The sequence below is a fragment of the Pseudodesulfovibrio karagichevae genome (genome assembly GCF_041414475.1).
GTDB lineage: Bacteria > Desulfobacterota > Desulfovibrionia > Desulfovibrionales > Desulfovibrionaceae > Pseudodesulfovibrio > Pseudodesulfovibrio karagichevae.
The window spans coordinates 1-115,343 of record NZ_JBGLYH010000001.1; the positions used below are offsets into that span (position 1 = coordinate 1).

The 115,343-nt window shown below is 64.2% G+C and carries 95 protein-coding genes and 1 riboswitch (1 of these 96 running past the window's edge); of the genes, 54 read left to right on the top strand and 41 right to left on the bottom strand.

The features are described 5' to 3' along the window. Window positions 1-75 precede the first annotated feature (75 nt). The 3 genes from AB6M95_RS00005 to AB6M95_RS00015 all read right to left on the bottom strand — a co-directional run bounded on the left by AB6M95_RS00005 (window position 76) and on the right by AB6M95_RS00015 (window position 2,038). Window positions 76-411: a tRNA-binding protein gene (locus AB6M95_RS00005; protein WP_371384670.1), complete on the bottom strand. Its 336-nt coding sequence runs from the start codon at window positions 409-411 to the stop codon at window positions 76-78. A 108-nt stretch (window positions 412-519) separates the two neighbouring features. Continuing rightward, window positions 520-981: a 4Fe-4S ferredoxin gene (locus AB6M95_RS00010; RefSeq protein WP_371384671.1), complete on the bottom strand. Its 462-nt coding sequence runs from the start codon at window positions 979-981 to the stop codon at window positions 520-522. Continuing rightward, window positions 971-2,038 (bottom strand): 4Fe-4S dicluster domain-containing protein, encoded by a 1,068-nt coding sequence (locus tag AB6M95_RS00015; RefSeq protein ID WP_371384672.1) that lies wholly within the window; start codon window positions 2,036-2,038, stop codon window positions 971-973. The genes AB6M95_RS00010 and AB6M95_RS00015 overlap by 11 nt, the downstream gene beginning before the upstream one ends. A 385-nt stretch (window positions 2,039-2,423) precedes the next feature. Between AB6M95_RS00015 and AB6M95_RS00020 the strand changes: the two genes are divergently transcribed. The 5 genes from AB6M95_RS00020 to AB6M95_RS00040 all read left to right on the top strand — a co-directional run bounded on the left by AB6M95_RS00020 (window position 2,424) and on the right by AB6M95_RS00040 (window position 7,980). Continuing rightward, window positions 2,424-3,752: a citrate synthase gene (locus tag AB6M95_RS00020; RefSeq protein WP_371384673.1), complete on the top strand. Its 1,329-nt coding sequence runs from the start codon at window positions 2,424-2,426 to the stop codon at window positions 3,750-3,752. 84 nt (window positions 3,753-3,836) lie between these two features. Next, a complete protein-coding gene (locus tag AB6M95_RS00025; RefSeq protein WP_371384674.1) occupies window positions 3,837-4,235 on the top strand; it encodes a VOC family protein in 399 nt (132 codons plus the stop codon). A gap of 37 nt (window positions 4,236-4,272) precedes the next feature. Further along, on the top strand, window positions 4,273-5,052 hold the full coding sequence (locus tag AB6M95_RS00030; RefSeq protein WP_371384675.1) for an NAD kinase: 780 nt from the start codon (window positions 4,273-4,275) through the stop codon (window positions 5,050-5,052). A gap of 138 nt (window positions 5,053-5,190) precedes the next feature. Further along, complete coding sequence (locus tag AB6M95_RS00035) at window positions 5,191-7,188, top strand: DEAD/DEAH box helicase (RefSeq protein WP_371384676.1); 1,998 nt, start codon at window positions 5,191-5,193, stop codon at window positions 7,186-7,188. A gap of 3 nt (window positions 7,189-7,191) precedes the next feature. Continuing rightward, window positions 7,192-7,980, top strand: a complete 789-nt coding sequence (locus tag AB6M95_RS00040) for a hypothetical protein (protein ID WP_371384677.1) — start codon at window positions 7,192-7,194, stop codon at window positions 7,978-7,980. Window positions 7,981-8,010: 30 nt separating this feature from the next. Here the strand turns inward: AB6M95_RS00040 and AB6M95_RS00045 are convergent, their stop codons facing one another. Beyond that, on the bottom strand, window positions 8,011-9,036 hold the full coding sequence (locus tag AB6M95_RS00045; protein ID WP_371384678.1) for an HD-GYP domain-containing protein: 1,026 nt from the start codon (window positions 9,034-9,036) through the stop codon (window positions 8,011-8,013). Window positions 9,037-9,290: 254 nt separating this feature from the next. Between AB6M95_RS00045 and AB6M95_RS00050 the strand changes: the two genes are divergently transcribed. After that, window positions 9,291-12,632, top strand: a complete 3,342-nt coding sequence (locus tag AB6M95_RS00050; protein WP_371384679.1) for a hybrid sensor histidine kinase/response regulator — start codon at window positions 9,291-9,293, stop codon at window positions 12,630-12,632. Between the two features lie 7 nt (window positions 12,633-12,639). On the opposite strand, the gene AB6M95_RS00055 is transcribed toward AB6M95_RS00050, so the two are convergent. From AB6M95_RS00055 to AB6M95_RS00100, 10 genes are all read right to left on the bottom strand, one after another. Further along, on the bottom strand, window positions 12,640-13,533 hold the full coding sequence (locus AB6M95_RS00055) for an Lcl C-terminal domain-containing protein (protein ID WP_371384680.1): 894 nt from the start codon (window positions 13,531-13,533) through the stop codon (window positions 12,640-12,642). Beyond that, window positions 13,530-14,888, bottom strand: coding sequence for a dihydrolipoyl dehydrogenase family protein (locus AB6M95_RS00060; protein WP_371384681.1), 1,359 nt, complete (start codon window positions 14,886-14,888; stop codon window positions 13,530-13,532). Before AB6M95_RS00060 ends, AB6M95_RS00055 begins: the two co-directional genes overlap by 4 nt. Window positions 14,889-15,038: 150 nt before the next feature. Beyond that, window positions 15,039-15,641 carry an SET domain-containing protein gene (locus AB6M95_RS00065; protein ID WP_371384682.1) on the bottom strand — a complete coding sequence of 201 codons (603 nt, stop codon included), beginning with the start codon at window positions 15,639-15,641 and terminating at the stop codon, window positions 15,039-15,041. Window positions 15,642-15,653: 12 nt separating this feature from the next. Next, a complete protein-coding gene (locus tag AB6M95_RS00070; RefSeq protein ID WP_371384683.1) occupies window positions 15,654-17,660 on the bottom strand; it encodes a GNAT family N-acetyltransferase in 2,007 nt (668 codons plus the stop codon). Between the two features lie 127 nt (window positions 17,661-17,787). After that, entirely contained in the window at window positions 17,788-18,609 is an 822-nt protein-coding gene (locus tag AB6M95_RS00075; RefSeq protein ID WP_371384684.1) for an energy-coupling factor ABC transporter ATP-binding protein, read from the bottom strand. Further along, the gene (locus tag AB6M95_RS00080) at window positions 18,609-19,472 is read right to left on the bottom strand and encodes an energy-coupling factor ABC transporter ATP-binding protein (protein ID WP_371384685.1); all 864 of its coding nucleotides are present in this window, start codon (window positions 19,470-19,472) and stop codon (window positions 18,609-18,611) included. Before AB6M95_RS00080 ends, AB6M95_RS00075 begins: the two co-directional genes overlap by 1 nt. 3 nt (window positions 19,473-19,475) lie before the next feature. After that, complete coding sequence (locus tag AB6M95_RS00085; RefSeq protein ID WP_371384686.1) at window positions 19,476-20,300, bottom strand: alpha/beta fold hydrolase; 825 nt, start codon at window positions 20,298-20,300, stop codon at window positions 19,476-19,478. Window positions 20,301-20,367: 67 nt separating this feature from the next. Further along, window positions 20,368-21,186 (bottom strand): energy-coupling factor transporter transmembrane component T family protein, encoded by an 819-nt coding sequence (locus AB6M95_RS00090; protein ID WP_371384687.1) that lies wholly within the window; start codon window positions 21,184-21,186, stop codon window positions 20,368-20,370. A gap of 16 nt (window positions 21,187-21,202) precedes the next feature. Continuing rightward, on the bottom strand, window positions 21,203-21,796 hold the full coding sequence (locus tag AB6M95_RS00095; protein ID WP_371384688.1) for an ECF transporter S component: 594 nt from the start codon (window positions 21,794-21,796) through the stop codon (window positions 21,203-21,205). Window positions 21,797-21,800: 4 nt separating this feature from the next. After that, a complete protein-coding gene (locus tag AB6M95_RS00100; RefSeq protein WP_503366743.1) occupies window positions 21,801-22,232 on the bottom strand; it encodes a PPC domain-containing DNA-binding protein in 432 nt (143 codons plus the stop codon). Between the two features lie 579 nt (window positions 22,233-22,811). On the opposite strand from AB6M95_RS00100, the gene AB6M95_RS00105 reads away from it, so the two are divergent. Then, the gene (locus AB6M95_RS00105; protein ID WP_371384690.1) at window positions 22,812-27,110 is read left to right on the top strand and encodes a cadherin-like domain-containing protein; all 4,299 of its coding nucleotides are present in this window, start codon (window positions 22,812-22,814) and stop codon (window positions 27,108-27,110) included. A gap of 141 nt (window positions 27,111-27,251) precedes the next feature. Here AB6M95_RS00105 and AB6M95_RS00110 read toward each other — a convergent pair whose 3' ends face one another. The 5 genes from AB6M95_RS00110 to AB6M95_RS00130 all read right to left on the bottom strand — a co-directional run bounded on the left by AB6M95_RS00110 (window position 27,252) and on the right by AB6M95_RS00130 (window position 32,967). Beyond that, the gene (locus AB6M95_RS00110) at window positions 27,252-28,865 is read right to left on the bottom strand and encodes an aldehyde dehydrogenase family protein (protein WP_371384691.1); all 1,614 of its coding nucleotides are present in this window, start codon (window positions 28,863-28,865) and stop codon (window positions 27,252-27,254) included. Window positions 28,866-28,979: 114 nt separating this feature from the next. Beyond that, a complete protein-coding gene (gene ybaK, locus AB6M95_RS00115) occupies window positions 28,980-29,444 on the bottom strand; it encodes a Cys-tRNA(Pro) deacylase (RefSeq protein WP_371384692.1) in 465 nt (154 codons plus the stop codon). Between the two features lie 60 nt (window positions 29,445-29,504). After that, window positions 29,505-31,079, bottom strand: a complete 1,575-nt coding sequence (locus tag AB6M95_RS00120) for a DHA2 family efflux MFS transporter permease subunit (protein WP_371384693.1) — start codon at window positions 31,077-31,079, stop codon at window positions 29,505-29,507. A gap of 2 nt (window positions 31,080-31,081) precedes the next feature. Beyond that, window positions 31,082-32,320 (bottom strand): HlyD family secretion protein, encoded by a 1,239-nt coding sequence (locus AB6M95_RS00125; RefSeq protein ID WP_371384694.1) that lies wholly within the window; start codon window positions 32,318-32,320, stop codon window positions 31,082-31,084. Window positions 32,321-32,397: 77 nt separating this feature from the next. Beyond that, window positions 32,398-32,967 carry a TetR/AcrR family transcriptional regulator gene (locus AB6M95_RS00130; protein WP_371384695.1) on the bottom strand — a complete coding sequence of 190 codons (570 nt, stop codon included), beginning with the start codon at window positions 32,965-32,967 and terminating at the stop codon, window positions 32,398-32,400. Window positions 32,968-33,223: 256 nt separating this feature from the next. Between AB6M95_RS00130 and AB6M95_RS00135 the strand changes: the two genes are divergently transcribed. From AB6M95_RS00135 to AB6M95_RS00145, 3 genes are all read left to right on the top strand, one after another. Next, window positions 33,224-33,925 carry a hypothetical protein gene (locus AB6M95_RS00135; protein ID WP_371384696.1) on the top strand — a complete coding sequence of 234 codons (702 nt, stop codon included), beginning with the start codon at window positions 33,224-33,226 and terminating at the stop codon, window positions 33,923-33,925. A gap of 125 nt (window positions 33,926-34,050) precedes the next feature. Continuing rightward, entirely contained in the window at window positions 34,051-35,463 is a 1,413-nt protein-coding gene (locus AB6M95_RS00140) for a sensor histidine kinase (protein WP_371384697.1), read from the top strand. Beyond that, the gene (locus AB6M95_RS00145) at window positions 35,460-36,791 is read left to right on the top strand and encodes a sigma-54-dependent transcriptional regulator (protein ID WP_371384698.1); all 1,332 of its coding nucleotides are present in this window, start codon (window positions 35,460-35,462) and stop codon (window positions 36,789-36,791) included. The genes AB6M95_RS00140 and AB6M95_RS00145 overlap by 4 nt, the downstream gene beginning before the upstream one ends. Window positions 36,792-36,795: 4 nt before the next feature. Here AB6M95_RS00145 and AB6M95_RS00150 read toward each other — a convergent pair whose 3' ends face one another. Next, window positions 36,796-38,865: a S16 family serine protease gene (locus AB6M95_RS00150; protein WP_371384699.1), complete on the bottom strand. Its 2,070-nt coding sequence runs from the start codon at window positions 38,863-38,865 to the stop codon at window positions 36,796-36,798. Window positions 38,866-39,569: 704 nt separating this feature from the next. Here AB6M95_RS00150 and AB6M95_RS00155 point away from each other — a divergent pair. The 3 genes from AB6M95_RS00155 (at window position 39,570) to nhaB (ending at window position 43,683) form a co-directional block, all read left to right on the top strand. Beyond that, complete coding sequence (locus tag AB6M95_RS00155; RefSeq protein ID WP_371384700.1) at window positions 39,570-40,037, top strand: putative universal stress family protein; 468 nt, start codon at window positions 39,570-39,572, stop codon at window positions 40,035-40,037. 44 nt (window positions 40,038-40,081) lie between these two features. Further along, on the top strand, window positions 40,082-41,881 hold the full coding sequence (locus AB6M95_RS00160) for an SLC13 family permease (RefSeq protein ID WP_371384701.1): 1,800 nt from the start codon (window positions 40,082-40,084) through the stop codon (window positions 41,879-41,881). A gap of 179 nt (window positions 41,882-42,060) precedes the next feature. Beyond that, entirely contained in the window at window positions 42,061-43,683 is a 1,623-nt protein-coding gene (nhaB, locus tag AB6M95_RS00165) for a sodium/proton antiporter NhaB (RefSeq protein ID WP_371384702.1), read from the top strand. Between the two features lie 104 nt (window positions 43,684-43,787). On the opposite strand, the gene AB6M95_RS00170 is transcribed toward nhaB, so the two are convergent. Continuing rightward, a complete protein-coding gene (locus tag AB6M95_RS00170; protein WP_371384703.1) occupies window positions 43,788-44,252 on the bottom strand; it encodes a methylglyoxal synthase in 465 nt (154 codons plus the stop codon). A 265-nt stretch (window positions 44,253-44,517) separates the two neighbouring features. Here AB6M95_RS00170 and AB6M95_RS00175 point away from each other — a divergent pair, with 265 nt between their 5' ends. Next, on the top strand, window positions 44,518-45,060 hold the full coding sequence (locus AB6M95_RS00175) for a ferritin-like domain-containing protein (RefSeq protein WP_371384704.1): 543 nt from the start codon (window positions 44,518-44,520) through the stop codon (window positions 45,058-45,060). 85 nt (window positions 45,061-45,145) lie between these two features. On the opposite strand, the gene AB6M95_RS00180 is transcribed toward AB6M95_RS00175, so the two are convergent. Next, window positions 45,146-46,510 carry an NAD-dependent succinate-semialdehyde dehydrogenase gene (locus tag AB6M95_RS00180; protein WP_371384705.1) on the bottom strand — a complete coding sequence of 455 codons (1,365 nt, stop codon included), beginning with the start codon at window positions 46,508-46,510 and terminating at the stop codon, window positions 45,146-45,148. A 302-nt stretch (window positions 46,511-46,812) separates the two neighbouring features. Between AB6M95_RS00180 and galE the strand changes: the two genes are divergently transcribed. Beyond that, window positions 46,813-47,844, top strand: a complete 1,032-nt coding sequence (gene galE, locus AB6M95_RS00185) for a UDP-glucose 4-epimerase GalE (RefSeq protein ID WP_371384706.1) — start codon at window positions 46,813-46,815, stop codon at window positions 47,842-47,844. Between the two features lie 370 nt (window positions 47,845-48,214). Here the strand turns inward: galE and AB6M95_RS00190 are convergent, their stop codons facing one another. From AB6M95_RS00190 to AB6M95_RS00205, 4 genes are all read right to left on the bottom strand, one after another. Continuing rightward, complete coding sequence (locus AB6M95_RS00190) at window positions 48,215-48,727, bottom strand: PilZ domain-containing protein (RefSeq protein WP_371384707.1); 513 nt, start codon at window positions 48,725-48,727, stop codon at window positions 48,215-48,217. A 501-nt stretch (window positions 48,728-49,228) separates the two neighbouring features. Then, the gene (locus tag AB6M95_RS00195; protein ID WP_371384708.1) at window positions 49,229-49,480 is read right to left on the bottom strand and encodes a hypothetical protein; all 252 of its coding nucleotides are present in this window, start codon (window positions 49,478-49,480) and stop codon (window positions 49,229-49,231) included. A 278-nt stretch (window positions 49,481-49,758) separates the two neighbouring features. Next, window positions 49,759-51,183, bottom strand: coding sequence for a sigma-54-dependent transcriptional regulator (locus AB6M95_RS00200; RefSeq protein ID WP_371384709.1), 1,425 nt, complete (start codon window positions 51,181-51,183; stop codon window positions 49,759-49,761). A 345-nt stretch (window positions 51,184-51,528) separates the two neighbouring features. Continuing rightward, the gene (locus tag AB6M95_RS00205; protein WP_371384710.1) at window positions 51,529-52,308 is read right to left on the bottom strand and encodes a PEP-CTERM sorting domain-containing protein; all 780 of its coding nucleotides are present in this window, start codon (window positions 52,306-52,308) and stop codon (window positions 51,529-51,531) included. Between the two features lie 367 nt (window positions 52,309-52,675). On the opposite strand from AB6M95_RS00205, the gene tpx reads away from it, so the two are divergent. The 9 genes from tpx to AB6M95_RS00250 all read left to right on the top strand — a co-directional run bounded on the left by tpx (window position 52,676) and on the right by AB6M95_RS00250 (window position 62,392). Continuing rightward, on the top strand, window positions 52,676-53,194 hold the full coding sequence (gene tpx / locus AB6M95_RS00210; protein ID WP_371384711.1) for a thiol peroxidase: 519 nt from the start codon (window positions 52,676-52,678) through the stop codon (window positions 53,192-53,194). Window positions 53,195-53,449: 255 nt separating this feature from the next. After that, window positions 53,450-54,325 (top strand): methylenetetrahydrofolate reductase, encoded by an 876-nt coding sequence (locus tag AB6M95_RS00215; RefSeq protein WP_371384712.1) that lies wholly within the window; start codon window positions 53,450-53,452, stop codon window positions 54,323-54,325. Window positions 54,326-54,389: 64 nt separating this feature from the next. Further along, window positions 54,390-54,565: riboswitch (cobalamin riboswitch) on the top strand. Window positions 54,566-54,734: 169 nt separating this feature from the next. Beyond that, the gene (locus AB6M95_RS00220) at window positions 54,735-56,825 is read left to right on the top strand and encodes a ribonucleoside triphosphate reductase (protein ID WP_371384713.1); all 2,091 of its coding nucleotides are present in this window, start codon (window positions 54,735-54,737) and stop codon (window positions 56,823-56,825) included. Between the two features lie 15 nt (window positions 56,826-56,840). Then, entirely contained in the window at window positions 56,841-57,065 is a 225-nt protein-coding gene (locus AB6M95_RS00225) for a hypothetical protein (RefSeq protein ID WP_371384714.1), read from the top strand. 233 nt (window positions 57,066-57,298) lie between these two features. After that, window positions 57,299-58,900 carry an ABC transporter substrate-binding protein gene (locus AB6M95_RS00230; RefSeq protein ID WP_371384715.1) on the top strand — a complete coding sequence of 534 codons (1,602 nt, stop codon included), beginning with the start codon at window positions 57,299-57,301 and terminating at the stop codon, window positions 58,898-58,900. A 55-nt stretch (window positions 58,901-58,955) separates the two neighbouring features. Further along, window positions 58,956-59,951 carry an ABC transporter permease gene (locus tag AB6M95_RS00235; protein WP_371384716.1) on the top strand — a complete coding sequence of 332 codons (996 nt, stop codon included), beginning with the start codon at window positions 58,956-58,958 and terminating at the stop codon, window positions 59,949-59,951. Then, window positions 59,948-60,832, top strand: a complete 885-nt coding sequence (locus AB6M95_RS00240; protein ID WP_371384717.1) for an ABC transporter permease — start codon at window positions 59,948-59,950, stop codon at window positions 60,830-60,832. The genes AB6M95_RS00235 and AB6M95_RS00240 overlap by 4 nt, the downstream gene beginning before the upstream one ends. Before the next feature lie 2 nt (window positions 60,833-60,834). Then, window positions 60,835-61,758 (top strand): ABC transporter ATP-binding protein, encoded by a 924-nt coding sequence (locus AB6M95_RS00245; protein WP_371384718.1) that lies wholly within the window; start codon window positions 60,835-60,837, stop codon window positions 61,756-61,758. Beyond that, complete coding sequence (locus AB6M95_RS00250; RefSeq protein WP_371384719.1) at window positions 61,751-62,392, top strand: ABC transporter ATP-binding protein; 642 nt, start codon at window positions 61,751-61,753, stop codon at window positions 62,390-62,392. The genes AB6M95_RS00245 and AB6M95_RS00250 overlap by 8 nt, the downstream gene beginning before the upstream one ends. A 133-nt stretch (window positions 62,393-62,525) precedes the next feature. On the opposite strand, the gene AB6M95_RS00255 is transcribed toward AB6M95_RS00250, so the two are convergent. The 3 genes from AB6M95_RS00255 to AB6M95_RS00265 form a co-directional block, all read right to left on the bottom strand. Further along, window positions 62,526-62,936, bottom strand: coding sequence for a GFA family protein (locus tag AB6M95_RS00255; RefSeq protein ID WP_371384720.1), 411 nt, complete (start codon window positions 62,934-62,936; stop codon window positions 62,526-62,528). 168 nt (window positions 62,937-63,104) lie between these two features. Then, window positions 63,105-64,250, bottom strand: coding sequence for an aldo/keto reductase (locus AB6M95_RS00260; RefSeq protein WP_371384721.1), 1,146 nt, complete (start codon window positions 64,248-64,250; stop codon window positions 63,105-63,107). Between the two features lie 95 nt (window positions 64,251-64,345). Further along, complete coding sequence (locus tag AB6M95_RS00265) at window positions 64,346-64,759, bottom strand: cupin domain-containing protein (protein ID WP_371384722.1); 414 nt, start codon at window positions 64,757-64,759, stop codon at window positions 64,346-64,348. Window positions 64,760-65,246: 487 nt separating this feature from the next. Between AB6M95_RS00265 and AB6M95_RS00270 the strand changes: the two genes are divergently transcribed. Beyond that, a complete protein-coding gene (locus AB6M95_RS00270) occupies window positions 65,247-66,185 on the top strand; it encodes an AraC family transcriptional regulator (RefSeq protein WP_371384723.1) in 939 nt (312 codons plus the stop codon). Window positions 66,186-66,227: 42 nt separating this feature from the next. Here the strand turns inward: AB6M95_RS00270 and AB6M95_RS00275 are convergent, their stop codons facing one another. Further along, the gene (locus tag AB6M95_RS00275) at window positions 66,228-67,364 is read right to left on the bottom strand and encodes a glycosyltransferase (protein ID WP_371384724.1); all 1,137 of its coding nucleotides are present in this window, start codon (window positions 67,362-67,364) and stop codon (window positions 66,228-66,230) included. A 449-nt stretch (window positions 67,365-67,813) separates the two neighbouring features. Here AB6M95_RS00275 and AB6M95_RS00280 point away from each other — a divergent pair, with 449 nt between their 5' ends. The 10 genes from AB6M95_RS00280 to AB6M95_RS00325 all read left to right on the top strand — a co-directional run bounded on the left by AB6M95_RS00280 (window position 67,814) and on the right by AB6M95_RS00325 (window position 78,434). Further along, window positions 67,814-68,839 (top strand): autotransporter outer membrane beta-barrel domain-containing protein, encoded by a 1,026-nt coding sequence (locus tag AB6M95_RS00280; protein WP_371384725.1) that lies wholly within the window; start codon window positions 67,814-67,816, stop codon window positions 68,837-68,839. A gap of 91 nt (window positions 68,840-68,930) precedes the next feature. After that, window positions 68,931-69,656 carry a glycosyltransferase family 2 protein gene (locus tag AB6M95_RS00285; protein WP_371384726.1) on the top strand — a complete coding sequence of 242 codons (726 nt, stop codon included), beginning with the start codon at window positions 68,931-68,933 and terminating at the stop codon, window positions 69,654-69,656. Further along, the gene (locus AB6M95_RS00290; protein WP_371384727.1) at window positions 69,643-70,014 is read left to right on the top strand and encodes a DUF2304 domain-containing protein; all 372 of its coding nucleotides are present in this window, start codon (window positions 69,643-69,645) and stop codon (window positions 70,012-70,014) included. Before AB6M95_RS00285 ends, AB6M95_RS00290 begins: the two co-directional genes overlap by 14 nt. 50 nt (window positions 70,015-70,064) lie before the next feature. Next, a complete protein-coding gene (locus AB6M95_RS00295; protein WP_371384728.1) occupies window positions 70,065-70,973 on the top strand; it encodes an alpha/beta hydrolase in 909 nt (302 codons plus the stop codon). 1 nt (window position 70,974) lies between these two features. After that, complete coding sequence (locus AB6M95_RS00300) at window positions 70,975-72,945, top strand: hypothetical protein (protein WP_371384729.1); 1,971 nt, start codon at window positions 70,975-70,977, stop codon at window positions 72,943-72,945. 146 nt (window positions 72,946-73,091) lie between these two features. Further along, a complete protein-coding gene (locus AB6M95_RS00305) occupies window positions 73,092-74,717 on the top strand; it encodes an ATP-binding protein (RefSeq protein ID WP_371384730.1) in 1,626 nt (541 codons plus the stop codon). Then, the gene (locus AB6M95_RS00310) at window positions 74,714-75,415 is read left to right on the top strand and encodes a response regulator (protein WP_371384731.1); all 702 of its coding nucleotides are present in this window, start codon (window positions 74,714-74,716) and stop codon (window positions 75,413-75,415) included. The genes AB6M95_RS00305 and AB6M95_RS00310 overlap by 4 nt, the downstream gene beginning before the upstream one ends. A gap of 216 nt (window positions 75,416-75,631) precedes the next feature. Continuing rightward, window positions 75,632-76,609 carry a TRAP transporter substrate-binding protein gene (locus tag AB6M95_RS00315; protein WP_371384732.1) on the top strand — a complete coding sequence of 326 codons (978 nt, stop codon included), beginning with the start codon at window positions 75,632-75,634 and terminating at the stop codon, window positions 76,607-76,609. Between the two features lie 58 nt (window positions 76,610-76,667). Then, complete coding sequence (locus AB6M95_RS00320) at window positions 76,668-77,150, top strand: TRAP transporter small permease (protein WP_371384733.1); 483 nt, start codon at window positions 76,668-76,670, stop codon at window positions 77,148-77,150. A gap of 9 nt (window positions 77,151-77,159) precedes the next feature. After that, window positions 77,160-78,434, top strand: coding sequence for a TRAP transporter large permease (locus tag AB6M95_RS00325; RefSeq protein ID WP_371384734.1), 1,275 nt, complete (start codon window positions 77,160-77,162; stop codon window positions 78,432-78,434). Between the two features lie 236 nt (window positions 78,435-78,670). On the opposite strand, the gene AB6M95_RS00330 is transcribed toward AB6M95_RS00325, so the two are convergent. The 6 genes from AB6M95_RS00330 to AB6M95_RS00355 form a co-directional block, all read right to left on the bottom strand. After that, entirely contained in the window at window positions 78,671-78,907 is a 237-nt protein-coding gene (locus AB6M95_RS00330) for a hypothetical protein (protein ID WP_371384735.1), read from the bottom strand. 382 nt (window positions 78,908-79,289) lie between these two features. Further along, the gene (locus AB6M95_RS00335) at window positions 79,290-80,510 is read right to left on the bottom strand and encodes an L-serine ammonia-lyase, iron-sulfur-dependent, subunit alpha (protein WP_371384736.1); all 1,221 of its coding nucleotides are present in this window, start codon (window positions 80,508-80,510) and stop codon (window positions 79,290-79,292) included. A gap of 109 nt (window positions 80,511-80,619) precedes the next feature. Beyond that, window positions 80,620-81,774, bottom strand: coding sequence for an amidohydrolase (locus AB6M95_RS00340; RefSeq protein WP_371384737.1), 1,155 nt, complete (start codon window positions 81,772-81,774; stop codon window positions 80,620-80,622). Then, a complete protein-coding gene (locus AB6M95_RS00345) occupies window positions 81,774-82,220 on the bottom strand; it encodes a hypothetical protein (protein WP_371384738.1) in 447 nt (148 codons plus the stop codon). Before AB6M95_RS00345 ends, AB6M95_RS00340 begins: the two co-directional genes overlap by 1 nt. Before the next feature lie 2 nt (window positions 82,221-82,222). Further along, window positions 82,223-83,020, bottom strand: a complete 798-nt coding sequence (locus tag AB6M95_RS00350) for a DUF3100 domain-containing protein (protein ID WP_371384739.1) — start codon at window positions 83,018-83,020, stop codon at window positions 82,223-82,225. 234 nt (window positions 83,021-83,254) lie between these two features. Beyond that, window positions 83,255-84,544, bottom strand: coding sequence for a hypothetical protein (locus AB6M95_RS00355; protein WP_371384740.1), 1,290 nt, complete (start codon window positions 84,542-84,544; stop codon window positions 83,255-83,257). Between the two features lie 515 nt (window positions 84,545-85,059). Between AB6M95_RS00355 and AB6M95_RS00360 the strand changes: the two genes are divergently transcribed. Next, entirely contained in the window at window positions 85,060-85,554 is a 495-nt protein-coding gene (locus AB6M95_RS00360; RefSeq protein ID WP_371384741.1) for a hypothetical protein, read from the top strand. Between the two features lie 192 nt (window positions 85,555-85,746). Here the strand turns inward: AB6M95_RS00360 and AB6M95_RS00365 are convergent, their stop codons facing one another. The 4 genes from AB6M95_RS00365 to AB6M95_RS00380 form a co-directional block, all read right to left on the bottom strand. Beyond that, window positions 85,747-87,405, bottom strand: coding sequence for an FmdE family protein (locus AB6M95_RS00365; protein ID WP_371384742.1), 1,659 nt, complete (start codon window positions 87,403-87,405; stop codon window positions 85,747-85,749). Window positions 87,406-87,414: 9 nt separating this feature from the next. Further along, complete coding sequence (locus AB6M95_RS00370) at window positions 87,415-88,602, bottom strand: MFS transporter (RefSeq protein ID WP_371384743.1); 1,188 nt, start codon at window positions 88,600-88,602, stop codon at window positions 87,415-87,417. A 147-nt stretch (window positions 88,603-88,749) separates the two neighbouring features. Next, a complete protein-coding gene (locus AB6M95_RS00375; protein ID WP_371384744.1) occupies window positions 88,750-89,613 on the bottom strand; it encodes a 4Fe-4S dicluster domain-containing protein in 864 nt (287 codons plus the stop codon). Between the two features lies 1 nt (window position 89,614). Beyond that, window positions 89,615-92,602, bottom strand: coding sequence for a molybdopterin-dependent oxidoreductase (locus AB6M95_RS00380; protein ID WP_371384745.1), 2,988 nt, complete (start codon window positions 92,600-92,602; stop codon window positions 89,615-89,617). 193 nt (window positions 92,603-92,795) lie between these two features. On the opposite strand from AB6M95_RS00380, the gene AB6M95_RS00385 reads away from it, so the two are divergent. Then, window positions 92,796-93,575 carry an IclR family transcriptional regulator gene (locus AB6M95_RS00385; protein ID WP_371384746.1) on the top strand — a complete coding sequence of 260 codons (780 nt, stop codon included), beginning with the start codon at window positions 92,796-92,798 and terminating at the stop codon, window positions 93,573-93,575. Between the two features lie 300 nt (window positions 93,576-93,875). Here AB6M95_RS00385 and AB6M95_RS00390 read toward each other — a convergent pair whose 3' ends face one another. Beyond that, entirely contained in the window at window positions 93,876-95,336 is a 1,461-nt protein-coding gene (locus AB6M95_RS00390) for a sodium:solute symporter family protein (RefSeq protein WP_371384747.1), read from the bottom strand. A gap of 233 nt (window positions 95,337-95,569) precedes the next feature. Between AB6M95_RS00390 and AB6M95_RS00395 the strand changes: the two genes are divergently transcribed. The 17 genes from AB6M95_RS00395 to pepT all read left to right on the top strand — a co-directional run. Beyond that, entirely contained in the window at window positions 95,570-97,129 is a 1,560-nt protein-coding gene (locus tag AB6M95_RS00395; protein WP_371384748.1) for a sigma-54 interaction domain-containing protein, read from the top strand. A gap of 650 nt (window positions 97,130-97,779) precedes the next feature. Next, a complete protein-coding gene (locus AB6M95_RS00400; RefSeq protein ID WP_371384749.1) occupies window positions 97,780-100,083 on the top strand; it encodes a methyl-accepting chemotaxis protein in 2,304 nt (767 codons plus the stop codon). Window positions 100,084-100,257: 174 nt separating this feature from the next. Beyond that, complete coding sequence (locus tag AB6M95_RS00405) at window positions 100,258-101,535, top strand: diguanylate cyclase (protein WP_371384750.1); 1,278 nt, start codon at window positions 100,258-100,260, stop codon at window positions 101,533-101,535. A 284-nt stretch (window positions 101,536-101,819) separates the two neighbouring features. Further along, complete coding sequence (locus AB6M95_RS00410) at window positions 101,820-102,500, top strand: FadR/GntR family transcriptional regulator (RefSeq protein WP_371384751.1); 681 nt, start codon at window positions 101,820-101,822, stop codon at window positions 102,498-102,500. Window positions 102,501-102,536: 36 nt separating this feature from the next. Continuing rightward, on the top strand, window positions 102,537-102,755 hold the full coding sequence (locus tag AB6M95_RS00415; RefSeq protein WP_371384752.1) for a hypothetical protein: 219 nt from the start codon (window positions 102,537-102,539) through the stop codon (window positions 102,753-102,755). Window positions 102,756-102,819: 64 nt separating this feature from the next. Next, window positions 102,820-104,223 (top strand): hypothetical protein, encoded by a 1,404-nt coding sequence (locus AB6M95_RS00420; protein WP_371384753.1) that lies wholly within the window; start codon window positions 102,820-102,822, stop codon window positions 104,221-104,223. Between the two features lie 21 nt (window positions 104,224-104,244). Beyond that, window positions 104,245-105,414 carry an MBL fold metallo-hydrolase gene (locus tag AB6M95_RS00425; protein ID WP_371384754.1) on the top strand — a complete coding sequence of 390 codons (1,170 nt, stop codon included), beginning with the start codon at window positions 104,245-104,247 and terminating at the stop codon, window positions 105,412-105,414. 79 nt (window positions 105,415-105,493) lie between these two features. Next, window positions 105,494-107,320 (top strand): CobW family GTP-binding protein, encoded by a 1,827-nt coding sequence (locus AB6M95_RS00430; RefSeq protein WP_371384755.1) that lies wholly within the window; start codon window positions 105,494-105,496, stop codon window positions 107,318-107,320. Beyond that, on the top strand, window positions 107,317-107,907 hold the full coding sequence (locus AB6M95_RS00435) for a MotA/TolQ/ExbB proton channel family protein (protein WP_371384756.1): 591 nt from the start codon (window positions 107,317-107,319) through the stop codon (window positions 107,905-107,907). Before AB6M95_RS00430 ends, AB6M95_RS00435 begins: the two co-directional genes overlap by 4 nt. Further along, the gene (locus AB6M95_RS00440; RefSeq protein WP_371384757.1) at window positions 107,904-108,338 is read left to right on the top strand and encodes an ExbD/TolR family protein; all 435 of its coding nucleotides are present in this window, start codon (window positions 107,904-107,906) and stop codon (window positions 108,336-108,338) included. The genes AB6M95_RS00435 and AB6M95_RS00440 overlap by 4 nt, the downstream gene beginning before the upstream one ends. Continuing rightward, window positions 108,335-108,862, top strand: a complete 528-nt coding sequence (locus AB6M95_RS00445) for a TonB family protein (protein WP_371384758.1) — start codon at window positions 108,335-108,337, stop codon at window positions 108,860-108,862. Before AB6M95_RS00440 ends, AB6M95_RS00445 begins: the two co-directional genes overlap by 4 nt. Before the next feature lie 771 nt (window positions 108,863-109,633). Beyond that, on the top strand, window positions 109,634-111,178 hold the full coding sequence (locus AB6M95_RS00450) for an ABC transporter substrate-binding protein (RefSeq protein ID WP_371384759.1): 1,545 nt from the start codon (window positions 109,634-109,636) through the stop codon (window positions 111,176-111,178). A gap of 191 nt (window positions 111,179-111,369) precedes the next feature. Next, complete coding sequence (gene nikB / locus AB6M95_RS00455) at window positions 111,370-112,299, top strand: nickel ABC transporter permease (RefSeq protein ID WP_371384760.1); 930 nt, start codon at window positions 111,370-111,372, stop codon at window positions 112,297-112,299. 12 nt (window positions 112,300-112,311) lie between these two features. After that, window positions 112,312-113,166 (top strand): ABC transporter permease, encoded by an 855-nt coding sequence (locus tag AB6M95_RS00460; RefSeq protein WP_371384761.1) that lies wholly within the window; start codon window positions 112,312-112,314, stop codon window positions 113,164-113,166. 33 nt (window positions 113,167-113,199) lie between these two features. Continuing rightward, window positions 113,200-114,174, top strand: coding sequence for an ABC transporter ATP-binding protein (locus tag AB6M95_RS00465; RefSeq protein ID WP_371384762.1), 975 nt, complete (start codon window positions 113,200-113,202; stop codon window positions 114,172-114,174). Then, window positions 114,171-115,142, top strand: a complete 972-nt coding sequence (locus tag AB6M95_RS00470; protein ID WP_371384763.1) for an ABC transporter ATP-binding protein — start codon at window positions 114,171-114,173, stop codon at window positions 115,140-115,142. Before AB6M95_RS00465 ends, AB6M95_RS00470 begins: the two co-directional genes overlap by 4 nt. A gap of 39 nt (window positions 115,143-115,181) precedes the next feature. Continuing rightward, window positions 115,182-115,343, top strand: partial view of a peptidase T gene (gene pepT, locus AB6M95_RS00475; protein WP_371384764.1) — the 5' end (the start) only. It continues 1,095 nt past the right edge of the window; 162 of the gene's 1,257 nt are visible here — the first part of the coding sequence; its start codon is at window positions 115,182-115,184; its stop codon lies off the right edge, out of view.

A 115,343-nucleotide genomic window follows, 5' to 3' on the forward strand; every position in this document is an offset into this window, starting at 1 on the left:
GGTCCGGGGGAAGGGGAGGAAAGAACCCTTTTCAAAGGGGTTTTCCTCCCCTTCCCCCGGCCGCCGGAGGCATTCTTATCCCAGCTTGAGGCCGTTGGGGCAGGGTTTGTCGGGGGTGGCGAGGACGACGCCGTCGGTTCGGTAGAAGCCGGTGACCAGGCATTCGGAGCGCATGGGGCCGATCTGTTTGGGCGGGAAGTTGACCACGCCGACGATCTGTTTGCCGACGAGTTCCTCGGGCGTGTAGAGGTCGGTGATCTGGGCGCTGGACTTGCGGGTGCCGATGTCCTCGCCGAAATCGACCACGAGTTTGTAGGCCGGGACGCGGGCCTCGGGAAAGGGCTCGACCTTGACGATGGTGCCCACGCGCAATTCCACTTTTTCGAAATCGTTCCAGGATATGGTTTCCATGGGGCTCTCCGTTTGGTTGTGTTCGGGTGCAGGTACCACGTTTGCAGGACGCGAGAAAGGGGACCCGAGGGCCCCCTTTCCGGCTATGGGAATGGAGTGTGACGGAAACTATCTGCGCACGGCGTAGGCCGAGGATTTGCGGACAAGCGCGACGAGGGCGAGCACGCCCAGAACCATGACCAGGATGAGGTGCGTCCACTCGATGGCCAGTATCCAGGCCGGGTCCAGGGTCACGCCGGGCAGGTTGCGGTAGACGCGCAGCAGACCGGACGCGAGCAGCCCGCCCACGACCACGGCGCGGGCCAGACCCAGGCCGGTCAGGGTGAGTCGGCCCCGCCAGGCCTTGAGCCAATTGGCCGCGACCAGGGCGACCAGGAAGAGGAGACCGGCGCCCAGGACGTAATGGATCTTGTGGACCAGGAAGAAGTCGCCGGTCCAGGCCATGCCCGGCAGGGTGGTCAGGGCGTAGCGCTTGGCCAGGGGCATCTGCATGAACCCGGTGAAGGTCAGGGCGGCCACCAGCAGGATGAACAGCCGGGAAATCCAGGCGGGATAGGGTCTAGTCCTCATGATCGCCCTCCCCCTTGTTCAGCAGCTTGGAGCCCAGGCCGAGCACGCCCGCGGCGATGCCCGCCACCGGGGCGATGAACGCGGCCGCGGCCAAGTTGGTCTCGTCGGCCATGACGTCCTTGACCGGGCCCATGTGCGGCTTGCCGGGGCCGAGCGGACCGCGCTTCTGCTTGCCCGGTCCGGCAGTCTTGTTCGCGCCGGGCCCGGAGTCCCTGTCGATGGCCCGGTTGATGAGCTCGAACGGGACCGGGGAGACGTACAGGGTGTTGGTCCCGCCGTTCTCCTCCAGGCCATAGATGAACCCGGCCATCTCCTTGGCCAGTTCCTGGGCGCGGGCCACGATCTCATGGCGCGGGCCGATGGTCTGGACGTTCTCCGGGCAGACCGCGATGCACGCGGGCAGCTCGCCCTTGTCCAGGAGCTGGTAACAGCGGTCGCACTTGTACATGACCCCGTTGCCCGCCAGGCGCGGCATGAGGTGGCGGTACAGCCCCACGCCGGACTGGCGCTGGGGGATGTGCCACGGACAGACGGCCCGGCACTTGGCCCCGCCCATGCACAGGTTCGGGCTGATGCGGGTCAGGCCGTTGACCTGCTTGTTGGCCGCGCCGAAGGGACACATGTTGGCGCAGGGCGGGTTCTGGCAGTGCATGCACCGCCGGGGGATGTTGATATCAAAGGATTCGCCCCGGTACTCGACCTCGGCGTTCTGCAGGAAGAGCCAGTTGTAGGGCGTCAGCCGGTCGTCCACGTCGCGCAGGTCCGACCAGTCCTCGGGCTTGGCCCGACGGGACGGGAGCATGGCCGGGAACGGCTTGACCGGCTCCGGGAACTTGGCGGCGTTGGATTCGCGGCAGGCCTCCACGCAGGCGCCGCAGCCGATGCATTTGGACAGGTCGAGCAGGGTGGCCAGCTCGCCGTCCGACGGAGCGGGCACCCTTTCCTGCGCGGCCAGCGCGGGAGCGGCCGGAATCAGCGCCCCGGCAGAGCCCACGCCGAGGGTCTTGAGGAACCCGCGTCGGCTGATGGTCCCCGTCCGATGTTTCTTCTCTGCCATGTCGGTTTGCAACCTCGTCTTGGTAATGTTTGCGGACCGGACATCCTTCCGGCGTTCGACACATACCCTATAGGGGTATAATTCGGAAAGTCAACCCCGAGGTGCGCCTTGGGCGGCAATCCCGAAGAACGGGCCTGAGCCGGGACGGGAAACTGCCCTATTTTCGAACACCAACCCATTGTTATAATTAGACTTACGCCCACACCTCCCAACACGGCGTTTGACACGACAACCATTTCATTATAAGTATTCGATTCGGATTGTTAGTCCGCTCTTGATCGGAAGCTTCCATCGCATGGTACGGCCTGACCCCCAAGGCCGACCGGAACCAGGCCAGACGACCGAATTTCCTTCGAAGCCCGACAACGGTTGGGAGGCTTGACGTATGATTTCCAGAGGTAACGAGATGCTCAAAGACGACAAATACGCCGGCGGCAAGACCGCCAAACTCATCATCGACGATAAGACCTTCGAGCTGCCCGTGATCATCGGCACCGAAAACGAACACGCCATCGACATCACCTGTCTGCGAAGCGAGTCCGGGTACATCACCTACGACCCCGGCTACGCGAACACCGGCTCCTGCAAGAGCGACGTGACCTTTGTGGACGGCGAAAACGGCATCCTGCGCTATCGCGGCTATCCCATCGAGCAGCTGGCCGAACACGGCACGTTCATCGAGACCGCCTACCTGCTCATTTTCGGCGACCTGCCCACGCGCAGCCAGCGCCAGAAATTCCGCGACCTGCTCAGCGAGCAGGAGCTGTTGCACGAAGGCCTCCGCCACCATTTCGAAGGGTTCCCGTCCACCGGGCACCCCATGGCCATCCTGTCCGCCGTGATCAACGCGCTGGGCTGTTACCACCCGGACCTCCTGGAGATCGACTCCAAGGAGGACTTCCTGCGGGCCGCGGCCAAGATCATCTCCAAGGTGCGCACCATCGCGGCCTGGTCCTACCGCAAGGCCCAGGGGCTGCCCTTCATGTACCCGGACCCGAAACTCTCCTACTGCCGGAACTTCCTGCATATGATGCACTCCATCCCGCACCGCAACTATGAGCCCACGGACGCCCAGGTTCGCGCCCTGACCCTGTTCTTCCTGCTCCACGCCGACCACGAGCAGAACTGCTCCTGCTCCACCGTGCGCATGGTCCAATCCACCGAGGCCAACCTGTTCGCCTCGGTCTCGGCAGGCATCTGCGCCCTGTGGGGCCGCCTCCACGGCGGGGCCAACGCGGGCGTCATCGAGATGCTCGAACAGATCCACGAGGGCGGCACGTCCATCCCCGAGTACCTCGAGAAGGTCAAGCGCAAGGAATGCAAGCTCATGGGCTTCGGCCACCGCATCTACAAGTCCTTCGACCCGAGGGCCAGGATACTGCGCAAGGCCGCCCACGACATGCTCGAATCCACGGGCAACGACGATCCGCTGCTGGACATCGCCCTGGAGATGGCCGACGCGGCCATGAGCGACGACTACTTCATCGAGCGCAAGCTCTACCCCAACGTGGACTTCTACTCCGGCATCATCCTGCGCGCCCTGAACATCCCGGTAAACATGTTCACGGTGATGTTCGCCATCGGCCGCATGCCCGGCTGGATCGCCCACTGGTACGAGGCCTACGCCGACGGCACCACCAAGATCCACCGGCCGCGCCAGATATACACCGGGCGCGAACCCAGGGAGTACGTCCCCCTGGATTCCAGGCTCTAACGACGACAGACGTTTCGGACGGCCCCGGCTTCCCGGCCGGGGCCGTCGCTTCGCCCCGCCAAACCCCGTCCCGAAGGCCCTCCCATGCAGCCACGCGAAACCCACGGCGCATTCAGCTGGAACGAACTGATCACCACCGACCTCGAGTCCGCCAGGGCTTTCTATGGCAGGCTGTTCGGCTGGACGTTCGTGGAGTCCGAAACCATCTACGGAAACACCTACCTGGTAGCCTTCAAGGGCCAGGACATGGTCGGCGGCATGATGCTCAAGGACGGCAACGTCGCCGAGAACGTCGCGCCGTGCTGGGACCCGTACGTCACGGTGGACGACGTGGACGCCTCAGCGAAGGAGGCCGTCGCCCTCGGCGGCGAACTCCTGGTCCCGCCCACCGACATCCCGAACGTGGGCCGGTTCTGCGCCATCCGCGATCCGCAGGGGATAGCCCTGAATCTCGTCACATACGCCCGGAGCGCCGGTGAATAGGCGAAACGGATACGGGCTGAAGCCGGACGGGCCGGGTATGGAAATCCATCCGGCGATCCGGAAAATCGCCTGCGTGGCCTCGGATTCGCCCAAGGCGCGCGACGGTCTCAAACAGCTGGCCGACCGCTACGACCTGGTCCCGGCCAAGGAGGCCGACGTCCTGGTGGCTCTGGGCGGCGACGGGTTCATGCTCCAGACCGTGCACGACTACCTGGACACGGGCATCCCCATCTACGGCATGAACCGGGGGACCATCGGCTTCCTGCTCAACCGCTTCAAGCCCGACGGGCTCATGGAGCGGCTCAACCGGGCCCACCGCGTGCTCCTCAACCCCCTGGTCATGACCGCCGAGACCATCGGCGGGCGGACCAGTTCGGCCCTGGCCTTCAACGAGGTGGCCCTGCACCGCTACTCCCAGCAGTCGGCCAATATCCGGGTGAGCATCAACGGGCGCGAACGGCTGGACCGGCTCGTCTGCGACGGCGTCATGGTGGCCACCCCGGCCGGGAGCACGGCCTACAACCTGTCCGCCCACGGCCCGATCATTCCCATCGGGTCCAACGTCCTGGCCCTGACGCCGGTCAGCCCGTTCCGGCCCCGGCGCTGGAACGGCGCGCTTTTGCCCCACTCCGCCGAGGTGGAGTTCGAAATTCTCGACCCGGAACACCGTCCCGTGGGCGCGGCCGCCGACTCCTTCGAGGTCCGGGGCGTGGTCAAGGTGCGCGTGGTCGAGGACCATTCCCGGCCCGCCCTGGTCCTGTTCGACCCCGACCACTCCCTGGAGGAGCGCATCTTCAACGAACAGTTCGTGCACTGATCCCGGACCCCTCCATGGGGCGTATTGTACAACCGGGCAAATACGGTATAGTGTTGCCCGCAACGAACGAATTTCCCATTCCGGCCCACTTATACATCGTAATCAATGGCCGGAATCCACATCACACAGTAGGTAGAAATGGAAAACGACACAATGCATCCCGACAACGGGACCGAAACAACGGCAACCGGCCCCGCGCCGATCACCTTCGACACCCTGCCCGAGGCGCTGCGGCAAGCCTGCGAACGCGCCGGCTGGGACAAGCTCATGCCTGTCCAGGAACGGGCCATCCCCTTCCTCCTCGAAAACCAGGACGTCATGGTCCAGGCCCGCACGGGGTCCGGCAAGACCGGCGCCTTCGTGCTGCCGCTGGTGCACAAGCTCGACCGCACCCGGCACACCTGCCAGGCCCTGGTCATGGTGCCCACCCGCGAGCTGGCCAAACAGGTCGCCCAGGACGCGCGCATGCTGGCCGGTGACGACTTCAAGGTCGTGGCCGTGTACGGCGGCGTGGGCTACAAGGAGCAGCTCGACGCCTTCCGCGAGGGCGCGAACCTGGTGGTCGGCACACCCGGCCGCATCCTGGACCACCTCATGCGCCGCAACCTGACCTTGGACGACCTCAAGGTCGTCATCTTCGACGAGGCGGACCGCATGCTTTCCGTGGGCTTTTACCCGGACATGGTTGAGGTCAAGCGATACCTGCCGCGCAACATCGACGGCGCCTTCATGTTCTCGGCCACCTTCCCGCCCAGCGTGCTGCGCTTGGCCGAGGAGTTCATGGTCACGCCGCAGTTCCTGAGCCTCTCCTCGGACGAGGAGAACGTCTCGGCCATCGCCCACCAGTTCGTGGAGGTCCCGGCCATGGGCAAGGAGCGCAAGCTCATCAAGCTCATCGAGCTGGAGAACCCCTCCTCGGCGATCATCTTCTCCAACACCAAACGGAACGTGGAATTCACCGCCGCCCTGCTCTCCCAGTTCGGGTTCGACGCCGAGGGACTGACCTCGGACCTGACCCAGAACAAGCGCGAACAGCTCATGACCCGCATCAAGGCGGGCCAGCTGCGCTTCCTGGTGGCCACGGACGTGGCCGCGCGCGGCATCGACATCCCGGAACTGTCCCACGTGTTCATGATGGAGCCGCCCGAGGACCCGGAGTCCTATGTGCACCGCGCGGGCCGCACCGGCCGGGCCGGGGCCTCGGGAACGGCCATCACCATGGTGGACGTCATCCAGAAGATGGAGCTCGAGCGCATCGCCGCCCGGTTCAAGATCCACTTCGAGGAGATCAAGGACCCCACCGATGACGATGTGACCGCCATCATCGGGGAGCGGCTGACCGCCATGCTGGAAAAGAACTACCGCAAGCTGACCAACCTGCAGCGCGAGCGGGTCTCCCGCTTCCTGCCCCTGGCCAAGAAGTACGCCGAGGACGAGGAGTCCCTGGCCCTGCTGGCCATGCTCCTGGACGAGCTGTACCAGCCCACCCTGCACGGCAAACCCGCCGAGCCCGACACCACCGACGAACCCCGGCGCGAACGGCCCGCGCCCCGCGAACGCGGCGGCAGAAACCGCCGGTCCGCCGAGTCCCCCAGGGAACGGCGCTCCGACCGGCCCGCCCGGCCCGAGAAGCCGGTCCGCTCCGAACGCCCGGCCCGGGATGACGAGCCCAGCGAACCCCGCGAGCCCCGAGAACCTCGGGAGCCTCGCGAATCCCAAGAGCCGCGCGAGCCGCGTGCGCCCAGGGAACCGCGCGAACAGCGCGAGCCCCGGGAATCCCGGGAGCAACGTGAGCCCCGCGAACAGCGTGAGCCCAAAGGACAGCGTGAGCCCAAAGAACCCCGCGAACCGCGTGAGCCCAAGGAGCCGCGTGAGCCCAAGGAGCCGCGTGAACCCCAGGAGCCCCGCGAGCAGCGCGAACCCCGTGAACCCCAGGCGGCCAAGGAACAGTCCCGCCCGCCCAGGTCCAGGGGACGCCGGACGGCCAAGCCACAGGACGACCGGCCCGCGCCGGAACTCCGCGACATTTTCGATGAACCGCACGACGGCGGCTCCACCGGAAGCGAGGACGCGGAAGCCAGGCCCACCGTCAAGCGCCGCAGGCGCAGAAGGCGGCGCAAGCCCTCCGGCAACTAGGCCGTGGGCCGCGGGAACCTGATTCTCGGCCTGGCCGCAGGCTATCACTATGGCGACGTTCGCCCGTTTCTCGCCTCCCTGGACAGGGCGGCGTATGCGGGCGATCTCGTTTTCTTCGTCTCGGAAACCACCCGCGACCTCGACCGCATGCGCGCCCACGGGGCCGAGCTCCTGCCCATGGACCGGGCCCCGGGCCTCGAGGACGTGCCCTGCAACGGGCTGCGCTATTTCCTGTATCTGAAATATCTGCGGACCAGCGGCAAAACCTACGAGCGCATTCTGATCAGCGACGTGCGCGACGTGGTCTTCCAGCGCGATCCCTTCGCCTTCCCCTGGCCGGAGGGCGTCTGCTGCGCCCTGGAGGACCCCTCGGCCTCCGTGGGGTCCTGCCCGTTCAACGCCCGCTGGGTGCGCGAACACCTGGGCGAGGCCGCCCTGGCCGCCATCGCGGACCGGCCCGTGTCCTGTTCCGGGACCACCGTGGCCGACCACGCCTCCATGCTCGCCTATCTCGAACGGATGACCGGGCTGCTCCTGCCCCCGTCCACCGGCGAATGCATGGCCGGATACGACCAGGGCGTGCACAACCACCTCGTGCACACGGGCGGGCTCGCCGGCCTGACCCTGTTCGACAACGCGGGGCCGATCCTGACCCTGGCCCAGACCAGGGGCGAACCGGCGCTCGACGTGCGCGGCGAGGTCCTGAACCGGGCCGGGCGCGTCGCCCACCTGGTCCATCAATACGACCGCAAGCCGTCGCTCTTCAAAATGATCCGGGAGCGGTTCGCCTGATCCGGCGGCCGCCTGCCAAGGGCATCCGCCCTATTCGCCCACGCTGGCCCTGATCTCGCGCAGGGTCTCCAGGTTGTCCAGGAAGAGGTCCGTGAGCTCGGGGTCGAAATGGCGCCCCCGCTGCTCGCGGATGTGCGCGCACGCCTTATCCTCGGGCCAGGCCTCCTTGTAGGGCCGCCTGAAGGTCAGGGCATCGAACACGTCGGCCAGGGCCACGAGACGCCCCTCAAGCGGGATGTCCTCCCCGGCCAACCCCTCGGGATAGCCCGTGCCGTCCCACCGCTCGTGGTGGGTCAGGGCGATGCGCCGGGCCATGAACATGAGCCGGTTGTCGTGTTCGCCGATAATCTTCGCGCCGATGGTCGTGTGGGTCTTCATGATCTCCCACTCGTCCGGGTCGAGCCTGGCGGGCTTGGTCAGGATGTGGTCCGGGATGCCGATCTTGCCCACGTCGTGCATGGGGGCCGCGCTGTGGATGAGGTCGGCGGCCTCCTCGTCCAGACCGGCGGCCAGGGCCAGTGCGCGGCAATAGCCGCTCATGCGGACGATGTGCAGGCCGGTCTCGTTGTCCTTGTATTCGGCGGCCACGCTGAGCCTGCGGATGATCTGCAGACGGGTCTCGTAGAGGTCGCGGGAGCGCTCGGCCACCTTGCGCTCCAGGGCCAGGTTCTGGTTGTGCAGGGCCAGATGGGTGCGCACCCTGGCCAGGACAACGGCCGGGCTGACCGGCTTGGTGATGTAGTCCACGCCACCGACCTCGAACCCCCTGGTCTGGTCCTCCTCCTGATCTCGGGCCGTGACGAAGATGACCGGGATATTCCGGGAGCGCAGGTCGGCCTTGATCCGCTCGCAGACGGTGTACCCGTCCATGTAGGGCATCATGACGTCCAGGAGGACGATGTCCGGCGGCGTGCTAGAATGGACGATGTCCAGGGCCTCCTGGCCGCTGAGCGCCGCCAGGACTCGGTATTCGTCCTTCAACGTCTCCACCAGCAGGTCGAGATTCGTGGGGATGTCGTCCACCACCAGCACGGTCTGCTTTTCCCTGTCCGCCATGCAACCTCCGATATTTGCCCGACATACGCCTGTGTAAAATCATCCTCACCGGACAGTGCGCGGGCAATTATAATTGGAGTTTTTCCTTCGCGGGCCTTGCCATCCGCCGCAAATAGGCGGATAAATATCAGTTAGATAGCCAGATTGCGGCACAATAGGAAAAATTACCCGATTATAATACTTCGCGTGTTTGTTTTGCTGGTATCCTTTGTCCAAATCGATGCAACCCGACGGCACCGCACATTGAGAACGCCATGTTGAAGCACTACTCCGATATTTCCCTGGCTCTACGCAGTTTCCTTGGAACCGTCATCTTCCTGACCGCCCTCGCCGCCCTGGGCATCTACTTCCTGTACGCCCAGGCGGCGGATTCCATCGAGAAATCCCTTGAGTTGAACGAGTCCATCCACAACAGGATGGTGACCCAGAGCATCGACCTGGATCTCCAGGCCCTGTTCATGGACCTCTACCTGGTGGCCAACCATGTGGAGACCCGGCACTTTCTCCAGGGCCCGACCAAACGCAACCGCAGCGACCTCGACCGCGAACTCCTGGCCCTGAGCACCATCAGCGGAGCCTATGACCAGATTCGCATCCTGGGCAACGACGGCATGGAGCTGCTCCGGATCAACTACAACGACGGCCACCCCGCGCCGGTCCCCGTCGACAAGCTCCAGAACAAGGCCGACCGCTACTATTTCCTGGATTCCCTGTCCCTGATGAACGGCGAGATATATATCTCCCCCTTCGACCTGAACGTCGAGCACAAGCAGATCGAGATGCCCCTGAAGCCCATGATCCGGGTGTCCACCCCGGTCTACGACGACTCCGGGCGACGCATCGGCTTCGCCATCCTCAACTACTTCGGCAAGCGAATCATCGACCGCCTCGACGACGGCGGGCACCCGAATGGCGGTCCGATCATGCTCCTCAACGAGAACGGATATTGGCTCGCCTCCCCCTACCCGGAAAAGAACTGGGCCTTCATGTACCCCGGCCGTGAAAAGCTGCGCTTCAGCGTGGAATATCCCGAAGCGTGGGCACGGATTAAAGACCTGGAAGAGGGCCAGTTCTCCACCCGGAACGGCCTCTACACGGTCGGCACCATCCACGTCACGCCCGTGAAGACCGACCACGTCAAGGTGGCCCAATCCCACGAGTGGAAGGTGGTCTGCTTCACATCAAGGGAGGCTCTCCAGAGCAACATCATCGCAGTGCGCGCCCGCTACCTGGCCATCTTCGGGAGTATCTTCCTGCTGTCGGTCCTGATCGGCCTGACCAGGGCTCGGTTCGCCGCCGCCCGGGAGCGCAGCGCCCGGGAACTCGACGCCGTCCGCCGGGCCGCCGAGGAGGCCAACCGGGCCAAAAGCGACTTCCTGGCGCGCATGAGCCATGAAATCCGCACCCCCATGAACGCCATTATCGGCCTGACCCATCTGGCCCTCAAGACCGAACTGACGGCCAAGCAGTCGGACTACCTGTCCAAGGTCTCCCTGTCGGCCAAATCCCTGCTCGGGATCATCAACGACATCCTCGACTTCTCCAAGATCGAGGCGGGCAGGCTGACCATGGACGAGGCGGACTTCCTCCTGGACGACGTGTTCAACAACATCATCAACATGCTCGGCCTGACCGCGGAGCAGAAGGGCATCGAATTCCTGCTCATGGTCCGCAGCACTGTGCCCAACCAGCTCCGGGGCGATGCGCTCAGGCTGGGCCAGGTGCTGCTCAACCTGACCAACAACGCCGTCAAGTTCACGGAGAAAGGCGTGGTCGTCCTCCAGGCCCACCTCCTCGAGCAGGACAGGGTCAGGGCCGTCATCCGGTTCAGCGTCCGGGACACGGGCATCGGCATCAGCCGGGAGCACATGGACAGGCTGTTCCAGCCCTTCAGCCAGGCCGACGGCTCCATCACCCGCCAGTTCGGCGGTACCGGCCTGGGGCTGTCCATCTCGAAAAGACTGGTGGAGATTATGGGCGGCGAAATGACCGTGACCAGCGAGCCGGGCAAGGGCAGCGAGTTCTCCTTCACCATCCCCCTGAAGCTCCAGCCCAACCACGCGGACGACTCCTTTGAATATCCGATCGAGATCAAGGGGCTGCACGTCCTGGTGGTCGACGACAGCCGGATGTCGCGCATGGTCCTGTGCAAGGTTCTCGAGTCCTTCACCTTCAGGGTGGAGGAGGCGGAATGCGCCGTGGACGCCCTGGCCCTGCTCGAGGAACGGGACGAGACCGACCCGTTCCGGCTGGTCATCACGGACTGGAACATGCCGGACACCGACGGCATCCAGCTGGCCCTGCGCATCCGCAAGGACACGGACATAAGGCACGACCCCAAGATCATCATGCTCACGGCCTACGGCCAGGAGTCCATCCGCCTCCGGGCGCAGGAAGTCGGCATTGACGGGTACATGCTCAAGCCCTTCAACCGCTCCATCCTGTTCGACACCATCATGGACACCCTGACCGGCAACACCGACCGACGGCCCAGGCTGTCCGCCCGCGCGGAACAGGCCGGGGTGCCGCCCAACCTGCCCGGCGCGCACATCCTCCTGGCCGAGGACAACGAAATCAATCAGCAGGTGGCCCGGGAGATCCTCGAGGGCGCGGACATCCGCGTGACCATCGCCGACAACGGACGGGAGGCCTTGGATATGGCCATGGCCGAAGATTTCGACGCCGTGCTCATGGACATCCAGATGCCGATCATGGACGGGATCAAGGCGGCCAAGGCCATTCGCAAGGGGGGCAAGAACTCCCTGCCGATCATCGCCATGACCGCGCACGCCCTGGTGGGCGACCGGGAAAAGAGTCTCGAGGCGGGCATGAACGACCACGTGACCAAGCCCATCGACCCCGAGGATTTGATGCGGACCCTGTCCCGCTGGCTGCCGGATCGCGAAGGACAGGTCCCGCCCTGGTCGGTGAAGCCCGCCGAGAATCCGGACCGCATGCCCGACCTGCCCGGCGTGGACACGGCCCAGGGGCTGGCCAGGCTGCGCGGCAACGAGAAGCTCTACCGGAAGCTGCTCAACGATTTCGCCCAGGACAGCGACAGGCTCCTGGAAAAGCTCATGACCGACGCCTCGGCGGAGCGGTTTGAGGCGTGCCAGGGCGTGGTCCACAACCTCAAGGGCGTGGCGGGCAACATCGGGGCCGACCGGTTGCGCGAGACCCTCGCCCTGCTCGAGCAGGCCCTCCTGGGTGGCCAGGGAGACCTGCGCACCCGCCTGGACGAGGCTGTCCGCGAGGCCCGCCGGGTGACTTCGGGCATCCGCGAGGCGTACCCGCCCGAGGACGAGCCCGAGATTCCGGCCGCCGACCGCGGCCGGATCGAGGACCAGGGCGTCCGGGCCATGCTGCCAGAGCTCGAAACGCTTCTCGTCCTGCTCGAGCACCACGACATCGACGCGCAGAAAAGTTTCCTCTCCATCCGGAAGGAGCTGGAGGAAAGCGCCCCGTCCCATGTCAGGGAGCTGGCCCAACTCATCGGGCAGTTCGACTTCACCTCGGCAGCCGACACTCTCCGCCAACTCATGGAACAGTGCCGGGAGGACCACTGCCCGGACGAGGACCCCGGACTCGGGGGCTGATCCCGGCTCAGGCCGATCGCACGGCCCAGACGTGGAACTCGGCGCTTGCCTTGAAGCCCACGCCCACCGCGCCCTTGTGCAGGTAGTAGCAGAACGACCAGGTCGGGTCGTAGCCGCTGTCCGTGGCCGACCAGTAGGCCTCGCGCACGTCCGTGAAGGGATGGCCCGAAGGCAGGGCCGGGTCGGCCCGCGAACAGTCGGTCAGGGATTCCAGCTCCATGATGGCGGGCAGCCGCCAGGCCAGCCCGGTCTCGCGGGCCAGGGCCTCCACGGCCCGCCCCGCCGTTTCCCGGTCGACCATGCCCCCGGCCAGGTCGGTCCCGCACCGCCAGATCAGGCCGGTCATGCGGTCCTCGACCTCGCCGCCGCTTGCGCGAAACCTCGGTTCAGGCCAGGGGCGGCCCAGGCGCAGCGCCCCGTCCTGGCCGGTCCCGGCGCAGTCCACGGAAGCGCCGTCCGCGCCGAAACAGCCGGTCTGCCCGGTGGCCCACAGGACCCCGGACTCCCCGCGCACGGGCCAGACCACCGCGTCGTCCACCTTGCGGCCGAAGAACATCCGCCCGCCGCTGAACTGCACCCACCAGGCGTAGGCGTGGTCGCGGGCCGAGGTGGTGGCGGTCCAGCACTTGCCCGCCCATACGCGCTCGAAGGGATGGCCGGACGACAGGGCCGGTTCGCGCTCCCGGTGATCGACCAGGGAATAGAGCTCCCGCCGGTTGGGCAGCCGCCAGTCCGAAAAGCCAAAGCGGTTGTCGCGGTTCATGGCCTCGATGGCCTCGAACGCCTCGGGCCAGGACAGGCCGGTCTCGAAGGGCTGGGCCAGCCGGGGCCAGGCCAGCCCGGTCAGGCCGTCCTCGACGATATCTCCCCTGACCGTGAAGCGGGGCGTGCCGTCCGTCATCCCAGCATGTACCTCACGGTGTACCCGAAGGACGGATAGGCCCACGGTTGGGCCAGGAGGTCCTCGCGGGTCAGGGAGTGGCGGATGGCCATGCCGAAGATGTTGGCCACCTCCTCGGCGTGGGCGCCCAGGTAGTGCGCCCCGAGAATGCGGCCCGTGCTCCGCTCCACCAGGATGCGGTAGCCCGCGTGGGCCATGCCGAGCCGGTTGTGCTCGGACCACCTGGCCGCGTCGCCCTCATAGACCTTGAAATCGTAGCCCTGCTCGCTGGCCTGCTCCTCCAGGAGCCCGGCGCAGGCCAGGGTCGGGTGGGTGAAGACCGCCCCGGCCGTGCCCGAGAGGTCGGACCGGGCCGAGCCCTCTTCGAGGATGTTGCGGACCACGGTATCGGCCTGCAGGACGGCCACCGGGGTCAGGGGATGGCCCGGCTCCACGCAGTCGCCCGCGCCGAAAACCACGGGATTGGACACGCTGCGCATGTACTCGTCCACCTTGATGCCGCGACCGCTTTGTTCCACGCCCGCCTTGTCCAGGTCCAGGCCGTCCAGGTCGGGCACGCGGCCCGCGCCGCTCACCGCGGCGGCGGCCACGAACTCCATCTCCACGTCGTCGGGCCCGTTCACGAGCACGCGCACGCCGTCCTCGAACGGCTCCACCGCCTTGACCGGATGGTCGGTATGCACGGCGACGCCCTGGTCCTGCATGGCCTGGACCAGCTTGCGGCCCAGGACCTCGTCGAACCCCTTGAGCACGCGTCGGCTGCGGTGCAGGATGGTCGCCCTGGCCCCGGCCGCGGCCGCGATGCAGGCGAACTCGAAGGAGACGAACCCGCCGCCGATGAAGAGGATGGACTCGGGCAGGGTCTCCAGGTCGAGGAACCGGTCGCTGTTCAGGAGCAGCCCTTCGCCAGGGATGTCGAGCTTGCGCGGCACGGCCCCGGAGGCCACGACGATGTGCCGGGCCGTGAGCGGCCCGAGCTCCTCCACCTCCACGGTATCCGGTCCGGTGAACCTTGCCTCGCCCTGGATGGTGGTGATGCCCCGGCCGTGGAAGGAGTCGAAGACCCTGCCTGAGATGGGGTCGATGACCGAATGCTTGAAGCGCATGAGCGCGGCCCAGTCCACGCGCGCGTTGCCCGCCACGCCGTGGGTCGCCATGTCGCGCACCCGGAGGATCTCGTGGGTCATGTCGGCCAGGGTCTTCTTGGGCTCGCACCCGCGCAGCGGGCACACCCCGCCCCAGCCGTCCTTCTCCACCACGGCCACGTCCAATCCGGCCTCGCCGAGCCTGCGGGCGACGATGCCCCCCGCCGGGCCGGAACCGATCACGATCACGTCATATGTCTGTCGGGTCACTGGTCTGCTCCAGGTATGGTTCCAGGTTTGCGGCCCGCCCGAGGCGGACCCGTTCCGTCCATCCTCGCACATTCACGCGGAAAGTAAAGGGCGGGACGCTCCGACAAGGAAGCGTCCCGCCCCGGCGGGAAAAATCCGGCCCGGCCGAAGCTATCCGCAGACCGGTTCGGCCAGCCACTTGAGATTGCGCACCGACGAATAGCCCGCCCTGCCCGCCAGGAAATCCTCCAGCCGGGCGCGCTGCTCCACGGCCAGCAGGGGCAGCAGGGGCTGCTTCACGCGCGGGATGCGCTCCAGGCTCTCGCGGATGCGCGCGTCCCATTCGTCGCCGAACACGTCGATGTCGTCCAGCCGCAGGTGCTCGCGGCAGTCCACGCAGCCGCAGCAGATGGCGTAGGGCTCCTGGATGTTGAGCAGCCCGTACTCGGTGGTCAGCTCCTCCCCGGCCGCGATGTCGCGCACCGCGATCTCCAGGTTGTAGTCCGTCATCATGGTGGTCGGGTGGCAGTTGTGGTTCATGTACCGGGCGTGGTCCCAGCTCAGGACCAGGTTGCCGCACTTGTCGTGGTACATGTACGTTTCCATGGCCGCGCGCTGGGCCTCGGGCAAGGCCCAAAACGCCTCGCGGCTCAGACTCACGTCGAACCGGTCGCGGACCACCACGACGGTCCCCCTGGGGATGGGGGCGGTGGCGAACACGCCGACGCCGATGGACGGGTCCCCGGACAGGACCCTGGTATGGGGATGGATCATCTGCGGCCTCGTCTAATAGATGTAGCGCACCTGGTGCCGCTCGGCCTCGATGCGGTTGTAGATGGAGCGCATGATGCGCTCGTAGAGCTCGTCGCCCAGAACCAGGTCCTCGATGCCCGCGTCCACGTTGGGGTTGTCGTTGACCTCGATGACGTAGGCCTTGCCGCCCATGTCCTTGAGGTCCACCCCGTAGAAGCCGTTGCCGATGAGGGACGAGGCCTGGACCGCCGCCTTGAGGATGTGGGGCGGAACCTTGTCCACGGGCATGGTCTCGGACCGCCCGCTGAAGTCGTTGCCGTCCTGGTCCTCGCTCTCCTGCCAGTTGTAGATCTGCCAGTGGTTGTTGGCCATGTAGTACTTGCAGGCGAACAGCGGCTTGTTGTCGAGCAGCCCCACCCGCCAGTCAAAGGCCGAGACCAGGAACTCCTGGGCGATGACCAGGTCCGTGTGCTTGAACATGTCGACCAGCTTGTCGCCCAACTCCTCCACCGAGGACACCCGGAACACGCCTAGGGAAAAAGAGCTCTCGGGCAGCTTCAGGACCAGGGGCAGGGGCAGGGTGCTCAGGAACTTGGGCGTGCACTCCTTGCGCGTCAGGTGCCAGCCGCGCGGCTGGTTGACCCCGGCATGGGCCAGCCGCTCCTGGAGGTAGACCTTGTTGGAGCAGAGCATGATGGACCACGGGTCGTCCACGACCACCAGCCCCTCGGTGTAGGCGTGCCGGGACATGGCGTAGGTGTGGTTGTCCATGGCCGTGGTCTCGCGGATGAACAGGGCATCGAACTCGCAGATGCGCCGGTGGTCCGCCTTGGTGATGAACTCCACGAAAAAGCCCACCTTCTCGGCGGCCTTGCGAAATTTCTCCAAGGCCATGGGGCTGGACGGCGGCGTGGGCTCGGACGCGTCGGCCAGGATGGCCAGGTCGTACTGGTAGCTCTTGAGCCTGGGCCGGTTGTAGCGCTTCTTCAGGCAGAAGGCCTCCAGGGCCGTGCGCAGCAGCTCGGGCCACTCCCTGGCCACCTGCCGGAGGTGCAGAAGCTTGACCTTGCGGAACTTCCAGCCGTCCTCCTGGCGCTCCATGGTGATGGTGAAAAACGGGATGGCGAACAGGGAAAAGAGCTTGCGGGCCAGCTCCGCCCGGCACGGGTCCGGGGTGCGCCCGAGGATGATGGTCAGCTCCAGAAGCGCGCCCTTGTCGGGCAGCGACGACCTCGGGTGGAGGGTGTCCTTGAGCTCGTCGAGCAGGCTCTGCGCCACCAGCGGGGTGGTCACGTCCTTCACGGTCATGACCGAAGGGGTCACGCGGTGGTTGCGGGCCGTGGCCAGCAGGGAGACGTAGTAGCCCATGGAGTGGGTCTTGTACGAGGTGCACAGGTTCAGGACGTGGAACCGGTTGGACCCGGCGTAGTTGGTGTCCGCCAGGTAGTCCGTGGCCGAGCAGAACTGCACGCCGGGGCAGCAGTCCCGGACCCGGCCCGGCTCGTCGACCACGATGACCACGCTCTCGGGCGACCCATCGCGGTTCAGCGGCGACAGGACCATGCGCACGGCGGGCTCGCCCGGGCCGTAGTAGTCGGCCAGAGAGCGCACCGGCTCGAAGCCGAACTTGCGGTACCAGTTGACCAGCTTGGGATTGTTCATGTCCGCTTCCAGGGTGACGCGCTCGTACCCGTGGCTGGCCGCGAACTCCACGATGTGCCGGACCAGGGCCTCGCCCAGGCCGAGCATGCGGTGCTCCTTGAGAATGGCCAGGGAGTAGACGCGCAGGGAGCGCTTGTACTGGAAGACCACGGCGCACCCGGCCGGGACCGGTTTTTTGCGCTTGGCCCTGCCTTCGATGACCAGGGCCAGCTGGGACGGGCTGGTGATGCTGTGCCTCAGGCTGGCCTTTGAGGATCGTCGGTTTTCGCTGAAGCCGGTCCGCTCGCAGGCCTCGAATAGAGGCAGGTCGTCCAGGGTCGCCGGACGAACGGAAGAGGATGGAAAGGAGACGGCTGGCGTCTCGCACGCAAGGCTCATGAAGCCTCCCGAAGTTGCAGACTGCCCGGGCCGCAATCACGCGCCCGAGAATGGCACTCCCATATACCCGGTTTTCAGGGAGGTAAACAGAAATCGCGAGGGTGCGGCGCACCTTTTTCGCATCCGTTTATTCCCGACCGGACGCCGTTTCTCCCGGACGCAGGCAGCCCAGGAACGCCTCAGGCGTGAAACGGGCGGGACGGACCGCTAACCGGGCGCAGAGCCGGGCCACCTGGCACGGCAGCAGGCCGCAGGATTCAAGCAGCTCCTCGCGGGTGAACAGCTCGGCCACGGGGCCGTCGAAACGCAGCCGCCTGGACTCCAGGCAGACCGCCCGATCGCAGTTCTCGGCCACGAAATCCATGTCGTGGCTGATGAGCACCACCGCCCTGCCCTGTTCGCCGAGCCGGTCCAGGGCCGAGGCCAGCAGCCCGGCCTCGAAGGCGTCCAGCCCGGCCGTGGGTTCGTCCAGGACCAGCAGGGGCGTGTCCATGGCCACCACCGAGGCGAGCGCCAGCCGCTTGCGCTCGGACCATCCCAGGTCGTAGGGATTGGCCGCATCAAGCCCGTCCAGGCCGAACAGGGTCATGGCTTCGGCCGCGAGCTCGGCCGTGCGTTCGGGCGAAAAGCCGAGGTTGCGCGGGCCGAAGGCGACCTCGTCGGCCACCCGCCCCTTGCAGATCTGGTCGTCCGGGTTCTGGAAAAGCAGAGCCGCCCTGCCGGCCAGCACGGCCACGGGCACGTCCGCCGTGGGCTTGCCGTCCAACCATACCTCGCCCGAGGACGGGCGCAGCAGCCCGTTCAGGTGCCGGGCCAGGGTCGACTTGCCCGAGCCGTTGCGGCCCACCAGAGCGATGCGCTCCCCGGCCCCGATGGACAGGGAAACGTCGCGCAGGGCCTCGGTCCCGTCGGGATAGGCGAAGGTCACGCCGCGCAGTTCGGCCAGCATCAGCGGCCCCTCCTTCGTCCGGCTTCGAGCCCGGCCACGGCGCTTTCCAGGGTGGCCGCCAGGGGCCGGTCCGCGTCCCACATCCCCCGCTCCCGGGCCAGCCGGGCCACCTCGGTGTAGCGGTTGCCGGACAGACCGATGCGGGCCAGTTCGGGCGCAGCCAGGACCTCGGCGGGCGGGCCGTCCAGGACGATGCGCCCGCCATCCAGAACCAGGACCCGGTCCGCGAACCGGGCGATCCACTCCAGGCGGTGCTCGGCCAGGATCACGGTGCGCCCCTCGCGGCACAGGCCGTCCAGGGTCTCGAAGACCCGGACCGCGCCGCTCGGGTCGAGAAAGGTGGTCGGCTCGTCCAGGACCAGGACATCGGGGTCGCCGACCAGGACCGAGGCCAGGGCGACCTTCTGCTGCTGGCCGCCGGACAGCTGCGCGGGCGAACGGCGGGCCAGATCCGCTATCCCGGCCAGACGCAGAGCCCGCTCCACGCGCTCGGCCATGAGGTCGCGCGGAACGCCCCGGTTCTCCAGGCCGAAGGCGACCTCCTCGAACACGGTGAAGCGCGCGCCGGAGAACTGGCTGGCCGGGTTCTGCATGACCAGCCCCACGCGCAGGGCCAGGTCGGCCACGTCGGATTCCCGCGTGTCCAGGCCGTCCACCAGGACCCGCCCGGCCATGTCCCCGCCGTAGAGGTGCGGAATGACCCCGGCCAGGGCGTAGCACAGGGAGGTCTTGCCCGCGTTGTTGCGCCCGACGAGCGCCGTGAACGAGCCCTCCTCGATGTCGAAGGTGATGCCGTCCAGTGCGGGCCGATCGGCCGCCGGATAGGTGTAGGCGAGGTTGTCGAGGGAGATGTTCAACACCATGGCTCAGCTCAGGAAAAAGGTCTTGATCTCGCGCACCAGCGCGTCCGGCTGCTCCTCGATGACCAGGTGCCCGGTTCCGGGCAGCTCCACCAGGGTCGAGCCGGGGATCATCCGGTTGAGCAGGCGGCCCTGCTCGGGCGGTATCCAGGCGTCCTTCCCGCCCCACAGGATGAGCACGGGCCGCTCAATGGACGAATACAGGTCCTGGACCTCGTCGGTGTAGCGGCTGTCGGCCTGGGCCATCTGCCGGTAGAAGGCGGCCCTGCCTTCCTCCCCGGTCCAGGGGGCGACGATCCCGGCCAGGGTGTCTTCGGGGATGGGGGAAACGGCGGCGGACCCGACGTAGGCCCTGACCACCGCCTCGTGGATATATTCGGGCAGCCCGGCAAAGGCGGCCTCGTGCTCGCGGACATGGCGGAAGAACGGCGAGCCCCACGGCGAAACGGCCACCGGGTCGATGAGCGCGATCTTCCGAAAGTCGGCCTTGTCCAGCAGGTGGGCGCGCAGGACGGTCGCGCCGCCGAAATCGTGGCCGACCACGAACGGACGCTCAAGCCCCCAGAACCCGATCAGGGCGTCCAGGAGCCGGTTCTGCACCCCGAGGGAGACGTCGTTGTCCGATTTGTCCGACTGGCCATAGCCGAGGAGGTCGAACAGGTGGACCCGGAACGAATCGGCCAGCCCCCGGGCCAGATGGCGCAGGTTGAACGAGGACCAGGGCGTGCCGTGGACCAGGACCAGGGGCTCCCCCTGCCCCATCACGTCGCAGGCCACATCCCGCCCCTGAAAGGTGAATGTCTGTCGCAGATTCCAATCCGTATCGGCCATGGGGCTCCTTTTTGTCCTCTGCCGGACGCGTCCGAATCCGGCACCGCGCAAGGCGGTTCCGGGCAGCCTATGCGGCGAGACCCATTTTTACAACAATCCAGTACGCGGCGATGCCCAGACAGGCGGCCAGCATGGCCCACCGGGACCGCCGCTGGGCCGGTGAATCGGGCACCTCCCGCCAGGCGGTCCGGGCCGAGCGCGAGTTGAAGCCGCGCACCTCAAGGGCCACGGCGCGCTGCTCGATGTCCATGATCGCGCCGAGCAGGAACGGCTTGACCAGGGGGAAGAGTCCCTTGGCGCGCTTGAACAAGCCGCCCTCGGAGTCCAGGCCGCGCGCCCGCTGGGCCGCCTGGACCGTGGCCGCGCGCGCCCGCATGGCCGGGAGCATGAGCAGCGGGCTGCCCACCAGGAAGGCCAGCTTGGGCGACCATCCGGCCTGGGTCACGGCCGTGACCATGTCCGCCGGATGGGTGCACAGGACGAAGAGCAGGGAGGCGGACAGGAGCACTGCCACCTGGAGCAGGATGGTCCCGGCAAAGACGAGCCCCTCGCGGTACACGGCGATCCCGTGCCAGACCGCGATCGCGGTGCGGTTGCCGGGGTACAGCAGCCCGTGGATGGGGATCATGAAGAGCATGAGCGGGAGCATGATCCGCCAGAGCAGCCCCCACGCCCTGGTCGCGGCCCCGGCCGTAAGCAGCAGGCAGCCGTTCAGGGCCAGGAGCGCGGCGCAGACGAGCCACTGCCCGGCGAGGGTGAGCGACGGCGCGCCGTAGGCCAGGGCCCCGGCAAGCAGGACCCAGGCCAGCTTGGTCAGCGGGTTGAGCGCATGGACGAAGGAGCGGCCCTCGACGAAGAGGGTCGTGCCCGTGGGGGAACCCTTCATGGACGATGCGGCACGGCTAGGAAACCGACTGCACGCCGGGGAAGCGGGCCGTGGTCCGTGCGGGCATGGCCTTGACCACGCCCCAGGCGATCAGGGCCGTGACCACCTTGTCCAGCAGGTTCGAGGTGAAGACCATGACCACCACCGAGCCGAACAGGTCGTTGCCCAGGGCGAGCATGTAGGCGGTGAAGAAGTCCCCGCCGGAGCCGGTGATGCCGCCGAACATGTACAGCCGGATGGGCACGGCCACGATGGAGTTGAACACGGTGATGATCACGCCGCTGACGATGGCCAGCCACCAGGTGCGGAACAATCCCCAGCGGGCGCACAGCCCGGCCACGATGCCGATGACCATGGCCACGGGCGCGAACGCGGCGGCCACGGGCGAGGAGATCACGCCCCAGATGAGGTTGGTCAGCAGGCCGGTCAGGCCGCCCGCCCAGGGCCCGGCCAGCACGCCGACCAGGACCGTGCCGATGGAATCGAGAAAGACCGGCAGCTTGAGCAGCGAGACGAGCTGCCCCACCACGATGTTCAGGACGATGGCCACGGCGATCAGCACAAAGGTGAACGTGCTGAATTCCTTCTTTAATTGCTCGGAAATACGCATACCCCTACTCCTCTTCCGGTTTCATGGTTTCCACCGCCAGCTCCGGGTACCCGGTCCGCGGGTCGAACGGCCTCGTGAAGCGCACGCCGGGCAGCAGGCCGACCACGATCTCCGCCGTGGTGTAGACCCGGCAGCCCAGCATCAGGTGCCCCCCGATGGTCCCGCCCTCGCCGTCGGAAACGGCGATGTGGCAGTGCGCCCCGTCCGGCGACAGCACGCCGGTCAGCGAAACGATCTCGAAATGCCCGGCAAGGGAGGTTGACTCCGGGTGGTTGGCGAAGCGGATGACCGCCGTGGTCAGGCTGCCCACGCAGGCCAGGACGCACCCCGCCCCGGCCCCGGTTTCCGCAAACAGCCGCTCCAGCTCCGCGAGCAGATCCTGCCCCGGCGCGAGCCGCGTCGCCTCCGTGGCCATCGTTGTCCGAGACTCCATCATCGCTCCTCCCAAACGGTTCCATTTTCCGTCCCGCAACGGGAGAACCCGGCGAGGCCACTGGATCACCTTCTACTATTTCACCCTTCAATTCTGTCAATATAATTTATCTATTTGGAGTTTGGCACTGCCCCGCCTCCGCTCGCGCAGGGCGATGCGGAAAACTCAACGGCAAAAAGCGACGCTCTCGAAAGGGGCGGGAGTGGAGAAACAACCGGCCGTTTTTTCCCGCCGAATCACATTATTTTTTACATTCGTGAAATAAGTACGTAAATCAAATATGATAATTATTATCATTTAAAAAAAACCCCGGTGCAAAACTCATTCTTCCTGTTTTTGTTTTCCACAGTCCAATGTTTAAATCCCTGTTTAAACCCGACCTTCAAACTCCGAAATTATGGTTTCTCAATCCGAACAAGCCGCTTCAATCGAAACTGTCTATGACGAGTTTTACACATTTTAACCATATGGATTAACAGTATTTATATCCGTGCCCAAGGTTGCCTCCGCCACGTATATTTAGGTGGACCAGAAAAACAAGCGCGAATTTGACATATTTTCATACCTTCAAGGGAGGACATCATGACCGACACCAGCACCACCCAAAGCCCGGTCATCCAGGTATCGCTGCCTGGTGCGGGCCGGTCCACGTCGTATCGATTGACGGCGGACGCATTGGTACGGTTTACCTTTGACCTCGCGCAAGCGGAGTTCATCGGCAACGGCAACAACCTTGAAATCGTCGTGGAAGGCGGCGGGACGGTCATCCTGCTGGACTACCTGTCCCTGGCCGAGGCAAACACCCTGCCCGTGTTCGAGATGCTCGACGGCCAGCAGGTGGGGGGCGGGGTCTATCTCTTCGCCTTCGAGAGCGACCAGCCCGTGACCGAGCAGGACATCGAGACCGCGGCGGGCGCGGCCACCTCCGGTTCCGGCGCGGGTGAATACAACGACGACCCCGGCACCCTGTTCGACGGACTGAACGCCCTGGGCGGCCAGGGCGACGCCTACGACGGGCACCTTTTCCCCACGCTCGACCCCATCGTGACCGACCTGCCCGAAGCGGGACCGGCACCGGTTCCTCCGGTGGCCGTGGACGACGTCAACCGGATCGTGGAGAGCGGCACCAACCGCGACGGGGGCGAGAACGGCCACTATGACGAGGGCCCGGGCCTGTCCGGCTCCGTGAACGGCAACCTGCTCCTCAACGACTTCGACGGCGACAACCTCGACTATCCCGAGACGGGCGGCGCTCTGACCGAGCTGTCCATCAACACCATCGACTTCCCCGCCCCGGACTTCAACGGCGACAACCCCGGCCCCGAGACTGTTTCCGGCACCGGCACCCAGGTCAACGGCCGGTACGGCACCCTGACCGTGTACGCCGACGGCTCCTATGAATATGTATTGGACGAAACCCTGGCCGACCCCCTGCGCCAAGGACAGGAAGTGCTCGAGCGGTTCGAGTACACGGCCACGGACCCGGACGGCAACGTGAGCAACACCGCCACCCTGACCATCACCTTGGTCGGCGCCAACGACGCGCCCGACGCCCTCGACGACCTGTCCGCAGAAGTCGTCGAGCAGGGCACCGAAGTGGCCGGCGTCGCCATCGCGGCGGGCAACGTCCTGCACAACGACTCCGACATCGACAATGTGGGCTACGAGGATCTGCCCCCGGCCTACAAGGACCAGCTCCCCACCGACCCCGACGGGCTCATCGAACTGGGCGTGACCAGCATCTTCAGCTACGGCACCAACCAGTACGCGGGCGCCCCGGACGGCGACGGCAACTTCACCGTGGACGGCACCTACGGCACGCTGGTCATCAATGCCGACGGCTCCTACGAATACACCCTGGACCAAGCCAAGGCCGACCCCCTGAACATCGGCGACAACCCGACCGAGTACTTCAGCTACGCCATGTGGGACGGCGAGAAGCCCGACTACGCCTACCTGCGCATCCCGGTGATCGGCTCCAACGACGCGCCCGTGGCCGAGGCCGACGTGAACGGCTTCACCGAAGCGGTGGACGCCGCCGCCCCGGCGGACGTGCCCGGCAACGTGCTGGCCAACGACACCGACGTGGACAACGCGGCCCCCGAGCTGTCCGTGGCCTCCGTCCTGTACACCGGCGACGGCACGCCCCCGGTGCGCGTCAGCGACGCCTACACGGCCGACCATGTAATCGAAGGCCGGTACGGCACCCTGTATCTGAATAACGACGGCAGCTACCACTACGTTGAGGACAAGGCCGCCACCGACCCGCTGAACAGCGACGACCCGGCCGTGACCGACGTCTTCACCTATGCGGTCAACGACAACCAGGCGGGTGGCGCGCTCGGCGACACCGCCACCCTGACCATCACCATCGGCGGGGCCAACGACTCCCCGGTCGCCACCCTCGACGTGAACGGCTTCACCGAAGCGGTGGACGAGGCGGAGGCGAACGTCGTGTCCGGCAACATCCTGTCCAACGACACCGACATCGACAACACGGCCCTGGAGCTGTCGGTCAACAGCATCCTCTACTCCGGCGCGGGCACCCCGCCCGTGCGGGTCAGCGACGCCTACACCGCCGACCATGTGATCGAAGGCGAGTACGGCACCCTGTACCTGAACAACGACGGCAGCTACCACTACGTCGAGGACAAGTCCGCCACCGACTGGCTGAACAGCGGCGACCCCAACGTCCTGGACATCTTCACCTATGAGGTCAGCGACAACCAGGCGGGCGGGGCGCTGACCGACACCGCCACCCTGACCATCACCATCAACGGCGCGAACGACTCCCCGGTGGCCACGGTCGACCTGAACTCCTTCACCGAGGCGGTGGACGGCGCGGCCCCGGCCGACGTGACGGGCAACATCCTGACCAACGACACGGACATCGACAACTCGGCCCTGGAGCTGTCCGTGGCCTCCATCCTCTACTCCGGCGGCGGCACGCCTCCGGCGCGGGTCAGCGACGCCTACGCGGCCGACCACGTGATCGAGGGCGAATACGGCACCCTGTACCTGAACAACGACGGCAGCTACCACTATGTGGAGGACAAGAGCGCGACCGACTGGCTGAACAGCAACGACCCCAGCGTCCTGGACGTCTTCACCTACGAGGTCAGCGACAGCCAGGCGGGCGGCCCCCGGACCGACACCGCCACCCTGACCATCACCATCGGCGGGGCCAACGATTCGCCGGTGGCGAGCGTGGACGTGAACCGCTTCACCGAAGCGGTGGACGACGCGGCGGCGGGCGACGTGACGGGCAATGTCCTGGCCAACGACACCGACGTGGACAACGAGGCGCTCGACTTGTCCGTAACCGGCATCGAGTACTCGGGCGACGGCACCCCGCCGGCACGCGTGAGCGACGCCTACACGACCGACCATGTGATCGAGGGCGAGTATGGCACCCTGTACCTGAACAACGACGGCAGCTACCACTACGTCGAGGACAAGGACGTGACCGATCCGCTGAACGTGGGCGACAATCCGGTGAGCGACGTGTTCACCTACGAGGTCTCCGACAACCAGGCGGGCGGCGCGCTCAGCGACACGGCCACCCTGACCATCACCATCGACCCGGCCAACGACTCGCCCGTCGCGGTCCATGACGGCTCGCACGAGATCTTCATCACGAATACCGTGGAAACCGTCATCGACGACTGGAGCGGCGTGTCCGGCTCGGTCATCCACGGCCCCGGCTACACCGTGACCGCAGAGTCCTTCGACGCGAACGGCGACCCCATCGACGATGTCCGCTTCACCACCTGGGGCAACAACCAGCACCTGGGCATCCACACCAACGGCTCGAGCGACGACCAGAAGGTCGACGACCTGAACGGCCGCGAGCAGATCACCTTCGAGTTCGACGATCCGCAGAGCTCGTTCAGCATCGAGTTCATCGCCCAGGGCAACAACCACGTCAACGCCTGGGTCTACCCCGTGGGCGGCGGCGATCCGGTCATGTACGAGAACGTGGGCAACGCGGTCTACATCACCCTGGGCTTCGACTTCGACACCATCGTCTTCATCCCCGACGGATCGTTCGGCATGGAGAGCCTGACCACGGTCACCGGCGGCGAGAACCTGCTCGTCGGCACGGCCGAGGGCAACGTGCTGGCCAACGACTTCGACGTGGACAACGTGACCTTCGACGATGCGGCGGCAAGCGGCGGCGTGAGCGCCATGGAGCTGTCCGTGTCCGACATCGACTCCGCCAACGTGCCGGGCAACGCCCCCGGCTCGGGCACCGATCTGGACGGCGACTACTACACCGTGGACGGCGAGTTCGGCTCGCTGAAGATCTACGAGACCGGCGAGTGGTCCTACACCCCGCATGAGGCGGTGGACGGCGAAGGCGGCTGGCAGAACCTGGCCCACAGCGCCGCCGACACCTTCGTGTACACCGTGTCCGACGGCCTGGGCGGGACCGACACCGCCTCCATCGAGGTCTCCCTGAACGTGAACACGACCGGCGCCACCGGCGGGTCCGGCATCCTGTCCGGGACCGACGGCAACGACGTGCTCTTCCCGGCAGACGGCGACACCGTCTCCTCCGGCGCGGGCAACGACGCCATCGTCATCGACCCGGTCTACCTGGGCGACGGCCCGGCCACGGTCAACGTGACCGACTTCAGCGACCACGACCACCTGGCGCTGGGCAACCTGGAAGGGGCGACCGTGGAAATAACCTCCAACAGCAACGACGTCAGCCTGGTGTTCTCCGACATCGACGGCAGCGACGACATCACGGTCAACCTCCTGGGGGTTGCCCCGGTGCACAACGCGGTAGATCAGACGGTGGAATTGACCAACAGCGCCGAGCTGAACCAGCTCATCCAGACCATCATCGACTCCGGCAACGACAGCATGATCTAGTCGTTCCGGACAGGTCCTCCCTGCCGGTGCATGGCGAGCAATCCGGATGCCCCGTGGAGGAACGAAGAACCGAAAAAAGAGAGGCTTGGAAGAAATCCTTCCAAGCCTCTCCCCTTTTGCCCGCAGGTGCGGACCGGCCGGCTACATGATGAAGTCCGTGCTCAGGAAGTTGGACTTGTGGTTGCGGGCGATGTCCGAGAGCAGGGCCTTGTTGCGCAGGGTGCCCTTGGCCGCCACCAGGGTGCGGATGGAGAAGCAGCGCAGGGCGTCGCCCACGGACAGGGTGCCCTCGGCCGAGTCCTTGCGCCCGGTGAAGGGAAAGACGTCCGGCCCGCGCTGGCACAGGCAGTTGACGTTCACCCGGCAGACCTGGTTGACCATGGGGTCCACCAGGGAGGCCACCTCGGCCGCGTCGTCGCTGAAGATGGACATCTGCTGACCGAAGCGGGACTCGATGATGTAGCGGATGGGAGTCTCCACGTCCCTGAACGGCACGATGGGCACCACCGGGCCGAACTGCTCCTCGGAGAAGACGCGCATCCTCTCGTTCACCGGATAGAGCACGGCGGGATGGAACAGGGTCCGGTCCACGGCCCCGCCGCCGGGGTTGACCACCTTGGCGCCATGCGCTTCGGCATCGGCCACCAACTCGGTCAGGTACTTGATCTTGCCCGGCTCGGGCAGGGGCGTGATGCGCACGCCCTCCTCCCAGGGCATGCCGATGGGCATGGCCTTGAGTCCCTCGTTGAAGCGGCGGATGAACTCGTCCACCACGTTCTCGTGGACGAAGAGGATCTTGAGCGCGGTGCAGCGCTGGCCGCTGAACGACAGGCTGCCGGACACGGCCTCGGACACGGCCAGTTGCATGTCGGCCGACTCCATGACCACGGCCGCGTTCTTGGCCCCCAGGCCGAGGATGCAGCGCAGCCGGTTGGGGCTCGGGTGCAGCAGGCGCATGGCGTTGGCCGCCTCGCTGGAGCCGATGAAGGCCAGGACGTTGACGACGCCGGACTCGAGGATGGGCTTGACCAGCCTGCGGTTGCCGAAGATCAGGTTGACCACGCCCGCCGGGAAGCAGTCGCGGAACGCGTCCATGAGCGGAGCGAAGAGCAGCTTGCCGTGCCTGGGCGGCTTGATGATCACCGGATTGCCCATGAGCAGGGCCGGGATGAGCGTGGCGAAGGTCTCGTTCAGGGGGTAGTTGTACGGGCCCATGCACAGGGTCGGCCCGAGCGGCGCGCGGCGGATCTGGGCGTAGATGCCGGATTCAATGACAAAGCGCGACGAGGTCCGGTCGAGCTCCTTGAGGGCGTCGATGGTGTCGCGGATGTACTCGATGGTCCGGTCGAACTCCACGCAGCACTCCTTGTACGGCTTGCCGATCTCCCAGACCATGAGGCGGACCACGTCGTCGCGCACCTCGATCATGCGGTGGGTGAAGTCCTCCACGTGCTTGATGCGCGCGGCCACGGACAGGGTCGGCCACAAACCCATGCCGTTGTTCCAGGCCGCCTTGGTGGAGGCCACGGCGGCCGCTCCGGCCGCCTCGTCCATGACCGGGCAGGAGCCGAGGTGTTTGGGGGCGTAAACGCCTTCAACGGCGGTCTCTATGGCGGAATCGACCCGCTGCGTCTCGCCCTCCCATTTCTCTATGCGGCCTTCGAGCAGATACTCGGAGACCTCCAGGGGGGTGTCGATGCGGAACGGTTCGGGGATGGCGGATTCTTCGGGAAATAACGTGGTTGATGAGCTCATGACGCCTCTGACTTCCAGGTTTGCCGGAGCATGTTATTATGTCCAGATGGACACAATATGGAAGGCGGGCGCGGAAGACAACCGCTTTTTAGGCCGGGAACCCGTGCGCAATGGCTAGCGGGCGATGGGCGCGAAGGACGCCCGGGTCAGCGCGGCCAGATCGGCCGGGGCGAGCTCGATGTCCAGTCCACGGCGGCCGCCGCTGACGAACATGGTCCCGCAGTCCAGCGCGGACTCGTCGATGACCGTGGGCAGCAGCTTCTTCTGGCCCAGGGGGGAGACCCCGCCGACCACGTAGCCGGTGGTCCGCTCGACCACCTTGACGTCGGCCATGGCCGCCTTCTTGGCCTTCAGGGCCTTGGCCACGGCCTTGAGGTCGAGCATGAGCAGGACCGGGACCACGGCCACGGCCAGGCCGCCGCCCGCGTCCACCACTAGGGTCTTGAAGACCCGTTCCGGCGGCACGCCGAGCTTTTCCGCCGCCTCCACCCCGAAGGACGGGGCAGCGGGATCGTGTTCGTATTCGTGGACCGTGTAGTTGATCTTGGCCTTCTTGGCCGCGTTGATGGCAGGCGTCATGGGCAGTTTCCTATCGAATGGAGCCCGTCCGCGCAAGGTCCTCGCGGGCGGATTTCCCGATCATTTCTTCCGTCCGCCGGTCAGGGCGCGGATGGTCGCCCGTCCGGGCACGAAAAAGACCATGGGCACGAGCACGAAGAAGAGGCAGCCGAAGACGAACGATATGTCGTTGTAGGCCAGCATGGTGGCCTGGCGCATGACCTTCTTTTCGAGCAGGCCCAGGGCCAGCGGCAGGGCCTGGGCCGCGCCCACGCCCTTGGCCAGCAGGGCCTGGACCGACCGGGCCAGGTAGTCCTGGGTGGCCTGGCTCAGGTCGCTGATGTGGTCGGTCAGGTGGACGCGGTGGATGGCCACGCCCCGGTCGAGCAGCACGGCGGCCAGGCTGTAGCCTATGTTGCCGCCCACCCGCCGGGTCAGGGTATAGATGCTGGACGCGTCCGTGATCAGGCTCTTGTCCACGGAGATCAGCGAGATGGTGGACAGGGGCACGAACATGAACGGCATGCCCACGCCCATGATCAGCAGCGGCGGGATGAGGTCCAGGTACCCGGCCGTGGTGGAGAGCTGCATGAGCTGGTAATAGGCCATGATGATGATGCCGATGCCCGCGAAGAGCAGCGGCTTGGCCCCGATCCGCTGGAAAGCCCAGCCCGCGACGGGCATGAACACGAGCAGGACCGCGGCGCGCGGGGCCAGGACCAGGCCGGACTCGAAGGCCGGGTAGCCGAGAATCTTCTGGGTGAACTGGGGCAGGACGAAGGTGGTCCCGAACAGGGAGATGCCGAAGACCAGGCCCATGATCGAGCCGAGGACCAGGTTGCGGTCCTTGAGCACCCGGAAGTTGACCACCGGCTCGTCGCTCTTCAGCTCCCAGAAGACGAGGACGAGCAGGGAGGCCGCCGTGGCCACGGTCCACCAGACGATCATGGAGGAATCGAACCACTGCTCGTCGTTGCCGCGCTCCAGGACCACCTGCATGCCGGTCAGGCAGACGGTCAGCAGCCCGATGCCGAGCCAGTCCACGGAGCGGATGCCGCGCCGCAGGTACGGCGGATCGTGGACGAAGCGCATGGTCAGGAGCATGCCCAGGATGCAGACGGGCACGTTGATGTAGAAAATCCAGGGCCAGCCCCAGGCGTCGGTCAGCCAGCCGCCGCAGATGGGCCCCAGCGCCGGGGCCAGGACCACGCCCATGCCGTACAGGGCCATGGCCATGCCCTGCTGGGCCGGGGGAAAAGTCTCGCGCAGGATGGCCTGGGACACGGGAATGAGCGCCCCGCCGCCGATGCCCTGGATGACCCGGTAGACGATCATCTGCGGGAAGGTGGTGGCCGTGCCGCAGAGGATGGAGCCGATGGTGAACAGGGCGAACGAGGCCAGGTAGAAGTTCTTGCGCCCGAGCAGCGTGCTCCACCAGCCGGACATGGTCACCATGATGATCTCGGCGATGGAGTAGCTGGTGGCCACCCAGGTGATGGCCGACAGGTCCGTGCCGAAGTTGCCCATCATGTGCGGCATGGACACGTTGACCACGCTGGTGTCCATGACCGACATGAAGGCGCCGAAGACCGCGGTGAAGGCTATGGTCCACCGTTCGGCCGGAGACATGTGCTCCGGGTCCTTGTACATGCTCATGGCTATTGCATTGCGGTTTCGCGGCCCGGCTCCGCGCCGGGGGCGCGATCATTGCCCGCGCGGGCGGCCACGTTCACGCTCGGGACCACGGACATGCCCGGGGCCAGGAGATAGCCGCCCTCGCCGTTCGGATGGTTCAGGACGATCTTGACCGGCACGCGCTGGACCACCTTGATGAAGTTGCCGGTGGCGTTCTCGGGCGGCAGCAGGGTGAAGCGCGAGCCCGTGCCCCGCTGGATGGAGTCCACATGCCCCTCAAACGTCACGCCGGGATAGGCGTCCACCTCGATATCCACGGGCTGGCCGGGCTTCATGCCGGCAATCTGGGTCTCCTTGAAGTTGGCCACCACCCAGACGTCGTGCCCGACCACGGACAGGAGCTTCTGGCCCTCCTGGACATAGGCCCCCGGCTCCACGGCCTTCTTGGTCACGAAGCCGGCGCACGGGGCGGTAATGCGGGTGTAGGACAGGTCCAGTTCGGCCTGGCGGACCTCGGCTTCGGCCTCGCGGGCCTCAGCCCCGCGCTTGTCGACCACGGCCTGGGCCTGGAGCAGCCCGTCCCGGGCCGCCTGGGCCGAGGCCACGGCCTGGCGGATCTGGGCCGACTGGGTGTCGATCTTCCTTCTGGCGGACAGGAGCTTGGCCTTGGAGACGGCCGCCTGGGCGCGGGCGTGGTCATATTCCTGGCGGGACACGGCCCCGGCCTCGACCATCTCATCCATGCGCTTGAAATCGTTCTCGTCGCGGTTGTGCCCGGCGGTGAACTCGTCCACCCCGGCCCTGGCCTGGTCCAGCTCGGACTTGTTGGAGGACAGGGCCGCGTTGCGCTGCGCCACCAGGGAACGGGCGGCCGCGACCTCGGCCTCGGCCTCCTGCATGGCCGCGTTGGCGGACTGCAACCGCGCCTTGGCCACATCCAGGGCCACCTCGAAGGTGCGCTGGTCCACCTGGACCAGCAGGTCGCCCTTCTCCACCCACTGGTTATCGTGCACCGGCACCTCGGCCACGTGCCCGGCCACGCGCGGGCTGATGGAGACCACGTGGGCCTCCACAAAGGCGTCGTCCGTGGACTCGTGGGACATGAGCCGCAGGTACAGGGGATAGCCCAGGACCACGGCCAGGACCAGGACCACCGGCCCCAGGATGAGCAGGGTCTTCCTGGACTTCAGGCTCCTGCGCCCGGCGGCCAGCCCCTTCAGCCTGGAAACGGCGCTGTCGGCGCTCGCGTTTTCGTTACTCATTGCTTTCCCTCAAAACTTGATTACTTGAACTATGTGGAACGGCGTCCCGGCCGGGCCGGGCATGGACATCCGCCGCGTCACCGTTTCAGAGCCAGCCCGCGCAGGACGAATTCGCTGGCGTGGCGGCACAGGGCGTCCAGGTTCTCGCCCTCGGGCGCGAACAGGCAGACCGCCCGGACCAGGCCGGAGATGTACCGGGAGGTCAGTCGGGGATCCTCGTCGCGGAACAGCCCCTGCTCGACGCCGCGCCGGATGATCCCCTCGAACAGGTCCCACAGGTCGGCGCGCAGCTGCTTCCACTCGTCGGTCACCGGGCAGGTGACCACGAAGCCCAGCAGCTCCATGTTGAAAGCCCTGGCATAGAAGTGCTCGGCCAGGATGCGGACCGCGCCTGCCAGCTGCCCGTCGGGGCCGAGTTCGGTCTCGTCCAGGAAGCTGCGCATGGAATCGATCAGGCTGGAGAACTCCCGGAACAGGACCGCGAAATAGAGATCGTCCTTGCTCTTGAAATAGAGATACAGGGTTCCCTTGCCCACCGCCGCCGCACGGGCCACGTCGCTCAACAAGACCTTGTGGAAGGGCTGCCGGGAAAAAAGCTCGGCCGCCGTGTCCAGGATGCGCTGTTCCTTTTCGCAGTCTTCTTTCATTGGGCTGTCTCCTGCTGAAACTAGTAAATGCCCGATGCCCCCGGCCATGATGCGGGGCCTGCGGACGGTTCGGTACTGACCGGTCAGTATTGAGTGGCATGAATTACGCCCCGATTAGTTGCACTGTCAACTACTGACCCCGAGTACTGAAAAAAAATCGGACAAGGGACAAAATCGACGGCATTGAGTCTAAAGAAACATAATGTCTTGCCGAAAAGAGGAATGAGCGGATGTTCACACCAACAAGGAGAATTCCGTGCGTATCGACGAAACCAACACCACGCGCATAGCCCTGACCATGGGCAAAAAGCAGCAGCAGGAAGCCGACAGCGCCTCTCCCGCCGAGGGCGGAGTGGACCTGAGCGGGATCACTTCCAACAACATGCTGGCTTCCAATTTCTTCGACAGGGACCGCCAGCAGTCCAGATACACCGCAGGGCTGCTCGATTCCCTCAAGATCGAGAATTCGTTCGGCACCAAGCTCCAGTCGCTGGTGCAGCAGGGCGGCCAGGTCTCCTCGTCCGACATGGACAACTACGCCAAGAGGATTCTGGCCGCCGACAAGGCCGCGAAAAAGGTCAAGGACGTGGCCGAGGACGAGGTCTCGGAGGCTGTGGGCGATGAAGTGAAGAAGAACACCGACGAGATGGAAGCGGCGGTGGACAAGAAGATAAACGGGGAACAGGACCCGACCGCCCCGGCCGATGCCGCCGCCCCGAACGATGCCGCCGCCCCGAACGATGCCGCCGCAGCGGCCGACGCCGCCGCCGGGGATACGCCCGCCGCGGACGGAACCGACAAGGCGGATACGGCCGAGGTCCCGGTCGTCGAGGCCGCCGCCAAGGAGGAAGGAAAGCCCCAGGCCACGGCCCAGGCCCCGGGAGGAACCGGCGTGGACGCCGCGACCGTGGCGCAGGCCGAAGCCCTGCCGGGCGAGTACGTCGACAGGATCGTCTGATCCGCCTCTTGAAATAGCTCCCCACGGGGCCGGACACGACCGTCCGGCCCCGTTCCCCTTGCCTTTTCCCCGTGCGCGGCATAGTGTAAAAACACTTGCAAATCATGCGGATGAAGGGAAGCGGCATGGTCAGACCCAATCTGAGACATACCATCATACTCGGCATAGCCATCTTCACCCTGGCCTTCGGCAGCATCGCCCTGCTCTCCCTGTCCAACCTGGACAGGCTGCAGGAGGCGGTGCTCCTGGTGGAACGGGCCGACGACCTGCGCAACCTGATCCTCGAAATCCGGCGCGAGGAAAAGAACTTCTTCCTCTACCAGGACGGCTCCCTGTTTTCCGTGGGCCGCGAGAACCTCAACCGGGCCGGAACCATCCTCGGCGAGCTGTCCGGCGAGGTCGTTCAGCTCCACGGCGAGACGCACGGCACCGCCCTGGCCCAGGGCATGAAGCGGTACGGCGAACTGCTCGCCCGGCTCAGCTCCCCGGCCGGGGACGTCGGCGAGAACAGCCCGGCGGCCCACGCCCTGCGCGAGACCGGCCAGGCCCTGGTGGAGCACTCCCGCGCCGTGGCCGAACTCGAGCGCGACAACATCCTGAACATCAACCAGCGGCTGCGCATGACCCTGTTCATCTCCATGGGCGTGGTCGCCCTGGTGGTCCTGGCCCTGGTCTTCTTCGTGTCCAAGGCCATACTCGGCCCGCTCACCCAGGTGCAGGCGGCCACGCGGCGCATCGCCCAGGGAACCTTCGTGCCCCTGGCCGTGCGCGAGGACGGCGACGAGATCCAGCAGGTCTTCGTGGCCCTCAACTCCATGGTCGACGAGCTCAAGAAGCGCCAGACCCAGCTGGTCCAGGCCCAGAAGCTCTCGTCCATCGGCACCCTGGCCTCGGGCATCGCCCACCAGCTGAACAACCCGTTGAACAACATCTCCACCTCGGCCCAGATCCTGGCCGAGGAGACCGGCGGACAGAACGAGTTCGCCGACAAGATGATGACCAACATCACCCAGGAGACCCTGCGCGCCCGCGACATCGTCAAGGGACTGCTCGAATTCTCCCGGCACAAGGATTTCTCGCCCGCGCCGTGCAACCTCAAGGAAGTCCTGGAGAGCGCGGTGCGCCTGGTCTCGGGCCAGCTCGGGCCACGCATCGCCGTGGACATCCGCGTGCCGGACGACGTGACCCTGTACCTCGACCGGCAGCGCTTCCAGGAGGCCCTGCTCAACCTGATCATCAACTCCATCCAGGCCATCGGGGACCGGGAGGGGACCATCAGGATCGAAACCTCGCGGGAGACGGACCACAAGGTCCTGACCATTTCCGACAACGGGCCGGGCATGTCCCCGGACACCCTGCAACGCATCTTCGACCCCTTCTTCTCCACCAAGGAAGTGGGCCAGGGCACGGGGCTCGGCCTGTACATCGTCTACGGCATCATCGAGGAGCACCGGGGCACCATCCGGGTGGACTCCACCCCCGGCGAGGGGACCTCTTTCATCATCACACTTCCCCTTGAGCCCGAGGAGAACGCATGACGGCCGCGTCCATTCTGGTCATTGAAGACGAACGCATCGCCCGCGAAAACCTGACCCACGTCCTGACCGGGAGCGGCTACACCGTCACGGCCATCGCCTCGGCCGAGGAAGGCATGCGGGAGCTGGACAAGAAGGAATTCGACCTGGTCATCACCGACCTGATGCTGCCCGGCATGGACGGCATCCAGATGCTCGAACACATCCGCGCCCACCACCCCCTGACCATCGTCATCGTGGTCACGGGCCACGCCACCGTGGCCAACGCGGTCAAGGCCATGCAGAAAGGGGCGCACTCCTATATCGCCAAGCCGCTCAAGCTCGACGAACTGCGCCTCCAGGTGGAGCGCGCCCTGGAGCAGCACGCCCTGTCCGTGGAAGTCCGGCGGCTGCGGGAGATCATCGCCCAGGGCAAGCGCGACCTGCCCCTGGTGGGTGAGAGCGACGCCTTCGTCCAGCTCAAGAAGGACGTCCGCCAGCTGGCCCAGATGAACTGCAACGTGCTCATCCAGGGCGAGACCGGCACCGGCAAGGAGCTGGTGGCCCAGGGCATCCACATGCTCTCCACCCGGTCGGGCGAGCGGTTCATGGCCATCAACTGCGGGACCTTCACGGCCGAGCTCATGGACAAGGAACTGTTCGGCCACGAGAAGGAGGCCTTCACCGGGGCCAACCGGGGCCAGAAGGGCATTCTGGAGGCGGCCGACGGGGGCACGGTATTTTTCGACGAGATCGGCGAACTGCCGCTGAACATGCAGGTCAAGCTGCTGCGGGTGCTGCAGGAACGCAACTTCCTGCGCGTGGGAGGGACCAAGGAGATTCCGGTGGACATCCGGGTCATCGCGGCGACCAACTGCGACCTGCACGAACTGGTGGAGAAAGGCGAGTTCCGCCAGGACCTCTACTACAGGTTGAACGTGGTCACCCTGCACGCCCCGCCCCTGCGCGAGCACCGCGAGGACATCCCCATCCTCATCGGCCATTTCCTGGAGAAGCACCGCCAGCCGGGCCAGACCATCAACTCCATCGACCAGGACACCCTGGACATCCTCATGTCCTACCCCTTCCCGGGCAACGTGCGCGAGCTGGAGAACATCGTCCAGCGGGCGCTGGCCCTGGGCCAGGGCACGACCTTCACGCCGGAACTGCTGCCCGCCGAGATAGCGGAGACCGAGACCAAGGCCCCGCTCCCCACCCTGGAGGATATGGAGAAATCCTACATCAGAAAGGTATTGGCCTCATCGGCCGGGAACAAGACGCAGGCCGCGCGCATCCTGGGCATCGACCGCGTCTCCCTGTGGCGCAAGATCAAGCGCTACCACCTGGAATAGCATCTTATCCGGCGGCACGCTCCGTTTCGCACAGGGCGATGTCGGCGGCCTCCTCCATGGACGTCACGTAACGGATGTCCAGCCCCTCGACCACCTCGTCCTCCACGGACCTGACCGCCCCCTCGCAGCCCTGCGGCAGGATGACTACGGGTATGCCCGCGCTCCGGGCCGCCATGAGCTTTTCGCGGATGCCGCCCACGGGCAGGACCTCGCCGAGCAGCGACAGCTCGCCGGTGGAGGCCACGTCCTGACGCACCGGCCGCCCGGTGAGCAGGGAGAGCAGCGCGATGGTGATGGCCACGCCCGCGCTGGGCCCCTCCTTTGAAACCGCGCCCGCCGGGATGTGCACGTGGATGTCCGAGGTGGCGTAGAACTCCGGGTCGATGCCGAAGGTGTCCGCGTGGCTGCGGCAATAGCTCAGGGCCGTCTGGGCCGACTCGCGCAGGACCTCGCCCAATGAGCCGGTCAGGATGAGCTGCTTGGCGCCGCGCATGCGCGCCGCCTCGATGAAGATGATCTCGCCGCCGATCTCGGTCCAGACCAGACTGGTGGCCAGGCCGACCCTGGGCTTGGCCTGGGCCGGGGTGGAGGTGTACGGCGGCGCGCCGAGCAGTTCCTGCAACATGGCTTCGTCCACGGTGACCGCGCCCAGCCCCTCGGAAAGGACCTGCTTGGCCAGCTTGCGGCACAGCGAGGCGATCTGCTGGCGGAGCCTGCGCAATCCGGATTCGCGGGCATAGCCCTGGATGAGCCGGACCACGGTCGCGTCCGGGATGGACACCAGCTTTTCGTCCAGGCCGTGCTGGGCCAGGACCTCCGGAACGAGGTAGCGAGTTGCAATCTGCAACTTCTCCCCCGGCGTGTAGCTCGGAAACTCGATGACCTCCAGCCGGTCGCGCAACGGGGCCGGAAGACGCTCCACCCCGTTGGCCGTGCAGATGAACAGGGCGTTGGACAGGTCGAACGGCAGCCCGAGGTAATGGTCCACGAAGGCGGTGTTCTGTTCGGCGTCGAGCATCTCCAGCAACACCGAGGTCGCGTCGCCCTGAAAGTCCTGGACCGCCTTGTCCACTTCGTCGAGCATGATCACCGGATTGCGAGTGCCGACCTTGCGCAGCCCCTGGATGATCCGGCCGGGCATGGCCCCCACGTAGGTTCGCCGGTGCCCGCGCAGCTCGGCCTCGTCGCGCAGCCCGGCCAGGGACAGGCGCATGAACTTGCGCCCCAACGCCTCGGCGATGGCCTTGCCGATGGAGGTCTTGCCCATGCCCGGAGGGCCGGTGAAGCAGAGCACGAAGCCGCGCAGGTGCCGGGCCCGCAGGCTCTGCTCCCACAGCTCGGCCACGTACTGGCGCAGCTTGGTCAGGTTGACCGGCTTGCCCAGGTACTGGTCCGCGCCCCGGCGCATGGCGTCCACGGCGGTCTTCACCGTTGCATAACCGGTGATCATGATGACCTTGGTGTCGGGCCAGCGTTTGCGCAGGACCTGGAGCAGCTCCATGCCGTCCATGCCCTCCATCTTGAGATCCGAGACCACGATGTTGGCCGGTTCGCGCTCCATGGCCGCGACCGCCTCCAGCCCGTTGCCCACGGCCTCCACCTCGTAGCCGTCGGCCTGGAACACGATGGTCAGATTCTCGCGGGCGATGAGCTCGTCGTCCACCAGCAGGATGCGCGGATTGCGCCGGGCGCACAGGCTTTTTACGGCCAGAAACTCGAGGATGCGGTCCTTGACCCGTTGCAATCCGTAATGGCGGGCACTCAGCACTTCCTCGGCCCGGGTGATGTCCAGATTGTCGCGGGTGGCCGTGTTCCACGGCAGGGAAAGGACGACTTCCAGGAAATTCAAACTGATGGCGTACTCAGGCGAGGCCGGGTCCAGATTGTCCATGCGGTCGCACTCGGCCCTGGCAGCGTCCAGTATCTCGGGGGGAAGACCGGCGGATTCCACCTGTCCGCGCAGGGAGTCGTGGGCCGATGCAGGGGGCGGCAATGGCCGCGATGCGGGCGTTTCCGCCGCTGCGGGCGCCGCTTCACTGGGAATGGAAGACCTACGTTTGCCGAACCAACCCATGACCGTTGCCTCCTGCTGACCTGCTGGAAGGAGATACATCTCCTTTTCACAAGCGTTGAAGTCATATTGCCCTATAATAGTTACCTATCACGCTACTTTGAACTTGTTAAGGTTGCAATGCGCAACATCGGCCATTTTCGCCCCGCCCCGGATCGGGCCGACTTTTTCCGAGGGCTGTTTTTCTTGCAAAGCGGACCATAACCCAATGGCATACCTGCTTTTCAAACCGCACGCACCGCACCGCGACCCAAATCAATTCATGGGAAAAGAAGCCCTTTTCCCGCCTCAAGTCCCCGCTTCCGTCTTTCGGCCGCCGCACCGTTGCATCATGCATCACCATCGAAAACAACCGGATCGCGCCATATAGCCATTTTCTCGCTTAAAACCCATGGCCCAGCGTTGCAAATAGCATCATACTGAGTGCCACTACAAGGTTCGTTTTTTGAGTATCCCTTATTTTTCAGATGGTTAACAGAGTTTCCGCGCTTGGCATGTGTTTTGATTCACAAGCCTGGATACAGGGGCGAAAAAGCAATCTCCAAACCTGCAGCAAGGAGTATGACATGGCCCTCTTCAACTCAGTCAAGCGAGTGGTGGACAGGCATTATGCGGCACAGGCCGCGGCGAACTGCAACACGTGCAGTGTGGGCACGTGGGTTGTCTGCCATGAGAATCATTTATTGGAGAAATCGGGAGGCTCTTCGATGAAGGCATTTTTCAAGCGTATCACCGGAACCCGCCGCGAAACCGTCACCCCCGCGCCTGCCGCCGCCACGGCGGCCGCCGAGTGTGTCTGCGGCGAAAAGCAACAGTGCAAGATTCTCATCGTCTGCAAGGGCCAGGAGTTTTCCCGCGGCATCGCGGACTACGCCGTGGACATGGCCTGCAAGACCCGCAGCTCCCTGGTGGCCCTGAACATCGACGAGTCCGGCAGGGACTTCGACGGGTTCCGCAGCCAGGCAGAGCGCAACATCGAATACTTCAACGCCAAGGCGGCCAACGCGGGCCTGACCTTCCGGCACGAGATCCAGCAGGGGGACGAGAACGCCATCGTCGCCCGGATGCACGAAAAGGACCCCAGCTTCCGTTACGTCATGGACGACTCCGCAGCCGTCTGCAAGAACAGGAGCAGCATTCCCGTGTACACCCGAGCTACGTTGCGGGCGAAATAACCACGCCCGCAACGTAGAAACCTCACGTTTCCCAAGGACGCAAAATGACCCCAGAGATCATAACGGTTCTGGCCGTTCTCGTATTCGCCGTACTCCTCTTCATCTTCGAATGGGTCCGCGTGGACGTGGTCGGCATCATCATGATGGTGCTCCTGCCCCTGCTTGGCCTGGTCACTCCTAAACAGGCCATCAGCGGACTGAGCAGCAACGCCGTCGTTTCCATCATCGCAGTCATCATCATCGGCGCCGGGCTGGACAAGACCGGCGTCATGAACTCCATGGCCAGGGTCATCCTGCGCTTCGCCGGCAAGAGCGAATCGCGGATCATGACGCTCATTGCGGGCACCGTGGCCATCATATCGGGCTTCATGCAGAACATCGGGGCCGCGGCCCTGTTCCTGCCCGCGGCCAAGCGCATCGGCAACCAGACCGGCGTGCCCGTCGGCCGCCTGCTCATGCCCATGGGCTTCTGCGCCATCATCGGCGGCTGCCTGACCCTGGTCGGCTCCAGCCCGCTCATCCTGCTCAACGACCTGATGGTCGTGGGCGGCAAGAAGTACGACGCCTTCGGCCTGTTCAGCGTGACCCCGGTGGGCCTGCTGCTCGTCGCCGCCGCGCTGATCTACTTCATCCTGCTCGGCCGGTTCATCCTGCCCGCCAGGTCCGAGGACGAGAGCTCCGGCCCCATGTCCTCGATCCTGACCGGCACCTACAACAACGTCGGCTCCCTGTTCGAGCTGGCCGTACCCGCCGACTGGACGAACGACAGCTCGCTCAAGGCCCTGGACCTGCGGCCCATCTACTTCTGCACCCTGGTGGCCATCTGCCGGGAGAACGGCAAGCAGCACATCTTCGCGCCCCTGCCCGACGAGATCATCCGGCCCGGCGACCAGATCGTGGTCGTGGGCCCGGAGGAGTTCGCGGGGCATATGGCCGAGGACCTCGGCTGGGAGCTCAGGCCCGAACTGACCACCTTCGCCGAGGAACTGTCCCCGAACAACGCGGGCATCATGGAGGGCATCGTCACCCCCCGCTCCGAGTTCATGGGCAAGACCATCGCCGAACTGCGCATCCGCGAACGGTTCCAGGTCTCTCCCCTGGCCATCTTCCGGGGCGAAAAGATCTTCGTCAGCGGGCTTTCGGACATCATCATCGAATCCGGCGACGCCCTGCTCCTGCACGGCCGCTGGGAGATGTTCCACATGCTCAAGGGATTGCCCGACCTGGTCTTCACCGAGACCGTCAAGGGCGAGCTGCTGCGCACGGACAAGGCCAAGATCGCCCTCATGTGGCTGGCCGTGTCCCTGGTCATGATCCTCGGCTTCCACGTGCAGCTGTCCATCGCGCTTTTGACCGGCGCGCTGGGCATGGTCCTGACCAAGGTCCTGACCATCGACGAGGCCTACCAGTCCGTGGACTGGATGACGGTCTTCCTGCTCGGCGGGCTCATTCCGCTGGGCATGGCCTTTGAAAACACCGGCGCGGCCAAGTTCATCGCGGACAGCATCATGGCCGCCCTGGGCACGCCGTCCGCCCTGGTCCTGCTCACGGTCATCGGCATCCTGACCTCCTTCTTCACCCTGGTGGCCTCCAACGTGGGCGCCACCGTACTCCTCGTCCCGCTGTCCATGAACATGGCCCTCAATGCGGGCGTGGACCCCAGGGTGGCCGCCCTGACCGTGGCCGTGGCCGCGTCCAACACCTTCGTTCTGCCCACCCACCAGGTCAACGCGTTGATCATGCGTCCGGGCGGGTACCGCACCATCGATTATGTCAAGAGCGGCGCCGGGATGACCGTGCTCTACATGGTTGTCATGCTATCCGCCTTGATGCTATTCTACTAATCGCCGACGGGGCGCCGGTAGTGCTTACCGGCGCCCTTTTTTGGTGATTGAGGAACTGGCCCCTATAACCCTTAGCCCGCAAAGGATTTTTTCATCGACGCAACGCCTCGGCCCGGCTGAACCATTGTTCGCCGACACGGCCGCTCGGGGCGTTTCGCCGTATTGAAGGAGAGAATCGAATGAAGACACCGTTGTCGAAAACCTTTGTCGAAACATTTCTCGGGAACGCCCCGGGATGGTACAAGCTGACCATCATCGGCTTCCTCGTGCTCAACCCCGTGCTCATTCTCACGGTCGGCACGTTCATAGCCGGATGGGCTCTTATCGCTGAATTCATCTTCACCCTGGCCATGGCGCTCAAGTGCTACCCGCTGCCCGCAGGCGGCCTGCTGGCGCTGGAAGCCGTGATCATGGGCATGACCTCGCCCGAGACCGTGTATCACGAAGCCCTGAAAAACTTCGAAGTCATCCTGCTGCTGATCTTCATGGTCGCGGGCATCTACTTCATGAAGGACTTCCTGCAGTTCACCTTCACCCGCATCCTGGTGCGCGTCCGCTCCAAGAAGGTCATCGCCCTGCTGTTCTGTCTGGCCGGCGCCTTCCTGTCCGCCTTCCTGGACGCCCTGACCGTGACCGCGGTCATCATGGCCGTGGCCTTCGGCTTCTACAACGTCTACCACCGCTTCGCGTCCGGCATCGGCGCGGCGGACAGCCACGACCTGGTCAACGACGAAAGCGTCAAGGATACCAGCCGCGAGGAACTGCTCGAGTTCCGGGGCTTTTTGCGCAACCTGATGATGCACGGCGCGGTCGGCACCGCGCTCGGCGGCGTGTGCACCCTGGTGGGCGAGCCGCAGAACCTGCTGGTGGGCGGCGAGATGGGCTGGCACTTCGTGCCCTTCTTCCTGCACGCCATGCCCGTGACCATGCCGGTCCTGGTGGTCGGCCTGCTGACCTGCCTGGCCGTGGAGCAGTTCCACATCTTCGGCTACGGCTACCAGATGCCCGGCAACATCCGCTCCTTCCTGCTGGAAACCGCCGTGCAGATGGAGGAGAAGCAGGGCCAGAAGGGCAAGCTCAAGCTGGTCATCCAGGCCCTCACCGGCATCTGGCTGGTTCTCGCCCTGGCCTTCCACCTGGGCGCCGTCGGCCTCATCGGCCTGTCGGTCATCATCCTGCTGACCGCCTTCACCGGCATCACCGAAGAGCATCAGCTCGGCCACGCCTTCGAGGAGGCCCTGCCCTTCACCGCCCTGCTGGTGGTCTTCTTCTCCGTGGTCGCGGTCATCCACTCCCAGGAACTGTTCGCCCCGATCATCGAATTCGTTCTGAGCCTGAAGGGCCAGGACCAGCTGGCGGCCTACTACGTCGCCAACGGCCTGCTCTCCTCCATCTCGGACAACGTCTTTGTGGCCACGGTCTACATCTCCGAGACCAAGCTGCACTTCATCAACATGTTGGGCGCCATTCCCCATATCGGCATGACCGGCCAGGCGCTCATGGACAAGATGACGGATCCCCACATCGCGCGGGCCGACGTGCTCGCGACGCTCCCCCAGGATGCGGCGATGCAAGTCAAGGAAGTCATGGAGCACCTGGACAAGCTGGCCGTGGCCATCAACACCGGGACCAACATCCCGTCCGTGGCCACCCCCAACGGCCAGGCGGCCTTCCTGTTCCTGCTGACCAGCGCGCTCGCGCCGGTCATCCGCCTCTCCTACGGGAGAATGGTCATGCTGGCCCTGCCGTACACCATCACCATGTCCATCACCGGGCTGATGGCCGTGTACGCCTTCCTCTAAGCCGTTAGAAAAGCACAGCTGATACATAAGGGCTCCCGGAATGATTCCGGGAGCCCTTTTTGCCGTCATGCGGCAGCAGATTCCGGCGGTGGAGCCGCCGTCGCCTACTTCAGCTCGCGGTCGGCGTATTCGAAATAGCGCCCCGGCTTGATGCAGAACTCGTGGTTGAAGAAGGTCGACGAAATCAGAAACTCGGCCGATGAGCGGTTGGAGGCCGTGGGGATGTTGTAGAGCACGGCCAGGCGCAGCAACGCCTTGACGTCCACGTCGTGGGGCTGGGGCTCCATGGGGTCCCAGAAAAAGAACAGGATGTCCACCTCGCCGTTGCTGATCATGGCCCCGAGCTGCTGGTCGCCGCCCAGGGGACCGGACTTGAGCCGCCGGACGCGCTTGTGCTCCCCGCCACCGTTCCAGCCCTCGTCCAGGAGCTCCTCCACCAGCCGCCCGGTGGTCCCGGTGGCGATCAGGCTGTGCGGGGCCAGGGCCTCGCGGTTGCAGTCGATGAAATCGAGCAGTTCGTCCTTGCAGTTGTCGTGGGCGACCACCGCTATATTCTTGATCCTGTCCATGTCGTCTCCGGGCTTGAGGTTGGGCGCGGGCGATGCCGTCGGCCACACTCCGTTCAATACCATCTGCGGGTACCGGGAACAAGCCGGAGCCTTCGCCGAAAGACAGCCCCGATTTTTCCCGAACCGTCTTGACGCGAACCCGGCTGATAGTTACCATTCCCGCTATATATGGATACCGTGCGTAATCACTTTTGGACAATATAACAACAACATCCCGACGAACCGCACGCGAGCGGTCCGCCACGGCGATGCAAAGGAGAGAACCATGGCTACCAAGGAAGAACGGCGCGAGAAAGTCATTGAGGTCTTGAACCAGGCCCGGTCCATGGAGCTGCAGGCCATCCATCTGTACATGAACCAGCACTACAACCTGGACGACATGGACTACGGCGAACTGGCCTCCAACATGAAACTGATCGCCATCGACGAGATGCGCCATGCCGAGCAGTTCGCCGAGCGGATCAAGGAGCTGGGCGGCGAGCCCACGGACAAGAAGTCCAAGAAGGTGGAACGGGGCCAGAAGATCGAAGTCATCTACGGCTACGACTCCACCGAGGAAGACGACACCATCGACGCCTACAACCAATTCCTGCTGGTCTGCCGCGAGAACGGCGACTCCATCAGCGAAAAGCTGTTCGAAACCATCATCGACGAGGAGCAGGCCCACTTCAACTACTTCGACAACGTCAAGAGCCACATCGAGAAGCTGGGCAACACCTTCCTGTCCCGCATCGCCGGCACCCCCTCCTCCACCGGCCTGGCCGATCAGGGCTTCGTCATCAACGCCCAGAACTCCCAGAACGCCTAGGCGTTCCGCCGCTGGACAACCGAAAACAAAGGCCCGGCCAGTCGAAACTGGCCGGGCCTTATTGTTGTCGTATTGCGCGTGAAGCCTAGTCGCGGATAACCGATTTAATGTTCACGAATTCGCGGATACCGAAGGAGGACAGTTCGCGGCCGAAGCCGGAGCGGCGGATGCCGCCAAACGGCATGAGCGGGTCGCTGCGGACCAGGCCGTTGACGACCACCTCGCCCGCCTCGATGCGCCGGGCCAGTTCAAGGCCGCGCGCGCCGTCCCCGGTCCACACGGAGCCGCCCAGGCCGAACGGGGTGTCGTTGGCCATGGCCACGGCGCGGTCCTCGTCCCCGGCCCGGAAGACCAGGGCCACGGGGCCGAAGAACTCTTCGCGGCAGACCTCGGCGTCAAAGGGCGCGTCCACAATGATGGTCGGGGGATAGAAGGCGGCGTCGCCCTCGGGCAGGACCCCGCCCTTGACGACCCTGCCGCCCGCCGCCGTGCAGCGCTCCACCTGGCTGTGCAGGTCGGCGCGCAGGCCGGTGGAGGACATGGGGCCGATCACGGTGTCCTCTTCCATGGGGTCGCCCATCTTGAGGGCGTCCATCTCCCGGCCCAGGGCCGCCAGAAACTCGTCGTAGACCTCGTCCGCCACGATGAACCGCTTGGCCGCGATGCAGGTCTGCCCCGCGTTGGCGCAGCGGGACATGGCCCCGACCTTGGCGGCCTTGGCCACATCCGCGTCGGCCAGGACCACGAACGGGTCGCTGCCGCCCAGCTCCATGACGCACTTCTTGAGACGCGCCCCGGCCGCGGCAGCGACCTTGCTCCCGGCCCCCTCGCTGCCGGTCAGGCTCACGCCGATGACCGAGTCGGCGTCCAGCACGGACTCCACCTGGCGCGCCCCGATGAGCAGGGTGCGGAAGACATTGTCCGGGAACGCGGACTCGCGGAAGGCGGACTCGATGGCCAGGGCGCACTGGGGCACGTTGGAGGCGTGCTTCAGGACCACGGTATTCCCGGCCATGAGCGTGGGCGCGGCCACGCGCAGGACCTGCCAGAAGGGGAAATTCCACGGCATGACCGCCAGGACCGTGCCCATGGGGGCGAAGTCCACGTAGGCCTCCTGCCCGCAGCCGGAGACCGGCTCGGACGCGAGCATGGCCTCGCCGTTTTTCGCGTAGAACTCGCACACCGCCGCGCACTTGAGGGCTTCGGCCCGGCCGAAGCTCACGGGCTTGCCCATTTCCTCGGCCATGATGGACGCGTACTCGTCGGCCCGGGCCCGGAGCACCCCGGCCAGGCTGAGCAGGCACTCGGCCCGGCGGGCGAAATCGGTGTTCTTCCAGGACGCGTACCCCTCGGCCGTCTCGCGCACGGCCTCGGCGGTCTGTTCCGGGGTGAATTCGTCAAATTGCTTCGTGATCTTGCCGGTCAACGGATTGAGGCTCTGCAGGGACATTTTCTTCTCCGAAAATAGGGTTGAAACGCTCCGAAACAGGCGTGTGGAGCGGGATAACCGGTATCCAATGAATGCGGATTGCCGCCAGGGCGGATGGTGCATCCGGCGCAATTCCGGGCTTATGTCAGATCACCATGGTTGTCCAGCATCAAGTCCTCCAGGACATGATCCCCCTCGGGGACGCGAGCCGTCGCGGAAGCGTTCCAACCGCCCTTTGGGCTGGACAAACGGGCCGGATTCGTTGAATCTGTGTACGCTCAAACCACGGCTCGGACGGCGGACCGGGCAGACAAGGACATCCCATGAAAATACAAAAGGTATTGGTCTCCGGAGGTGCCGGGTACATCGGCACCCACACCTGCATTGAGCTACTGAGCGCCGGATACGACGTGATCTGCGCGGACAACTTCAACAACAGCTCGCCCGTGGCCATGGAGCGGGTGGAACGGATCACGGGCACCGCCATCCCGGTGCACCGCATGGACTTCTGCAATCTCGACGAGGTTCAGGCCCTGTTCCGCGAGGAAGCCATCGACGCGGCCATCCACTTCGCCGGGCACAAGGCTGTGGGCGAATCCGTGCAAAAGCCGCTCATGTACTACGAGAACAACCTGCTCAGCCTGATCAACCTGTGCAAGGTCATGGGCCGGGGCAAAGGCAGGAACATCGTCTTCAGCTCCTCGGCCACGGTCTACGGCCTGTCCGACAAGCTCCCCCTGACCGAGGAGACCCCGACCAGCGCCTACAGCCCGTACGGCCGCACCAAATTGTACATCGAAGAAATCCTGAAGGACCTGCATGCGGCAGAGCCGGGCTGGAACATGTCCGTGTTGCGCTACTTCAACCCGGTGGGCGCGCACCCCTCGGGGCTCATCGGCGAGGACCCCGCGGACATCCCCAACAACCTCATGCCCTACATCGCCCAGGTGGCCGTGGGACGTCTCGAGAAGCTGAGCATCTACGGCGACGACTACGACACCCCGGACGGCACGGGCGTGCGCGATTTCATCCACGTGGTGGACCTGGCGAGGGGCCACGTGGCCGCCCTGCGCAAGCTCGAGGAGGAGCCCGGCTACATGATCCACAACCTGGGCACGGGCAAGGGATGCAGCGTGCTCGAACTGGTCCACGTCTTCGAACGGATCAACAAGGTGCCCGTCCCCTACGAGGTCGTGGCCCGCCGGGCCGGAGACGTGGCCGTCAACTACGCCTCCACGGACAAGGCCCGGATCGAGCTCGGCTGGGAGGCGACCCACACCATCGAGGACATGGTCCGCGACACCTGGAACTGGCAATCGAAGAACCCCAACGGATACCGGGACGCGGACGGGTAACGGACGCGTCCCCGAACGGTCCGGCACCGCTGCTGTCCGGAATTTCCGAACATGTGATCCCGGCGGACGGCGACGTCCGGCCCGGAATGGCGGAGGGTGGCCGAGGGCGGGCGTGGTCCGCGCATGCCGTCATGTGGTGTGCGCGGCCAAGCAGCCCATTCCCTTGGGATTGAAAACGCTGCGGGATGACGCGCACGCAGGCCAAAAGCCGCGCCCGACGCGCATCGCGAAAGCAAGACATAAGGCCGCGCAGCCGCCACGCCAGGGCGGCCGCCAACCAACAAAGCCCTAGCAGGGCTGCCCGGCCCCGCGCAATGCCATGGATTTTCGCTGCGACGCGATTCGGTTCGGTAACGGACCGGCAATACGCCTATGCGGAATAATACTGCATCATGGCGTCCACCGTTGATACCGTCTCAGGGTTGGAGCCTTCGAACACCCCGACCATGGACACGTCCCTGTCCACCTTGTGGCGGAGCCGCCGACAATAGAACGACACGGTCTGCGAGAGGTGAGGCAGGGTGAAGAAAACCTCAAAAAATGAAGATGTTGACAACTTTTCCGCCAATTCAGGGGGAATATCCTTGAAGGATATCCGCAATCCGCCCTGGGAAATGTCGTCCACCACGACCGGATAACTCCGCATCTCCCTGTCGGAAAACTTTACGCATGATATCGCGGGAAGTGACACATCCACCCTGGCATAGCGCCTCCGCTCCTTGCCATTCATGGTCCAGTCACGGCAGATGAAATCTTTCAGGCTCCCCTCGACGATGCTCGAAACATACTGGGAACAATCCACCCCTTCCGCTTTGGCCTTGCGCTTAAGTGCCTGAAAGTTCTCACTATCCATGTCGAAGCATACTTTCACCGATTCAGACATCTTTTCAACTACCTTAGGACGTATCGTGCCGTGTGTGGGGCGGTTCCCCCCGGAGCCCCATTCCAATGCCGCAACAATTCACCATTTTTTGCAATAAACATACCGAATATGTCACCGGGGGGTCACCCTCCCGTCACGCCGGCCCCGACGCGGACCCGGGGTCGCGCCACGCCTTGATCCGACCATGAATTGTCGAATGATACGATGGAACTATGCTTCCTCACCCTGCCTGCGCCAGGGAAAAAAGGCTCCCCCGCCACCCGGCCGCAACATCCCCTGGTCACCCGGCATCGGGAAAACCCTTACAAAGTGTCTGGCAATCCGACAGCGAAACAGGAAAAGGCCATCATCCCGCAATCATGACGACGTTTCAGCCTGTGCGGCCGCTGGAGCTGGCATATATCGTGGAAATGTGACGGGAAAATGACCAAGCCTCACCCGGGACCGCCTGGTAGGGTACACCGAGCGGGCATCCCCGGGGACCACCGGGACCGGAGCGGACTACATGAGAAAACGCTGGATGCGCGGATTGTCCTCGGACTCGTCCGAGACCTGGACGCCCACTTCAACCGGGTCGTCGAGGAGGATGCGCCGGGGCAGACATTCCAGGGTCGCCACGGAGTCGTCCACCTGGAAGGTCACGCTCAACCCTTCGATCTGCTTGAGCATACCGGCAAAAACATGCCCTTTATCCATGAATTCCAACAGCATACCTTGGCAGGAGATGTTCCGGATCTGAACGGGAAAGACCATGATTTCTCCGCAGGACTTCAGCACCTGGACAAGGCCAGGGATCATGACGGGCCTGCGCGGAGCCCCCCGTCTCTCTGGAGCATCCGGACCGTCTTCGGCCGTGACGCCCCGTTCGAACGTCCCCAGCCGGTTGACGATCTCCGTGAGCGCCGCGCCATCCTTCACGGCAACATGCATCCGCTTATTGATCTTGTAGCTGTACATAAAAAAATTAAAGCAAAATTCGCGCCAGACAACACATCCGGTTCAATAAAAATAAAACGGCCGTCCGGAAGGCATCAGTTGTTTTTCAGGGACAGGTTGTGCTTACTCAGCAGCTCGTACAGCCGGGCGCGGGAAAGGCCGGACAGCTTGCAGGCCGTGGAGATGGAGGAATCGCTCAACTGGACCAGCCGCTGGAGGTAGACCTGCTCCATGGCGTCCACCGCCTCCTGCCGGGCCGTCTTCATGATCGGGAACTCCTCGGGCGTCATGGGCAGCGAGTACAGGCCCGGCACCACGTTGACGCCCTGCTGCGGCTCGTCGTTTTCCCCCATGTCCTGGAACACCCGGCGCATGCGCAACTGCTGGGGAAGATGATAAATATTCAGGTACTTGGAGAAACGCGCCTTTTGCAGGGAGACGTGCAGGACGTTGACCAGTTCGCGCACGTTGCCGGGCCAGTCGTAGAGCCGCAGGGTCTCGACGAACTGGGGATCGACCTCCTTCTCCTCCATGCCGTTTTCCTTGCAAAGGGTCGGCAGGTAATGCCTGGTCAGCATCTCGATGTCGCCGTTGCGCTCGCGCAGAGGCGGCAGCTCGATGATGAAGCTCTGGAGCCGGTAATAGAGGTCGCTGCGGAATTCGCCCCGGGCCACCATCTCCTCGAGGTTCCGGTTGGTGGCCGCCACCAGCCTGAAATCACTGTAGACTTCCTTGCTGGAACTGAGCGGGCGGAAGGTCTTCTCCTGCAGGACGCGGAGCAGGGATTTCTGGATGCCCAGGTCCAGGTCGCCGATTTCATCCAGGAACAGGGTACCCCCGTGAGCCAGGTGGAACAACCCCTTGCGGTCCTGGTCCGCTCCGGTGAAGGACCCCTTGGCATGGCCGAACAACAGGCTCTCGGCCAGGGTCGAGGGGAGGTTGGTGCAGTCCACCACGATGTACCGCTTGTCCTTGCGGTCGCTGTTGTTGTGCAGCGCCCGGGCAAAGAGTTCCTTGCCGGTCCCGGTCTCGCCGGTGATGAGCACGTTGCCGGTGCCCTTGGCGGAGATGGCCAGCCGCTCGAGGCACTGGTTGAGGGCGGTGCTGTCGCCGATGATCTCGTCGCGGACCAGAGTGTCGGTCTGCTCTTTCTGGACTGTCTTCTGCTGCATCAGGTTCTGGATGACCTGGCGGAAGCGGTCCTCCTTGATGGGCTTGACCAGGTAGTCCTTGACCCCGGCGGCAAAGGCCTGGGAGATGCAGTCGGTGTCCGACTCGCCGGTGAGCATGACGATGTCCACGTCGGGATCGAGTTCGGTCAGACGGGGAATATGGCTCAGCCCGCTTCCTTCGTGCAGGTTGAGATCCAGGAAGATGATATCGAAATGACTGCTCCTGAGGAGCGTCAGTCCTTCGATCCCGGAGTATACGCAATGGCAGTCGTAGCCCATCTTCTTGATGATGGACTCGACGGCGGCGCACTGAAACGGATCGTCATCAATCAGCAGTATCTTACCCACGGAAGGTTCCACTCCAATATTCCTTGTCCAAGACGTGCGGGCTGCTCTCAAACGGACAACGGACAAAAGTTGGCCATTCTATACATAGGCGCATTTTTTCTGTCCATAGGGGAATCTCCCGTTTCCGTTTTTTCCGGACAGGAACAAGCCGCACGGATAAAAGCCTCATAATGACACGCTTTCAGCATACCCCCCTTTTCCGATTTTTCAAGACTTACCGGATTTATTCTCGCAGGAACATGCGCCGGGGCCGGATATCCGCGCCGGGAGCTTCCCCCGGCGACGCAAAAAAACCGGGCAATCCGCAGACTGCCCGGCTGGTTGTTACCCAGGATATGGTGAGAATCAGAGGGAACGCCTTCTCTTGCGGGCGTAGAACAGCATCCCCAGGCCACCGAACCCGAGCAGCAGGAAGGTGGAGGGCTCGGGAGCGGGAACGAGGGATTCGCCGAAGAGCACATCATTGCCGCAGGTCATGGCGAACCCGTAGGTGAACGCGTCGTTGGAGTATTGGGAAAGGTCGAGGCTGAAACCAGACCAGACCGAAAGGCCGGGGTGATCCTCCGAGACACGCCAGTACTGCCAACCGGAGAAATCCACGACCTCCCCCTCGGCGCCATCGCCAATGAGAGCCTGGACAGGATGACCATACCGGCCTTCGTAACCCCAGGGCCAGTAAGACTTCTTGTATTCATCGGTCCAGTCCTCGGAGGCCTTGTCGCCGTACCCCAGGCTGACGGAATACAGCTGATAGGAATAGCTGACCCCACCCCAACAGCTCTTCTTGATCTCATTATGAAGGACATAATCCCAGACCTTGTCCTGATTCAGATCGAAGAACCAATCGCCAGGCATAACCTCCCAGCTGGTACTTGCATAATTCAATTCGATTCCGACCAGGGTGTGGCCTTCATAAACGAAATTCCCGCCGGTCAGGTCCGGCGTCCCGATGACGTCGAGATTGTCTTGCTCAACCCATCCGCTGCCCCGAACATACGTGTAGCGGTCGTTCCCGAATCCTTCCCAATAGTTCGCGTTATCTTCGAACGCCACGGAGTAAGCCAGGGCGAACGGAGCCTGCAGCAGGCATATGACGAACAGAGCTAAGGCGAAAAAGCGTTTCATAGTTATCCCCCACGTTGATTCCCCGTTTAATTCTGCCGCGGTATTGCACAAATCATGCCGTTGCCGTGAAACGCGGATTTTGAGGCATAGAAGGGTAAGGAAATGTCATTTTACTCGACATTTTGTCGAACTCCCTTACAATTTATGTCGTTTCGAGCATGATCGCATTGAGCTTACCCCTAGGAGGTGGCCAAGACCATTTTTTTATCGATAATGAACGGGTTATCTCGGCATCACGGCGAGGCTCCGGGCCGCGGCAACCCGGCTGAAAAGAGCGAGAATAATTATTGGTTGCGCCTTTACACTTCATTGTGGATACTTATTTAGATGAGAATGACCAACCCACAATTGTGAAAGGAGCTATATCATGGTTGAAAGAACCGGCATCATAACGTTTAAGGGCAACCCGCTGACCCTGATAGGCCCCGAGATCAAAGTCGGCGACACCGCTCCCGACTTCACCGTGACCGCCAACGACCTGTCGCCCGCCACCCTGGCCGACTTTTCCGGCAAGGTGCTCGTCATCGCCTCGGTCCCCTCCTTGGACACCCCCGTGTGCGACATGGAAACGCGCCGCTTCAATACTGAAGCGACCGCCCTGGGCGACGACGTGAAAATCCTGACCGTCAGCATGGACCTGCCTTTTGCCCAGGCGCGCTGGTGCGGCGCGGCCGGAATCGAGGCCGTGCAGACCCTGTCCGACCACGCCCAGGCCTCCTTCGGCGAGAACTGGGGCGCGCTGATCAAGGAACTGCGCCTGCTGACCCGCGCGGTCTTCGTGGTGGGCAAGGACGGCAAGATCGCCTACGTCCAATACCTTAAGGAGATCACCGAGGAGCCCGACTACGAGGCAGCCCTCAAGGTGGTCCGCGAATTGATCGGATAATCCGGCATCCGCGCACTGCGCACGAAATCCCGGCCCGGAAGAGTGTCTTCCGGGCTTTTTTTGCGCCCATGCAAGGGGATTCGGCCGCGAAAACGCCCCGCCCCTGCCCGGACAGACGGGTCGCATGCTTCGTCTCGGAGGGGGTTGCATGGGAAGACGTCTTCGTATATCAATAAATCTTGATATACGGATTTAAATGCAACAGTGTGCATTGAAAGCGCACCGTCCCCTCAACCCCAGCATGTTGGATACGCCATGAAGATCATCGACCGCCTCCAGGACAACGGCCCCTTTCTCTCCCTCGAATTCTTTCCGCCCAAGGAGCGCGAACAGTGGCCGCGCTTCTTCTCCCTGGTGGAGCGGCTGGCCGGGCTCGACCCGCTGTTCGCCTCCGTGACCTACGGGGCCGGGGGGTCCTTTCAGGACAACACCCTCGACATCGTGGCCGAGATGCACAGACGGTTCGGGCTGACCGTCATGTCGCACCTGACCTGCGTGGGCGCGGAGAAGCGGTCCATCGCCGAGTACGTGGACCGGCTCCTGGAATCGGGCATCGGCGACGTCCTGGCCCTGCGCGGGGACATGCCGGGCGGCGATCCGGACGCGATATGGAAAGATTTCCGACACGCCTCGGATCTGGTGGAGTTCGTCAAGGCGGGCTGGCCGGAAATGGGCGTGGCCACGGCCTGCTATCCCGACGCCCACCCCGAGTCCCCGTCCATCGACGACGACCTGCGCTGGACCTGCCACAAGTTCAACGCGGGCTCGGACTTCGCCGTGACCCAGCTCTTCTTCGACGTGCGCCGCTACCGCGACCTGGTCCGCAGGCTGGCGTCCCGGGGCGTGACCGATCCCGTGCTGCCGGGCGTCCTTCCGGTCCTGAGCATGGCGTCCCTGAACCGCATCCTGTCCCTGTGCGGGGCGAACATCCCGCTCAAGCTCTATCTGGAGCTCCAGGAGGCCGACCGGGCCGGGGGCGACGAGGCCGTGCGGCGCAGGGGAATCGAGATCGCCCGACGACAGATCCGCGAACTGCTGGACCTGGGAGCACCCGGCATCCATCTGTATTCGTTGAACAACGCAGACGTCTGCCTGGACATCCTGTCGGGCCTCCCGGAGTTCGGGGGCTGAGCCGGGAGGACAAATTCCGGCGAATGAGCCTTGCGGTCTCTCCGGGCTTGCGATAGCTTCCAACTCGTCACGATGTCCTTCAGGTGGCCCCCGGGCCATAACAGGGAATCCGGTGCGAAGCCGGAGCGGTCCCGCCGCTGTAATCCCCCATGAAGGTCCGGTCCGACAGCCACTGCCGCGAGGCGGGAAGGCGGGCCGGACGGGGAGAGCCAGAAGACCTACCTGAAGCGTTTCCTGCCGGATGCGGATCGCGGAACCCGCATGCGGACAAGAATGATGCACACACGATAACCGTCGCCGGGTTCGCGGTTCCGCCGCGAGACCGTTCATCGGCGACAGCGCAGGCAGTTTCACCGCGGCCGCACCTCCGGTGCCGTCCGGCCCTCCGCATTGCCTGCAAGAGATTTACATGCCCAGCAAGATTCTCAAACGCGACGGCTGCGTCGAAACCTGGTCCACCAAACGCATCGGCAACGCCATCTTCAAGGCCCTCAAGGGCAGCGGCATCAAAGACCCGCTGCTGGCCGACCGGCTGGCCGGCAAGGTGGCCAAGAAGCTCAAGGATGTGGACATCCCCGAGCAGGAACAGGTTCAGGACATGGTCCAGGAGGTCCTCATGGAGGCCCGCCTGTACAAGGTGGCCGAACGGTACATCATCTACCGCGAAAAGCGGCGCGAGCTGCGCTCCCAGGACGAGGCGTTCCTGGACATCGCCAAGGTGACCGACGGCTATCTGGACAACCTGGATTGGCGGGTCAACGAAAACTCCAACATGACCCACTCCTTCCAGGGGCTGATCCTGCACATGGCCGGTTCGGTCCAGGCCCGGTACATGCTTGAGAAGTACCCCGAGGAGGTCCGCCTGGCGCACACCCACGGCTACTTCCACATCCACGACCTGTCCTTCGGCCTGGCCGGATACTGCTCCGGCTGGTCCCTGCGCGACCTGCTGCTCGAAGGGTTCAACCTGCGCGACCGCTGCTCGTCCAACCCGGCCAAGCACTTCGACGCGGCCTGCGGCCAGATGGTCAACTTCCTCGGCACCCTGCAGAACGAATGGGCCGGGGCCCAGGCCTTCAACAACGTGGACACCTACCTGGCCCCGTTCATCCGCAACGACGGCCTGAGTTACTACGACGTCAAACAGCAGATCCAGAAGCTGCTGCACAACCTCAACGCCACGTCGCGCTGGGGCGGGCAGTCGCCGTTCACCAACTTCACCCTGGACTTCGTGCCGCCCGCGCACATCGCCAAGGAGGCGGTCATCATCGGCGGCCACCTCCAGGACTCCACCTACGGCGAGTACGCCGAGGAGATGGCCATGTTCAACCGCGCCTTCCTGGAGGTCATGCTCGAGGGCGACGCGGACGGACGCATCTTCTCCTTCCCCATCCCCACGTACAACGTGACCAAGGACTTCCCCTGGGAGTCCGAGGAAGGCAAACTGCTGCTCAAGATGACGGCCAAGTACGGCGCGCCCTACTTCCAGAACTTCATCAACTCGGACCTCAACCCCGAGGACGTGCGCTCCATGTGCTGCCGCCTGCAGATGGACCTGCGCGAGATCCGCAAGAAGACCGGCGGCCTGTTCGGCGCGGGCGACCTGACCGGCTCCATCGGCGTGGTCACCCTGAACCTGCCCAAGCTGGCCTACCTGGCCCACAACGAAGAGGACTTCATGGACCTGGTCGCCGAGTACGCCAAGCTGGCCTCGGAGTCCCTGGAGTTCAAGCGCAAGGTGGTCCAGAAGAACCTGGACGCGGGCATGTTCCCGTTCTCCCGGCGCTACCTCAAGAACGGGTTCAAGGGCCACTTCTCGACCATCGGACTCATCGGCGGCCATGAGGCCTGCATGAACCTGCTGCACAAGGGGCTCGACACCCCGTCCGGCTCCCGGCTCATGCAGCGTGTGCTCAAGCTCCTGCGCCGACTCGTGGTCGAGTTCCAGGAGCAGACCGGCAACCTGTACAACCTCGAGGCCACGCCCGGCGAAGGCACCTGCTACCGCCTGGCCAAGATCGACAAGGAACTGTACGCCGACATCCACACCTCGGGCGACCAGACCCCGTACTACACCAACTCCACCCTGCTGCCCGTGGGCATCAGCTCGGACGTCTTCTTCGCCCTGGAGCACCAGAACGAACTGCAGACGCTGTACAACGGGGGCACGGTCTTCCACACCTTCCTGGGCGAGGCCGCCCCGGACGAGGAGAGCGTGAAGAACTTCCTGCTCAAGGCCATGAGCAGGACCAAGATCCCGTACATCTCGGTCACCCCGACCTTCTCGGTCTGCGAGGACCACGGCTACATCTACGGCGAGCACTTCAACTGCCCCACCTGCGACAAGGAGACCGAGGTCTATACCCGAGTGGTCGGCTACTACCGCCCGGTGGGCCGCTGGAACAAGGGCAAGCAGGAAGAGTACAAGGACCGCGTGGAATACTCGCAGCTGAGCTTCTGCACATCGGCCTGCGACCCCGCCTGCGAGCCCGTCGCCTAACCGGACGGAAAGACCATGATACTCGACGCCAACCAGCTTGCCTCCATCCGGCAGCACAACGACGAGGAACTGCGCCGGGGCAGCCGCGCCACGCACGGCTACCCCGCCCGCACCGTGCAGGACCTCCTGCACACCGTCGAGGCCCTGAAAAAGGAAAAGAGGAAGTGGAAGAAGCTGGCCCAGGACCGGGGCAAGACCCTCAAGGCCATCAGCGAGCTGGCGTCGGACCAGCCCGAGTGATCCCCGGACCGCGGCGTACCGCCTCACACAACAAAGGCCCGGCCTGCATGACGCAGGCCGGGCCTTTTCATTGCGCGGACGCTCCCGCCGGACGCCGGACAGGCGGCAGCCGGTCCCGGCTTGTCTTGTCACGTTTATCTTTTCTGTTTTCATGCATGAATATTGACACGTTTTTCTAATTAGTGTTATTTGGCGCAATCTTTTTCGAAACACGTACTCAAAGTGAGGAGTTCATGCACGTTTTCACCCAATGCCGTGCGGGCAGGCTGGTCCTGGCCGCACTGGCGGGCCTGCTGGTCCTGTGTACCCTGGCCGCTGCCCCGGCCCTGGCCAAGGACACGCTCACCCTGGCGGTCAAGGGCGAGCCGGACGACGGTTACGACCCCACCCTGGGCTGGGGGCGCTACGGCAACCCGCTGTTCCAGTCCACGCTGCTCAAGCGCGACGAGAACATGAACATCGTCAACGACCTGGCCACGGCCGCCGCCCTGTCCAACGACGGGCTGGCCTGGGACGTGACCATCCGTGAGGACGCCAGATTCTCGGACGGCTCGAACCTGACCGCCGAGGACGTGGCCTACACCTTCAACACCGCAGCCAACGCGGGCGGCAAGGTGGACCTGATCAACATGGACAAGGCCGAGGCCACCGGCAGATACGCCGTGCGCATCACCCTCAAGAAGCGCGACACGACCTTCATCAACCGGCTGGTCAGCCTGGGCATCGTGCCCAAGGCCCTGCACGGCCCGGGCTACGCGCGCAGGCCCGTGGGCTCCGGCCCGTACAGGATGGTCGAATGGAACGAGGGCCAGCAGATGATCGCCGAGATCAACCCGTACTATTACGGGAAAAAACCCTACTTCAAACGGCTGGTCTTCCTGTTCACCGACGAGGACACCTCCTTTGCCGCGGCCAAGGCGGGCAAGGTGGACGTGGTCGTGGTCCCGCAGGCCCTGGCCGTGCAGACCATCCCCGGCATGGTCCTCCATCCGGTCAAGAGCGTGGACAACCGGGGGCTCATGTTCCCCTGCGTGCCGGACGCCGGCAAGACCACGGACAAGGGCGCGCCCATCGGCAACAACGTGACCGCCGACATTGCCGTCCGCAAGGCCATCGACGTGGCCGTCGACCGCGAGCTGCTGGTCAGGGGCGTGCTCGAAGGATTCGGCCGCCCGGCTTACGGCCCCTGCGACGGCCTGCCCTGGGACAATCCGGAGAACGTCTTCAAGGACGCCGACCCGGCGGCCGCGCGCAAGATTTTGGCCGACGCTGGCTGGAAGGACACGGACGGCGACGGCATCGTCGAGAAGGACGGGGTCAAGGCCGAGTTCACGGTCATCTACCCGGCCGACCGAGCCATCCGCCAGTATCTGGCCCTGGCCGTGGCCGACATGCTCAAGCCCGTGGGCATCCACGCCGTGGTCGAGGGCAAGCGCAGCTGGGACGAGATCAAGCACCTGATGCACTCCGAGGTCATCGTCTTCGGCTGGGGCGCCCACGACCCCATCGAGGTCTACCAGCTGTATTCGAGCCGCCATGCGGGCGAGGGCTTCAACAATCCCGGATACTACAAGAACGCCAAGGTCGACGAATACCTGGACGCCGCCGTCGCGGCCGAGAGCTACGAGGCCTCCCTGCCCCTGTGGAAGAAGGCCCAGTGGGACGGCACCACCGGCAGCAACAGCCGGGGCGACGCGCCCTGGGTCTGGCTGGTCAACCTGGAGCACACCTACTTCGTCAGCGAGCATCTGGACGTGGGCGTCTCCCAGGTGGAGCCCCACGGCCACGGCTGGCCCGTGACGGCCAACATCCAGAAGTGGACCTGGAAAGACTAACCATCCATCCCCCGGGGCGCGGGCTGCCCGCGCCCCGGGATCGGAACGAGCCGCCATGCACGCCATTTCACCATCTTTCTGCCTGGGCAAGCTCGGGCGTTTGGCCCTGATCCTGTCGCTGGTCTCGGTCCTGGCCTTCACCCTGGTCTCCCTGTCGCCGGTTGATCCGGTGAACGCCTACATCGGCATCGACCGCATGCAGATAAGCCGGGAGCAGGAGCAGCGCATCACCGAGCGCTGGGGGCTGGACCGGCCCGCGCCCGAGCGGTTCGTCATCTGGGCGGGCCACGCGCTCCGGGGCGACCTGGGCCAGTCCATGATCTTCAACGAGCCGGTGACCACGGTCATCGGCAAGCGGTTCGTCACTTCGCTGTGGCTGATGGCCTCGGCCTGGCTGCTGTCCGGCCTGCTCGGCTTCGTCCTCGGGGTCACGGCCGGGACCAACCGCAATTCCCTGGCGGACCGCGCCATCCGCGTCTACAGCTACACCCTGGCCTCCACCCCGTCCTTCTGGATGGGGCTGGTCCTGCTGGCCGTGTTCTCGGTCTCCCTGGGCTGGACGCCCATCTGCGGCGCCACCCCGCTGGGCGTGTCGCCCGACGACGCCACCCTGTGGCAGCGGCTGCACCATCTGATCCTCCCGGCGGCCACCCTGTCGCTCATCGGCGTGGCCCAGATCGCCCTGCACACCCGCGAGAAGACCATCGACGCCATGAACAGCGAGTACGCCCTGTTCGCCCTGGCCCAGGGGGAAACGCGGAGGGGCGTGGCCTGGCGGCACGCGGTGCGCAACGTGGCCCTGCCCGCCGTGACCCTCCAGTTCGCCTCCCTGGGCGAGCTGTTCGGCGGCTCGGTCCTGGCCGAACAGGTCTTTTCCTATCCGGGGCTGGGCAAGGCCACGGTGGAGGCGGGCATCCGGGGCGACGTGCCCCTGCTGCTCGGCATCACCCTGTTCAGCGCCGTGTTCGTCTTTTCCGGCAACCTCATCGCCGACATCCTGTACGGCGTGCTCGACCCGCGCATCCGCATCGGCGCGGAGGAGGCCAGATGACCACCCTGACCGCCACCCCCACCCTGTCCGAACGCCTTCGCCATGCCGCCGGACGGCTCCGCCTGCTGGACGGCCGGGGCCGCGCCGCCTGGGTGCTGGGCCTGTGCCTGGCCTACTTCGCCGTCCTGGTGGCGGCCTCCCGGCTCATGGGCGACGCCGGGCTGGCCACGGATTTCCTGCACAAGAAGCTGCCGCCCTGCCTGGAATACCCCTTCGGCACGGACTGGCTGGGCCGCGACATGCTCGTGCGGACCATCAAGGGGCTGACCCGCAGTCTGGGCATCGGCCTGCTGGCGGCCACGGTCAGCTCCGTGGTTTCGGCCGTGCTCGGCACCCTGTCCGCGACCATGGGCAAGCGGACCGACGCGGTAGTGACCACGCTCATCGACCTGGTCATGGCCACCCCGCACCTGGTCCTGCTCATCCTGGTCTCCTTCGCCTGCGGCGGCGGGGCCACCGGGGTGATCATCGCCGTGGCCGTGTCCCACTGGACCCGGCTGGCGCGCATCATCCGGGCCGAAATCCTGCAACTCAAGCAGGCGGAATACGTCATGGTAGCGCGCAGGCTCGGCCGCTCCCCGTGGTGGATCGCGCGCAGGCACATGCTCCCGCACATCGTGCCCCAGTTCACCATCGGGCTGATCCTGCTCTTCCCCCACGCCATCCTGCACGCGGCCGGACTGACCTTCCTCGGCTTCGGGCTGTCGCCGCACAACCCGTCCATCGGCATCCTGCTGTCCGAGTCCATGCGCCACATCTCGACCGGCTACTGGTGGCTGGCCATCCTGCCCGGCCTGTCCCTGCTGGTCACGGTCAAGCTCTTCGACGTGCTGGGCAACGGCCTGCGCGTCATCACCGATCCCAAAACCAGCCAGGAGTAGCCATGCTGTCGGTCCGGAACCTGTCCATCGAATTCAGCCGTTACGACAAGGGATGGCAGCGCCGCACCCTGCACCCGGTGCGCGACCTGTCGCTGCACATCGCCCCCGGCGAGATCGTGGCCGTGGTCGGCTCCAGCGGGTCGGGCAAGAGCCTGCTGGCCCACGCGGTCCTCGGCCTGCTGCCGGGCAACGCCCGGTACACCGGCGACATCCTGTTCCGGGGCGAACCCGTGACCGCGCGCTCCGTGAAACGGTTGCGCGGCAAGCGGATCGCCCTCATCCCCCAGTCCGTGGCCTACCTCAACCCGCTGGCCAGGGTCGGCAGGCAGGTCTACCGGGCCTCGCGCCTGAGCGGCCAGTGCTGCCTGGACGCTGCCCGGAACACGGACTGCGCCTTTGCCCGCTACAGCCTGGAGGCCGGGGTCAAGGCCATGTACCCCTTCCAGGTCTCAGGCGGCATGGCCCGGCGCGTGCTCACGGCCACGGCCACGGCGGGCGACGCGGACCTGCTCATCGCGGACGAGCCGACCACCGGCCTGGACGCCGAGGTCATCCGCCAGTCCCTGGACCACCTGCGCGAGCTGGCCGACGCCGGCAAGGGCATCATGCTCATCACCCACGACATCGACGCCGCCGTGACCATCGCGGACCGGGTGGCGGTCATCTACGCCGGGACCACGGTGGAGACGGCTCCGGCCTCGGACTTCGCGGGACGGGGGCGGCTCCGACACCCGTATACCCGCGCCCTGTGGAACGCCCTGCCCCAGCAAGGCTTCCGCTACGTCGGCGGGAACCAGCCCATGGAGGACCGTCTGGTGGAGGGGTGCATCTACGCCGACCGCTGCGCCGACCGGGGCGAGGACTGCCGCGCGTCCCAGCCGCTGCGCGCGGTGAACGGCGGACAGGTGAGGTGCTGCCATGCTTAAGGGCGACAAACTGTTCTTCCGCTACGAGACCACCCCGTGGATCATCGAGGGGCTGACCTTCGAAGTCCGTCCCGGCGAGGTGGTCGGCCTGCCCGGTCCCAGCGGCCGGGGCAAGTCCACTCTGGCCAAGCTTCTGGCCGGGCACCTGGCCCCGCAACAGGGCACGGTGACCTGCGACGGCCAGCCGCTGCCGCGTCGCGCCTTCAGCCCGGTGCAGCTCATTTTTCAACACCCGGAGCTGACCATGAACCCGCGCTGGAAGCTCGGCGACAGCCTGAACGAGGGGTGGCGGCCGGACGCCTGCACCCTGGCCCGGCTGAACATCGAGCCCGCCTGGCTCAGCCGCTATCCGCACGAACTGTCCGGCGGCGAGCTCCAGCGGCTGGCCCTGGCCCGGATCATGTCCCCGCACACCCGCTATCTCCTGGCCGACGAGATGACGGCCATGCTCGACCCCAACACCCAGGCCCTGGTCTGGGACGCGGTTTTGCACTGGGCCCGGCAACACGGCGTGGGCGTGCTGGCCATCAGCCACGACCGCCATCTCCTGGGCCGCATCGCCCACCGCATCGACGAGACCTTTGCGCCGCCGAACCCGGCCGAGCCCCTGAAACTCCACCGGGCCGCCGCCTGACGGGCATGAAGACCGCCCCAAAGCGGCGATAACGGCGGGACGCGCTCCCGGACACCTCCACCGGGCACAATAAAAGGACTTCGGGCAACCGCCCGAAGTCCTTTGCGTATCAATGGTGTCGAAAGAGTCGGCCTCACGCCTCCCCGTCCGGCAGCCGGTCGAACCGGGGCAGGTTCTCCAGCCCGTCGTCCCAGTTGGCCCTGTTCGCGCAAAAGATATGCGCGTCGGGCCGGATCGGCACGTCGCAGTCGAGGCTCCCGGCCGGAACCACCAGGAGCGCCCCGTCCATCTGGATGTTCGGCAGGGCCGACCCGCACTCGGCGCAAAAGCCCTTTATGTGCCCCGTGCCGTTGAAATCGAACCGGCGCACCAGATCCTCGCCGCGCAGCCAGCGCAACGTGGCCGTGGAGGAAAACAGGTTGGCCGCATGGGCGGACCCGGTGTCCTTGCGGCAGCGCTCGCAGTGGCACAAATAAAAATTCTCGAATTCTCCGTCGACCTCGAAGGCGACCTTGCCGCACAGGCATGATCCCGCATATTTCACAGGGTTCCCTCCCATTTTCCGTATCTGCCCGCATTCCCGCAACGGGAAGCGGCTTCCGTCCATGCGATAGCACACGCACGGCCCCTTGCCTACGCCGCAAAAGGGCCCGGGAGTAATCTCCCGGGCCCCGTTCGGACCGGACGCGTCCGGCGGCTCGGCCCGCGCCCGTTATTCCAGGGCGGCGGCGACCCGCTTGAGGACCTCGGGTATCTCGATGGACTGCGGACACTTCTCCATGCACTGCCCGCACTCCACGCACTGGGAGGCGAAGCCGGGTTCGCGCTGCAGGACCGCGCCCGCGGCAAAGGCGTTGTACATGTGTCTGGCCTCGGCCTCGTTGCCGAACATGTGCAGCTTGTTGAACATGTCGAAGCAGGTGGGAATCTGGACGCCCGCCGGGCACGCTAAGCAGTAGCCGCAGCCGGTGCAGCCGACCTGCATGAGCTTACGGTAGGTGGCGGCCGCGCGCCTGATCAGGTCCAGCTCCGCGCGGGTCAGGGAGTCCGATTCGGCCTGGGCGGCCACGGCCAGATTCTGGCGAATGTGCTCCTCGTCGTTCATGCCGGACAGGACCACGGTGACCTCCGGGTGGTTCCAGACCCAGCGCAGGGCCCACTCGGCCGGAGTCCGCTTGGTCTCGGCCAGGTCCCAGATGTCGGCGATGGCCCGGGGCGGCTTCGGCAGGGCCAGGTTGCCGCCACGCAGGGGCTCCATGATGACCACGCCCAGCCCCTTGGAGGCCGCGTATTCCAGCCCCTTGGTGCCCGCCTGGAAGTCGGTGTCCAGGAAGTTGTACTGGATCTGGCAGAAGACCCAAGGGTAGGCGTCGACGATGGGCTGGAAATCCTCGGACAACCCGTGGAAGGAGAAGCCGGGATTGACGATGCGCCCGTCCTTGACGGCCTTGTTCAGGAAGTCCTTGGCCCCGAGCGCCTCGATGGTCTTCCAGGACGGCCCGGACAGGGCGTGGATCAGGTAGTAGTCGATGTGGTCGGTGCCGAGCCGTTCCAGCTGGGCGTTCAGATAGGTGTCCATGTCCTCCCGGCTCTTGATCAGCCAGGTGGGCAGCTTGGTGGCGATCCTGACCTTGTCGCGATAGCCGTCCTTCAGGGCCTTGCCGAGCAGCGGCTCGCTCTTCCCGTCGTGATACGGCCAGGCGGTGTCCAGGTAAGTGACCCCGTCGTCGATGGCCTTGCGGATCTGGGCGATGGCCCGGTCCTCGTCGATGACGCCGTCGACCATGGGCAGGCGCATGCACCCGAACCCCAGGGCGGACAGTTTGTCGCCGTTCTTGGGCATTGTTCTGTAAAGCACTCTTGTCTCCTTATGGAATATGAACATTACGGTCGCGCGCGCCCCGGCCGTCGATCGCTCGCAGGGGGCGCCGCCGGTCGGGTTTCGGGCCGTCCCTAACCCAACGCGGCGTATTCCTCGTCCGAAACGGGGTCCAGCCATTCGTTGCTCCCGTTTTCTCCGGGAACCTCCACGGCCAGGTGCGAGAACCAGCTGTCTCCGGCGGCCCCGTGCCAATGCTTCATCCCGGCCGGGATGGCGACCACGTCGCCGGGACCAAGCTTGCGGGCGGGCTTGCCCCATTCCTGGAACCAGCCGCGTCCGGCGGTACAGAGCAGGATCTGTCCTCCGCCCTTGTCCGCCTTGTGGATGTGCCAGTTGTTCCGGCACCCCGGCTCGAAGGTGACGTTGGCGATGACAACCCCTTCCCCGGACAGGATATTCAGGTAACTCTGGCCCGCGAAGTACTGCGCGTAGGCGATGTTCTCGGGCCCCCGCTCGAATATTTCCCTAAACTTACCCTCGGACATTCGACGCTCCTTATGGTTTGCGGTGTGCGGCCCGTCCCCGTCGCGGGCACCGGCCGCCATCCGCGGATTCGATGCGCTCCCGGCGCATTCGGCAAGATCGGCGCCCGGAATCTTGAACCATGCGATTGCATGATTGAACGTGTCGTTACGTTTGATGTTGCCACCGCCGGTGGCCTGGCCTTTGCGGGGACCACCGCCCTCTTCGCCGCGTCGCCCATGGCGGCTACGCGGAAAATCGGACGGGGTTGCGCGAAGCCGAATTCATGCGCATATGCTTTGCACAGGCAATCCGGGCCGAATCACGCGGCCACAGGCGCAACCAGAGGGTTCCCGAGGCGGTCCGATTTCCCCCATTGTATAGGGCCGGGGACCCCGACAAGAATAGACCGATCCTCTTTCATTGTTGCCCGATCCTACGGAAGCGACACCCCGTCCCTTGTCCGGAGGGTTGCCAAACTGATAAGGATGCATGCAAAGGAGACTCGCTGTGAGCACAAAGACGACAGACACCATCAGCGCGGCGCGGAGCGCCCTGGCGAAACGGATCTACCGCTGGACGGGAACGGACAACCGTCTGATATCGGACATTCCGGGGTTGATGCTGGTCCGGTACGACACCCCCACCGAACCGCAGAGCGCCATGTACGAACCGTGCATCTGCCTGGTCGCCCAGGGCGCCAAGCGGGTCCAGCTCGGGGACGAGGAATACGTCTACGACGAGAACCACATGCTGATCACCTCGGTCGGCCTGCCGGTCATGGCCAACGTCATCAAGGCGAGCAAGGAAGCCCCGCTCCTCAGCCTGGTCCTGAAGATCGACCTGCGCATGGTGGCCCAGCTCATGGTGGACAGCAACCTGCCCGCACCCCGCAACCGGCCGCCGGGCCGGGGCATGGCCGTGTGCGAGGTCTCCGGGCCGCTGCTCGACGGGTTCCAGCGGCTGATCGACCTCCTGGACACCCCGGAGGACATCCCCATCCTCTCGCCGCTGATCCTCAAGGAGATTCTCTACCGCCTGCTCATGGGCGAGCTCGGCCCGCGCCTGCGCCAGATCGCCACGGCCGAGAGCCACGGGCAGCAGGTCGCCCGGGCCGTTGGCTGGCTCAAGGAAAACTACGCCAAACAGCTCAAGGTGGAGGGACTGGCCCGGGAAACCGGCATGAGCGTGTCCACCTTCCACCATCATTTCCGGGCCATGACGGCCATGAGTCCCCTGCAATTCCAGAAATGGCTCAGGCTGCACGAGGCCCGGCGGCTCATGCTGTCCGAAAACCGGGACGCCACCACCGCGGCCCTGCAGGTGGGCTACGAGAGCCCGTCGCAGTTCAGCCGCGAATACAAACGCCAGTTCGGCGCCCCGCCCCTGCGCGACATCAAGAATCTGCACCGGGAAGGCCAGACCGAGATCGTCTCGGGCGCGGCATGATCCGGCCGGGGGCAAAAGGAGTTTCGGGAAGCCGGGAACGCGTCACTCGGAACGCGGGGAAGATTGCGCCTGCCGGTACACGCCGTCCAGGGCAGTGGCCACCCGCCCGATGGTGAACTCCGCGTCCAGACGGCGGCGGCCCGCCTCGCCCATGGCCGCCCGCTCGCGGGGGTGGTCGATCAGCCGTTGCAGCGCCTCGGCCAGAGAGGCCGCGTCTCCGGGCGGGACGACCAGGCCGGTGACGCCGTCCCGGTTGACCCAGTCGACCCCGGACCCCGGAATGGCGGTACTGACCAGGGGCACGCCGTAGCGCATGGCTTCCAGCTGAACCATGCCGAAGGCCTCGGCGCGGTCCACCGAGGGAAGGCAGGCCACGTCCGCCCGCCGCTGCAACGCCCGAAGATCCCGGTCCTCCAGTTCTCCGGGCAACTCGACCCGATCCTCCAGGCCGTATTCGCGAACCATGTCGCGGATGGTCCCGTGCAGCGGGCCGTCGCCGACGACGACGAATCGCGCCCCCGGAACCAGCCTCGCCGCCTCGACCAGGGTTGCATACCCCTTGTAATAGGAGAAGCGGCCCACGCTCAAAATCAGGGGCGCGGACACCTCGGGAAGGGCCGCGCCCTCCGGATACCGGGCCGGGTCGATACCCAGGGGCACCACCACGCACTTGTCCCGCCATTGGGCCAGGGCCCGGCTCGACGCGGCGTACGGCGGGGATGTGGTGACCACCCGCCGCGCCAGGGAAAGGCTCTTGCGCTCGAACAGCCGGTAGATCGGATAGGCGGCGCGCGCCAGCCTCCCCGGCAGGCCGTCCGCGTCGGCGTGCCAGTGGATTATGAGAGGGATATGGGCGGGGAGCCAGAGCGAGAACAACACCGCAGGGTTGGGCAGGTGCAGATGGATGAACTCGGGCCTACTTTCTCGGACGAGACGGCCCAGGAGCAGGGGAAACGAAGGGGATAGCGGGGCAAAGCCCAGGTTGCACAGGATCCGCGCCCGCACGGCGAATACGCCGTCGGCTATCGAATTATCCGTCGGCATCCAGGGACGCGCCTGGTGGCAGAGCACGGCGACTTCGTGGCCCCGCCGGGCCTGCTCGGCGGACAGGTCCCGGACAAAGGTCTCGATTCCACCGCGCTCCGGGTGGCCGAACTTGCTGATGTGGAGGATGCGCATGTCTGATTTTGGGTACACCAGACACCGGCCTGAGGCAACTTGAGAGATGAAAACCGCCTCTTCCGCTTGGCGGGAGAACCGGCTCCCTTCTTTACGCCGATTGCGGCCCCGGAGCGCCCCCGGCTGCACGCGGTCCCCCGACTGCCTCCATTGAGATTTTATTACAAAAAATGTCGAACGGACCGTCAGGTAACTTTACACGCCCTATCCCGGTGTGTTAGGGATGCAGACAACGATACCGAAGTGCAGGAACGACGGGGATGCCGGGGCAAGCCGCAGCAGCCCACCCGGAGCCAACCCAGACTATTTCTTAAGATTTTATTAATCATAGTTGACACGTTCGACAGCTTCGGTAGAGTTTGTGGAATTTGTGCAATTGGAGTGACGGCCAACCATGCGCAAGCCGGAACGGCTGCTTGGCGTATGACCAAAAATTGGAGAAGGATGATATGAACCGCTTGATTATGCTGATCGCCGCCATCGTGCTGCTTGCCGCTCCTGCGGCTTTTGCCGAGACAAACGGCCAGGAACAGACCAACACCGATATTGTCCGGACTGCGGGCACCCAGGCCGTCACCGCCGTCACGAGCCGTATCGCCACGGTTGCGGGCGCCGGTGCACGGGGCGTAAGACCCACCCAGGTGTCCAAACTGGACGAGAACGGGAATTTCAAATTCAACACCGATGCCCAGGAACTCGGCCTGGCTTCCGGTGACTCCGCCGCCAACATCGGCATCTGGGGCATGGGCTCCTACATCAATTTCAGCAGCTCCGCCAGCGGCGGCCGCTACGACGCCGATTACTACAGCGCCTTTGTCGGCGTTGACTGGCGCGCCACCTCCGATCTGCTGATCGGTATCGCCGGCGGCTACGGCAGCATGGACCTCGACAAGAAGGGCTGGAACAACGGCACCGACAACGGTTCCCTCAAGACGGACCACGAATGGACCGTCCTGCCCTACCTGGCCTACAACTTCACCGACAGCACCATTCTCGACGCCGCCTTCGGCTATACCGCCAGCCGCTACGCCGACAGCGACGGCACCAATACCGGCCATTATGATGCGACCCGCCTGCTGACCAGCATCGGACTGACCCAGAACTACACCATCGACGCATGGACGCTGAGCGGCCGCCTGGGCTACATGTACATCGACGGCGACATGGGGTCCTTCTCCCGCGGCGGGACCGACATCGCCAACCCGGACAACTACCTGGGTCAGATCACCGGCGAAGCCAAGGCCGCCTACCTCTACGACTTCGGGCTCGAGCCCTACGCGGCGCTGCGCTACATGTACGACGTCCAGACCTCCTCGACTCCGGTCGGCTCCGACTACGACGAGTTCGAAGGAATTCTCGGCGCGAACTGGTACCTCCGCAACGATGTGACCCTGGGCCTTGAAGGCGGAGCCAGCATGGGCCGCAAGGACTACGAGGCTTACCGTGGTCAACTCTATCTCCGCTACGAGTTCTAGCCACACCGACCAACGAATCTGATAGGAAAGGGCGGCTTTTGCCGCCCTTTTTTTACTTGAGCCCCTGTCCTCAACCGTAGCGGAGAAGGCCATGATCTCCCCCTCCGACGTCGCCGTCATCATCCCGGCCCTGAACGAGGCCCCCACGATCGGCTCGATGGTGGAGCAGGTCCGGCAACTCGGCTGCGTGGTCTACGTGGTTGACGACAACAGCGGGGACGACACCTTTGAACGGGCCGTCGCCGCCGGGGCCACGACTCTCAGGCTCCCCTACACTGCCGGGGCCTGGATGGCCGCCCAGGCCGGACTGCGGCATGCTTCCCGACAGGCGAAGCACGGATATTTCCTCACCATGGACGGCGACGGGCAACACGAGCCCCGATACATCCCCGACTTGATCCGGGCCTATGAGCGGGAAGGGGCCAACACGCTCATCGGCAGTTGCCCGCAGCGGGGCAGCCGGGCTAGAAAACTGGCGTGGCGGTTGTTCGCAAGGCTGACGCGCCTGGGGATCGTGGACCTGACGTCCGGGTTCCGGCTCTATGACCGCAAGGCCCTGGACGCGTTGCTGTCCCGGGAGGGAACACTGCTCGACTACCAGGACATCGGCGTGCTGCTGTTGCTGCGCCGCCGGGGGGTGACCTGCCGCGAATATCCCATCTGCATGGGCGAGCGGGTCAACGGCCATTCCAGGATCTTCGATTCCTGGCTGGACGTCGGACGGTATATGATGAAGACTTTCATCTGGATTTTCGTCGATTGGATAACCGGGCGAGGGCCCAGCCCCCGCAAACAGGAAGGGCATGACGCTTTTTAACGAAGTTTCCACGGGCATCGCCGTCGTCGTCGGCAGCGTGATCATCTGGCTGATCCGCAAGCAACGCATCGGCGTGTACCAGACCGCGCTCTGGCTGGGTGCAGTATTCTGCATCATCCTGTTCGGGGTCTTCCCGTCCATACTCGACTGGCTGGGCGGGCTGCTCGGCGTGCACTATCCGCCGATCTTGCTGATCATCGTCAGCCTGTGCATCCTGCTCATCAAGCTGCTCACCATGGACATCCAACTGACCCGCCAGGAAACCAGGATACGGTTCCTGACCCAAAAGATGGCCGCCTACGAGGCGCGGCTCACGGACCTCGAGGATAACGGGGACAAGCAGGACGGCGGCGCATAACGTCCCACTCGCCTTATTCCGTGGATAATCGACAAGGAGTTGCCCTGAATATGCGGACGATCCCTTCGAGGACTCCCTTGACCGGCAGCGCCCGGATTGCCGGGGAAGCGCTCCTGGTACCGGCGCGGGCCGCGTGCTCCGCACCGCTCCTTGTCCGCGCGCTGATCGCGGCGGTACTGACCGCCCTGCTCCTGGCCGGGTGCGTCGGGCGGGTCGATCCAGCCGTGCTGGCGGGCAACGCAGGCCTCGCCCCGGTCTCTTTTTCCGGTACATATTTCGATCTGGTCGGCTACGAGCGGGGCACGGGCCCCGTGTTGCGCGTCTACATCGAAGGCGACGGCATGGCCTGGCGGACGTGGAACCGCCCGTCCTCCGACCCCACGCCGAAGCGGCCCGTCGGACTCATGCTGGCCGCAAAAGATACCAACGACGCGGTGCTCTACCTTGCGCGCCCCTGCCAGTACGTCGAGGGCGGACAGCGCCGCAACTGCACCACCCCGCTGTGGACCTCAGCCCGTTTTTCCGAACCCGTCATCGCCGAGATGAACGCCTTTCTCGACCAGGCCAAGGCCCGGGCGCACGCTGACCGGCTCAAGCTGCTGGGCTATTCGGGAGGCGGCTGCGTCGCGCTGCTGCTGGCCGAACGCCGTCAGGACGTGGATGTGGTCGTCACGGTGGCCGGGAACATCGATCACCCCTTCTGGACCCGGTGGCACAACGTCACCCCGCTTCACAACTCACTCGACCCCCTGGCCGACAAGACCGCCCTCAGGTCCGTGCGGCAGCTGCACATCGTCAGCCGCGACGACTCGGTCATGCCCCCGTCCATCGCGGAGCACTACGCGGCCGAACTGAACGCCCCGGGCAAGGTCCGGATCGTCACGGTGGACGGCATGGGCCACACTGGGGACTGGCAGGATGTCGTGCCGGGCATCCTCGCCCAAAGCGGGTTATGGTAGTATGAAGCGGACCGCGCCCAACGGGACCGTCCTGGCCGGACTGTGCATGCTGGCTGCGGGCATCCTCCTGAACCACCTGCTCGCCGGGCACCACGCCGCCCTGCTCCAGGCGGCGGGCTGCCGGGCGGACGGCGTGCTGGCGGTCACCAACAACGACGGCTACTACCATCTCGACCACGCCCGGATGTTCGCGGCCGAAGGAATGCCCCTGTCCGGGCTGTGGGCCGGGTCCATGCTGCTCTCCCGACTGCTGGCCTTCCTGGGCGGGAGCGACATCCCGGCCCTGCTTGCGGCGGCAACCCCACTGGGCCCCGTCCTCGGCCTGTCCATACTCCTGGCGGTCCTGCCCTGGGCCATGGAAACGAAGGGACTGGCCGTCGTCTTCCTGGCCCCCCTGCTGGCTCTGCTGTCGCCCTACTGGATCGGCCGGACCCACGTCGGCGTGGTGGATACGGACGCGCTGGCCCCGTTCTTGGCGTACGCCTCGCTCTACTGCGTCATGCGGTTCTCCACCTCGGCGTCCCGCCGCCTCGCCTGGGCGGCCGGGTATGCGGCCCTGCTCGGCCTCCTGTGGCTGTGGTGGAAGCCCGGCGCCTTCATCGCCGTAAGCTTCCTCGGCTGCTATCTTCTGTACCGCCCCCGGCAACGGGGGGACCTGACGTGCAAGCTGGCGCTGCTGGCCGCGATCGGCTGCGCGGCCGCCCTTGCCCTGGCCCGGGTGTCGCCCTTTGCGGGCTGGTACGACTACGTCGCCGCGCACATCGCCCTGGCCTTCGGCGGGGCCGAAGGCTCGCTGCTGAGCGATGCCATCATGGAACTGCACCCGCTGACGCTCGCCCAGCTCGGAGACAGAACCCTGGGGAGCGCCTGGCTGCTGCCGCTCCCCCTGTTCGGCGCGGCCCTGTACGGGTGGCGCTTCCGATGGAAAAGCCTCTTTCCGCTCCTGCCCGGCGTCGCCTTCGGGGTCGCCGCCCTGCTCTCCCGGCGCTTCATCCCGTTTTTCGTCCCGGCCGCAGCCCTGCTCGCGGTCTATTTCGCCGTGGAGGCCTGCCGCTGGATCGCCGCGCGCGTCGGGACCACGCCCTTACGGCAGCGGGTCGGCCGGTACGGCTCCCTGGCAGCGGCCTGCCTGATCCTGTTCGGCGCGGTCGGCGTCCGGGCCGCGCACTACGTCCCGAAAGCCTATTTCTCGGCGGCGGACTTCACCCTGGCGGAAGAGCTCAAACAGGCGTTCCCGCCGGGGACGACCGTCTGGACCTGGTGGGATTACGGCTACTTTTACCGATTCTTGACCGGCATGCCGGTGTATTTCGACGGCGGCTCCCAGACCGACGCCACCTGCTTCATTGCCGCGTACCCGCTCATGCAACCCGACCGGCAGGCCGCCGCACGGTGGATCCGCTATTTTTCGGAGCACAAGCAGGCCTCATTGGACCTCTCGCAGCGGGGAAACGGCTGGCCGCAATATATTGCGGAATACACGGCGAAGCACATGCCGGGAGGAACGGACGAGCGGCAGTCCGTGGCCCTGAGCCTCCCGGCGCGCGTCTTCACCACGGTGGGCTATCTCTATGCCTTCGCCCACGTCTTCGACGAGAATCCGTCGGTTGTGGCCAACCACCTGGACCTCTTCGCCAAGGGCGATTTCCGCTACGACCAAGACGCCGGGACCGTCGTGGTACCGCAGGTCATGGTCGACAAAGGGTACTCGGGATTCGGCAGCGTCCTCGATCTGACTGGGAAGGAACCGGGTCAATTCGATTTCGCCGCCCTGTCCGCCCCCTACCTCACCTATTCCGACACGACGGACTTCCTGGCCGTGACCGACAGGACGACCGTGCGCTCCGTACTGTTCCAGCTGCTCGGCCTGTACCGGACCGCGCCGTCGCCCTTCGAACCCGTACAGCCCTTCGGCCTGCGCACGGGCGGCCTCTGGCGGGTCCGTTCTTCGACGGCGGCACGAACCCCATAGCCCCCGAAGCCCCCTGCCCAAACCGCGTCCGACAAAAGGGATGACGAATCGGCGTGGAGAAGCTATGGTCCGCGTGAATTGCGCGGCCATTGCCCACGGTTGCGAAACGCCCCGTATGTCCGGAGGTCGCGCAGCCGAGGACCGACATGCGAAAATCCAGACTCCTGGCCGCCATAGCACCCAAGACCATACAGCACTACCTCGCCTACATGGTCGCGGGGCTCGTGCTGATCCAGATCGCGATCACCTGGTTCCTGATCTCCGACCTCACCGCGTCCATGCTCCGGGAGCAGATCGGCCAGCGCGCCCTGCAGACCGCCCAGACCATCGCCCAGATCCCGATGATCTCCACGGAACTGGAACGCGCGGACCCGCAGGGGAATATCCAGGCCCTGGCCGAGCGCATCCGCGCGCTGACCGGCGCGGCCTACATCGTGGTCGGCGACGTGCGCAACAAGCGGTACTCCCACTCCGTCCGGGAGCGGGTCGGCCAGACCTTCGTGGGCGGGGACACCGGCCCGGTCATCAACGAGGGCAAATCCTACGTCTCGGAGGCGGTGGGGACCCTGGGCCGTTCCATCCGGGGGTTCGTCCCCATCTTTTCGAAGAACGGAGCCGTCATCGGCTTCGTCTCGGTCGGCTACCTGACCACCAGCGTCCAGAAGAGCATCGCAGAGCACATGCAGCGCCCCCTGCTCTTCATCGCCCTCCTGACGCTCGTCGGCTTCGCCATCACGGCGGGCATCACCCGGCATCTCAAGAAGATCACCCTCAACCTCGAACCGGCGGAGATCACCAACCTCTACCTGGAACGGGGCGCGGTCCTCGAAACCATCCGCGAAGGCGTCATCGCCACGGACCACAAGGGAGAGATACGCCTAGCCAACAAGGCCGCGCTGGCCTACACCTGCTTCAACTCATCGGAGCTGGTCGGCAACCTCATCGACGACGTCATCCCCTGCGCCAGGCTGAAGCACGCCCTGACCACCGGGGAGAGCGAGCACGACCAGGAGCGGGTGGTCAACGGCCAGGAGCTGATCTTCAACATCGTCCCGGTCATGAAGGACAACGCGGTCAAGGGGCTGGTCGCCAGCTTCCGGCGCAAGGACGAGCTGGACCGGATCTCCCACGAGCTTTCGAGCATCCAGGAGTACTCGGAGCTCCTGCGGGGGCAGACCCACGAGTACTCCAACAAGCTGCACACCATCGCCGGGCTGATCCAGATCGAGGCCTACCAGGAGGCGCTCGAACTGGTCACCAGGGAGTCCTCGGGCTACGAGGACATCATCCGCTTCCTGAACAAGGCCGTGCCGCACCCGGTCATCGCGGCCATCGTGCTCGGCAAGTTCAACCGGGCCATGGAGCTCAAGATATCCTTCGAGATCGACCTGGAAGGCTCCATGGTGGACGTCCCGGATTGGATCAAACAGGAAAAAATCGTCACCATCGTCGGGAACCTGCTGGACAACGCCTTCGAGGCCGTCCTGGAGCAGGGCAAGGACCGGCGGCACGTCTTCCTGTCCTTCACCGACCTGGGCAACGACATCGTCTTCGAGGTGGAGGACACCGGCGCGGGCATCCCGGAGGAGCGGATGGACGTCATCTTCGAAAAGGGCATCTCCTCCAAGGGGACCTCGAGGCGGGGTCTGGGACTGTATCTGGTCAAGCAGCGGCTGGACGAACTCGGCGGGTTCATCTCCGTCTCGCCGGGAGAGTTCGGCGGGGCGCTCTTCTCCGTCATCATTCCGAAAACCAGGTGTATCGTCAGATGAGGAATATCGAAGTCGTCATTGTCGAGGATGACTCGCGGATCGCGGACCTCCACCGCCGGTTCTGCGAACGGGTGGAAGGCTTCTCGGTCGTCGGCATCGCCCAGGGGCTCGAGGACGCCAAGGCCATGATCGAGCTCTGCAAGCCCGACCTGATCCTGCTCGACCTGTATTTCCCGGAGGGCACCAGCCTCGATCTGCTGCGCGACATCCGCACTCAGGGCATCGAGACCGACGTCATCCTGATCACGGCGACCAAGGAGATGGGCCCGCTCAAGGACGCCCTCCGCGGCGGCGTCTTCGACTACATCATCAAGCCGGTCATCCTGGACAGGTTCACCGCCTGCCTGCAGAAGTTCCGGGAGTATTTCGCCAGGCTGCACACGGACGGCCGGGTGGAGCAGCGGGATGTGGACAGCCTGCGCAACCTCAACCCGAGCCTGTCCCTGTCCGAGCCCCCGGCCGGGGACCTGCCCAAGGGCATCGACGCCCTGACCCTGAGAAAGGTCAGGGCCGAGTTCGAAGGCGAAGGCCGGGACCTGGAGAACGGGGCCAGCGCCGAGGAGATCGGCGAACGCATCGGGGCGAGCCGATCCACGGCCCGGCGCTACCTCGAATACCTCGTCTCCATCGGGGTCATCTTCCCGGACGTGGCCTACGGCTCCGTGGGCCGCCCCGAACGCCGGTATTTCCGGCACTGAGCCGACTCGCGGCAAGCCCCCTCCCGCCGAGGGCAGCCCGGGCGACGGTCCTTTCCCCCGCCCCCGTGAACAAAATGCCCAATATTCATTTTAGGGAAAGAATACCCATTAAACAGTCAATCTGTTTTCTTCCCGTTTTTATCATACGCACATCCTACCGAGTCAGATGGGTTGCACTCCATTCTAACCTTAAGACTGCCTTTGGCAGGAGGATGTATGAGACGTATCGTGACGATCGCCTGCGCGATCATGTTGGCTGTTGCCCTTTCCGTTCCCGCTTTTGCCGGACAGGTCGTGCTCAAGCTCGGCCACATCGCCGAGCCCGTCCACCCCTACGGCCAGGGCGCCGAGAAATTCGCCGAACTGGTCAAGGAGAAATCCGGCGGCGACATCGTCGTCAAGGTCTTCCCCTCCTCCCAGCTCGGCGGCCAGAAGGACCTCATCGAGGGGTTGATCTTCGGCACCGTGGACATGGCCCTGGTCGGAACCGCCGTTCTGGGCCAGTTCCAGCCGCAGATTTCCATCTTCGACCTGCCGTTCCTCTTCCAGGACCGCGCCCACGCCTACCGCTCCCTCGACTCCGTGGGCATGGACCTCGGCAAGGCCCTGGAGCCCAAGGGCATCAAGCTGCTCGGCTACATGGAGAACGGCATCCGCCACCTGACCAACAACGTGCGCGAGGTCAAGACCCCGGCCGACATGAAGGGCCTCAAGATCCGCGTCATGACCAACAAGATCTTCATCGCCATGATGAAGTCGCTGGGCGCCTCCCCGACCCCCATGGCCTTCGGCGAGCTCTACTCCGCCATGCAGCAGGGCACCGTGGACGGCCAGGAGAACCCCAGCGCCCACATCTGGACCAAGCGGTTCTTCGAGGTCCAGAAATACGCCTCCCTGACCGCCCACGCCTACTCCCCGGAACCGCTGGTCATGTCCATGATGAGCTGGTCCAGGCTGACCCCCGAGCAGCAGCAGATCCTCAAGGACGCCGCCAGGGAAGCCATCGACTGGCAGCGCAAGCTGTCCGCTGACAAGGACGCGGAATACTGGAAGCTCATCGCCGAGACCGGCAAGATCAAGATCACCGAGGTCGACCGCAACGTGTTCATGGAAGCCACCAGGCCGGTGTACGAGGAATTCGCGCCGATCGTGGGCCAGGACAACATCGACAAGATCAACGCGCTGCGCAAGTAGTCATATCGGGACGGGGCCGGAGCCGTTCTCCGGCCCCGTTTCACAGGAGGTTTTCCCGATGGATGCGTTGTTCAACAAATTGCGCTCGGTCCTTTACTGGATATCCGTGGCGTCCATGACCGTCATGCTCGGCCTGATCTTCATGCAGGTCGTCAACCGCTACATCTTCGGCACCACCTTCGAGTGGACCGAGGAGCTGGCCAGATTCCTCTTCGTCTGGGTCGTCTTCCTCGGCTCCGCCCTGATCATGGGCGAGAGCGGGCACCTCGCGGTGCAGCTCCTGCCCTCCAAGCTGGAGGGCACGGCCGCCGGGCTGGCGCTGGAGGTGTTCGTCAACCTGTGCAGCTACGCCTTCACCCTGCTCCTGCTAGTCCAGGGGGCCAAGATGACCTCGGTCATGACCTTCCAGACGGCCCCCGGTCTCGGGATTTCGATGAGTATCGTCTACTCCATCATTCCCATCAGCGCGTTCCTGATGCTCCTCTACCTGTTCAAGGACACCGTGAAGATCATCAAGAAAATCCGGGAACACCGGGCTTAGGAGGACGTCATGGAACTTGTTCTGCTCTGTACTTTTCTCGGCCTGACGTTCCTGGGAGTGCCCGTGGCCTACGCCCTGGGCCTCTCGGTTTCCGTCATTCTCTATCACTACATGCACATGCCGCAGGTCATGATCACCCAGGTCATGTACTCGGGCATCGACTCGTTCTCGTTCATGGCCGTGCCCTTCTTCATGCTCGCGGGCTCGTTCATGTCCGCAGGCGGCGTGACCAAGCGGCTCGTCAACTTCTCCCAGGCCCTGGTCGGTTCCTTCACCGGCGGGCTGGCGCAGGTCGTGGCGGTCTCGGGCATGTTCTTCGCGGCCATCTCCGGCTCCTCGGCCGCCACCACGGCGGCCATCGGTTCGACCATGGTCGACGAGATGGAGAAGAAGGGATACCGCCGCGAACTGGCCACGGGCATCGTCGCCTCGGGGGGCACGGTCGGCATCGTCATCCCGCCGTCCATCACCCTGGTGGTCTACGGCGTCATCGCCGGGTCCTCCATCGGCGACCTGTTCGTCGGCGGCCTGGTCCCCGGCCTGCTCATGGGGCTGACCATGTGCGTGGTCAGCTACTTCATCGCCAAGAAGGAAGGCATCCCCGCCGAAGGGTCCTTCTCCTTCGTCAACCTGCTCAAGGCGTTCAAGGACTCCTTCTGGGCCCTGATGACCCCGGTGATCATCATCGGCGGCATCTACGGCGGCATCTTCACCCCGACCGAGGCGGCGGCAGTGGCCGCGGTCTACGGCATCTTCGTCGGGTTCTTCATCTACAGGGAACTGACCCTCAGGGACTTCCCCAGGATCATCTTCCAGGCGGTCATGGGCACGACCATGATCATGTTCATCGTCGGCGCGGCCAAGGTCTTCGGCTGGATGCTGACCAACCTGGAGATCCCGCACCACATCGGCGAGTACATCGTCTCCCTGACCAACTCGCCGGCCATGTTCCTGATCATGATGAACCTGCTGCTGCTCTTCATCGGCACGCTCATCAACGCCTCGGCGGCGGTGGTCATCCTGACCCCGATCTTCCTGCCGGTCGCAACCAAGCTGGGCATCGACCCGCTGTTCTTCGGCGTCCTGATGGTCGTCAACCTGGCCATCGGCTGCATCACGCCGCCGGTGGGCCTGGACCTCTTCGTGGCCAGCGCCATCACCAAGGTCCCGTTGGAAAAGGTCATGCGGGCCTCGGTGCCCTACCTGGCCGCCCTGCTCGGGGCCCTGCTGCTGATGACCTTCTGCCCGCCGATCATCACCTTCCTTCCGAACCTGTTGCAATAAGGACGTAACGTCATCCTGCCCGATCAGACGCAGGCATAACGACCAGGCCCCGCAGCACCAGGAATTGCTGCGGGGCCTACCCGTTTCCGGCGATTGGAAAAGCGCTATGGGGGGGCCGTCGGCCCGCGACGCCGACGGAAGCGGCCCGGGCCTGCCCCTCGTTCAAGCCGTCGTGGACGGGGCAAGCGTGCAGGCGGGGGACCGCTGCCGGGATGATTTGAAGGGACTCGGGGGGATCAGAGGTACTGCCAGACTTTGCCGATTGCCGTATCCACGACGGCGACGGCGCAGAGATCGCTATAGGCGATCTCGACAACCTCGGCCCGGAGGTTTCCCTCTTCCTGCCTTTTGTTGAAGGCGTCCTTTATGGCAATGGAGTCGCCCAACGGCCGTGACTGCGGAGAACTGCCGTCATGCGTCCGGGGGTGGTAGCCCATGAAAATCGTTTTGACCTGTTCCTGTTCGCCGTTCATATCCTGTCCTCGTTGATCTGCGGGTGTTCCACGGTCGATCCCGGGCCGACGTCCGGCTGTACCGGGCAGCCGTTGCAGCGGCTTCCCGACCAGGGTCCGCAACACGCTGAATGGCTCCATCCTGTCCACTTACTTCTCCATGTGGAGAGTCCCTGTCAAGGTAGGCCAATTCGTCAACCCCGACAATCCCCCCGATTTAATTTGTTTATTTTTTTGTTACCCCCGCGAGAAAAGACCCGGAAGCGAACTTCCGGGCCTTTGTGCCTTCCGATGGTGGAGCCGGAGGGAATTGCCCTTCGCCGTCCTCTTGCGGTTCACGCCGATGGACTTCCCAAGGAGTGTGAGCGCCCAGGCGTCCAGGCTTGAGAAAACAGGCCTCCCGCTAGCACCCCTTGCCGGAGGCGTCCGTGAGGCCGTGTTTCGCCAGGCCCGCCATGGAGGTTTCGCGATAGCCGCACTTCAGGTCGCGGCCGGTTTCTCCCATGGTCTGGACCACCTGGTCGAAGCTGATGCGGTGTTCGCCGTCCGTGAAGAGGGCGTACTCGGCGGCGTTGATCGCCCGGATGGCCGAGACGGCGTTGCGCTCGATGCAGGGGACCTGGACATAGCCCCCCACGGGATCGCAGGTCATGCCCAGGTGGTGCTCCAGGGACATCTCGGCCGCGTAGTCGATCTGCATGAGCGAGCCGCCGAACAGATAGGCGGCGATGGCCCCGGCCATGGCGCAGGCCGTGCCGATCTCCCCCTGGCAGCCGACCTCGGCCCCGGAGATGGAGGCGTTTTCCTTGACCAGATTGCCGATCAGGCCGCCCACGGCCAGGGCGCGCAGTATCTCCCGCTCCTCCAGGCCGTAGTCCTCCTGCAGGGAGCGCAGCACTGCGGGGATCAGCCCGGCCGAGCCGCAGGTGGGGGCGGTCACGACCTTTCCGCCAGAGGCGTTCTCCTCGGAAACGGCCAGGGCATAGGCAAAGGTCTTGCCCACGCTGCGCAGATGCCCGGACTGGGTCCTCGCCTTCTTGAAAAACGTATTGGCCTTGCGCGGATAGCGCAGTGCGCCGGGCAGGACCCCCGTGCATTCGAGGCCGCGCGCAATGGAATCCAGCATGGCCTGCCAGATGTCCCGCAGAAACGGCCACAGTTCCGGGCCTTCCTGTTCCTCGACGTACTGCCACAACTCCATGCCGTTGGCCTTGCAGTAGCCCATGATGGCGGCCAGCGTGGTGTGCGGGTACAGGGAAGCCGCCCCGCGATTCGGCGCGTCGGCCTCGGCGATGGTCCCGCCGCCCACGCTGAACACTTCCCATGTCTCCACGACGGCGCCCTGCCCGTCCAGGGCCTCGAAGACCATGCCGTTGGTATGGAAGGCGCGCACCTCTTCCGGTTTCCAGAGGACTTCCGTCCGCTCGAGCCCCAGCGTCCGCTCGATGATCCAGTCCGTGAGGTGCCCCCTGCCCGTGGCCGCCAGGCTGCCGAGCAGGGTCACCCGGTAGCGGACGGCGTCGGGCGTGCGTTGCATGAAGGCCTTGGCCGCTTTCTGCGGTCCCATGGTATGGCTGCTGGAGGGACCGTTGCCCACTTTGTACAATTCTTTCAGGGAATCCATGCTTTCTCCGTACGGATCGGGATAAGGCCGCCCCGCCACCGGACAATGCGGGACGGGGCGGCCTTGGGTATTAGGGTTTGGCGGGATTTGCCGGAGGCCGTCGGCGGCCTCAGGACCGCTGCATGACCTCGTCGAGGAGCTCTGCGAAGAAGGAGGCCCCCACCAGGATGACCTGGTCGTTGAAGTCGTATTTGCTGTTGTGGATCACGGGCGAATCCGCGCCGTTGCCGACCCACACGAAACAGCCCCTGGTGTGCTGCATGTAGAAGGCGAAGTCCTCGCTGCCCATGGCCGGGAGCTCGTGGGTGAGCACGTTCTCCTTGCCCACGACCCGGGCGGCGGCCCTGACGGCCGGTTCCGGCATGGAGTTCGCCAGCACCGGATGCTTCCGGTGGTAGTCGAAGGACGTCTGCACGCCGTACATGGCGGCCACGCCCTCGGCCAGCCGACCCAGGGACTCCTCGATGAGGTCCTGGACGCCGCCGTCCGTGGTGCGCACGTTGCCGCGCAGGACCACTTCGTCCGGGATGATGTTGTAGGCGCTGCCGCCGTGCACCTGCGTGATGCTGATGACGGCCTTGTCGTGGGCCGAGACCTTGCGCGGGATGACCGTCTGCGCGCCCTTGATGAAGTCGGCCACCGCCGCAAAGGGCTCCACGCAGAGATGGGGCACCGAGGCGTGCCCGCTTTTCCCCCGGATGGTCAGGTCGAAGCGGTCTTCCGAAGCCATGCTGGGGCCGGGGTGCACCACGATCTGATCCGCCGCGTAGCCCGGCCAGTTGTGCAGGCCGAACATGCAGTCGATGGCGTACTTTTCGAACAGGCCGTCCTCGATGATCTTGAGCGCGCCGCCGAAGCCCTCCTCGCCGGACTGGAAGAGGAGGAGCACGGTGCCGTCGAAGTCGCGGTGATCGGCCAGATACCGGGCGAAGGCCAGCAGCGTGGTCGTGTGGCCGTCGTGGCCGCAGGCGTGCATGCGCCCCGCCCTTTCGGACCGATAGGGCAGCCCGGTTGCCTCGGAGATCTCCAGGCCGTCCATGTCGCCGCGAAAGGCGACGATCCTGCCCGGCCCGCGGCCTTCGACCTTGGCCAGCAGGGAATTGACGCCGATGTCCTCGTAACCGATGCCAAAGCCGTCGAGCTTCTCCTTCACGAAGGCGACGGTCTCGACCGTATCCAGCCCGATCTCCGGGCAGGTGTGCAGGTGCCTGCGCATGTCTTGCAGTTCATCGAAGCACGCTGCGATTTCAGGCTTCAGATTCATTAGATCTCCCCGAGGGATTTGAGCACGACCTGGGCAATGCCGGCGGAAGCGACGTACGTTCCGGCCATGACGAACAGGCTGACCACGACGATGCGCCAGCCGGTCTTTTGCAGGGCGGGCAGGTCCTTGCCGATGCCGATGCCCGCGTAGGCCAGGATGGGGGTGGTCAGGGCCAGGAAGTTGACCTTGGAGACCCAGGCGGCCACGGCTTCGTGGCCCGGGACGCCGGGCATGGTGATGATCATGCCGAACGTGATGACGTACAGGACCGTGGGCAGCTTGTAGACGTACCTGTTGGCCAGGATGCCGAGGATGCAGACGCCCACGAGCACGGCCATGCCGGGCATGGCCTCGATGATGCCGAAGCCGTAGCCGATGCGGTTGCCCACCAGGGTGATGACGGCGACGATCAGCAGGACGATTGCGGATTCGATTATCTTGTTCATGACTAAGCCTCCTGAGCGGTGCCGAACTTGATGCGGTACATGATTTTATAGAGCTTGTTGGCCAGGGGCAGGGCGATGAACATGGACATGTACACGCCGTCCAATCCGGACAAGGTGTTGCTGGCCACGCCGAAGGCCTGGATCTTGTCCGCCATGTCCGGGTAGATGGCCGAGAGGCTGCCGACCGTGGCGGTCATCATGCTGGCCGAGCCGACGCCCGAGGCCATGGCCAGGGCATAGGGGTGGAACCAGTTCAAGACGCTCAGGAAGGAGGCGGCCAGGCCGAAGAAGATGGTGCCGAAGACCGTGCCGCAGATGTAGACGCCCATGACACCGCGTCCCTCGGGGGAGTCCAGACCGTAGATGTCGCCGATCAGGGCGACGTTGGGCTCGCGGGCGATGGAGTGGGCGGCGCCCACGGATTCGCGTTTCAGCCCCAGGAACACGGCGATGGGGATGCCGATGACCAGGGTGCCGATGTTGCCGAATTCCTGCAGGATGAGGGCCGGTCCGGCCTTGAGGATCTCGAAGAACTTCGGCCCCACGAGGGTGCCGTAGCGGGCCATGAGCAGCATGAGGGTCAGGCCGACCAGACAGCTGGCATGGTCCATGTCCCTGTCCTTGACGACCTTCAGGAATTTCGGTCCCAGAAAGGTGCCGATGAAGACGGCGTAGAGCATGGGCAGCAGGACCAGCTTGCCGGGGCCGATGTTGAATTGGATGATGCCCACCAGTTCGGATACGGCCACCAGCACGAGCACGAGCAGGTGGACCTTCACGTTTTTGATTGCGTCTAACATGTAGTGTTTCCTATGGTTGAAATGATTGCGCTTTACCTGTTACCGTCTGTGGTTTCCCGGCGTCGCCTGAATATTCAGACCGCGCCGGCGCACCGTCTCGTCCCAATCCGGGTGTTGTTGCCGACTGCCTGTCTTCTCTCCCCTGCCCTCCTGTTGTCTGCCATGGTTGACGGCCCTGTATTTTAGGTCACGTCATAAATATGTCCGAAAATGGTCATACCCTGCCGATTGCAGCTAAATATTTATTTGAACAAGGTTTTTCGGACGACCGACACTATACGAATTTTCCTTGCCCACCAGCGTCGCATGACCGCTGTCCAAAAGCTTCTTGAGCACGCGCCGGGCGCTGCGCTCCCCGATCCCCAGGCACGCGGCGAGGTCTCCGGAATCGAACGTGTTTTTCCCGGTCTTGTCCATGATGGCCCGGATGCGGTCCACGTAGCTCGGGGTGACGCCGATTTCCCGGGCGATACGCAGCAGGGTGTCGTCCCCGATGCGGGTGCGGTAATGCAGCTCATCCTCCTCGCCCAGGGGGCCCCGTATCTGATCGTCGTGGGCCAGGAACACGCCCCCATGAGGCCGTTCCCGGCTGTGGGAGAGAGCCGTGCGGGCGGATTTTTCCGCCTCGAACGCGGTGGAGCCGATGCCGATGCCCGAGCAGACCCTGAGGTTGTTCTTGCGGCTCCAGTTCAGGATGTCCCCGAACAAGGCCAGATGCACCGGGCTTTCGATGACGCCCCGGGTCGAAAAGATGGCGTATTCGCGTTTGCCGATGTTGAAGACGCTGCCCTGGATGGCGCGGACATAATCGAGCAGTTCCAGGAAGAAGAGCCCTTCATCCCGCATGCGGTCATACTGGTTGATCGGGTTCCCCTCGTTGCGGAACAGGCGGATGATCTGAATGGCGATGCCCGCGGAGCGCAGTCCCCGGGCCGCGATGGCCCCCAGGAGGTGCTCCACGGTGTCGCGGACCTGCAGGGAGCTGGGGAGCATGCGGAACACCGGGCACCCCAGGCCGATCAGCTGCTGGTAGACCGAGCCGAAACCGGAAATGGCCAGGTCCACCTTGTCGGATTCCAGGAGTTCGCGGTGCCACTCCAGGAACTCCTGCTCGGTGTGCTGCGTGGTGAAGGGCATGGAGTACACCTGGCCGAAGGGGATGCCGAACTCGCGGATGACCTCGGAAATCACCTGCTGGGTGACGACGTCGATGCTGATGCGGTCAAAGGACAGGCCGCGTCGCTGTATTTCGGAAAAGGCGCGGATCAGGCTGTAGGCGCCGCGTTCGATCTGGGTGTACGGTTTTGTCAGGACGCCCGTGGCCTTGGCCGCCTCCTGGACGCCGATGCCGGAGAAGAGCAGGCCGTCGCATTCGCTCTGGCTCTGCTCCAGAACTTCGTGGACATCCTCGGTGCGCTCCCGGACGTAGGCCTTGAACGCCACGTCGGGAAAGAACCGTTTCATCGATTCCCGCATGATCTCCACGGAGTCGGACGGACCGACAAGGGCGAGTCTCTTTTTCATCAGTTTCCAGCGGTTACGCAAATGTTTCATGAACCGTTCGGCAACACGGTGATTACGGCCACGTCCTAAAGATGTCCATAATTGACTATCCAATGCCATTGAAATGCAAGCCGTGTCAATGGCCGGGCTGCAAGTCGGGAAGAATACGGTTCGCCCCGGCTGCCCGGAGCATCGGAAGCGGCCCCGCGTCGCTGGGAAGCGCGTGTTTTAAGCGGGCGGTTTGCGTCAACCGGAACACCGCTGCATCGCAGCGGATTCCGTAGCTATGGCCGGAAACGGTTTCTTGCGGCGAGGGCCACGGGGAGCGGACCGGACCAATGACAGCGCCGGGTAAAGCCCGCGAACGGCAGACTCCGGCGACGGGCATTGCGACGCCCGCCGGGGGAATCCCTCCCTCCGGTTCTTTCCGTCTCGGCGCGGTTCGCTTTCCGCGCCGCTGCCGGGTGCCCCCGGCGCAAACGCTTTGACATCCCCCAGAGTTCGGCTATAAGAGGCCGCATTCAAAGGAGCCAAGCATGAAACTGCACCGACTTTTCCTGATATGTCTTTTGGCGGCGCTGCTTTGCGGCTGTGTCGGAAAAATCACCGCCCCCACCTCCGGGCCCACGGCCAGGGTCACGGTGGAGGTGACCAACTTCGCCCCCAACCGCTCATTGGTGAACGTTGAGAACGGCTACTTCACCATCAGCAACGCCGACGAGAGCTGGGGCGGCCAGCAGATCCTGCAGAACGACAGCCCCACCTTCTCCCAGCTGGTCCCGGCTGGCGAGGAACTGACCTACATCGTCCATCTCATGCAGGGCGGCGGCGGGTTCTCCTCGACCTGCGGCGTGAAGTTCCAGATGACGCTGCCCCAGGGTGCCGACCTGCACATCAAGTTTGAACTGGTCCGTGACCAGGGCCCCGAAGTCATCGGCTGCGTCGCCACCCTCTACTCGGGCGACAAGCTCATCGGGACCTACAAGGGCAGCTCCAGCATCACCGTCTACAAGGTGAAGTGGGTCTACTGATCCAGTCTGCGCCGCGTCCCGGCGCCCGCCCGCTCCACCAAGACAAGGCCCGGAAGGACATGCTTCCGGGCCTTTTTTCTCTCCCCCCCCGGCGGGCGGCCGAGTATTGAGGCCGATGGCCTCGGGGGGGCCTCTCCAGTTCTTCGCAGCGTATGGAATACAGCGAACACACTGAATGTTGTCGCCACGTTCCTATTTCCCGAACCAGCATTTGGGCCAGGTGCAGGTGTGGCAGGCCATGCAGTAGCCGCCCTCGCCCATGCGGGCCAGTTCGGCACGGGTTATTTCCCGCCCGGCCAGGAGCCTGGGCAGGATGACGTCGAGAAACGTGGTCTTGAAGTACAGGGCGCAGGCCGGGACGCCCAGGACCTGAACCCTGCCGCCGACAACCCCGGCAGGCAGCGTCCCCATGAGGCTCATTGCCCCGGGCAGCACCGGCACGCCGTGCAGGACGTCGGCCAGGCCATTCTCCAGCAATGCCTGCCGGGTCAGGTCGTCCGAATCGACCGACAGGCCGCCGGTGGTGACCAGGAGATCGGCACCGGCGGCCCTGATTTCCGCAATGGCGGCCCGCATCATCTCCCTGTCGTCGGGAACGACGATGCTTTTGACCACGGAACAGGAATAGGCACCGGCCTTGGCGGTGATCACCGGGATGAACTTGTCCTCGATGATCCCCTGGAAGACCTCGGTGCCGGTCACCAGGATGCCGACCTTGGCCTGCCTGAGCGGCAGCACGCTAAACAGCGGCTCACCGCCGAGGACCTCGAGGGCCTGCCGCATCCGCTCTTCGGTCAGGAAAAGCGGGATGGCCCGGGTCCCGGCGAACCGGCTGCCCTTTTTGACCACTGTCCCGTCATGGCGCGAGGCGACCATGACTTCGGGCACCAGATTGAACCGCTCCATGCGCACGGCGTCCACGCAGAGCAGGCCGTCACGGTCGGCGGCGAAATCGATCTTGCCCTCGTGGGGAGGCAGCGCGTAGCCGACACCGGGACCGGCCATGGCCCGGGCGAAACACTCGGCCACCTCGTTCTCGTGCCGGACGCCCTGCCAGGAGGCCTCGGCCGTGGCCGAGTGGTCGCGGACCGCCACATGGAAGCGCCCCATCTGCTGCAGGCGGCAGACATCGCCGATGGACAGGCGCTGGCCCGCCTTGAACTCCGGGCCCTTGAACTGGCCGGGTTCGATGCGCGTCATGTCGTGGGCGGCCTCCTGCCCCACGGCCTCGGCCACCGGGACCACGCGCAAGCCCGCAGGCATGCTGTCGGCCACCGGGGAGTGCGTCGAGGCATAGGGGGCCTGGCCCTGGCAGCCCCGGCAGATGGGGCCGTCGCACAGGGGATAGGCCTCGCCGCAGACCGGGCAGACCCCGATGGCGTCCATGGGCTTGTGCCCCAGGTACCGGGGTTTGACCGTCACCGACTCCATCCTGCAGATGGTGTCTCCGGCCTGTTCGATCTCCCGCTCCAGGCGGGCGACGTCCTGGTCCTTCTTGGGCCTGCGTTTGAAGAACCAGTCCCGGATCTCGGGGAAGTCCTCCAGCCTCGACGGATCAATGCTGACGCGCACGCCCTCGCCTGTATGCTTGTCCCCAAGAGAGACAGCATATCTGCCCAGATTCGTCACCTTCATCCAGTTGTTGCCGGTGCTGCACAGCGTCAGCAGCTGTACGGCATCCGGCAAGCACTTGGTCGTTTCCACGACGGCCTCGAAGAGCGTCCCTTCCGGAATGTTCCGCTTGGCCATGGCGACCATGTATCCACCGATGAGCAGCCCGGGAGCCGCATACCCATGGAAGTTCCGGGCCAGAGCCTTGAACTCCTCGAACGTATAGCTTTCGATATTCATTTTTCTCAACTATCGGATTCGCATCATGAGGGTGGCGATGACGCCAAGCACGAGGACAGGAATGATCAGGTAGCCCGCGGTGGTCCATCCATAATTCTCGATGAACATGCCGTAGATGCCGGGGCCGAAGAACATGCCCAGGTTCTGGCCGACGGCAACGACGCTCAAGCCGATGCTCGCGTCTTCGGGCTTGCCCATGATTTCGGGGCCGGCGGCGAAAACGCAGGTCGGGATGATGCCGATGAACACGCCGAGGGTCAGCATGTAGGCAGTCATATATTCGGCGGGCAACGAGAAGGGGCAGAGCATGAGCAGGGCCAGCGCAATCAGGGCGATCAGCATGGGCTTCTTGCGGGAATTGATCTTGTCCGACCACACACCGGCCAGGGCGCCGGAAGCGATGCTGATGAGCATCAGCAGGCTGGCGGTAAAACCCGCCTTGGCCGGGCTCATTCCCAGGTGCGTTCCCATGAACGTGGGCATGAAGGAGTTGATGGTGATCTGGCAGACGTTCTGGGCGAGAAAAGCGAAGGCCAGCAGCCAGATGTCCCGCACCTTCAGCTTCGCGAAGATGGACTGCAGGGTAGGCTCGCGCCCCGTGTCCTTGCGGTCCGCGCCCTTGGGCATGCGGTAGCAGGTCACGAAAAGGATCAGGGCGAAGACCGCGTAGCCCGTGCTGACCCACCACACCGGGTGCCAGTCGCCGGCGCCGATCTGCGGGGCGACGTTGAACATGATGACCAGGCCGAGGGGAACCCAGGCTCCCCAGAGCCCCATGGCGGTGCCGAGCTTGGCCGGGGTAAACCAGTAGGAGATGGCCGCCGGTCCGACGATGGCGATGAGGCACATGCCGAGACCTTCGATCACGCGGCCGACGAGCATCATGACCGGAGACGTGGCGTAGACGCCCACGGCCGACCCCACCACGAAGGAAAGCATGGCGATGCTTCCCGCAGTACGGATGCCAATCTTGCGGATGATGAATCCGGCGGGCAGGGCCAGGAAGATGGCCACCAGGGAAAAGACCGACATGAGCCAGCCCGCCGTGGACAGGGAAATGTCCAGGCTTGTGCAGAGCTGCTGCATCATGGGGGGGACCTTGAACTGGTTGATGGGGGCCGCGATACCGACGAAGAACACGACCGCCAGCATCCACCATGCGTACGGAGAATCAGGGCCTTTCGCTACGTTGCTCATTTCGTATCCTGTAATGTTATGGCTAAATGTTATTGTTGCGGACAAACCATGCGCTCATCCGTCCCCCCTCCCCCGGAGGCCCGCCCTCCGAAGAGAGCGGACCTGTGGGTGGGGTAGGGAATGCAATGGGTCGATTGCAGCGACAATTTATAGGAGGATGACGCCCACGTTGACGCTGGCGCCCATGACGATCTTCAACGCCTTTTCCCGGCCGTCACTCAAGACCTTGAGCGTATATTCGCCGGAATCCGGCTCGATGGCGTCGAACTTGAAGTCGCCGAACATGTCGGTCCGGCAGGAACCGATTTCCTTGCCGTCATGGGTCAATGCGACCTGGGCGCCCTCGACGACGTCCTCGACCTCGTCGGCCACCTGCGCCACGCTGCCCGCAATATGGGCCTGCGTGTAGCGGAAGAGGTTTTTGTACCAGATCCGGGGGTGCGTGCCGTACTCGGGATGCAGGACCTGGAGTTCCTCCTTTGCCGCAAGGCCCTTCATTTCGGAGTCGCTCAATTTGACGGCCTTGAGACTCCCGGTGGCGCAGACCGATACGGGACGGGGCTCCTTCCAGTCCGCGTCGAGCAGATGCGCGTCCCAGCACCACTTCTGCGGCAGGCCCAACTCGTCGTTCCACCAGATGTGGCCGTATGGACAGGCCTTGACGAGGTCGCGCTGCCCCTGGGCCTTCCGGGGATCGATCATCACGATCCCGTCGGCGCGCTTGTAGATGGCCTTGTCCCTGGCCGCCTGCATGCACGGTGCGTTGTCGCACTGGTTGCAGGTGGTGAACAGGTAGGCCACGTCCATGAGGGAGCCGGAGCCCCGCTCCCGGGTGTCCAGCTGGATCCAGTGGTGGCCGTGCCGGGGACAGGGCTCGCTGTAGCCCGGGAACCGGTTGCCCACATACTCGTCCAGCAGGGTCATGTAGCAGTTGTTGCAATTCTCGCATTTCGCGACATCAACAATGAGGTTCCACTTCTGCGAAGTGTTGGTGTTATTGGATTGCGACATGTTATTCTTCCCATTTACGGATTTCTATGAGGCACGAGTTGCTGGCCGTGGAGTGGGATTTCTTGACCATGGGCCTGCTCGGCGTGAGGATGTTGACGCAACCGCCGCGATCCGGGGATTTGCCCGGTTCGCCGATGGGCGCGTAGACAGCGGACGATTCGTAGGAATGCACCGTGCCCGCAGGGACGCGCTCGGTGAGGTAGGCGTACAGGATGACCGATCCGCGATCGTTGTAGGCCTCCACCAGATCGCCGTGGGCGATGCCGCGCGCCTTGGCGTCGACGGGGTTGAGGCGGACGATCCAGTAGTGCCAGCCGTCCACCTCGACGCGGTGGTCCTTGATGTCGTTGAGCCACGAGTCCTTGCCGTCCTGCATGGTATGGAAGCTGTACCGGTTGTGCGGCGAGATCAGCTGCAGGGGAAAGCGCTTGTAGTCCTCGGAATGGTGGCCCTCCCAGGCGGGAATGTACTTGGACATGGGAGGCCGTTCCGGGTCGTCGGGGTCGTACTGCGTCAGGCTGGTCGAAACGAATTCGATCTTTCCGGACTGGGTCTGGAGCCCTTCGCGGAACTTCTCCGCGTAATCGGCGGGCAAGGGGTTGACCTCGGGGACGTCCTTGGAGCGGCCCTCATAGAACCAGTTCCAGGAGACCGGATCGCGGCGTTCCTCGCACGGTGCGGGCACCACATAGTATCCCTTCTTGAGGAACTCCCTCCAGGACATGACCTGGGGCAGGTCCGTGGCGTCGAAGAGGCGCTTGCACCAGTCCAGCTCGGTGCTGTTCTCGGTGAAGTAGCTTCCCAGGCCCAGTTTACCCGCGATGGTGGCGAAGATCTCGTAGTCGGACTTGGATTCACCCAGCGGCTCGATGCACTTGTGCTGCATGGTCATCACGCGGTGGTTCCACTGCGTGAAGCTGTGGTGAATGTACCCGCTGCAGTTGGCCGTTTCGCCGATATCCCAACGCTCGAAGTTGGTGCACGCGGGCAGGATGATGTCCGCGAACTGCGCCTCGCCCTCCATCCAGATGGACTGGTTGATGACGCACTCCAGCTCGGGGCTGCGGTACATGTCGGCGTAGCGGTTGGTCTGGCACATGGTGCCGAAATGGGACCCGCCGTACTTCCAGTAGAGCTTGACCTTGGAGTGACCGGGCGAGGGGTAGTGGATGGGGAAGAACTGACCGCGGATGGTGGACGGGTCGGTCGGGTACCCGGTGGTCTCGCCGTTGAGGATGGCCTCGGGAATCTGCAGGCGCGGCACGCTCTGTTTGACCGTGTTCATGGTGACCAGCTGCGGCATGCGCTGGTACATGTTGATCATCAGGCCGGTGCCCGCCAGGTCGCCGGAGAGGCCGCCCTCGGAGTAGCCGGGGAAGAAGAAGCGGGTGTCCACCGGGGTGCCCTGCTGCAGGCAGCCCAGGTTGACGCCGGGTTTGCCGATGCCCTGCATGGCCATGAGGTAGACCATGCTGCGTGCCCATTCCACGCCGGTGGCGCAGCGGCAGGCGGAACCGAATCCCTGGATGCCGCCGCAGGAAAGGTAGGTCCGCCTGGAGCCCCATTGGCGGGCAAGGGCCCGCACCTCGCGCGCGGGGATGGCGGACTCGGCCTCCTGCCACTCGGGAGTCTTGGGAATGCCGTCCTCGTTGCCGAGCACATACTCGCGCCACTGGTCAAAGCCTGTGGTGCGGTTCTCGACGAACCACTTGTCGTACAGGTCTTCCGTGATCCAGACGTAGGCGATGGCCAGGGCCAGGGCGTTGCCGGTGGCCGGGCGCGGCGCGAGCCACTTGCCGCCCATCAGCGCGGCCGTGTGATTGTAGAACGGATCGATGTGCACGCAGGGAATGCCCAGCTCCTTGGCCCACATGCGGCGGATGGTGCCCTCCTGGGCCCCGTACACGCCCGAGGTGGTCTCCGGGTCGCTCGACCAGAACACGACCATCTCGGCGTTCTTGAGCAGATCCTCCACCGTGGAATACGTATCCGGCGCGCCGTTGCGGATGGTGTTGCCCCAGTGGTGGGCGGCGCCCCAGAACCAGCCTTCCCAGCTGTCGGGGTTGTGGTCCACATAGGTGCAGCCGATAATGTTGAAGAAGCGACGGCGGCAGGAAAGCCAGTAGCCCAGGTTGCCCCAGGTGTGGTGCGAGCCGGAGCCGTTCATGATCGCTCCCGGGCCGTGCACCCTCTTGACCCGCTTGATCTCGTCGGCAACGATCGTCGCGGCCTCGTCCCAGGAGATGCGCTCGTAGCCGGAGATGCCCCGGTTCTGGGGGTTGCGCTCTCCGTTGGGATCGAAGTCCACCCGCTTCATGGGGTAGAGGAGCCGCTTGTCCGAGTAGATGGTGGACTTCAGGCCCGAGGTGTAGGACGTCACCGTGGTCTTGCGGGGCGGAGTGAAACTCTTTCCGCGCGCCTTGATGGTCCAGGTGTCGGCGTCGGTCTCATCAAATTCGATGTGCGTGATACGGATGATCTTGTCATCCTTCACGTAGACGAACACCGGGCCCGCATTGGTGTTGTTCACATACCGGATGGAGCCGTCCTTCATCGGGGTACCGATCTTGGAGAACTGGATGTCGATGATCTCGGCGGTCAGCTTGGAGAAGAACATCAGCGCCTCGTCGTCGCCACGCGAGTCGGTCTTGAAATTCTTGGCCATGTGAATGAACTGCATCCGGGTGTCGAAGTCCGGGAACGGGGTCATCAGGCGCACGGCCTCGCGGGCGCTGTCGAACAGCAGCGTCCCGTCGGGGTCGGCGTGCACGCCGCTCTTGGACGTAACCTGTCCGTCCTGGAACGCGAACCAGCGCCCCCAGGACTTGTCCCGCAGTTCGATCTGAACCACGCAATTCTTGCTGTGCAAGAGCTTCTTGACCGCTTCGCTCCGTTTTGCAGCCGCCTTGATCGCGGTGGGCAGAGCCAGGAACCCGGCCTTCAATTTCGCCTTGGCCACGCTCTCGGCCATTGACGGAGAATACCGCATACGCACTCCCTTTGTTTCTTGTCGGCCATATGCCGCCGGAAGCTTCCGGACCGGCCGGTTGCCCGGCGACCAACAGATGTTTATTGTTTTTTGTCCACTATTCGAACAATATGCCCACTATATGGACAACATTCTTTCGACTCCGACCAACTTCTCACGCTCCTTCACGGAAGCCACTGGAACAGGAGGACCAATGAGTGAAGGCAAAGAAACCGCCATCGGCAAGGCAATGCAGATATTGCGCTTCTTCGAAAGCGAGAACCGCCCTTCCACCATCCAGGAGCTGAGCCGGTCCCTGGGGCTCAAACGGGCCACGGTGCATCGCACGGTCCAGACCCTGGTGGAATACGGCATGCTGCGTCACGAGCTGGACGGCAGCCGGGTCTCCCTTGGGGGCGCCATCTTGGCCCTCGGTGCATCCCTTACGCATTCCCTGCGTTCCGGAGCGCTGCTTGAGAGCGCCCGCCCCCACCTGGTGCGCCTTCGGGAAGAAACCGGTTGCGGCGTCACCCTCGAACTCTTCTCCGGCATGCGGAACATCCTGCTTTTCGCCCTCAAGGGGCTGCGCGTCGTGTCTTTTGCCGGAGCCCTGGGCGATGTCATGCCCTGGCATGCCGCGGCCGGCGCCAAGGCCACCCTGGCCAACGTCCATCCGGACGAACTCGCCCGGCTTCTCTCCGAAAGAATGTTTCCCTTCACGCCCAACACCATCACCGACCCGGACCGTTTCCTGGCCGAACTGAAGAGCGTGCGCCGCAAAGGCTACGCCACGGACCTCGGCGAGACCCAACTCGGCGTCAATGCGGTGGCCGTCCCGTTTTTCAGCTATGACGGCCGCCCCGCCGGCGCCGTGGTGGCCATGGACGTCGGCCTGGATCTGCAGGGGCCCGAACCGGAGATCATCACCATGGTCAAAGAGGCCGCGCAGGCCATCTCGACGCGCAATTTCGCTCCGGGCGGCCGGCAGGGCTGAGCCGTCCCCCTTCAAGATCCTTTGTCCGGTTTTACGGCGCATCGAACTACTTCCGGCGTTTCGCCTTGAGCATGGTTCCCGCCAGTCCAATGACGCCGAACATCAGCATCACGCCCATGACCATCATCATCCAATACGTGGCAAGCATCCTTGTCTCCCGATTTGCTGTGTGGTTAGGCGAATTTGCGGCCGAGTATCCGGGAAAGGCCGAGCCCCCCGATGACCAGAACAACGATGCAGACGGCCACGGCTCCAAATATGTGCCAGAACAACATGGTGATATCCTCCTTGGTTTCCTGGTTAAGCCCGCTTGAGGAACAGCCCGCGCTCCGTGCGCACGACCGACAGCATGGCGACGGACACCACCAGGCTGGAGATCAGCGTGGGGTAGACATTGGGGATGTCGGCCATACCCATGGCCACGGGCAGCGCGGTGAAGCTCCAGAGCATGTTGATGATCCAGCTGACCAGAAGGGTCGTGACCGCAGCCGCTCCCGAGCGGCGCCAGAACAGGCCGAAGATGATCAGGAAGAACACCGGGGTGATCCAGGCGAAGAGCCAGTTGATGGCGCTGACGATGGGAGGCATGTTCCCGGCCGCGACGATGGCCAGCACGGCGAGCACGATGATCCCGGCGCGGGTGACGAAGGCCTCTTCCTTTTCGCACAGGTCGGGGCGGAAGAGGTTCTTGTAGATGTCGATGGTGAAGATGGTGGCCGGGGCCAGCACCGCCGCCGCAAAGCTGGAGAGCACGGCCGCCAGGAAGGTGGCGAAAAGCAGCGCGATGAGCCACGGCGGCAGGTAGCGCATGAACATGGCCGGACCGGCCAGCTTGGGCCCGAGGGCGCTGACGCCGGGGTCGATCTTGGCGGCCAGGCCGATGCAGACCACGAAGACGCAGAAGAAGCCGTTGAGGGGTGCGGCCAGCCAGAGGGCTTTCTTGATGGTCCCCTCGCTCTTGGCTGCCAGGGCGGGCTGGATGAGCTGCTGGGCCACGGAGTGACAGGTCACGGTGGCCAGCACGGTGCCCAGGGCGAAGGTGAGCAGCAGATCGGGCGTACCCAGGGTGGAGAGCATGAATTCGTTGCCGTGCTGCATGTAGACGGCGGCCACGCCGTCCCACCCGTCAAAGGGAATGCCCATGGAGATGTACACGAAGGCCAGGATCAGCCCCACATACATGATGAAACAGTTGATGAGGTTGACCCAGCCGATCTCCTTCATGCCCGCGAGCACCACGTACAGGGTGCCGATGATGCCGCCGATGACGGCGCCCTGGGCAATGGGCAGGCCGGAGATGGTGGAGATGATGATGCCCAACCCCTGGGCCTCCAAGGTCAGGATGCCCCAAACCATGCCGGCCATCACGCAACTGACCATCAGCCGGGCTGTGTCGCCGAAAATGAGCGACAGCATCTCGGGCATGGTCGTGATGTTCAGGCGGCGGGCCCACAGACCGGTGGAGGTGCAGGCCACTACCAGCAGGGCCACGTGGGCCAGCCCGAACCAGACGCTCACCGCCCCGATGTGCCAGGTCATTTCCAGAACGCCGAAGATATGCGGGGTGCCCAGCACGGTCAGGGCCAGGGTGACCCCCACCACGGGCCAGGGAAGGCTGCGCCCGGCCAGGGTGAATCCGCCGGTCGCGCAGGCCTCGCTCTTGCGCTCCCTGGACTTGATGAATGCTCCGATGCCCACGACCACGATCACTTCGTAGGCCAGGACTGTCAGCAAGACGCCCCAGTGACTAACAACTCCCATTGCAAACACCTCCCAATATGGCCTTTGCCGCCGTGCAGGCTTTCGCCTTCGGGCATTGTTCTTTGTTCCGTCACGCTTTTGGCAAATGGCGTGCCAATTCACAACTTGCTGAAATTTAAACTATTATTTCAGGAAATTTCAAGAAATTGGAAATATCAGAATTTTACGGGAAATTCGTTGTGGTATTTCATAAAAAATGTAGATATTGGGAAATACCAGAACAGGGAGCCCCAATGGACAAGAACACCTTTTTCAGAAATGGCGTGGAAGCCATCACCAGTTCGCTCATCATCGAGGATGCGCTGACCAAATGCCTGCGCTTCATGCAGACGATGATGCCCATGGATATCATGTCCATCCATCTGTGGGAGGGAAGCCTCAACTCCCTGCGCATCGCCGCCACCACCAACGGCAAGCTCAAGATGGCCTCGAACATCCTCATCCCCATCCCGGAGAGGTACCGGGGCATACCCGAGTGGCTTCAGAACGAGAATCTCAAAATATACAACAACTTCAGAGAAGACCCCATCAGCGTTCTCGTTCAGGAGGCCCTGGTCCCCATCTTCGGCCCCCATGAATACTCCCATATGATCATGCGGGTTAAGATCGAGGAGGAGCGGATCTGCGACGTGGTCGCCCTGGCGAAGGGGCCGGACCGCTACACCTGGGAGCACGCCGAGCTCTTCGAGATGCTGCATTCCACCTTCGGCATCGCCGTGTCCAACGCTTTGCACCACAGGGAGATCATGCAGATGAAGGACCGGCTCATGGAGGACAACCGCATCCTCAAGGAGCGGCTGAGCAGCTGGAGCACCACGAACATCGTGGGCGCCCATGCCGGGATGCAGCATGTGGTCCGGCGCATCAAGCAGGTGGGCAACACCAACGCTCCGGTGCTGATCCTCGGCGAAACCGGCACCGGCAAGGATGTGGTGGCTTCCGCGCTGCAGGAACAATCCTCGCGCCGCGACAGGGCGTTTGTCCGGCTCAACTGCGGCGCCATCCCGGAGAGTCTCCTGGACACCGAACTGTTCGGGCATGAAAAGGGGGCCTTCACCGGGGCTCACCTCACCCATATCGGCCGCATAGAGCGCGCGGACGGAGGCACGCTGTTTCTCGACGAGGTCGGCGAGCTCTCACAGAGCGCACAGGCGAAACTGCTGCGTGTCCTGCAGAACGGCGAAATCGAACGTATCGGCGGCTCTTCGACACGCCATGTGGACGTGCGGGTCATCGCGGCCACGCACTGCGACCTGGAAGCCATGGTTGCCGATGGCCGGTTTCGGGCGGATCTCTATTACAGGTTGAGCGTCTTTCCGATCATCATCCCCCCGTTGCGCGAGCGGATAAGCGACATCCCCCTGCTGACCGACAGCTTCATCAAAAAATGCTCGACGAGCATGAACATCGCGCCGCCGACGCTTGCCCCCGGGGCAATCAACGTCTTGCTCGGGTACAGCTGGCCCGGCAACGTCCGCGAACTCGCCAACGTGATCGAGCGGGCCATGATCAACAACCCCGAGGGACCGTTGACCTTTCCGGAACTCGGTTCCGGAGCCCAGGCCAACTCCGATCGCACCGCGCCCTTGCAGCTTTTGGACGAACTCGTTCCGCTGGACGAGATCAACCGGAAATATATCAACTATGTTCTGGAGAACGTCGACGGCAAGATCCACGGCCCGGGCGGCGCCGCCGAAATTCTGAAGATCAACCCGCACACGCTGCGCAGCCGCATGGACAAACTCGGCATTGCATATCGCAAACGGGCCAGCTCGGAGAGTGGCTCCCGCTGACGCAGCGAGGTCTCCAAGAACCGCCCGCCCCCATGTCAAGCCGAAACGCACATTGAGCAGAGGCCATGCGAGCCGGAGGCGATCCCGCCATCCCTCTCGCGGCCCACAGCCTGCTACCCGGTACCGGGAAAACGCGGTGTGAAAGGCAAGGGGACTTCATGGTCGGCAACATGGTCGGCGTCACGTCGGAAGCGACAGACACAGAGCGGACATATTCCTGAAATCCGCCACAAAACACGAAAAGGGTTCCAAGTATTCACTTGGAACCCTTTTCGTGCGGTGGAGCTGAGGGAATTGAACCCGCGACATCTTGAATTCCATTCAAGGTTATCGCTTGTAGTTGTTTGGAATAGCTGTTGTTTTTTGTCGAGAGAGACACCTCAAGGGTATGTTGGCTGACAAAAGGCATACTGAAATCGGCGCAGCCCCCTGTAATGTGGTTGGACCACATCGGCCGGCCGACGGGCTCGCCGCCGAGAGTATGCTATGGGCCGCGGGAGGCGTCTAAACCAATATTTACCCGGAGTTATCTGAGGATGCAATCCAACAACTTTTTTACACGCCATCTGGCGTTCAGGTATATAGGATGCGTACTTGTCGTACTTGTCCTTTTTGCCCTGGCTTTCGGCTCCTATCTGCACAGGAATCAGGTGCAGGAGGAGCTCAAGACCGACCGGGCGGAAAACGTGGCCACCCTGCAGGCCCTCTCCCTGGCGCTGACGGACTGGATCAACAGCCAGGTGAACTTGGCCAAGCTCATCGCCGGCACCGAATCGGTGGTCTTGGCGTGCTCCTATCCGGAAGACCCGTCCAAGGTGGCCGAGGCGCAGCGCTTTCTGCAAAGCATCCATGACCGATACGGCTTCTATGAAAACATCCCCCTGGCGCTGCACAGACCCAACGGCGAACCTCTGAACACCACGGTCAACGGCGAGCCGCGCATGGTCCGCGACGGAGGTTTCTTCGTGGACACCGTGGGTGGCAAGACCATCGGCAAATGCAGCACGGAAATGAGCTTCATCAAGGCCTCGCGCGAGGGGAGGGAGTATTTCATCAGCCAGGTCTATCCGAGCCTGTTGCGCGGCAATCCGATCTTCGTCATAGCCGTCCCGGTGCGCCGCTATGGAAGACACGTGGGCACCGTGATCCTCGCGCCGCAGATGGACTACTTCACCGACATGTTCATCAAGAAACGCCGCATCGGGAAAAGGGGACAGGTCTTTTTCAGCGACGACCGCAACGTATTCATCGCCCACAGCGACCCTTCCCTGATCCTGAAGAAGGACCTCGGCAACCATGCGCAATACCTGCAGAAGATCAGCGAAGGGAACACCGAGTTCTTCTCCTCGGCAGGGACCGGCGAAGAGTTCCGCTATCTCTCGGCGCGGGTGGGCATCCCCGCCTCGAACATTCTGCATGCCTGGTTCCTGACCGCGGCCAAACCCACAACCGAAATAGAGGCGGGCGCCGACGAGTTCCTCCGCAAGCTCTGTTGGGCCGGGGCCGGACTGATCCTCATGCTCGCCCTGGTGCTCTACGGCCTGACCCGGTGGCTGGTCACCAGCCCCCTCTCCAGGGTCGCGGCCTATGCCGGCAGCATTGAACAGGGCGACTTCGAGGCGACCCTCACCCTTGACCGCTCCGACGAAATCGGGGTGCTGGCGCAGAGCCTGCGCAACATGACCGAAAGCATCATCGGGCAACTGCGCAAGGAAATGGGACTGTTCCGGGGCATCCTGAGCGGGATTCAGAACCCGTTCGCCGTGGTGGACACGGAATTGGGTGTCATCAACTGCAGCGACAGCATGATCCGAACCACGGGAAGAACCGGCCGCGTCGAGGACTTCCGGGGCTGGCCCGTGGCCAGGTTCTTTTTCGACGACCCCAGCCGCCATGTCATCCTGACGGACGTCTTCAACGACGGCCAGCCCCGGAAAAAGGTGCCCTTCGCCTATACCAACCCCAGGGGCGAATCCTTTGACATGCTCATCGACGTGGTCCTGGTTCGCGATGACGAGGGAGAGGTCCTCGGCGGCATCACCTTCTGGAACGACGTGACCGAAATCAAAGCCCAGCAACGGACCATCGAGGCGCAGAAGGATCGGATCGAAGAGGCTGCCGCCGAAGCGGAACGCCTTTCCCTGACCACCGAGAAACAGATCGGGCTTTTGATGGAGGATGTGACCAACTCCAGCAGACTGACATCCGAGCAGGAAGACAGTCTGCTGGAGACCGTGACCGCCATCGACGAACTCAGCGCCACCATCCAGGAGGTAGCCCGCAACGCGTCCCATACCGCGCAAAACGCGGACGGGACCAGAGAGCAGGCTCACAACGGCGTCATGGTCGCCGCTGCGACCATCAGCTCCATCCACGCCGTCAGGGAACTCGTATCCTCCACCCAGCGGGACCTGAAAACGCTGGGGCAGCAGGCGGACGCCATCGGGGAGGTGATGAAGATCATCAACGACATCGCCGACCAGACCAACCTGCTGGCTCTGAACGCCGCCATCGAGGCGGCCCGGGCGGGCGAGGCCGGGCGCGGCTTCTCGATAGTTGCCGACGAGGTGCGCAAACTGGCGGAAAAGACCCTCAACGCCACCGGCGAGGTGGACGGCGCCATCAAGGCCATCCAGGGCAACACGCGCCAATGCTACGCCTCCATCACCCATGTGGAGGCCGAGGTGTCCAACAGCGTTCAGAACGTTCAGAAGACGGACTCCGCCTTCAAGGCGATCTCGGAGCTTGCCGAGGTGACCAGCGGCATGGTCACCGGCATCGCCACGGCAACGGAACAGCAGTCGGCCGCCACCGAGCAGATCGCCAAGACCGCCGCCGAGGTGCGCGCCATGGCCGAGGAGACCAACCGGGTCATGGCGCGCTCCGACGACAGCGTGCATCAGCTCGGGGACGCCTTCAAACAACTGCACGACATCATCGTTTCCATGAACTAGCCGGTGCGGCCGGCCCTCCATGGGGGGGGGCCGGCCGCATCCCTCTCCCCCATGTTCTTCCCGCATGCTGCGCGTTGTGGTACAGCCAAACACGGCCTATTTGCCAATCGTTCTCAAAACACGTTATGAGTCGGCTCTCGACCACATCTCCAAGCCGCATCACAGAGGACATTCATGCCGGATTCCACTTCAAAACCGAACAGCCATCCCGAGGAAAAAATCCTGGCCAACTATTTCGAGGAACTGCCCGGCATTGTCTGGCGTATCGATGTCGTCAGCAACGAGATCACATTCCTGAACAAGCACGCAGCCTCCCCCGAAGGGGAAAGAATCAGGGCCGTGCTCCAGAATCCGCAGATTCCCCAAGAGGTCATCGTTCCCGAAGACAGGGAGCAGTTCCGCTACAGCCATCAGCTGATCCGCAGCCGCAGGCGAACGGCCTGCTCGTTCCGGGTACGCACGGAAACCGGGCGGATAAAATGGTACAAACTCATGGGCATGCCCGACCCGGCCCACCCCCGTTGCTCCCTGGGGATTCTCCTGAACATCTCCGACCATGCGGAAACCATCATGAAGGCCACCGGGAGCCCCCAGTTGTCGGACAAGATCGACATGGTGGACCAACCGGTGCTGCTGGTCCGCTTCATGGACCGGACCGTTCATCTCGCCAACCAGGCGGCCCGGCAACTCCTGAGCTACGACGACAACACCCTGTCGCGACTGACCCTGCAGGATCTGCTGCGCGACAATCCGGACACCGACCTCTACCAGGTCTACGAAGGGCTGATCTTTTCCGACCACTGGAACGGGGATCTGCTCGTCACCGACGCTCTGGGGCGAAGCCATCTCTGCGCCGCCCGGATTCAGGCCATTTCCCGGCAGGAGGACAATCTCCTCTGGATAACCCTTTCCCACCACAACAACTGCACGGCATGCAAGGGCGTGCCGGTAAGGGGAAACGAGACCGTGGCCCCCAGGTTCTCCGGCGCATCCATGCGGCGCTGCGCCTCCGTGAAGACCCTGCTCAAGACCCTGCTCCGGGCCCTGCCCGAGAAATCCCCCACCAATGCCCTGCTGCTGTCGCGCATCTTCATCGACGAGAATGTCGTGTCGGTCACCGGCGTGGGCACCCCCTTCGACAAAGACCCCGAGGATTTCGCCCACCCCTACGAGGGATCCATTGCGGAAAGCATCCTGCGCTTCAACCAGCCCAATCACGTGGTGGCGGAAACATCCAAGAGCATCAAGGCCATCGACTGGGCCCTGTTCATCCCTCGCGGCATCCGCTCCTACTTTGCCCAGCCCTTTTATACGGACAGCGGGCTCACCTACGTGCTGATCTTCTGCTCGACCGAGCCGGACAGCTACGATCCCGATTCGGAAGCCCCCCTCAAGGGACTGCACCAGGAATTCATCGCCAACCTGGAACGCTGCCTGGCCAAAAAACGCTGATTCTGGCCCAACCAATTCCCCCGTCCCCTTTGTCACCGTCCGGTTACACCGGCTGACGCAATTGTCGAATCTCCCACCCCATCAGTCAGCTTTTCTCCAATTCACCCCATAATTACAGGCGATTACTGAACAACTCTCCGCCCCTTCGTTCAGTCCGGCCAATCTGGTTGGGCCAGTTTGGCGAAAAATTTCGCCTTTCCCCTTGCCTACCTCCATTTTCAGGCCGTAGATCAAGGATGAATAGTTACTCAAACGTCAGGCACCTCAAACTGGTTGGACCAGATATGACTACGACAACACAACGTCCCATTATTTGCCGCAGGATGGTGGACATGCTCAAGGGCGGCGCCTTTTCGGTCGGCGACAAGCTGCCCGGAGAACGCAGACTGGCCGCCATGTTCGAGACAAGCCGCAACACGGTGCGCGAGGCGCTCTGCAATCTCGAATCCATGGGCTACCTTGAGATTCGGGAAAAAAGCGGCTGCTACCTGAGAAGCATGGACGGTCGTCTCAACTGGGAAAACCTCCGTTCCCGCAAGAATGCCGAGGCCTTCCGCCAGTTGGTCGAGGCATTGGGCATGATCGCCCCGGGGCTGGTCCGCTCCCAGGCCGACAAGCTCACCGCCACAGACATGGCCAGGCTGGAGAAGGCCACGGTCAACATCGGCCGGGCTATCGTCAACTCGGACCCGTCAACCATCGGGAACCGCTACATATCCTTCTACCTCGTCCTGGCCGAGATCGCATCCAACGACTACCTGATCCTGCTGCTCAAGGAACTGGGCATGGCCTCGGCCAACCTCTCGTGCAGCGGAGGCGGCCTGTCCGAGGTGCAGGTGGACTCCCTGTTCGCCTATCATGTGGAGCTCTTCAACGCCCTGAAGGGCGGCCAAGCGGACACGGCCGAGCAGCTTGCGCGGGAATGCATGCAGGCCCTGCGTCGACTGGTATTGCCCGAGTATTGATTTCCCCCCGCAAGAACAACCCTTCGGATCGACGCCATGAAAAGAAGAGAATTTTTCGGCCGCTTGATGCCTTTCGGCAGCCAGGCAAGGGAGCTCGCACGCCGAGAAGCGCCCCATTCAGAAGAAGAAACCGCGCCTCTGACGGAAAACGAGCTGTTCCTGCACGCAATGGCCCAAGGCATCGATCCGGCTACCGTCACCCTCGAACAACTGGAAACAATGATTTCGAAATCCGCACCCTCAACAACATTGTAACAAGCAGAGTTGCAGTTCGGGGACCGATCACCCCCGACCGGCCAACTTGGGTCAGGAGTGTAAAATGGACAACAGTAGTGTCAGCTACCTTGAGAGTCGGAAGCTGGTCAAACGCTGGAGCGGGCCGATCCCCGCGCTGGTAAACACGATCGTCATCTTTGCCTTTTTCTATGCCACATGGTGGATATTCCAGGATCCCCGCGGCCTGATGCGCATGTACACCCCGTACGTGGGCTACATGGTCTGCCGCTGGCTCCTCATCCTCTTCATCTGGGTCGCCTACATCTTCGATTTCTGGCCGTTCAACCGGTCCTGGCTCAAGAAAACGCACCCCCTGATCAAGGGGACGGTGCTCACCCTGGTCAGCGTGGCGGCCATGGTCATTCTCATCAAGGGCTTCTTCGTGGAGATCCTCGGCAACTTCGGCATCGCCTACTTCGACCCGGCCCGGCTCGAAGCCATGGGCATCACCGACTTCTACTCCATCGAATACGCGGCCGAGGCGATCATGATGTTCGCCGCCATCGCCTCCTGGCTTTCCCCGAGCTGGGTGGTGGCCTGCGAAAACGCGCCCTGGCAGAAACTGGATCAGCCCGCCCGGGGCATCACCATCGCCGTGGTGACCTTCTTCATGAGCATGATCGTCTACTTCCTGACCATGCACTCGCACATGGCCATCCTCTTCTACCCCTGGCAGAAATTCACGGCCATCTGCCCGCCCTACTGGGAAAACTTCGCCCACACGGTCTCCGGCAACTTCCACATCGCCTGGATCATGTGCTGCACCGTGGTGGTCTGGCTCTTTGAGACCATCTGGGAGCGCTACCCCTTCAACCTGATCAAGCACGACGCCCTGCGCAGGACCGCATCCTTCTTCGGCATCATCGCCATTGCCGTATGCCTCTGCTTCTTCCTGTACTACGCCCAGGATCTGGTCTGGGGCGAGACCATCCGAGGCACCCGCCGTCTGATGGCCCCGGACTGGCGCTGGCTGCACGTCGGAGAAATGGCCATCTTCTGGCTGGTTCCCTCCCTGTACCTGACCTTCTACTGCAACAACTGGCCGACCAAGTTCAGCCGGCCGGTCAACGTCTGCATCCGCACGCTGTTGACCGCCGCCATGGCCGCCGTGGTCTACATCGTCTACTACAAGACCTCCCACCTGTTCCTCGGAACCCAGAAGGGCTTCTCCCATCCGCAGCAATTCCCGATGATCCCGATGATCTGGCTGATCAACATCTTCCTGATCAACGTCTGGTTCATGGACGGCTGGCCGGGCTGGAAGGCCGTGCCCAAGACGGAAGCCGAGATCGCGGAAGCCCGGGAAGAGGTCGTGGCCCACGACGTCAAATGGACGCCTAGCCTGGCCAAGGGCCTGCTCATCGGGCTGTGCGTCGGTGTGCTGTTGTACATCGCCATCATCAACATCCTGCCCTGGATCGGCGCCAACTTCACCGTTATCAACTAAGCGGGGAACAAGGAGAATACTATGAGCAACGACAAAAAGAATATCAGCAGACGCGACTTCGTGAAAGGAGCCGCCACCGGCCTGGTGGCCGGGGCATTCGCCGGCATGGGATTGTATTCCTACACCTCCTCGGCATACAACCGCCTGCCCAAAATCGAAAGAAAGATGCAGGACTTCGGCGCCTGCCGCAGCGTGCGCGTGACGAACATCTCGGAGACGAGTTGGTTCAACAACGCCCATCTGATCGGCGACATCCACGAGGCCGGAGGCCTGCTGGTCAACCAGTACACCCTGAACTGGGCCCCGTTCGCCAACGGCAAGGGCTCGGCCAAGGGCTCCTACGAGGAAGGCATCGGCTCCATCAAGGAGCTCCTGCCCAATGACCTGAAAAAGGCCTGGGAGATTCAGAAGAAGCTGGCCTTGCACCCGGAAAACCCGGGCGGCTACTCCTGCCTGCTGGAGGTCGAAGACCTGGACGGAACGGTCCACAAATACCTCCTGGACACAGGCTGGTCCTATGAGTGGATGGAGGACAGCTTCAAGCGCGAGGGCATCGACAAGATGCTCGAGGAGCAGCAGATCGAGGCCCTGTTCATCTCCCACGAACACTGGGACCACTTCTGGGGCCTGCCGGTCACGGTCAAATACGACAACCGCATCCCTCTCTACGTGCACGACGGCTTCTACAAGGAAGGCCTCCAGTACATCAAGGACTGCGGCTACAAGGGCGACATGACCATCGTGGACAAGCCGATCACCGAGATCATCCCGGGCATGGCCCTGCTCAAGTTCGACGTACCCATCATCAACCGCGTGTTCGGCGAGACCTCCCTGGCCTTCAACATCAAGGACAAGGGGCTGTTGCTCATCTCCGGCTGCTGCCACCAGGGCATCCTCAAGTTCGCCGACTTCGCCCAGGCCAACCTGAAATACGACAATGACCGGTTCTACGGCATCTACGGTGGGCTGCACATCTCGCCGTTCGAGGACTGGGATCCCAAATATGACGACCTTGTCATCTCTCTCGGCCAATGGGGCTTCGAGCGCATCGGCTGCAACCATTGCACCGGCCACCTGACGGCCAAGAAGTTCATCGAAGCCGGTTATCCGGTGGTGCGCGGCACCGCCCGTTTCCGTTCGGCCTCCAAGGACTACCTGGGCAATGGCGACAAGATCAGTTTCGGTTGTTAGTCACCTCACCTAACCCCCATCCCCATCAGGCCCGGTCCGCCGTCACGGCGGGCCGGGCCGCCCCAAGCGAGGACCCGCCATGCAACTCACAGCCGTACTGCCGAATCAACGGAGCCTGAACAGACGGATCGACCTGCCTGAAATGCTGGCCAACTGCCTGTTGGCGGCCTGCCAACACCAGGAATTCAAACGGCTGGTCGGCTGGAAGGGGATGGCCGTGAGTCCCCGGGGCGCACAGGGCTGGACATTGAAGATCCGCGCCAGGCCGGGTGTTTTCGGGCTGGCCACGGAACACGCCTGGAGGGACGGGCAGGGACAGCACGCCCGGCTCGGGGTGCACTATTTCCCGGCGGCGGGGGAACCGCTGCTGGAGACCATGTCCCTGGCGGCCAATCACGCCTCGGCCCAGCCGGATTATCTCGAAACGGTGCGCCGTTTCACGGCCATGGGCGAATGGGCGGCCCCCTTCCGCATGGGCGCCCTGACCGCGTCGCTCGCGCCCGAAGAAAACGGGCTGATCCTGCAGTGCGACGCATTGAACAGAAAATTGAGCATTGCCCGGGACGGCGTGAAAACGCCGGACGACAGGTGGGTCATCCATCCCGGCGAGGCCGAGGAGGATTTCCCGGCCCACGAGATCGCCCTGGATTGCCTTCTGGTGCTGGCCGCTGCCGTGTCCAACAGCCTGAACGAGCCCCCGTGCAGGGCGGGACGCAGCAGGACCCCTGACAACGCCATACTCTTCGACGGCACCGGCAGGCTGTCGCTCCTCGACCACGGCATAGAAAGGATCAACGACCTGCTCTGCTGGGGCGACGGGGAAACCCTGGCCGCCATGGCCTCTCTCCCGCTCGCGCAGTGTGAGGTCTCCGCCGGCCCCGAGTCAAGGGCCGACCTGCCCGCCCCTCTGAACGACGCCCTGTTCTGGAGGACGCACGACATGCCGGAACTCTCCCTTGACCAAACCTATGCCCCGGCCTTTGACACCCGCCCCGGCCTGATCGTGCTCAGCGGTTTTCTCGGTTCGGGGAAAACCACATTCCTCAACCAGCTGCTGGAGTACTACGCGGCCCGCGACGAGTTGGTGGCCATCATCCAGAACGAGATCGGCCAGACCGGCGTGGACGGGAAGCTGCTGGAAGGCGACGATTCCATCGTTGAGCTGGACGAAGGGTGCGTATGCTGCACCCTGGCGGGCAACCTCTCCAAGGGCATACGACAGCTCAGGGCCCGGTTCTCCCCCAAGGTCATCGTGCTGGAGGCCACCGGGCTGGCCAACCCGTTCAACATCCTCAACGAACTGGACACGCTGCGCCCCCTGGTGCGCCTGGAGTCCATCACCACTCTGGTGGATGCGGCCAATGCCCCGGCTCTTCTGGCCAACCACCCAATCGCCCGCGACCAGATCTCGGCGGCGGACACGATCCTGCTCAACAAATGCGATCTGGCGGACAAGGCCGAACGGGCCGCCCTGCGCGAGACGCTGCGCGGACTGAACCATCGGGCCGTTCTGGTGGAAACGGAGTTCGGGGCCGTCAACCCCGGCCACGTCTATGACATGAACCCGTTCGAACAGCACGCGGGCCTTTCGCGCTCCATGCCGCACCGGACGCACCACGATCATGCCCATGAAGGCTTTACCTCGCAGCGGTTCATCTTTTCGTCCGCCCTGGATCGCGGTCAACTCCTGAACACGCTGGACGGCCTGCCCGAATCCGTATTCCGGCTCAAGGGGATAGTCCACCTCGCGGACAGCCCGCAGCCCGTGGTGGTTCAATATGTATGCGGCCGCCACGAACTCTCCCCCCTGGGCGACGAATTCGACCAGCCGGGCTTCCTGGTGGCCATCGGCAAAGACCTTATCGACCTCCCCCAACTGGAGGAACTGCAAAGAGGAAACGCATGAGTATTCTGCAACAGGGCGGCTTCATGATGTGGCCGCTGCTCATTCTGTCCGTGGCGGCCCTGGCCGTGATCCTGGAACGGCTCGTGGCCTTCACCACCCGCCGCTTCCCCTCAGCGGAGGCGCTGAGCTCCCTGCTCGACACGTTCCGCACCCAGGGCAGGGAGGCCGCCATCAGGCGCGTGGAGGAAACAGCCCCGGCCTTTGGCCCCTTTTTCTCGGCCTGCTTCTCCACGGATACGGGAAACCGGGAAGCGGACATCCAGGACGCCGGCGACGAGGTCCTCTTCCAATTCAACGCCCGGCTCGACTTCCTGTCCACGGCCGCGGCCACGGCCCCGCTCATGGGACTGCTGGGCACGGTCCTGGGCATGATCAACGCCTTTTCCCGGCTCTCATCGGCGGGAGACGTGGACATCACCATGCTGGCCGGGGGAATCTGGCAGGCCCTGCTGACCACGGCCGCCGGGCTGAGCATCGCCATCCCGGCCGTGCTGGCCCACCGCTGGTTCTGCCGTGAATACGACAAGATCGCCCATACCATGCAGCACGCGGCGCGCCGCATCCCCGTTCCGGATTCGGAGTCATGATCAATTTCAAGCGCAACGCCCCCAGACCGGCCGCTCCGGACATCACTCCGCTGCTGGACGTCGTTTTCATCCTGCTGATTTTCTTCGTGGTCTCCGCGGTCTTCACGGCCAAGGGCGTGGACATCGAACTGCCCTATGCCGAGACGGCCAGGGCCGTGACCGGCAGGTCCATGGAAATCGAGCTGAGGGAAAACGGGGACATCCTCTGCGATTCGGCACCGGTCACCCTGAACGATCTGACCCATCTTTTGCGCGACACCGCCGACCGGCCCGTCTCCCTGCAACCGGATCACATCCTGTTGAAGTCCTCCCCCGAGGCACGGGTGGAGCGTTTCGTGAAGATCGTCGATCTGGTGCGCAAGACCGGGTTCAACAACCTGGTCATCGCTACCAACACCCGGCGCCACGACACGGGAGAAACGCCCCGGTGACTACCCGACGGACAATCTGGGCCTGCCTGGCCATATCGCTCTGCCTGCACTGGTTTTTGCTGCAGTCGCCCTTGAGGCAGGCCCCGGAACCTTCCGGCGAGACCATCGTCATCCAGACGAACTTCGACCTCTCGGTCTCCACCACGGGCAGCGCCGGACTGGCCCTGGAACAGGGGCTGACGCCCGACGAGGAAAAAATCGACCACGAGGACGCGGCCAGACGGCTGCGGCAACAGGCCCTGAAACAATATCTGGCCCAGGTGCGCAGCGCCGTGGAACAACGCCGACGCCCGCCGGGAAGCGACCTCGCCGACCTGATCGGCAATGCGCGCTACCAATTCCGCATCCGCCCGGACGACACCTTTACCGACATCGTCATGCTCCACTCCTCGGGCGATTCCAGGCTCGACGCCGCAGCCCGGCAGGCCATCCAGTCCGCCAGCGGCACGATCCAACGTCCCGCCATCCTCAAGGGCCAGACATGGACCATTTCCATTACGGTCAAGTACCAGTATTCGCTTTAAATCATAGGGGGGGATGGAATGACGGGAAACAAACGTCCCCAAGGAATGGCGGCCCGGGAAACGCAAGAAAGGCTCCGTGACCAACAGTTCAAATCGCCCCAAACGGTCCGCCGGAAACGGCGGACACAGAGCGGACATATTCCTGAAATTCCGCAATCGGACACAGAAAATGATTCAGTGTATCAACCTTAATCCATAAACTTTATTGCGCTGTAGCCGGGGGGGGAATTGAACCCACGACCTCGTGAAGGCCATTCCACCCCTTACGGGGGACGCATTCAGCTCTACCGGCTGGGAGCAGGCAACTGAAAGCCTCCATGCCGGGGTCGAGCGGAGGAAACGCTCAAAAAATGTCCGAAATGTCCGTATTTAAAACTACTGGAAACCAGCCGACCGTCGATAGATTCAATCGATTAACACCCTCCTATATTTTGTCAAAACTATAGAATGTAATATTCATTGTTGCCCGCGATTGACGGTACGTTCATGCGTACCGCTCCTCAAAATGCAACTCGGAAAACCGCTTTTTCGATACCTCGGGCGCGCGGAAGGGGGTCGGCGCAAGGCAACTACCACGTTGACAACACTCACTTTACTATGCACATTGAGCGCCCGCTGAGGCGCAAGTTGGTTGCGGTGCCAAAGAGAATCAGGACGCCGAAAATAGTCCGTTACCCCCTTCGGGGTCCTATTCCCCCTTCCCGCCACTCCCGTACGCTTTGGACGTCCTGTTTCCGGAATATTATTTTTTCTAATTTTTGGGAGGTGTTGATGAGCTTCAAGTCCCTGCTGAAGGAGACGGCCAAATGGCTGCTCCCGTCCCTGCTCCTTTTGACCGTCGTTGCGCCCGGAGCCATGGCCCGGACGTCCGGCCATCCCGACACGCTGGTCGTGGCCACCACGTACGACGCAAAGACCCTTGACCCCTACATGACCAACGACGTGGCGTCTTCCAACGCCATGCGCCAGATCTACGAAACCCTGGTCGCCATCGACGACGCGGGCAACGTGGTCCCGTCCCTGGCCGAGAAGGTCGAACGCGTCGACGACACCACCTACCGCTTCACCCTGAAGAAGGGCGTGAAGTTCCACAACGGCGAGCCCCTGACCGCCGACGACGCCCTGTACAGCCTGCGGCGCGCCTACGAGAAGGGCGCCGCGGTCCGCCACATCATGGGCGTCATCGACCCCGCCGGCTTCAAGAAGATCGACGATTACACCTTCGAGGTGAAGACCAAGGAGCCCATGAGTTCCTTCCTGGCCGCCCTGACCCACTTCGGCGGCGGCGTCATCCTCAACCGCAAGGCCGTCGAGGCCGCCGGCGACGACTACGGCTTCAACCCGGTCGGCACCGGCCCCTACAAGCTGGTCACCTGGAGGAAGGGCGACCGCATGGAGCTGGAGCGGTTCGAGGACTACCACGGCACCAAGCCCGAATTCCGGAAGATGGTCCTGCGCGTCATCCCCGAGGCATCCAACCGGACCATCGAGCTGGAGAGCGGCAACGTGGACATCGCCTTTGAGCTGTCCTCCCTGGACGTCTCCCGCGTGGAGGCCAATCCGAACCTGAAGCTGGTCTCCCTGGTGGACAACTCCGTCACCTACCTCGGCTTCAACTGCAGCAAGCCGCCCTTCGACAACCAGAAGCTGCGCCAGGCCATCTTCACGGCCATCAACATCCCGGCCAGCGTCAAGGCCGTCTTCCGCGGCAACGCCTACCCGGCCGCCGGCGTCATCGCCCCCAACGTGAAGTACGCCAACCCGGCCCTGGAAGTGCCCAAGGCCGACCTGAAAAAGGCCAAGCAGCTGCTGGCCGAGGCGGGCTACCCCGACGGCCTGACCACCACCCTGTGGACCAACTCCAAGAAAGTCCGCGTGGACATGGCCACCATCATCCAGGCCCAGCTGAAGAAGATCGGCGTGGACGTGAAGATCCAGGTCCTGGAATGGGGCGCCTATCTCCAGGGTCTCAAGGAGTTCAAGCACGAACTCTTCCTCGTGGGCTGGACCTGCCAGACCCCCGATCCGGACATGGCCGTGTACCCGACCTTCCACTCCTCGCAGATAGGCGGCAACAACTTCGCCGCCTTCGGCGATCCCGCCGTGGACGAGCTGCTGGCCAAGGCCCGCATCACCCCCGACGGACCGGAGCGCCAGGCCATGTACTACGAGATCCAGGACCAGCTGCGCGACAAGGCCCCGTGGGTGCCCCTGGCCAACAAGAAGTACGCCTTCGGCCTCCAGGACTACATCACCGGCTTCACGCCCAGCCCGTTCGGGTTCCACGCCCTGTACGAGGTCAAGCTTAAGAAGTAGCGATTGCGCGGGGAAGACGGCCAGGGGCCGTCTTCCCCTTTTCCTTCCACTGTCCGGCGCACGCCCCATAGGCCGCGTCCCGCGGAAGGCGGACTTCATTCAACAGCGCTCCTCTTGCTCCGGCGCATCCGGCCCGGCCCCGCCCGGCCCGCCCGCAGACCGCCGCCGAGCGTAACGAAAAGGAGATTCCCGTGCTCAGATACATCCTGAGGCGTTGCGTCATGCTGATCCCCGTGATCCTCGGCGTCGTTTTCATCGTATTTCTCATGCTCTACGTCACGCCCGGCGACCCTGCGCGGATGGTCCTCGGCGAACAGGCGCCCCAGGCCGACGTGGACAACCTGCGCCAGGAGATGGGCCTCAACGATCCCTTCCTTCTGCAGTTCGGCCGCTACGTCTACAAGGCGGCCGTGGAAGGCGACATCGGCCGTTCCTACATCACCAAGCGGCCCGTCTGGGAGGAGCTCATGGCGGCCTTCCCCGTAACCCTCAAACTGTCCGCCCTGGCCATGGGCATCGCCCTGCTCGTGGGCATCCCGTGCGGCATCGTCACGGCCGTCAAGCAGTACTCGATCTTCGACAACATCGTCACGCTCTTCGCCCTGATCGGCATATCCATGCCCGTGTTCTGGCTCGGCCTGCTGCTGATCCTGCTGTTCACGGTCAAGCTAAACTGGCTCCCGCCATCGGGCTTCGACAGCTTCGACGCCATGATCATGCCCGCCGTGACCCTCGGATTGCAGAGCGTGGCCATCATCACCCGCATGACCCGCTCCTCCATGCTCGAAGTCGTACGCCAGGACTACATCTGTACGGCGCGGGCCAAGGGCCAGAAGGAGAGCGTGGTCATCCGCAAGCACGCCCTGCCCAACGCCCTGGTGCCGGTGGTGACCATCGCGGGCATCCAGTTCGGCATCCTGCTCGGCGGCGCGGTCCTGACCGAAATCATCTTCTCCCTGCCCGGCCTGGGCAGGCTCATGGTCAGCTCCATCGAGATGCGGGACTATCCCGTGGTCCAGGGCGGGGTGCTCTTCATCGCCCTGGCCTTCTGCCTGGTCAACCTCGGGGTGGACCTGATCTACGCCTGGCTCGATCCCCGGATCAAATCCCAGTACACCTAAAGGACCTTTCCCATGCAAAACAAACGGCATTCCCTCTGGGGCCAGGTCTTCATCCGCCTCAGGAAGAACCGCATGGCCCTGTTCGGCCTGGCCATCCTCCTCGGCCTCGTGCTCACCGCGATCTTCGCCAGCGTCATCGCCCCGTTCCCCTTTGACGAACAGGACCTGTTCGCCACCCTGGAAGGGCCGTCCGCGGCCCACTGGTTCGGCACGGACGAGTTCGGCCGCGACATCTTCAGCCGCATCATTTACGGCAGCCGCATCTCGCTCCAGGTGGGCTTCGTGGCCGTGGGCTTCTCCGTGGCCGTGGGCGGCTTTCTCGGCGCGGTGGCCGGCTACTACGGCGGCAAGATCGACAACATCATCATGCGCGTCATGGACGTCCTGCTGTCCATCCCGCAGCTGCTGCTGGCCATCTCCGTGGCCGCCTCCCTGGGACCCGGCCTGCTGAACCTGATGCTCGCCGTGGGCATCGCCGCCATCCCGCAATACGCCCGGCTGGTCCGCGCCTCGGTTCTGTCCATCCGCGACCAGGAATTCGTGGAGGCGGCCATCTCGGTCGGCTCCAGCGACCTGCGCATCATTTTCAAGCACATCCTGCCCAACTGCCTGGCTCCGATCATCGTCCAGGCGACCCTGGGCGTGGCCTTCGCCATCCTCATCGCGGCGGGGTTGAGCTTCATCGGCCTGGGCCTGGAGCCGCCCACCCCCGAATGGGGCGCCATGCTCTCCGGCGGCCGCGAGTTCATCCGGGACTACCCGTACATGACCCTGTTCCCCGGCCTGGCCATCATGATCACCATCCTCGGCCTCAACTTCCTGGGCGACGGCCTCAGGGACGCCCTGGACCCGAAGCTGCGCAACTAGACAGACAACAGTCCCCAACGGGAGTGACCATACATGTCGAACACATCACTGTTATCCATCAAAGACCTTCACGTCCGCTACACCACGGACAACGGCACCGTGCAGGCGGTTTCCGGCCTGAACCTGTCCATCGAGAAGGGCCAGACCCTGGGCCTGGTGGGCGAGACCGGCGCCGGAAAGACCACCATGGCCATGTCGGTCATGCGCCTCATCGCCGAACCGCCGGGCAGGATCACCGACGGCGAGATCCTCTTCGAGGGCCAGGACCTGCTCAAGGCTTCCCCCGCGACCATGCGCAAGGTGCGCGGCGGCAAGATCGCCATGATCTTCCAGGACCCGATGACCTCCCTGAACCCGATCATACCGGTGGACGAGCAGGTGGCGGAAATGATCGCCCTGCACAACGACGTCAACAAGCAGGAATCGCTCAAGCGGGCGCTGGCCATGCTCGAAACCGTGGGCATCCAGCCCGACCGGGCCGGGGAATACCCCCACCAGTTCAGCGGCGGCATGAAGCAGCGCGTGGTCATCGCCATCGCCCTGGCCTGCAACCCCGCCCTGCTCATCGCCGACGAGCCGACCACGGCCCTGGACGTGACCATCCAGGCCCAGGTCCTGGAGCTGATGAAAGGACTGAAACGCAAATTCGACACCGCCATGATCATGATCACCCACGACCTCGGCATCGTGGCCGAGACCTGTGACCACGTCGCCATCATGTACGCGGGCCGCATCGTGGAGCAGGCGGACACCGTCTCCCTCTATGCGGACCCGAGGCACCCCTACACCAAGGGGCTGTTCGCCTCCATCCCCAACGTGGAGGAGGAGCGCGAGTCCCTGGCCGTGATCCCCGGCCTGCCGCCGGAGCCGACGGACATGCCCGCGGGCTGCCCCTTCCATCCGCGCTGCTCAAAGGCCATGGACCAATGCAGGGTGGCCGCCCCGTCCCCGGTGTCCGTGGGCGGCAACCACCTCGTGGCCTGCTTCCTGGAAGGAGGTGCGGCATGAGCGCGCCCTTCGTTCAGGTCAGGAACCTGAAAAAGTACTTTCACACCCGGAAGGGGCCGCTCCACGCCGTGGACGACGTCACCTTCGACATCGCCAAAGGCGAGACCCTGGGACTGGTGGGCGAATCCGGCTGCGGCAAGTCCACCACCGGCCGCGCGGCCATCCGGCTGCTGGAGCCGTCCGAGGGCCAGGTGATCATCGACGGCCAGGACATCCTGCTGCCCCAGCGCCGGGAGGTGAAGGCGCTGCGCTCCAAGATGCAGATGGTCTTCCAGGACCCCTACTCCAGCCTCAACCCCCGGCTGTGCGTGGCCGATCTCATAGCCGAACCCCTGGACGTGAAGCGCATAGGCTCCTCGGCCGAACGGGCCAAGCGAGTCCGGGAGCTGTCGGACATCGTCGGCCTGAGCCGCAACCTGGAGAACGCCTATCCGCACGAGCTGGACGGCGGCCGCAGGCAGCGCGTGGGCATCGCCCGCGCCCTGGCCCTGAACCCGGAGTTCATCGTCCTGGACGAGCCGGTCTCGGCCCTGGACGTATGCATCCAGGCGCAGGTGCTCAACCTGCTGGATTCCCTCCAGAAGGAGATGGGACTGACCTACCTGTTCATCTCCCACGACCTGTCGGTGGTGCACCACGTCTCCGACCGCATCGCGGTCATGTACCTGGGCCGCATCGTGGAGCTGGCCGACTACAAGACTATCTTCGCCAACCCGCTGCACGCCTACACCAAGGCGCTTCTCTCGGCCATCACCATCCCCATCCCGAACCTGGCGCGCAACCGCATCATCCTGGAAGGCGACGTGCCGAGTCCGATCAACCCGCCCTCCGGCTGCCGCTTCGCGGGCCGCTGCTACTACGACAAGATCGACGCCTGCACCTGCGAAACGCCCAGGCTCACGGAAGTGGCCGAGGGGCATTTCGTGGCCTGCCACGTGGTCGAACGCCAACTGGCCGCGCTGGTCTAGCCGGACCGCGCCGATCAGCCGCGTCAACAAGGAGAAAACATGTCCGCTTCAAGACTCGATATCATGGAAGAACGGTTCGTCCGCTACTGCAGGGTGGACACCCAGAGCAATGCTGATTCCCCCGCCACCCCCAGCACCGCCTGCCAGCTCGACCTGTCCCGCATGCTGGTGGACGAATTGAAGGGACTCGGCATCGACGAC

Bases quoted from the DNA above. Each gene is read 5' to 3' on its own strand.
- AB6M95_RS00025 (WP_371384674.1), top strand. From the start codon at position 3,837: ATGCAGCCACGCGAAACCCACGGCGCATTCAGCTGGAACGAACTGATC.
- AB6M95_RS00120 (WP_371384693.1), bottom strand. From the start codon at position 31,079: ATGAGCATGTACAAGGACCCGGAGCACATGTCTCCGGCCGAACGGTGG.
- AB6M95_RS00065 (WP_371384682.1), bottom strand. From the start codon at position 15,641: ATGATCCATCCCCATACCAGGGTCCTGTCCGGGGACCCGTCCATCGGC.
- AB6M95_RS00095 (WP_371384688.1), bottom strand. From the start codon at position 21,796: ATGCGTATTTCCGAGCAATTAAAGAAGGAATTCAGCACGTTCACCTTT.
- AB6M95_RS00265 (WP_371384722.1), bottom strand. From the start codon at position 64,759: ATGTCCGAGGGTAAGTTTAGGGAAATATTCGAGCGGGGGCCCGAGAAC.
- AB6M95_RS00235 (WP_371384716.1), top strand. From the start codon at position 58,956: ATGCACGCCATTTCACCATCTTTCTGCCTGGGCAAGCTCGGGCGTTTG.
- AB6M95_RS00155 (WP_371384700.1), top strand. From the start codon at position 39,570: ATGAAGGCATTTTTCAAGCGTATCACCGGAACCCGCCGCGAAACCGTC.
- AB6M95_RS00225 (WP_371384714.1), top strand. From the start codon at position 56,841: ATGATACTCGACGCCAACCAGCTTGCCTCCATCCGGCAGCACAACGAC.
- AB6M95_RS00285 (WP_371384726.1), top strand. From the start codon at position 68,931: ATGATCTCCCCCTCCGACGTCGCCGTCATCATCCCGGCCCTGAACGAG.
- AB6M95_RS00305 (WP_371384730.1), top strand. From the start codon at position 73,092: ATGCGAAAATCCAGACTCCTGGCCGCCATAGCACCCAAGACCATACAG.
- AB6M95_RS00050 (WP_371384679.1), top strand. From the start codon at position 9,291: ATGTTGAAGCACTACTCCGATATTTCCCTGGCTCTACGCAGTTTCCTT.
- AB6M95_RS00070 (WP_371384683.1), bottom strand. From the start codon at position 17,660: ATGAGCCTTGCGTGCGAGACGCCAGCCGTCTCCTTTCCATCCTCTTCC.
- AB6M95_RS00350 (WP_371384739.1), bottom strand. From the start codon at position 83,020: ATGTTAGACGCAATCAAAAACGTGAAGGTCCACCTGCTCGTGCTCGTG.
- AB6M95_RS00390 (WP_371384747.1), bottom strand. From the start codon at position 95,336: ATGGGAGTTGTTAGTCACTGGGGCGTCTTGCTGACAGTCCTGGCCTAC.
- AB6M95_RS00310 (WP_371384731.1), top strand. From the start codon at position 74,714: ATGAGGAATATCGAAGTCGTCATTGTCGAGGATGACTCGCGGATCGCG.
- AB6M95_RS00220 (WP_371384713.1), top strand. From the start codon at position 54,735: ATGCCCAGCAAGATTCTCAAACGCGACGGCTGCGTCGAAACCTGGTCC.
- AB6M95_RS00315 (WP_371384732.1), top strand. From the start codon at position 75,632: ATGAGACGTATCGTGACGATCGCCTGCGCGATCATGTTGGCTGTTGCC.
- AB6M95_RS00010 (WP_371384671.1), bottom strand. From the start codon at position 981: ATGAGGACTAGACCCTATCCCGCCTGGATTTCCCGGCTGTTCATCCTG.
- AB6M95_RS00470 (WP_371384763.1), top strand. From the start codon at position 114,171: ATGAGCGCGCCCTTCGTTCAGGTCAGGAACCTGAAAAAGTACTTTCAC.
- AB6M95_RS00300 (WP_371384729.1), top strand. From the start codon at position 70,975: ATGAAGCGGACCGCGCCCAACGGGACCGTCCTGGCCGGACTGTGCATG.
- AB6M95_RS00175 (WP_371384704.1), top strand. From the start codon at position 44,518: ATGGCTACCAAGGAAGAACGGCGCGAGAAAGTCATTGAGGTCTTGAAC.
- AB6M95_RS00110 (WP_371384691.1), bottom strand. From the start codon at position 28,865: ATGAGCTCATCAACCACGTTATTTCCCGAAGAATCCGCCATCCCCGAA.
- AB6M95_RS00240 (WP_371384717.1), top strand. From the start codon at position 59,948: ATGACCACCCTGACCGCCACCCCCACCCTGTCCGAACGCCTTCGCCAT.
- AB6M95_RS00345 (WP_371384738.1), bottom strand. From the start codon at position 82,220: ATGAACAAGATAATCGAATCCGCAATCGTCCTGCTGATCGTCGCCGTC.
- AB6M95_RS00375 (WP_371384744.1), bottom strand. From the start codon at position 89,613: ATGTCGCAATCCAATAACACCAACACTTCGCAGAAGTGGAACCTCATT.
- AB6M95_RS00125 (WP_371384694.1), bottom strand. From the start codon at position 32,320: ATGAGTAACGAAAACGCGAGCGCCGACAGCGCCGTTTCCAGGCTGAAG.
- AB6M95_RS00355 (WP_371384740.1), bottom strand. From the start codon at position 84,544: ATGAAAAAGAGACTCGCCCTTGTCGGTCCGTCCGACTCCGTGGAGATC.
- AB6M95_RS00170 (WP_371384703.1), bottom strand. From the start codon at position 44,252: ATGGACAGGATCAAGAATATAGCGGTGGTCGCCCACGACAACTGCAAG.
- AB6M95_RS00340 (WP_371384737.1), bottom strand. From the start codon at position 81,774: ATGAATCTGAAGCCTGAAATCGCAGCGTGCTTCGATGAACTGCAAGAC.
- AB6M95_RS00055 (WP_371384680.1), bottom strand. From the start codon at position 13,533: ATGACGGACGGCACGCCCCGCTTCACGGTCAGGGGAGATATCGTCGAG.
- AB6M95_RS00415 (WP_371384752.1), top strand. From the start codon at position 102,537: ATGAAAAGAAGAGAATTTTTCGGCCGCTTGATGCCTTTCGGCAGCCAG.
- AB6M95_RS00425 (WP_371384754.1), top strand. From the start codon at position 104,245: ATGAGCAACGACAAAAAGAATATCAGCAGACGCGACTTCGTGAAAGGA.
- AB6M95_RS00290 (WP_371384727.1), top strand. From the start codon at position 69,643: ATGACGCTTTTTAACGAAGTTTCCACGGGCATCGCCGTCGTCGTCGGC.
- AB6M95_RS00105 (WP_371384690.1), top strand. From the start codon at position 22,812: ATGACCGACACCAGCACCACCCAAAGCCCGGTCATCCAGGTATCGCTG.
- AB6M95_RS00195 (WP_371384708.1), bottom strand. From the start codon at position 49,480: ATGGTCTTTCCCGTTCAGATCCGGAACATCTCCTGCCAAGGTATGCTG.
- AB6M95_RS00395 (WP_371384748.1), top strand. From the start codon at position 95,570: ATGGACAAGAACACCTTTTTCAGAAATGGCGTGGAAGCCATCACCAGT.
- AB6M95_RS00030 (WP_371384675.1), top strand. From the start codon at position 4,273: ATGGAAATCCATCCGGCGATCCGGAAAATCGCCTGCGTGGCCTCGGAT.
- AB6M95_RS00295 (WP_371384728.1), top strand. From the start codon at position 70,065: ATGCGGACGATCCCTTCGAGGACTCCCTTGACCGGCAGCGCCCGGATT.
- AB6M95_RS00245 (WP_371384718.1), top strand. From the start codon at position 60,835: ATGCTGTCGGTCCGGAACCTGTCCATCGAATTCAGCCGTTACGACAAG.
- AB6M95_RS00360 (WP_371384741.1), top strand. From the start codon at position 85,060: ATGAAACTGCACCGACTTTTCCTGATATGTCTTTTGGCGGCGCTGCTT.
- AB6M95_RS00090 (WP_371384687.1), bottom strand. From the start codon at position 21,186: ATGAAGGGTTCCCCCACGGGCACGACCCTCTTCGTCGAGGGCCGCTCC.
- AB6M95_RS00385 (WP_371384746.1), top strand. From the start codon at position 92,796: ATGAGTGAAGGCAAAGAAACCGCCATCGGCAAGGCAATGCAGATATTG.
- AB6M95_RS00430 (WP_371384755.1), top strand. From the start codon at position 105,494: ATGCAACTCACAGCCGTACTGCCGAATCAACGGAGCCTGAACAGACGG.
- AB6M95_RS00280 (WP_371384725.1), top strand. From the start codon at position 67,814: ATGAACCGCTTGATTATGCTGATCGCCGCCATCGTGCTGCTTGCCGCT.
- ybaK (WP_371384692.1), bottom strand. From the start codon at position 29,444: ATGACGCCTGCCATCAACGCGGCCAAGAAGGCCAAGATCAACTACACG.
- AB6M95_RS00370 (WP_371384743.1), bottom strand. From the start codon at position 88,602: ATGAGCAACGTAGCGAAAGGCCCTGATTCTCCGTACGCATGGTGGATG.
- AB6M95_RS00465 (WP_371384762.1), top strand. From the start codon at position 113,200: ATGTCGAACACATCACTGTTATCCATCAAAGACCTTCACGTCCGCTAC.
- AB6M95_RS00320 (WP_371384733.1), top strand. From the start codon at position 76,668: ATGGATGCGTTGTTCAACAAATTGCGCTCGGTCCTTTACTGGATATCC.
- AB6M95_RS00075 (WP_371384684.1), bottom strand. From the start codon at position 18,609: ATGCTGGCCGAACTGCGCGGCGTGACCTTCGCCTATCCCGACGGGACC.
- AB6M95_RS00160 (WP_371384701.1), top strand. From the start codon at position 40,082: ATGACCCCAGAGATCATAACGGTTCTGGCCGTTCTCGTATTCGCCGTA.
- AB6M95_RS00335 (WP_371384736.1), bottom strand. From the start codon at position 80,510: ATGGATTCCCTGAAAGAATTGTACAAAGTGGGCAACGGTCCCTCCAGC.
- AB6M95_RS00145 (WP_371384698.1), top strand. From the start codon at position 35,460: ATGACGGCCGCGTCCATTCTGGTCATTGAAGACGAACGCATCGCCCGC.
- AB6M95_RS00330 (WP_371384735.1), bottom strand. From the start codon at position 78,907: ATGAACGGCGAACAGGAACAGGTCAAAACGATTTTCATGGGCTACCAC.
- AB6M95_RS00140 (WP_371384697.1), top strand. From the start codon at position 34,051: ATGGTCAGACCCAATCTGAGACATACCATCATACTCGGCATAGCCATC.
- AB6M95_RS00130 (WP_371384695.1), bottom strand. From the start codon at position 32,967: ATGAAAGAAGACTGCGAAAAGGAACAGCGCATCCTGGACACGGCGGCC.
- AB6M95_RS00205 (WP_371384710.1), bottom strand. From the start codon at position 52,308: ATGAAACGCTTTTTCGCCTTAGCTCTGTTCGTCATATGCCTGCTGCAG.
- AB6M95_RS00365 (WP_371384742.1), bottom strand. From the start codon at position 87,405: ATGAATATCGAAAGCTATACGTTCGAGGAGTTCAAGGCTCTGGCCCGG.
- AB6M95_RS00080 (WP_371384685.1), bottom strand. From the start codon at position 19,472: ATGGTGTTGAACATCTCCCTCGACAACCTCGCCTACACCTATCCGGCG.
- AB6M95_RS00100 (WP_503366743.1), bottom strand. From the start codon at position 22,232: ATGATGGAGTCTCGGACAACGATGGCCACGGAGGCGACGCGGCTCGCG.
- AB6M95_RS00085 (WP_371384686.1), bottom strand. From the start codon at position 20,300: ATGGCCGATACGGATTGGAATCTGCGACAGACATTCACCTTTCAGGGG.
- nhaB (WP_371384702.1), top strand. From the start codon at position 42,061: ATGAAGACACCGTTGTCGAAAACCTTTGTCGAAACATTTCTCGGGAAC.
- AB6M95_RS00410 (WP_371384751.1), top strand. From the start codon at position 101,820: ATGACTACGACAACACAACGTCCCATTATTTGCCGCAGGATGGTGGAC.
- AB6M95_RS00380 (WP_371384745.1), bottom strand. From the start codon at position 92,602: ATGCGGTATTCTCCGTCAATGGCCGAGAGCGTGGCCAAGGCGAAATTG.
- AB6M95_RS00460 (WP_371384761.1), top strand. From the start codon at position 112,312: ATGCAAAACAAACGGCATTCCCTCTGGGGCCAGGTCTTCATCCGCCTC.
- AB6M95_RS00450 (WP_371384759.1), top strand. From the start codon at position 109,634: ATGAGCTTCAAGTCCCTGCTGAAGGAGACGGCCAAATGGCTGCTCCCG.
- AB6M95_RS00325 (WP_371384734.1), top strand. From the start codon at position 77,160: ATGGAACTTGTTCTGCTCTGTACTTTTCTCGGCCTGACGTTCCTGGGA.
- galE (WP_371384706.1), top strand. From the start codon at position 46,813: ATGAAAATACAAAAGGTATTGGTCTCCGGAGGTGCCGGGTACATCGGC.
- AB6M95_RS00005 (WP_371384670.1), bottom strand. From the start codon at position 411: ATGGAAACCATATCCTGGAACGATTTCGAAAAAGTGGAATTGCGCGTG.
- AB6M95_RS00435 (WP_371384756.1), top strand. From the start codon at position 107,317: ATGAGTATTCTGCAACAGGGCGGCTTCATGATGTGGCCGCTGCTCATT.
- tpx (WP_371384711.1), top strand. From the start codon at position 52,676: ATGGTTGAAAGAACCGGCATCATAACGTTTAAGGGCAACCCGCTGACC.
- AB6M95_RS00035 (WP_371384676.1), top strand. From the start codon at position 5,191: ATGGAAAACGACACAATGCATCCCGACAACGGGACCGAAACAACGGCA.
- AB6M95_RS00015 (WP_371384672.1), bottom strand. From the start codon at position 2,038: ATGGCAGAGAAGAAACATCGGACGGGGACCATCAGCCGACGCGGGTTC.
- AB6M95_RS00405 (WP_371384750.1), top strand. From the start codon at position 100,258: ATGCCGGATTCCACTTCAAAACCGAACAGCCATCCCGAGGAAAAAATC.
- AB6M95_RS00250 (WP_371384719.1), top strand. From the start codon at position 61,751: ATGCTTAAGGGCGACAAACTGTTCTTCCGCTACGAGACCACCCCGTGG.
- AB6M95_RS00420 (WP_371384753.1), top strand. From the start codon at position 102,820: ATGGACAACAGTAGTGTCAGCTACCTTGAGAGTCGGAAGCTGGTCAAA.
- AB6M95_RS00180 (WP_371384705.1), bottom strand. From the start codon at position 46,510: ATGTCCCTGCAGAGCCTCAATCCGTTGACCGGCAAGATCACGAAGCAA.
- AB6M95_RS00275 (WP_371384724.1), bottom strand. From the start codon at position 67,364: ATGCGCATCCTCCACATCAGCAAGTTCGGCCACCCGGAGCGCGGTGGA.
- AB6M95_RS00020 (WP_371384673.1), top strand. From the start codon at position 2,424: ATGATTTCCAGAGGTAACGAGATGCTCAAAGACGACAAATACGCCGGC.
- AB6M95_RS00215 (WP_371384712.1), top strand. From the start codon at position 53,450: ATGAAGATCATCGACCGCCTCCAGGACAACGGCCCCTTTCTCTCCCTC.
- AB6M95_RS00045 (WP_371384678.1), bottom strand. From the start codon at position 9,036: ATGGCGGACAGGGAAAAGCAGACCGTGCTGGTGGTGGACGACATCCCC.
- AB6M95_RS00230 (WP_371384715.1), top strand. From the start codon at position 57,299: ATGCACGTTTTCACCCAATGCCGTGCGGGCAGGCTGGTCCTGGCCGCA.
- AB6M95_RS00440 (WP_371384757.1), top strand. From the start codon at position 107,904: ATGATCAATTTCAAGCGCAACGCCCCCAGACCGGCCGCTCCGGACATC.
- AB6M95_RS00190 (WP_371384707.1), bottom strand. From the start codon at position 48,727: ATGTCTGAATCGGTGAAAGTATGCTTCGACATGGATAGTGAGAACTTT.
- AB6M95_RS00150 (WP_371384699.1), bottom strand. From the start codon at position 38,865: ATGGGTTGGTTCGGCAAACGTAGGTCTTCCATTCCCAGTGAAGCGGCG.